Raw genomic sequence first — 111,925 nt, 5'->3', positions numbered from 1 at the left:
CGGCGAGGGCAAGGTCGCCAATTATATTCCCGCACTCGCCAAGATCGATCCGAAGAAATTCGGCATGGCCGTCGTGACGGTGGATGGTGACATCCATGTGACGGGCGACGCCGAGGAAGCCTTTTCGATCCAGAGCATCTCGAAAGTCTTCACGCTGACCCTGGCGCTCGGCCGGGTGGGCGAGGGTCTGTGGAAACGGGTGGGCCGCGAACCCTCGGGCACGCCGTTCAATTCCATCGTCCAGCTCGAGCAGGAGCACGGCATACCGCGCAATCCCTTCATCAATGCCGGCGCCATCGTGGTTGCCGATACGCTGCTTTCCGGCCACCAGCCGCGCGAGACGCTGGGCGAGATATTGAGCTTCATGCGCTATCTGACCGACGACGATTCGATCATCATCGATGCGGAAGTGGCGCGATCCGAGCAGCAGACCGGATTCCGCAATGCGGCGCTCGCCAATTACATGCACGCGTTCTCCAATATCCATAATCCGGTCGAGAAGACGCTTGGCGTCTATTTTCACCAATGTGCGCTGTCGATGAACTGCGTGCAACTCGCGAGAGCCGGGCTGTTTCTCGCCAATCGCGGGCTGCTGACGCAGGGTGGGCGCAGCGTCGTCTCATGGGAGCGGGCGCGCCGCATCAATGCGCTGATGCTGACCTGCGGGCACTATGATGCCTCGGGTGATTTCGCCTTCCGGGTGGGCCTGCCGGGCAAGAGCGGCGTGGGCGGCGGCATCCTGGCGATCGCGCCGGGCAAGGCTGCGATCGCCGTCTGGTCGCCGGGGTTGAATGCTAACGGCAATTCCGCGACGGGGACCAAGGCGCTGGAGAGCCTCGCCAGACGCACCGGGTGGTCCATCTTCGGCTGAGTCTCACGCCGCCTTTTCGATCAGCGATTTCAGCGTCTTGAGATCTTTGTCGATGTGATCCGCGTCACTTTCGAAATCGGCATCCGACATGCCGGGCGCCCGTAGCAGGGTGAACATCACTTCGGCGCCGTCGCCGTTCGGTACGACGCGGAGCGCGTTGTGGAACTTCTTGCCGTCGGGCAGCGTGACTTCGTGATCGGCGACCCCCAAGTCATTGTCCGGCGCGAAGCGAACCTGGACTTCACCCAGCGGCCCGCCATCGGCGACCCAATGATCGCCGCGCTTGTCCAGACCCGCGCCAAGGCCTGCCGCCCAATGCGGCATATTCTCCGGATTGAGCACGTATTTCGCGACGTCGTGCCAGTCGCGGTCAATGGTGATGTGGATGATGCGGGCTTGCATGGTGGACATATCGATCTCCCTGGCTGCGATCCCAATCTATCGATGAATGCTGCCAGTCAACGTCAGCGGCGGAGATAGGTTCAGGTCTCGTTGCACGCCACCTCTATCGCGAACGATCCCAGCGTGTGTCGCCAGAAGCGGAGAAAGCGATCCAGTCATTCGTTGATTTTCTCCTTCGACATCCCCGATGACGCCTTGCCTCGGCACGCGTGCCGCGCCTATAGTCCGGCCAAAATCAGCAACTTGAATGATTAGGGAGATGACGCGTGGAACAGGCGGAAATCGGTTTGATCGGGCTTGCCGTGATGGGCTCGAACCTCGCGCTCAACATCGCAGAGAAGGGCAATCGCATCGCGGTATTCAACCGCAGCCCCGACAAGACCGACACATTCTACGCCGAGGCCGGCGACCTGCGCGACCGCATCATTCCCTGCAAGACGATGGAGGAATTCGTAGCCTCGATTCGTCCGCCGCGTCCCGTCATCATCATGGTACAGGCCGGCGCGCCGGTCGATCAGGTGATGGAGGGCCTCAAAAAGGATTTGTCCGCCGGTGACATCATCATCGACGCAGGCAACGCGAATTTCCGCGATACGATCCGCCGCTTCGACAGCCTCAAGGATTCCGGCCTGACCTTCATCGGCATGGGCGTTTCCGGCGGCGAGGAGGGCGCGCGCCACGGTCCTTCGATCATGGTCGGCGGCACCGAGGAAAGCTACAAGCGCGTCGAAAAGGTGCTGACCTCGATCTCGGCCAAGTTCAAGGGCGAGGATTGCTGCGCCTGGCTCGGCGAGAACGGCGCGGGCCATTTCGTCAAGACCATCCACAATGGCATCGAATATGCCGACATGCAGATGATCGCCGAGATTTACGGCATCCTGCGAGACGGCCTCGGCCTCTCCGCCAAGGAATGCTCCGATATTTTCGGCAAGTGGAACAAGGGCCGGCTCGAATCCTATCTCATCGAGATCTCGGAACTTGTGCTCAGCAAGAACGATCCGATCACTGGCAAGCCGATGGTCGACATGATCGTCGACAAGGCGGGCCAGAAGGGCACCGGCAAGTGGTCGGCGATCGAGGCGCAGAACATGGGCGTGCCGGCCACCGGCATCGAAGCCGCTGTCGCCGCCCGCAGCCTGTCGTCGTTCAAGAAGCAGCGCGAGCATGCCGAGACGGTTCTTGGCCTGCCGAGTGCCGAGCAGATCAAATCCATCGACCGCAACCAGCTGATCGCCGATCTCGAACTGGCACTGCTGGCCGGCAAGATCGGCGCGTATGCGCAGGGCTTCGCCGTGATGAGCGAGGCTTCCAAGGAATTCGGCTGGTCGCTGCCGATGCCCACGATTGCGCAGATCTGGCGCGCCGGCTGCATTATCCGCTCGCAGTTCCTCGACGACATCACCTCGGCCTTCCGCGCCATGCCGGATGCCGACAACCTCGTCATCACGCCGGCGTTCGCGGCGCTGGTGAAGGAGACAGACGGTGCGCTCCGCCGTGTCGTCTCGACGGCGGCACTCAACGGGCTCGCGGTGCCGGCACTTGCCTCGGCACTCGGCTATTTCGACAGCTATCGCCGGGGACGCGGCACGGCGAACCTGATCCAGGCCCAGCGCGACTTCTTTGGCGCGCATGGTTTCGACCGCGTCGATGGCGTGGAGAAGCATCACGGCCCGTGGGGCAGCGGGCTGGCGGATTTCGCGTAAGCTCAATCATGGCCGAGAGCTCACAGAGCGGGCATATCGCCCGCTCTTTTCATTCTGGGGCTCGTCACGCCCACGGTCCGGGCGAAGCCTATTCCAGCCCGTCAATGCGCCGCAGGATCGCGCGATAGCGGCTGCACACATCGGGATCCTCATAGTAATCGACTTCAGACACGACGATCTCGTCCACGCTTCGTTCGGGCCAGAGTGCCTTGAGTTTGGCCAGCGCGTCCCGCGCGGGTTCGATTTCGCCCAGTTCCGCATGGCAGACGACAAGACGAGCGAGCGACCACGATGGTACAGTCGCCATTTTCCCATAGGAGGCTATTGCCTCGCGATATCGTCCAGCCGTCGTCAATATGATGCCGCAAAAATCCTCATACCAACCCACGGCGTATGGATCGCGGCGCTGAGCCTCGGTTATTTCTTCGAGCGCTTCATCCGGTCTGTTCGTGAAATTGAGCAGAAGAGCGTGGACGGTGAGTATGAACGGGTCGTTTGGATTGAGCGAGAGGGCCCGGTCGAGACTGAGCTCGGATTGCCTGAATTGGCGTAAGTACAAAAGTGCAAGGCCCGTCGCGAGATGCCCGTACGCCTCGTCGGGATCGAGCTGCAATGCTGTTCTTGCGATCTCCAGCGCTGGCTGGAAAAGTCCGGGATTGTAGAAGACCCAGAAGAACTTGATTGACTGCACAACGCTGAGCATGGCGTGGGCCGCAGCGAACTCCGGATCGAGCTTTATGGCTTGGCGCAAGAAGGGCTCTGCTTCGTGCGATGTGTCATAAACAGGTGCAAGCTGCAGGGCCCGTAGGTAAAGCTCGTAGGCTGTCATGTTGCTCGTCGGCCGGCCTCGAGCGCGTGAGACGAATGCGGTTCTGGCCTGCCGGGCGAGGCGGGTCGCAGTCATGTGGGTGATTTCGTCCTGGATCGCGAAAATGTCGTCGAGTTCCCGGTCGTAGTGCTCGCCCCAGATATGCGCCATCGAGGAGGCATCGGTGAGTTGCACGCTGATCCGCACCCGGTTGCCGATCTTCCGCACGCTGCCTTCGACGACGTACTGGACGCCAAGGTTCCTTGCTACCTCGGCCAGGTCATTGGCCTTGCGAAACTTGAAGGAAGAGTTCCGCGCGATGACCAGGAATTCCTTGAATTTGCCAAGCTCGGTGATGATGCCTTCGGTAATACCGTCGCTGAAATAGTCCTGCTCGGGGTCGCCGCTCATATTGTCGAAAGGGAGTATGGCGATGGACGGTCTGGAGGGCGCCGCAGCCTCTGCTGCAGCCGTCAATGGTCTGGGACCGGCATATTTGTAGCCGCGACCATGCACGGTTACGATCATCTCGGCAGGCAGCAGCTTGCGCAGCGCAGAAACGTGAACCTGCAGCGTATTCTCCTCCACCACCAGGCCGGGCCAGACCACATCGAAAAGTTCGCTCTTGCCGATCACCTCGTCAGGCTTCTCGAGCAACATGGCGAGGATGTCGAAGGAACGCGCCGAAAGCTCCACCGGGCCTTGCGGTCCCAGCAGCAGCCGTTCGGCGCGTTTCAAACGATAGTTGCCAAATTCCAGGTCCATTGGCCGAGACCCCGTTCCTCGCGGGCAAGATAACTCAAGATGATCCTCAAGGCGAACTTCAGTTCTGTTCAGGACTCTTCAGGTCCGAGCCAAGGACCTGCGTCGCAAGCGGTGTCATTCTCACGGTCACAGGAGGATATCATGACCGACATCTCCACCACCGCCCCGAGGACCATCCGACACCTCAAACTGCCACGGCTGAGCCTTCCATGGCTTGCGATCGGCGCATCGATCAACGCGATGCCCCTTTTGATGGGCGATGCACTAAGGATGGCCTACGTGGACCCCTATACCAGTCTTCGCCGGCAACCGCGGATCGTCCCGGACGATGACCTCGAAGGCCGGGATCCCGACTGGTGAGGTGACCGCAGCCTAGTGCGGAAACATCAGCCGTCCGTCAGGCATGCAGATGCTCTGCAACTGTTCCGGCGCGACGCCTTCGATGCGGCCGAGGACGGCCTTGGCGAGTTCGCGGCCGGCGAGGCGGATGTCCTCGTTGACGGTGATCACTTCCGGCCGGACGAAGCGCAGCAGGTCGGCGGGCTGCTTGGAGACCATGTCGATATCGCGTCCGACCTGCCGGCCGGCCGCGGCAAGCGCCGAGGAAATCGCCACCGCGCCCGCGCTCGATCCTGAAATGATGCCGTCCGTCTCCGGATTATCCCTGAGCAGGTTCATGGTTGCCCGATAGACGACCTGAAGCGGATCGTGGATGTTCGCATCGCGGAGCGGCACGCGCTCGCAGCCAAAATCCCTCAGGCCCGCAAGATAGCCGGCGCGCATGTGGTGAAAGAAAGTGAAGCGAGGCGAGGGTTCGAGGATGGCAAGCCGGCGTCGCCCGCGTTCGGCCAGTTTGCGCACCGCGTCATAGGCATAGGCCTCATTGTCGAAGTCGTGATAGGGATGAGGCACGCCAAGCTCGGTCCTGCCATGGGTGGCGAAGGGCAGGTTGCGCTCGAGCAGCAGTTTTACGCGCGGGTCCTCTGGCTCTATCGAGGACAGGATGACGCCGTCCGCCGAACCGGTCTCGACGATGTAGCGCACCGGCGCCATCGGGTCGCGGTCGCTCCTGTACGGGGTGACGACAAGGTGGTAGTTTGTCGAGGCGAGAACTTCCGAAATGCCGTAGACGATATGGGAGGTCAGGCCCATCAATTCTTCGTCGATGTTCAGGATCAGGCTGATGACATTGGTCTTGCCGGTGCGCAGCCGCACGCCAGCGCGGTTCGGATGATAGCCGATCTGGGTGGCGACTAGCCGCACGCGTTCCTTGGTTTCCTGGCTGATATCGGGGGCGTCCTTCAACGCACGCGACACAGTGGTGACCCCGAGGCCCGTCATGAAGGCGATCGTCTTGAGAGTCGGCCGCTCTCCCGGCGCCGGCCCCTGGCCGGACTGAACCATGCTTCTCATTCCGTCCATTCCCGTATGCGTGCTGTCTATGGCTCAAATCCGCCAAAAACACCATCTCCTCCTCAGGGATCGTAAAAATCTGTAACGTTACAGGTGAAATGTCGAGCGATATTTTCGCTCTGTTTCAGATTTCTATCTTGCGGTGCAAAAAATCGCGACCTGAAAAAATTTTGCGCCTGCGAACATTAATTCGACCTTTGAATTAAATGAAAATGGCAAATTATGATTATATTTCATCAAGATAGGGGCTATTGTGCGCTGTGCATAAAATACGTCATTTAAAACGATTTAGAGAATTTTCGACCGTTTTATTACAATTATAAATTGCATTTCATTAAATCGACGGAAAACTTCATCGTGCCTGTTGCGGACATCCGGCAATTCGCATAAGTTTTTCCGGCAACGTTTCAGTGAGGGAGGAGAACTCATGAAGGCTCGTTATTTTGCAGCAGCGCTCGCGGCTTCCGTGGCGCTGGGGGGCGGCATCGCGAACGCGACCGATCTCGAAGTCACGCATTGGTGGACATCTGGTGGCGAAGCCGCGGCCGTGGCCGAACTCGCCAAGGCATTCGATGCCACCGGCAACAAATGGATCGACGGCGCTATCGCCGGTTCGGGCGGCACTGCCCGTCCGATCATGATCAGCCGCATCACCGGCGGCGATCCGATGGGGGCAACCCAGTTCAACCATGGCCGCCAGGCCGAGGAACTGGCGCAGGCCGGCCTGATGAAGGACCTGACCGCAATTGCCGAGAAGGAAAAGTGGAAGGAACTCATCCGCCCCGCAAGCCTGCTCGACAGCTGCACGATCGACGGCAAGATCTATTGCGCGCCGGTCAACATCCACTCCTGGCAGTGGCTGTGGCTGTCCAACAAGGCATTCGCCGATGCTGGTGTCGCCGTGCCGAAGAACTGGGATGAATTCGTGGCCGCGGCGCCTGCGCTCGAAGCCAAAGGCATCATTCCGCTCGCGGTTGGTGGCCAGCCTTGGCAGGCCGCAGGCGCGTTCGACGTGCTGATGGTCGCCATCGCCGGCAAGGATACCTTCTACAAGGTGTTCAAGGACAAGGACGAGACGGTCGCTGCCGGACCTGATATTGCCAAGGTCTTCAAGGCTGCCGACGACGCACGCCGCATGTCCAAGGGCACCAATGTGCAGGATTGGAACCAGGCCACCAACCTCGTGATCACCGGCAAGGCTGCCGGCCAGATCATGGGCGACTGGGCGCAGGGTGAATTCCAGGTCGCAAACCAGGTCGCCGGCAAGGACTATACCTGCCTACCCGGGCTGGGTGTGAACGAAATCATCTCCACCGGTGGTGATGCCTTCTACTTCCCGCTGCTCAAGGACGAAGAAAAGTCCAAGGCGCAGGACGTGCTGGCTTCGACGCTGCTGAACCCGGTCACCCAGGTTGCGTTCAACCTCAAGAAGGGCTCGCTGCCGGTTCGCGGCGACGTCGATCTGGCCGCCGCCAACGATTGCATGAAGAAGGGTCTCGAAATCCTTGCCAAGGGCAATGTGATCGAAGGCACCGACCAGCTGCTTTCGCCGGACAGCCAGAAGCAGAAGGAAGACCTGTTCTCCGAATTCTTCGCCAACCCGTCGATGACTCCCGAAGACGCGCAGAAGCGCTTCGCCGAGATCATCGGCTCGGCTGACTAAGATCATCCCCGATCCCGGCCGGCGGCAGATGCCGCCGGCCGGTTTTTCCGCGCCCCTATGACGGGGCTGAAGGCGAAGGTTATGCCGGACGCGTGTCTGTCCCATGGGGCAGGGCGATGGCTTTCGATCGTGAATGAGGAGACTGACCCATGACGGGCCAAAAGACCCATGCCGGCAGGCCGAACAAGCTTTTCCGCAATCTCAATGCGAAGATTGCCTCGATCCCGATGATCCTCACCGCGGTGGTGATTTTCCTCGGTGGCACGGTCTGGACGATCACCTATTCCTTCACCAATTCGAAGCTCTTGCCGCGCCTGAAATTCGTTGGTCTCGATCAGTACGACCGGCTCTGGGATGCCCCGCGCTGGGTCATATCGATCCAGAATCTGGCGATCTACGGTATCCTGATGCTGATCTTCAGCCTGGTGATCGGCTTCGTTCTCGCGGCGCTGATGGATCAGAAGATCCGCTTCGAGAACACGTTTCGCACCATCTACCTCTATCCTTTCGCACTGTCCTTCATCGTCACCGGCCTTGTCTGGCAATGGGTGCTGAACCCGGAATACGGCATCCAGTCCGTAATCCGTGCGGCTGGCTGGACCAGTTTCGACTTCGATCCGCTCTACACCGCCGACATCGTCATCTACGGTATCCTCATCGCAGCACTCTGGCAGGGCACAGGGCTCGTAATGTGCCTGTTGCTCGCCGGCTTGCGCGGTATCGACGAGGATATCTGGAAGGCGTCGCGGATCGATGGCATCCCGATGTGGAAGACCTATCTCTTCATCGTCATCCCGATGATGCGGCCTGTCTTCATCACCACGCTCGTCATCATCGCCAGCGGCATCGTGCGCGTCTACGACCTCGTCGTCGCCCAGACATCGGGTGGTCCAGGCATCGCGTCGGAAGTGCCGGCGAAATATGTCTACGACTACATGTTCCAGGCGCAGAATCTTGGCCAAGGCTTCGCGGCCTCGACCATGATGCTCCTCACCGTCGCCATCATCATCGTGCCATGGGCTTACCTGGAATTCGGAGGACGCAAGCGTGCCTGATACCATCGCTCTCGTATCCGACAACAACCTGCCGTCGGCGATTTCCGAATTCAGCGGTCCGCGTGGCCCCAAGCCCCGCCGTACCTTTTCCGGCCGTAACATCATGCTCTACGGCACGCTGATCTTCGCGGCGCTCTACTATCTGCTGCCGCTCTACGTCATGGTCATGACGTCGCTGAAGGGCATGCCGGAAATCCGCCTTGGCAATATCTTCGCTCCGCCGATGGAAATCACCTTCGAACCCTGGGTCAAGGCCTGGTCGCAGGCCTGCACCGGGCTGAACTGCGATGGCCTGTCGCGCGGCTTCTGGAACTCCGTCCGCATCACCGTGCCATCGACGCTGATCTCGATCCTGATCGCCTCGGTCAATGGCTATGCGCTGGCGAACTGGAAGTTCAAGGGCGCGGACATCTTCTTCACGATCCTGATCGTCGGCGCCTTCATTCCCTACCAGGTGATGATCTATCCGATCGTCATCGTGCTCAGGGAAATGGGCATCTACGGCACGCTGACCGGCCTGATCCTGGTCCATTCGATCTTCGGCATGCCGATCCTGACGCTCCTGTTCCGCAATTACTTCACCTCGTTGCCCGAGGAGTTGTTCAAGGCGGCGCGCATCGATGGCGCCGGATTCTGGCAGATCTATTTCCGCATCATGCTGCCGATGTCGCTGCCGATCTTCGTGGTCGCGATGATCCTGCAGATCACCGGCATCTGGAACGACTTCCTGTTCGGTGTCGTCTTCACCCGTCCGGAATATTACCCGATGACGGTGCAGCTCAACAACATCGTCAATTCGGTGCAGGGCGTGAAGGAATACAATGTCAACATGGCCGCAACGCTGCTCACAGGCGCGGTGCCGCTCATCGTCTATTTCGTGTCGGGGCGTCTCTTCGTCCGCGGCATCGCCGCCGGCGCAGTGAAGGGTTAAACTATGGGAACTTCAGTATCGATCAAGGACCTGTCCCTGAGCTTCGGCGCCGTCAAAGTGCTGGAAACCCTCAATCTCGACATTCAGGATGGCGAGTTCCTGGTGTTGCTCGGCTCGTCCGGCTGCGGGAAATCGACGCTGCTCAATTGCATCGCCGGCCTGCTTGAGCCGACCGAGGGCCAGATCTTCATCAAGGGCAAGAACGTTACCTGGGAAGAGCCCAAGGACCGCGGCATCGGCATGGTGTTCCAGTCCTACGCGCTTTATCCGCAGATGACGGTGGAGAAGAATCTCTCCTTCGGCCTGCAGGTCGCCAAGATGCCGAAGCCGGAGATCGAAAAGCGCGTCAAGCGTGCCTCCGACATCCTACAGATCGGGCCGCTGCTCAAGCGCAAGCCGTCGGAACTCTCGGGCGGCCAGCGCCAGCGCGTCGCGATCGGCCGTGCACTGGTGCGCGACGTCGATGTCTTCCTGTTCGACGAGCCGCTCTCGAACCTCGACGCCAAGCTGCGCGCGGAACTGCGCGTTGAAATCAAGCGCCTGCACCAGTCACTCGAAAACACCATGATCTATGTCACCCACGATCAGATCGAGGCGCTGACGCTCGCCGACCGTATCGCGATCATGAAGAGCGGCGTCATCCAGCAGCTTGCCGATCCCTCGACGATCTACAACAAGCCGAAGAGCCTGTTCGTCGCCGGTTTCATCGGCTCGCCGTCGATGAATTTCCTCAAGGGCGAACTGGAAGCGGGTGAGGGCGGTCTCGTGGTCAATGCCAATGGCGTGAAGATCCCGCTCAACGGTTACAAGGCGGATGGCCCCGTCGAGCCGGGCCGCAAGGTCGTGCTCGGTGTCCGGCCTGAGCATGTCGCCGTCGACGAACCCTCGGCCACCAAGACCTTCGATGCCGTCGTCGATATCGAGGAGCCGATGGGCGCCGACAACCTGCTCTGGCTGAAATTCGCCGGCCAGACGATTTCCGTCCGTATCGCCGGCGCGCGGCGCTACGCCGTCGGTGCACAGATCAAGCTTTCCCTCGACCTAAGCCTCGCATCGCTCTTCGATGCGGAAACAGAATTGCGGATCTGACGTTTCCCGTCGTCTTGTCCCGGAGAATTTGAAATGCCTGAAACCACCCAAATCGACCTCGGTGGCGTTTGGTCACTTACTTCCGAAGGTCAATCCCCGGACCTTTCGATCACCATACCCGGCGATGTGCACTCGGCGCTGCAGGCGCTGGGCGTGATCCCCGACCCGTATTTCGGCAAGAACGAGGCCCAGGTCCAATGGGTCGCACATCAGGACTGGAAGCTGACGCGCACCTTCCAGCTCGACATCGCCGATCTCGCCGGCAGCTGGTATCTCGATCTCGATTTCATCGATACGGTCGCCACGATCCGCGTCAATGGCGAAATGGTTCTGGAATGCGACAATTGCTTCCGCCGCTACCGGCCCGATGTGTCGAAATACCTACTGGCCGGCGACAATACGATCGACGTCATCCTTCACTCGCCTGTTCGAGCGGGCAAGGAAGTCTATGACCGTCAGCCGTTCGAGATTCCCTGGAGCAAGAACTGCCCGATTCCCTATGGCAACATGCTCCGCAAGCCGGCCTGCGACTTCGGCTGGGACTGGAATATCGCGCTCGCACCGATGGGGCTCTACGGCACGGTGAAACTCCGCAAGCTCGACCTCGCGCGCATTGAGCATGTCATGGTCAAGCAGATGCATCGCCCGAACGGTTCGGTCGAACTCGATGTCGCCGTGACCTTCTTCGCAGTCAATCCGTGCGTCCTGCCTGTCGATTTCGATCTCGACGGCGAGAAGGTGCGGATCGATGTCAACGTCAATGCCGGCGAGACCCTCGTACACCAAAGGTTCGAGATCGAGCAGCCGCGGCTCTGGTGGCCCGCCGGCAGCGGCGAACAGGCTCTCTATAACGTCGATGTCACCATCCCCGGCGACCATGCGCGGCGGCAAGTTGGCATCCGCACCGTCGAACTGCTGACCGACAAGGACGAGGCGGGCAGCCGCTTCGCCTTCCGCGTCAACGGCCGCGAAATCTTCTGCAAGGGTGCGAACTGGATTCCGGCCGATGCGCTGTTTTCCCGGACGAGCCCCGAAAAGACCGAGGCGCTGCTCAAATCCGCCGTCGATGCCAACATGAACATGATCCGCATCTGGGGCGGCGGCACCTATGAGCAGGACTGGTTCTACGATGCCTGCGACCGGCTCGGCCTGATGGTCTGGCAGGATTTCATGTTCGCCTGCAATCTCTATCCCTCGCTGCCTGATTATCTCGACAATGTCGCGATCGAGGTGGACTATCAGGTCCGGCGCCTGTCGCATCACGCCTCGATCGTCGTCTGGTGCGGCGACAATGAACTGGTCGGGGCGCTCAGCTGGTATGAGTGCTCGAAGAAGGATCGCGACCGCTATCTGGTCTCCTACGACCGGCTCAACCGCACCATCGAGGTGGCGGCGATGAAGGCCAATTCCGACGTCCTCTGGTGGCCGTCGAGCCCGTCCTGCGGCTATCTCAATTTCGGCGATGCCTGGCATGCCGATGGATCCGGCGACATGCATTTCTGGTCGGTCTGGCACGAGAACGAGTCCTTCGATCACTACCGCACAGTGAAGCCCCGCTTCTGCTCGGAATTCGGCTTCCAGTCCTATACGTCGAACCTGCTTGTCGATGGGTTCTCGGACAGGAAGGACCAGAATATCGCCTCTCCCGTCATGGAGGTGCATCAGAAGAATGTCGGCGGCAACGAGCGGATTGCGGGCACGATGTTCCGCTACTTCCGCTTCCCGAAGGATTTTCCGAACTTCGTCTATCTCAGCCAGATCCAGCAGGGACTGGCGATCAAGACCGCAGTCGAATACTGGCGTTCGCTGAAGCCCCATTGCATGGGCACCATCATCTGGCAGCTCAACGACACCTGGCCGGTGGCCTCCTGGGCGAGCCTCGATTACGGCGGCAACTGGAAGGCCATGCATTACCAGGCGCGGCGCTTCTTCGAGCCGGTCAACATCTTCGCCATCCCGTCGGGAGATGGTTCGGCGATCGACATCGCCATTGTCAATGACCGGGTGACGCTGACCGAAGTCACGGCCGAATTCTTCACGGTGTCGATGGACGGCCGCCGTACGCCGCTGACATCGGCACGCGGCACCTGCCGGCCGGATGCGTCCTCCACACTGATCTCTATCCCCGCCGACAGCATTCCCGAGGGCAGCCTGCTCGCCTGGTTCTTCACGGCATCCGACGGATCGTCGGGCAGGGGGCATCATGTCACCGGCACCTACAAGCAGCTCGAACTCGAGCCGTCGGGCCTTTCGGCTCGCACGACGCGCCGGGCGGATGGCAGTCACGAAATCGCGCTGTCGTCCAAGGCGCTGGCGCTCTTCGTGATGATCGAGGCCAGTATCGAAGGCCGGTTCTCGGACAATGTGCTCGACCTGACAGCCGGCGAGAGCCAGACCATAACCTTCGTCCCCGCCGATAGCGCTGCGGAGGCCGAATTCACCATCCGCGATCTCTATTCCTGCCAGACGGCGGAATGATCGCCCATTCCGGGCGTACCCAGCGCCCATTTGCAAAGAGGATATGACCGATGACAGATATTTCGCTCCAGCTTTACAGCGGCAGAAACTTTCCCCCGATGAGCGACGTGATCAAGCTTGCCGGCTCGGTCGGCTACAAGGAAGTCGAGGGCTTCGGCGGCATGTATGGCGATCTCGATGATGCGGGCGTCAAGGCGCTCAAGGCCGAACTCGATGCGGCCGGCGTCAAGATGGCGACCGGCCATTTCGGCATCGACCAGCTCGAAAACGAAACCGCCAAGATGCTCAATATCGCCAAGACGCTCGGCATGGATGCCGTCTATTGCCCCTATATCATGCCCGACGATCGCCCCAAGGACGCGGCAGGCTGGACCGCGTTCGGCGCCCGGCTTGAAAAGGCCGGCAAGCCATTCAAGGACGCCGGCTTCGACTTCGGCTGGCACAACCACGATTTCGAATTCGTGGCACTGTCCGACGGTTCGCTGCCGCATGATCGCATCTTCGAAGCCGGCCCGGGCCTCAGCTGGGAAATCGATGTGGCCTGGGTCATCCGTGGCGGCGCCGATCCGCTGAAATTCATCGACTGCTACAAGGACAGGATCACTTCGGTCCATGTGAAGGACATTGCGCCGGCCGGCCAGGCCGAAGACGAAGGCGGCTGGGCCGATGTCGGCCACGGCACCGTCGACTGGAAGACGCTCTGGCAGGCGTTCAAGGCTACCAAGGCGCGCCACTTCGTCGTCGAGCACGACAATCCCAACGACATCAAACGCTGCGCATCGCGTTCGATCGCATCCATCAAGGCATTCTGAGGATCATCCCATGACGAAAGAATACGGCGTCGGCATCATTGGATGCGGCAATATTTCGGGGGCCTACTTCAAGCTCATTCCGATGTTCAACAATCTGAAAGTGGTGGCCTGCACCGATATCAACATGGAGGCGGCCAAGGGACGCGCCGAGGAATTCGGCGTCGAGGCGCAGGAAATGGAGACGCTGCTCGCCAATCCGGCGGTCGACGTGGTGGTGAACCTGACGATCCCCGAGGCGCATTATGGCGTCTCGAAGAAGGCGCTGGAAGCGGGCAAGCATGTCTATTCGGAAAAGCCCTTCGTGCTGTCGATCGAGGAAGGCGAGGATCTCCGCAAGATTGCCGATGCCAAGGGCCTCAAGGTAGGCTCGGCGCCAGATACCTATCTCGGCGGCTCGCATCAGTATGCCCGTCACCTGATCGACGAAGGCAAGATCGGCAAGGTCACGTCGGGTTCCGCCCACGTGCTCGGCCCCGGCATGGAAATGTGGCATCCGAACCCGGATTTCTTCTTCCGTCCCGGCGGTGGCCCGATCCTCGACATGGGACCATATTACATCAACAATCTCGTCAACCTGATCGGCCCGATCAAGCGCGTCGTCGCGCTTGCCAACAAGGGTAAGGAAGAACGCACCATCAGCAATGGTCCGCGCACGGGCGAGAAAGTCCCCGTCATCGTTGCCACCAACGTCCACGCCATCCTGGAATTTGTAAGCGGCGCCCACGTCGCGCTCACCTCGAGCTGGGACGTCTGGGCGCATCGCCACCAGAACATGGAGCTCTATGGTACCGAGGGCGCGATCTTCGTACCGGATCCGAACTTCTTCGGCGGCAAGGTGGAGGTTGCCGGTACCGATCGCGAACCCAGGGAAGTCGAAGTCTGGGACCACCCGATGACGTCGCATAATTATGAATTCGCCTGGGGTACGCAGGCCAACTACCGCGGCGTCGGCCTGTCGGATATGATGCGGTCGGTGGAGGAAGGCGGCGACTATCGCTGCTCGCTCGACCGGTCGCTGCACACGATCGACGTGCTGACCTCGATCCTGCGCTCGGCGGAAGAGGGCAAGGCGGTCGAGATTCGGACCACCTGCACCCAACCGGCGGCGTTCGGGATCGAGGATGCCAAGGCGTTGTTGCGCTAGGACTTTAAGACCCCGCCCCAAACCCCTCCCCACAAGGGGGAGGGGCTTAACGTGCCGCATCGGTGTGCCTGCAGGTGACCTCTCCACAAGCAGGGCTGTTTAGGAGAGTAACGACGGTGCAACGGGGTAGCCCCTCCCCCTTGTGGGGAGGGGTCGGGGCGGGGTATTAGCCACATATTCAAAGTCATATTTTTGGGAGACTCACCATGGCCTGGCAGCCAGCCGACAATCGTTACGAAAAGATGAAATACAATCGCCTCGGCAAGAGCGGGCTGAAGCTCCCGGCGATCTCGCTCGGCCTTTGGCACAATTTCGGCGGCGATACCCGCCACGAACTCAAGCGCGAGATCTGCCGCACGGCCTTCGACCTCGGCATCACCCATTTCGACCTCGCCAACAATTACGGCCCGCCTCCGGGCAGCGCCGAGACAGCGTTCGGCGAGATCATGCGCACGGATTTCCAGGGCTATCGCGACGAATTGATCGTCTCGTCCAAGGCCGGCTACGATATGTGGAAGGGCCCCTATGGCGAATGGGGCAGCCGCAAATACCTGATCGCCTCCTGCGACCAGAGCCTGAAGCGCACGGGCCTCGATTATTTCGATATATTCTATTCGCACCGCTTCGATCCCGAGACGCCGCTTGAAGAGACGATGATGGCGCTCGACCAGATCGTGCGTTCGGGCAGGGCGCTTTATGTCGGCATCTCGTCCTACAATTCCAAGCGGACCAAGGAAGCCTACAAGATCCTCAAGGAACTCGGTACGCCCTTCGTCATCCACCAGCCGAGCTATTCGATGATCAACCGCTGGATCGAGGAAGACGGCCTGATCGACACGCTGGAAGATCTCGGCCTCGGTTCGATCGTCTTCTCGCCGCTCGCCCAGGGCATGCTGACCGCCAAATATCTCGGGGGCATTCCCGAGGGTAGCCGCGCGGTGCAGGAAAAGTCGCTCAACCCGGATTTCCTCAACGAAAAGAACGTCGAGAATATCCGCGCGCTGAACCGCATCGCCGAGAAGCGCGGCCAGACGCTGGCCCAGATGGCGCTCGCCTGGGTGCTGCGCGGCGGCCGCATCACCTCGGCGCTGATCGGCGCATCCAAGCCGAGCCAGGTTGTGGATTGCGTGGCGGCGATCGAGACGCCCGATTTCAGCAAGTCGGAGCTCGAAGAGATCGACAAATATGCGAAGGAGGCCGACATCAACCTTTGGGCGGCTTCGGCGGAGCGCAAGGGGCCAGCGCGGAAGAAGAAGTAGTTGCATCTAGGGCTTACCGCTCACCAAGCGCGTCCATGCACTCGACCTTCGGTCTTGTGCGGACTTCCTATCCTCTCCCACAGGGGGAGAGGTAGGGTGCCCCGCATTCGACATTCGCTTGAGGCACCGTGGTGCCGCGAGTCTACCTCTCCCCTTGTGGGAGAGGATACGCAGGCCGGGTGAGCGAAGTGAACCCTTGGCCGAAGTTGGTGAGGGGTGAAGCCCTTGATGTCGGAGGAACCATGATCGTCAACCCCATCCTACCGGGCTTCAACCCGGACCCTTCGATCTGCCGTGTCGGCGACGACTATTACATTGCCACTTCGACCTTCGAATGGTTCCCGGGTGTTCAGATCCATCATTCCCGCGATCTCGCCAACTGGACGCTCGCAATCCGCCCGCTCAATCGCAAGAGCCAGCTCGACATGCGCGGCAATCCTGACTCCTGCGGCGTCTGGGCGCCATGCCTGTCCTATGCTGACGGCTTTTTCTGGCTGGTCTATACCGACGTCAAGCGTTTCGACGGCTCGTTCAAGGACGCGCATAACTACATCGTCACCGCGCCCGCGATCGAAGGGCCGTGGTCGGACCCGGTCTATGTGAATTCCTCGGGTTTCGATCCGTCGCTCTTCCACGACGAGGATGGCCGCAAATGGTTCATGCAGCAACAGTGGAACCATCGCAGGGAAGCTTTCAACACGCCCGGCCGGCATCCCGCTTTTGACGGTATCCTGTGCCAGGAATGGGACGCGAAGACGAAGAAGCTCGTCGGGCCGATCCACAATATCTTCGGCGGCACCGAGCTCGGCCTGGTCGAGGGCACGCATATCTTCCGCAAGAACGGCTGGTACTACATCACGGCCGCCGAGGGCGGAACGGGTTACGACCATGCGATCAGCATGGGCCGGTCGAAGAATGTCCTCGGACCTTACGAACTCCATCCGGACAAATACCTGGTGACCTCGAAAGACGCACCGGATGCCGTGCTGCAGCGCGCCGGGCACGGGCAATATGTCGAGACGCCGGCGGGTGAGGCGTACGTGACGCATCTCTTAGGCCGGCCGCTGCCACCGCATCGGCGCTGCACGCTCGGCCGCGAGACCGGCATCCAGAAGATCACCTGGCACGATGATGGCTGGCCGCGGCTGGCGCATGGAAGCATGGTGCCTGCGGTCGAAGTGCCGGCGCCGAACGATGCCGTGACCTCGGAGCGGCCGAGGACGGTAAGCTACGGCTTCAACGAAAGCACGCTGCATGCCGATTTCCAATGGCTGCGGACTCCGGAACCCGAGCGGCTGTTCTCGACGACGGCGAGACCGGGACATCTGCGGCTCACTGCCCGCGAAAGCATCGGCTCGTGGTTCGAATTCTCGCTTGTCGCGCGGCGGCAGGAGGATCACCGGTTTCGTGCCGAAACGGTGGTGGAATTCTCGCCCGAGACCTACCAGCAGACGGCGGGCCTGACCTATTACTACAATCGCTACAAGTTCCATGCGATCGGCATCACCCTGCACGAAAAGCTCGGCCGGGTGCTGGTCATCCAGTCCTGCCCGGGCGACTACCCCTCAGGCAAGCTGACATTCCCGATCGAGAGTGGCATCGTGATCCCGGATGGCCGCATTCATCTTGGCGTCGAAGTCATCGATAACGACCTGCAATTTTACTGGCATGCCGAGGGTGAGAGCGGCTGGCAGAAGGTCGGCCCGGTGCTCGATGGCGGTGTGGTGTCGGATGAGGGAGGGGTGGGCGAGCATGGCTCGTTCACAGGCGCCTTCGTGGGCATGTTCGCCTATGATATTACGGGGGGCGGTAAGGTCGCGGATTTCGACAGTTTCAGCTACCAGCGACTCTGACACGGAAAAAAGAGACCCGCCGAGCTTTACCGGTGGGTCTCCCTGATATGCTTAGTTGGCGAACCGGATGCCGGCGCGCACTTCCCGGATCGCGAGGCTGATCAGCGAGCGGGCCTTGGCCTTGTGGCCGCCCTTGTTGTCGTTGGCCTTGGCGAGGAATGCGTCGGCGGCGACGAGATGGTCGAGGGCGTTTTTCATGTTTGGCTGGGCTGCGATGGCGGTGACGCCTGCGCCGGCAACGATGCCGATAGCCATGGAAATAGCAACGATGGCCGGAGTCTTGATCTTGGTCATGTGAGTTCCCTTCCCGTTTTTCAATCGATGATAGCAGCAGAATCGGCGTTTAATATCAGGACCCTATATATCAATATGGTCCGGCTCCAGCCCGCTTCGCGCCCGCGCGATCACAATTTCGTAGGCGCGCTCCAGATCGTGGCAGAATTTTCGTGAGTCGAAAAGCGCAAGCCTGTTGCGCTGGTTGCAAAGATGTTGACGATGACGGAGCAGTTGTCCCGGATTCGATGCAAGTTCCGCGGCCGTCTCCACGAAGGCCCGGTCGTCCGCGGCGACCAGTTCCGGCAATCCGGCGGCGTTGAGCAGGCTTTCCGACACGCGCGAGGCGAAGTTCGTGCCGCGCTTGGTCAGCACCGGCAACCCGGCCCAAAGCATATCCGATGTCGTCGTGTGGCCGTTATAGGGGAACGTGTCGAGCCCCAGATCGGCGGCGGTGATGCGGGTGACATGGGCGTCGTAACCGACCGCGTCGGCGAAGATCACCCGCTCGGCCGCTATGCCTTTCCGCGCCAGATAGTTCCCGAAATTCGCCTGGCTGGTCTGGTGGTAGATCATCGCCCAGAGGACGGAGCCCGGCACGCGTGATAGAATTTCCGCCCAGAGATCAAGCGTTTGCGGCGTGATCTTGCGGTTGGAATTGAAGCTTCCGAAGACAAAAGCATCTTCTGGAAGCCCGAGCTCGGCCCGTGAGGCCTTTCCGGGGAGAGCCCGGTGCGTGTCGTCATTGGGTTGGTAGCTCCCGGGCATCCTGAGGAACTTCTCGTGGTAATGCGGCATGGCGCTGTCGGGCAGCACGAAGCGGTCGCCGATCACGTAGTCGAGGTCGACGCCGGTGGTCGATCCGGGAAAGCCGAGCCAGCCGATGTGGATCGGTGCGGCGGGATGGTTGAGCGCATGGCGGCGGGAATTGCCGGTATGGCCCTTGAGATCGACGAGGATGTCGATGCCGTCATCGCGGATTCTCTCGGCGGTCTCCACGGCGCCGAGGTCGGCGACCCGCACGATCCGGCCCCAATGCGCGCGCCCGCCATCGTCGCGGGCGATCAGGTTGTCGTCGCTATGGCAGTAAAGCGTCACGTCGAAACGCGATGTATCGTGCAGTTCCAGCACCCGCCGCGCCAGCCGCATCGTGGCGTGCGTGCTGCCGAAATCGTTCGAGAGGTAACCGATGCGGATTTTCCCGCCCCATGTGTGGCGCATGGCGCGCCTGATCTGCCGCGCGGCCGGTACCGGGTCGCCCTTGATGCAGACATTGTTGGTCGCGAGACGATTGAGCCGCTCGTCGCCGCAATGGAGCAGGTTCGCGAATTGCGTCTGGCCTTCAAAAACCCATTCGCGGCCGGCTGCAAGTTCACCCTCCAGCCAAGCCTCCTGACCGAGAACCGTCTCGTAGTCGCAGAACTCGCGCGCCACGGCCATCAGCTTGAACTGTGTGTAGTGGTCGTCGGGGTGCTGGGCCAGCAGCTTCTTGAACAGGGGGAGGTTGGCGGGGTTGCGTGTCTCGGCGCTGATCAGGTTCGCTGCGAGAAGCAGGTGTTCGGGGTTGCTGCTCGAAGTGAGGCGGTTCTTGAAATGGTCGAGCAGTTCGCTCTCGCCGCGCAGCTGGAAGCCCTTGACCAGCGTGAAGACGATATCGGGGTCATCCGCCACCAGCTTCTGTGCCTGGAGTGCGGTGAGGAATGCCTGTTGCTCATTGCCTGCCATCGCCCAGGCAGCGCTTGCGCGCTTGAGATAGGGAAAGCCGCCGCCATCCATTTGCGCTGCCGTCGCATAGGCTTCGGCCGCCTCGGCGGGCAGGTCCGATTTCAGGAAAGCATGGCCGAGAAGTTCGAGCAAAGCAGGGGGCGCACCGCCGGGCAGGGCCATCGCTTCGTTGACGGAGGCAAATACCGTCTCGCTATCGCCCGCCTGCCAAGCCGCCATGGCCCGCTCTTGGAAAGCCGATGGTTCGGCAGGCAGGGGCTGTTTCAGGGCGTGCATCGTCGAATCCTGCTATGGTCTATCATCCATGACCAGAAGACACGATGAGGCTTGCCCTGGGGTGGAGGGCAAGCGCAAAGTCGTTGCGCCGCAGCGGCGAATGGACTGCGGCGGCGGATCGCGCGCTCATTCAACCGGCGGAAAGGCAATCCTTCAGCGATCCGGCGAGGCCGCGCATCAGGTTGAAGTAAAGCTCCGGACCTTCGGCCAGCGTGGCCGCTTCCGGGTCAAGCGTGCCGGTCTTCGATTGCGTCCCTTCGAGCACGACGTCGATCAGCTTCGGCTCGAACTGCGGTTCGGCGAAGACGCAACTGGCGCCGAGCGTCTTCAGCTTCTCGTGGATTTCCGCGATGCGTGCGGCGCCCGGCATATTCTCCGGTGTGACCGTGATCGAGCCCGCGACATTGACGCCGAATTCCTTCTCGAAATACTGGTAGGCGTCGTGGAAGACGATGAAGGGCTTGTCCTTCACCGGCGCCACGGTCGTCTTGATCTCTGCGGCCAGCGCATCAAGTTTCGTATCGAGTTTTGCGAGGTTCTGGTGATAGGCAGCGGCATTGGCCGGATCGGCAGCGGCGAGCGAGCTGGCGATTTCGGCCGCCATCGCCTTGGCATTGGCCGTGCTCAGCCAGATGTGGAGATCGTGCTCCTCGTGATCTTCTCCGCCGGCATGTTCCTCTTCATCGGCATGGGGTTCGAACGTACCGCTTTCGCGCGTCGGCAGCAGGGTGAGGCCGGCCGCCTTTTCGAGTTCGATCACCTTGGCCTTGTCGCCGAGCGATTCCATGGGTTTTTCCATGAAACGCTCGAATTCCGGCCCGACCCAGAAGATCAGTGTTGCGTTCTGTAGCGCATCGGCGTCCGACGGCTTCATCTGGTAGGTGTGTGGTGAACCGGCGCCCTTGAGGATGAGGCCCGGCTCGGCGACGCCTTCCATGATTGAAGCAACCAGCGAATGGATCGGTTTGATCGAGACGACCACATCGGGTGCCGCCTGGGCCACATTGGGCGCGAAGAGCACCGTGCCGGCGATCAGGGCCAGAGTCGCGGAAAGCTTGGTCATGCTGCATACCTCATTTTGTAATGTTATGTTATTACATGAATTGCGTAATGCTATAACGTACGCTATAAGGCCTGCCAAGCCCCTATTTGGAAATTCCCATGCTGCAGAGAAACACAGACGATCGGTACCTTGTGTCACTGGATGGCGCAGGCGTCAGCCGGCGCGGACGCTGGCTGGTGCGCGGCGTGAGCTTCGATGTCCGGCAGGGCGAGATCGTCACGATGATCGGCCCCAACGGGTCGGGCAAGTCGACGAGCGCGCGCATGGCGATCGGGCTTCTGCGCCCCGATGAAGGGGAGGTCATGACCCGGCCCGGCCTGCGCATCGGCTACGTGCCGCAGAAGATGGCGATCGACCGGACCATGCCGCTGACAGTCGAGCGCCTGATGACGCTGACTGGCCCGCTGCCGCGCAAGGAGATCGATGCGGCACTGACAGAGACCGGCGTCCGCCATCTCGCCAGGGCCGAGGTCCAGCATCTCTCGGGCGGCGAGTTCCAGCGCGCGTTGCTCGCCCGCGCCATCGCCCGCCAGCCGGACCTTTTGGTTCTCGATGAACCCGTGCAGGGCGTGGATTTCGCCGGCGAGATCGCGCTTTATGAACTGATTTCCGCGATCCGCGCCCGCTCGGGCTGCGGCGTGCTGCTGATCTCGCACGACCTGCATGTCGTCATGGCCGCCACCGACACGGTGATCTGCATGAACGGCCATGTCTGCTGCCGCGGGACGCCCGAAATGGTCAGTCAGAGCGAGGAATACCAGCGCCTGTTCGGCGCGCGCGGGGCTGGCGCCTTGGCGCTCTACACCCACCATCACGACCACACGCATCTGCCCGATGGCCGCGTCGTGCATCAGGACGGTTCGGTGACGGACAATTGCCATCCCGAAGACGGTCACCATCATGACCATGTCCATGGACCGGATTGCGGCTGTGGGCACGATCATTCGCGGCTGGTGCGGCCGAAATCCTTGAGCGAGGAGCAAACCGATGCTCGATGATTTCTTTACGAGGGCGCTGGTCGCCGGTGTCGGGCTCGCGCTCACCGCAGGGCCGCTCGGCTGCTTCATCATCTGGCGGCGCATGTCCTATTTCGGCGATACGATGGCCCATTCGGCGCTGCTCGGCGTTGCGCTCTCCCTGTTGCTTAATCTCAATCTCATCGTCGCGGTCTTCGTCGTGGCCTCGCTCGTCTCGCTGCTGCTGCTCTTTCTGCAGCGCGCGGGCTCGCTGTCGGCCGATACGCTGCTCGGTATCCTCTCGCATGCGTCGCTCTCGGTGGGTCTGGTACTGCTCGCGTTCATGACCTGGGTGCGGGTCGATCTGGTGAGCTTCCTGTTCGGCGATATCCTGGCCGTCGGCCGCGCCGATATCGACATCATCTGGGGCGGTGGCATCCTGGTGCTGATGGCACTCGTCTATCTCTGGCGTCCGCTGATCGCCTCGACCGTTTCGGAAGACCTCGCCGAAGCCGAGGGGTTGAACCCCAAGCGGGCACGGCTCTATTTCATGCTGCTGCTGGCGCTGGTGATCGCCATTGCCATGAAGATCGTCGGCATACTGCTGATCACGTCGCTGCTCATCATCCCGGCGGCAACGGCGCGGCGCTTCGCCTCGACCCCGGAGGTCATGGCGGTTGTTTCATCCGTGGTCGGCGCGGTCGCGGTGGTCGGCGGCCTGTTCGGGTCGCTGAAATTCGATACGCCTTCCGGCCCTTCGATCGTCGTCGCGGCGCTCGCGCTGTTCGTGCTGAGCCTGCTGCCTTTCGGATCGGGCTGGAGAAACACTGAGCAGGAAGGAGCAGGCCGATGAGCGAAGCAAGCGCACTTACAAAAAACCAGGCGCTCGTTCTCGGCGCCCTCAAGGCGGCATCGTCGCCCAAAAGTGCCTATGACATTCTCGACGACCTGCGCGGCGACGGTTTTCGCGCGCCGCTTCAGGTCTACCGGGCGCTGGAAAAGCTGACGGAGTTCGGGCTGGTTCACCGGCTCGAAAGCCTCAACGCCTTCGTCGCCTGTACCGACCCGCATGATCATGCGGCGCATGAGCATGGCATCACCGCCTTTGCGATCTGCGAGGACTGCGGAACCGTGACCGAATTCCACGATCAGGGCATCGAAGGCCGGCTGCATGCCTGGCAGAGCGCCAAGGATTTCAAGCCGGAAAAGACCACGATCGAGATTCGCGGTCACTGCAAGGACTGCTCGTAAGCCGCGGTTTACATAATGGCACGCCTAAGGCAGCCGTATTAATCCATTTTCAAGCAGTAAAGGCTAAGGTTCTCCGGATTACGGCCGCGTTTCATGACGGCCGACAAACCCGGGTGAGGGATGGGCAACCCGTCTAGGCGTACGAGCGGCAAGACGTTCAAGGAATCCAATCTCCGCTTTCGCTACAAGGTGATGCTGGGTGTGGGTGTGTCGCTTGCTATCGCTCTGTTTTCCGGTGCGAATGCCATCCTCAATGTTCGCCAGGTCGAAACCTCGGTCAACTTTTCCTCGGACGCCGCGTCTCCTTTGCTGATCGGCGTCATATCGCTGTCGGAAAGCTATCAGAAACTGCAGAGCGTCTTCGATCCAGTGATGCGCAATTGCGCCAGCCTGGAGGGGGCGACGCGTTATCTCGCGAGTTCCGAAGCCAATCAAACGACGAAGCTGGACAGTCTCAAGAAACTCGCCGGCGAGGCCAATGCGCTGAAGGAACTCAAGCGCTACGAATTCTCCGGCCAGAAGATCTTCCGCACGCGGCAGGCATTGCTCGACATCTGTCATAAATACACAACTTCCAAGAGCCATTTCTCCTCGGCCGAGAACTCGATCCGGATCGCCACCAATGTCGTGGGGCTGAAGGCGTCAACCAACGTAATCGCGCTCGAGGCGAGATTGGCCGAACTGCGGCGGATCAAGCAGACGCACCTGCCGCGCGGCACATTTTCCGTCTACGAGATCTCGGAGCGGCGGATGGAGGCCGAGATCAGCGAGATCAGCCGCCAGATCAGGGATTTCTACAAGGTCAGGATTCTCGTCGCCGAGATCGGCAGCGCCAGTGTGCTGGTGACCAATTCCAACAAATCGATCGACTTCCAGCGCAAGCGCAAGAGCTTCCTGATCAAGATGCGGTCGCTCGAAGGCGTCTTCGAGGCGTCGAGGCAATATTACGAAAGCATCGGCCGGGCAGGCGAATATGCCGGCACCTATGCCATGGTCAAGCAGACCAGGCTGATGCTGGACGACGGCCCGCGCTCGCTTTTCAAATCGGCGCAAGCGCTGATCGAGATCGACCGGGCAAAGCAAGGTCTGGTCCTGCGCCTGCAACGCGAGCAGGGGCAGTATTCGGTCGCACTTCTCAACATCATGGATGTAGCCCAGCGGATCAACCGCAATGCGCAGGCGCGGACCGAGGAAGATGCCAATTGGGCGAGCTGGGAAATTGCGGCAACCATGGCGGTCGCCGCGCTCTTCACGCTGCTGGTGGGCTGGTATTTCAAGAATGCCGTCACAAGGCCGCTCGAACTTCTTACCAACAATGTCGGCAGGCTTGGCCGCGCCCTTCGCGAGGATGACGATCCCGTCGATATCTCGCTGCTCGAACGCGGCGACGAGATCGGCGACCTTGCCATCCAGTTCTCCCGGACCTTCCAGTTGCTGACGCAGGCTCGCCGCGAACTGCAGGAAAGTTCGCGCGCCGAAATCAGCCTGCAGCGCGATCGGTTGAATGGCGCCATCGAGAACATGCCGCAAGGCCTCTACATGCTGGACAGCGACGGCAGGATCATCGTCGCCAACCGGCGCCTCGCCCATATCTATAATCTCGGCGATACCGGCGATCTCGGGGGCGTGACGGTCAAGGAATTCATCGAACTCTGCCGGGCCAAGGGTGCCGGCGTGAAGCGGGTGATTTCCGACGATACGGAACACGACATCCGAGGCAGATACCAGACATCGCAGCGGCTCGTGGAACTCGACGACGGCCGCATCATGACCATGAAGGTGATGCAGCTGCCAGATGGCGGGCATGTCGTCACCCACGAGGACATTACCGAAAAGCAGGTCGCCAGCGAAAAGATCGAGCACATGGCGATGCATGACGGATTGACCGGCCTCGCCAACCGCGCGCTGTTCCGCAAGCATGTCGACCAGCAGATCGAAAAAGGCGCGGACGGGGAGGCGGCGCTGCTGTTCCTCGATCTCGACCGGTTCAAGATCGTCAATGACACGCTCGGCCATCCGATCGGGGATGCGCTCCTCGTCGAGGTTGCGAACCGCATCCGCGCCATTCTCGGTGCCGACTGTTTCGCGGCCCGCCTGGGCGGCGATGAGTTCGCGCTCCATCTGACGAATACGGCCCAGCCGATCGGCGCCAAGAAGCTCGCCGTCGATGTGACGCGCTGCATTTCCGAGCCCTTCGATATCGACGGCCATCACATCATCATCGGCACGTCGATCGGCATCGCGCTCGCACCGCGCGACGGGACCGATGCAGACGAACTGCTCAAGAATGCCGACATGGCGCTTTACCGTGCCAAGCAGGAGGGCAAGGGCAGCTACCGCTTCTTCGAGCCCGATATGGATCGCAAGATGCGCGATTGGCACGAGATGGAACGCGATCTGCGCGAGGCGATTGTGGGCCAGCAGTTCGAACTCTATTATCAGCCGCTGGTGTCGCTTGACGACCGCCGGATCCTCGCTTTCGAGGCGCTGATCCGCTGGCATCATCCGCGCCGCGGCTTCGTCTCGCCGGCCGACTTCATTCCCGTGGCCGAGGAAACCGGGCTGATCAACGAGATCGGCCGCTGGGTGCTCGACACCGCCACGCGCCAGGCACTGCAATGGCCGGATGACATCGCCGTCGCGGTCAATGTCTCGCCGGTGCAGTTCCGGACCGGCCAGCTGCAGTTGAAGGTCGTGAGCGCGCTCAGCCATTCCGGGCTCGAGCCGGAGCGGCTGATGATCGAGATCACCGAAGGCGTGTTCCTCAACGACACCGACCAGACGATGGCGATCCTCGGCGACTTGAAATTACTCGGCGTGAAGATCGCGATGGACGATTTCGGCACCGGCTATTCATCGCTGAGCTATATCCGCAAGTTCCGCTTCGACAAGATCAAGATCGACCAGAGTTTCGTCCGCGACCTCAACGACAATCCGGAATCGATGGCGATCATCCGGGCCGTGACCAATCTTTGCAAGGATCTCGGCATGGTGACGGTGGCCGAGGGCGTCGAGACAGCCGAACATGCCGCGATCCTGGCTGCGAGACGGCGCAGGGCTATCATTTCGGCCGGCCGATGCGGGCGGCCGATACGCTTGCTTTGTTCGACCTGCCGGTCAAGATTTCAGCGTGATCCTCACAGCTTGCGCATGTCGCGCTTGAAGCGCTTCCAGTTTGCGACGTAGGATACGGCCGACCTCCTGATGTTCTCGACAGCCTTGTCATCCAGCATGCGGATCACGCGGGCAGGTGAGCCGACGATCAGCGAATTGTCCGGGAATTCCTTGCCCTCGGTGACCAGCGCATTGGCGCCGACGAGGCAATTGTTGCCGATCCTGGCGCCGTTGAGGATCGTCGCGCCCATGCCGACAAGCGAGTTGTTGCCGATCGTGCAGCCATGGATGACCGCATGGTGGCCGATCGTGCAATTCACGCCAATCGTGGCGGGATAGCCCATGTCGGTATGGATCATCGTGCCTTCCTGGATATTGGTGCCCGAACCGATGTCGATCAGTTCGTTGTCGCCGCGCAGCACCGCGCCGAACCAGATGCCGACGCCGGGCGCCAGCCGGACCTTGCCGATGATATGGGTGTCCGGCGCCAGCCAGTAATCGTCTTCAGCGGGTAGCCGCGGCTCATCCTTGCCGAGTGCGTAAAGCGGCATTTTATACTCCTCTCATTCATTCATGCGTGTCTTGGGAACGCGAACCGAGAAAGGGGCGTTCCTGACGTGTTTGTGTTTCCGGCGAAGGTTGACTTGCCCGGCGATTCCGTCCAATTGGCACGGGATAACCCTTCGACAGCAGCCCAGTTTTAACGGGAGATCTCTGAAAATCATGTTCGGTCTCGATTATGCGGCGCTCGCCGCCTTCCTGCAAGTCATCATGATCGACCTCGTGCTTGCTGGCGACAATGCCATCGTCATCGGCATGGCTGCTGCCGGCTTGCCTTCGGACCTGCGAAAGAAGGCGATCCTGATCGGCATTCTGGCCGCGACCGTCCTGCGCATCATCTTCGCGTTGATGACGACCTGGCTGCTTGCCATTGTCGGCCTCATCCTGCTCGGCGGCATCCTGCTGCTCTGGGTGTGCTGGAAGATGTACCGCGAGCTCGTCACCACGGAGCACGAGTTGCACGAGGCGGAAGAGGCGCTTGCCGGCCATGATATCAATGGCAACGGTACCGTCAGCGCCAAGCCGGGCAGCAAGACGCTGCGCCAGGCCGTGACGCAGATCATCATCGCCGACGTCTCGATGTCGCTGGACAATGTGCTGGCGGTGGCCGGCGCCGCCAAGGATCATTTCTGGGCGCTGATCTTCGGCCTCGGCCTGTCGGTCGTGCTGATGGGCGCGGCATCCGCCATCATCGCCAAGTTGCTCCACAAGCACAGGTGGATCGCCTGGGTCGGTTTCGTCATCATCCTCTATGTCGCGATCCGCATGATCTATGAAGGTGCGGACCAGGTGCTTGGCCATACGCTGCCGGCGATCCCGCTGCTCAAGAGCGCGGTGCCCGCGGTTCACTGAGGAGGCCGGATGTACGCGGACGCTGTGAAAAGCGGTGCGAAGATCCTCGCGATCGCGCCGATGATGGACTGGACGGACCGGCATTGCCGGTTCCTCCATCGCCTGCTTACGCGTAAGAGCCTGCTCTACACGGAAATGGTCGTCGCGGATGCGGCGATCCACGGCAAGCGCGACCGGCTGCTCGGCTACGATGCTAGCGAGCATCCCGTGGCGCTGCAGCTCGGGGGTTCCGAGCCAGCAAAGCTTGAAGAAGCGGCGCGGATCGGCGTGGATTTCGGCTATGACGAGATCAATCTCAATGTCGGCTGTCCGTCGGACCGGGTGCAATCCGGCACGTTCGGCGCCTGCCTGATGCGGGAGCCCGATCTGGTGGCCGCGTGCATCGCCGCGATGAAGGCTGTCTCCCCGGTGCCGGTGACGGTGAAATGCCGGATCGGCGTCGACGACCAGGATCCGGAAATCGCGCTTGATGATCTCGCGGCGAAGGTGCTCGATGCCGGGGCGGATGCGATCTGGGTCCATGCCCGCAAGGCCTGGCTGCAAGGCCTGAGCCCCAAGGAAAACCGCGATATCCCGCCGCTCGATTATAGCAGGGTCTATCGGCTGAAGCAGAAATATCCGAATGTTTTCATCGGCATCAACGGGGGCGTTGCGGATTTGAATCAAGCCGTCGAGCATTTGAATCATGTCGATGGGGTGATGTTGGGGCGGGCGGCCTATCACAACAGTTCCATCCTCGCCGATGCCGATCATCTGGTCTATGGCGCCCCGGAAACCGTGCTGGACTGGAGCGTCATCCGCGATGCGATGATGGAGCATGCGGGCCACCACATCGCCTCGGGTGGCAGGCTGGGCCATGTCACGCGCCACATGATCGGCCTGTTCCAGGGCCTGGAAGGCGCCCGCCGCTACCGGCAGATCCTGTCGTCGGATGCGACCCGTCCGGGCGCTGGGCCGGAGGTGATCGCGCAGGCCTTCGAGGCGGTACAGCCGGCGCTTCTGGCTGCCTAGATTTCGCCATTTTTCCATTTTTTCCCGGGACTTAACGATTATCCTTAGGGAAAGAGTCCTTTTATCGGAACCATTCGCTCCGCGTGGCATTAGCCGGATATCGGAGTATCCCCCGATAAAGGAGAGACATGATGAAAGCCAAGCTTATTGCCGCGACGATGGTCGCTTTTTCCGCCTTCGCCGTCGCGCAAGCCAGGGCCGAAACCGTCTATGTCGTGCCGGAAGATGCCGATCGCTATGTGACCGAGCAGCCGTATGACGATACCGTGGTCTATGACGAGGACTTCAACGAGGGCGACGCGCTGCCGGACACGGTGGTGATCCGCAAGGTGCCCGATCATGACGACCTCGGCTATGTCGTCACCAACAAGCGCCGCATCATCGTCGAGCCGCGCACCCGCAAGGTGATCAAGGTTTACAACTAAGCCGGATCGCGCCGGTTTCCCCAGTCCTACCGGTTTCATTGGCGCCGCTCGTCCTCCAGGACGGGCGGCGCTTGCGTTTGCGCCGACATGTCGCTTGTGCCGATGAGATACCAGGTCTGCATCGGGCCCTTGCCCTTGACCTCGATCAGACCGCGGGGCTCGAGGGCAAATGTGCCGGCCAGCAACGCGGCTGTCGCGGCGGAAACCTGGATGCGGCCATTCTCCGATGTCGATTCCATGCGCGACGCGATATTCACCGTGTCGCCCCACACATCGTAGAAGAATTTTGCGGACCCGACGACGCCGGCGACGACGGGGCCGGATGCGATGCCGACGCGGATACGCACATCGCCCTCGAAGCCGCGCGCGGCCTCGAGCATGTCGAGCGCCAGACCCGCCAGGGCCTCGGCATGGTCGGCGCGCGGCAGGGGAAGCCCGGCGGCCACCATGTAGCCGTCGCCATTGGTCTTGATCTTCTCGGCGCCATGGCGGGCCGTGAGTTCGTCGAAGACGCCGAAGATGCGGTCGAGGAACCGCACGAGTTCCTCGGGCGGCATCGTGCCGGAGCGGGCGGTGAAGCCCGCCATGTCGGCGAAAAGCACGGAGGCATTCTCGAAGCGGTCGGCGATGATCCTGCCCGGCGAGGTCCTGAGCTGCTCGGCCACCGCCGGCGGCAGGATGTTGGCGAGCAGCGCATCGGAGCGGGCACGCTCGGTCTCGGCCTCGGTCTCGGCCCGGGCGATCTGGCGGGAGGCATACATCACGACCGCGTATGATCAGCACGGACTGAAAGACGACATTGGTCAGCAAGGCATTGTGCAGCAGCTCCGGCGAGAGTTCGCCGGCGTTGTAGGGCACATGGGTATGGAGGAACAGCATCAGGGCCAGCGCGATGATCGACAGCGCCGTCGAGAGCACGGCATTTTCGGCGCCGAGCAGCAGGACGATCAGCGCGATCGCGGTGACATAGCCGAACCAGTAGCCACCGCCGATGCCGCCGTCCCATGAGACGCGGAACACGTCGATGTAGACGAGTGTGGCGACTGTGAACATTGCGGCACGCGGGCCGATGCGATGGAGCAGCGGAATGAGCGTGAAGGTGAGCGAAATCACGATGCCGAGCAGCCCGATCCTGATCATGCCGGGTGACGGGTCTGATAGGCGTCGGATGGTGAACTGCCCGATCAACAGCGCCACGCTCCAACAGATGATGTTGACGGCTCGCAGCCGCCGCGCCACCTTTTCCGGATAGCCCGTGGTGCCGAAGGCGATGGCGCGTCCGAGCGCATGTTGCAGTGTATTCAGAACCGCCATCCGCAACCCCCGAGCGCCGGCCGCCGCTTGCTCGATGATGGGCGATAGTGATGCGCCGAGTCAACTGCATCAGGACGAGGGGGCAGGGTTCCCCTCCTTCAGCTGCGCGCGGCCGGTGGATGTGCGGGACAGGGCTTCGCTTATGGCGAGACTGTGCTCCATGCGGACGAGTTCCAGCCTGGCGAGCCGGGGATCGAGCGGCTTGGGCGGCGGCGTGGTATAGGCGCGGTGCCATTGTTCGAACGCCTCGGTGAATTCCGGCATCATCGACAGCGCGTCGCGGAAGATGGCGATGGCCTGCTCGTGGGCCCATATCAGGTCGGCATCGTCGCTGGCCGGCGGCCGGAGCGTGCCCTCGTGGATGCCGTCGATCGCTTCGAGGACAGCCCAGATATGCGAACGGTCGGGCTGCTCCACTCGGCCAAAGCAGGGTGGGGCGTGGAGCAGGCCGAGCGGATTTGCGCAATAGCGGTGCCGGCGGCAGGCGCGGACAGGGCATACGTGTTCGTAAAAGCCGAAGCGGGTGGCGGTGTGGAAGAACAGGAAACTTTGCTGCTTGAGTTTCACGATGGGCGGAGGGAGATCTTGCATGTGGTTTCCTTTGGGCATGGGTTGGCGTTCACGCGGGCGGTTTCGCTCCGTGGTTTGGCTCATTTCACTCCCGATCCCCCGTCTTGGACATAAGGGATCGGCCGGGGCACGTCGCCGTGCCGAGGTTTAGTGGCTGCTTTCGCAGCCGTATGACACGTTGCCGTGCCCCGTTCGGTGTATTTTCATCCGCGAACTCGGCCGTCTGCGCCCGACCCCGATCCCGGATGTGTCAGATCCGGGGGGACGGGCCTGTGTGCGGTACAACGCACGCCCGGGTACTTTGCCTTTCGGCGTCACCCGGGGGAGGCCCCTTCTCGCGGACGCCCGAAGCGGGACTTTACGTCGTCTTCCCGCAACAGGCACCGGTCCCACCTCCGCCGCAGCGCCCTGCGGTGTAGCCGAGGGTGAGACGGGGTGATTCTCTCACAGGTTTTGAGGGCGGGGATGGGTCTGGAAGGAAAAAATTCCTGTAGCTTTTACAGTCGGTTAAGTTGATCGACGAAAGTCTTTCGCTGATTGGTGAAGGGTCGCGGCGCGGCCAATGTCGGCAAAGCGGCCTGGAGCAGTCATCCTTCAATGCGGATAATCGGTTTCATTTTCTGTCAGCACTTCGTGGATGTCCGCCAACTTATCAGGCAATGCCGCATGATCCTTCAACGCTTCAGCATAAGTTGCCAGGCCACCATTTTGCGGCTCCCACCTCCCGGAACGGATCATCCCTTTCCGCAATGGATGTACGCCTCCGCTCGGCGCTTGGACACGTGCCACTGACGGTGCCTCGACTTTGATTTTCGGCTGCAATCGACCGTCGGTGGCACGAACAAGAGAATGCGCGTAAGGTTGCGGCCGCCCAATCGAGCGGTGTCACAGCTCTAACGAACCCGTTCTTGAACTCCTGGGGAGGGGCGGCCATGGGTATGGATCACGCCGACCGGCGGCTCGTCGCAATTCTCGCCATCGACATCGTCGGCTACTCCCGACTGATGGAATCCGACGAGGCTGGTACCCTCGCTGCCTTGAAGGTCTTGCGCGCCGAAGTTCTCGATCCTCTGTTCACGGAGTATCATGGACGCATCGTCAAGGTCATGGGTGATGGCCTGCTCGTGGAGTTCGGCTCCGTTGTTGATGCGGTCGCATGTGCAGTCTCTTCACAAAAGGAATTCGCCGCGCGCCAGATGGACGTCTTGCCCGAAAAGCGCCTTCGTTCGCGTATGGGCATCAATCTCGGCGATGTCGTGGTGGACGGCGATGACTTGCTCGGTGACGGCGTCAACGTGGCCGCGCGCCTGGAACAGATCTGTGATGCGGGAGGACTGTTCATATCGGGAACCGCCTTCGATCATTTGCAGGGCAAGGTCGAGCTACCGCTGGAATTTATCGGCGAACAGCGTGTGAAGAACATCTCGCGACCCGTGCGCGTTTATCGCGTTAATTTCGATGGAAGCCGTCGTCCGAAGCCCGAAGCGCGAAATCATCGCAGTTGGATTATACCCGTCTCAGTCGCATTGGCACTCCTCGCAGGCGCTTCGGTGGTATGGCTTACGACATGGCAGCGAGGCGCCGACAGTGCTGCCGTCGCCCAGACCGCGCTCCCCCTGCCGGACAAGCCTTCGATCGTCGTTCTGCCCTTCGACAATCTCAGCTCTGATCCTGAGCAATCGTATTTTGCCGACGGCATGACGGAGGACTTGATTACTGACCTCTCCCAACTTTCCGGCATTTTCGTAATTTCTAGGAATTCCTCTTTCACTTACAAAGGCAAGCCCACCAAGGCACAACAGGTCGCACAAGATCTGGGCGTTCGCTACATACTCGAAGGCAGCGTGCGTCGTGACGGCAATCGAGTGAGGATCAATGCCCAATTGATTGATGCAATAGGCGGCCATCATCTTTGGGCCGAGCGCTACGATGGGGAGCTCGGTGGGGTATTCGGACTGCAGGACAAGGTTATCGAGCACATAGTATCGACGCTTGCCGTAAAACTCTCGACGACGGAGCAGGCTGCGAGCAGTGCCGTGGAGACAACCAATCTTCAGGCCTATGATGCCCTGCTGCAGGGTTGGGATTATCTGCGCCGCGACAACGAGAAGGACACTTTGAAGGCAATCGCGCTCTTCGAGAAAGCTGTACAGCTTGATCCCGACTATGGCCGAGCCTACGCTTCGCTGGCAGCAGCTAACTGGCGGGTAACGCTATCGTTCTGGTTTTCGACGGCAGGCGTTGGTTGGGAGCATGCGTACCAGAGCCTGGAAGATAATCTTGCGAAGGCGATGAAAAGGCCGACGCCGCTGGCCTACGCTATCTCTTCGCAATTGCTCGCGCAGCAAGGCAACTACGACGCCGCGTTCGTCGCCATCGAGCAAGCGATGGTGCTTGCCCCGAACGATCCTGACAACCACGTCGGCAAGGCGCGTATCCTCAACGCCACTGGCCGCGCTGCCGAGGCGGAGAAGGAAGCCCGTCTAGCCATGCGGTTCGACCCGCGGTTTGCGCCGGGGACATTGCGCATTCTCGCGCTATCGCTTTTCTGCCAGGGAAAGTATCAGGAAGCGGTTGATACCTTAAAGCGCGTGGTGGAGCAGCAGTCCGACGTGCATACGGACTATGCCATGCTGGTGTCCAGCCTTGGGCATCTCGGCCTTACCGATGGTGTCCAGGCCGCCATCGATCGGTACAACGAACTTGCCTTGGCCGCTGCCTATGATCCTTTGACGGTTCAGGAAATCGCATGGGACTGGTATGGCGTCGCCTTCCATTACCACAGACAATACATCTATCTCATGCAGGAAGGTCTGCGGAAGGCAGGCGTGCCCGAGGGGGCGGGTACCGATCTTGCGCTCGATGACTACGTGAAGTTCATGACCATGACGGATGGCGAAGCCACCGTTGAGGGAACGATGAAAGTCGACGCCAAGGAAGCCAGGATGCTGCGCGAGCGTGGCGTACCCTTCATTGATGTCCGCGCACCGTTTGATTATGGCAATGGACATATTCCCGGAGCTATCAACTTATCGCTGGTCACGCACCTGTCCGGAGAATCGCTCGCGAAGGTGGTTGCAAAAGACGCCGAGGTGACATTCTATTGCCACGGAAAACACTGCCCTTATTCCGCTTATGCGTCCGCCAAGGCGGTTGCCTGGGGATACAAGCGGATATTCTACTTCGCCGGTGGATTTCCGGAATGGCAAGATGCCGGGTATCCGATCGAGAAAGCGCTGGGATCAGGCCCACAGTCTGAGATTCCCTAACGCTGTTGGTGCCCCCATGCGAAAACTGAGCCTCACCGCAGATCACATCGCAAAAATCCACCGCATCGTGGAGGACGGTGGCGCGCCGCCCGGCATGCAATTGCATACGGATGGCGATTACGATGCGTGGGTGGCGCGGATGATCGGGACGCATCCCGCGCCCGGTGCCTGGACGCGGCTGTTCGCCTATGGCTCGCTGATCTGGAAGCCCGAGATCGAGCATGTCGGCGAGGAGGTTGGCGCGGCGCGTGGCTGGCATCGCGCTTTCTGTTTTCACATGCCGAGATTTCGCGGGACCCCTGACAATCCCGGGCTGATGATGGCGCTCGATCGTGGCGGGCAGTGTCGTGGCGTGCTCTACGACCTGCCCGACGGCAATCTGGAACAGCAATTCGCAAAACTGTTCCGGCGGGAATTTACCGCCAAGCCCGCCAACAGCATGCCGCGCTGGATCGTGGTCGAAACCGCGTCGGGGCCGGTCCACGCGCTTACCTTCGTGATGAACCGGCAGTCTCCGCTCTATGCGGGGCGTCTGCCCGCCGAGGCGATCGCCGATGTGCTGGCGCGGGCGTGCGGCCACTGGGGAACCGGGGCGGAGTATCTGCTCAACACCGTGGCCAACCTCGAGGCGAAGGGTATCCACGACAGGAACCTGTGGAAGCTGCAGCGGCTGGTGGCGGAGCGGATCGAGCGGATTGGGTGAGGAGAGGGGTGGGTGAGCTCTCGCAATTGGAGCGGCAATACCGCTGCTGGCTCCCTCTTCTCCCCAGCGGGGAGAAGTGCCTGATGAATGCGAGGCGATGAGGGGGCTTTTGAGTGCGGCTTTGGCGCTTCGCGCACCCCCCTCATCCGGCGCTGAGCGCCACCAGCCTTCGCGCGACGTCGCGCTCAGGCCTCCTTCGCCTCAAATCGATTCACTGGATCGATTTGCGTCGCCTCCGGCGGCGACGGCTGCGGAGCCCCGCTGGGGAGAAGAGGGCGTGAGCGGCCCGCGCTCAGGCCTTCGTTCGCTGAAATCGATACTTAATCGATTTCCAGCCTTCGGCTACCGCTCTCGAAGCGGTCATTCGCAGACGCGGACACGGCGGATATAGGCGCGACCGTTGCGATCGTAGCGCCGGACCTTCCTCACGAAGCAGACGTCTTGATAGGCGCCGTAATCGTCGTCGTAGCCATCGTATCTGTCATATCCGTCATAGGCACCGTAATAGCCCGGCGCGATGACGACGCCGCGTCCCCAATAGCCACCATACCATCCGCCGTAATAGCGCCCGTGATGGCGGTGACCACGGTGGTGGCGGTTCCAGCGACCATGGCGATTGTTGTATCTATGACCATTGTGATAACCGCGATTGTGGCCCCGCCAGCCGCGATTGTTCCAGCCGTGATAGTTGCCGCCATTGCGCCATTTCATTCCGCCGCGCGCCTCCGCCACGGTGACGAAGGAGGTGGTGGCCATGAATATGGCGGCGATGATGAGGATCAAGAATTTTTTCATAGAACGCTCCTGAAATCGGGTGAATGCGTTCAGTCAGGAAACATATTAGGCTATACTAAATGAAAATCCGAGGGATAGCTAGGCCCGCGCATTGATAGTGTTAACAGCGAGATGATGGTGATTTTCAACGATCGTTTCGGAGACCCTCAAGCATCGCCCTGAAACCGGCCACGGCCACCTTTGACACCGCCTCCGGGTTTTCCGCGTGGGCAATCCACAGGGCCATGTGGCTGCTGGCGCCGTTGATGAGGCGGGCGGCGGTTTCGGTGTCGATGTCGGTGATTTCGCCATCGGCCTTGAGGCGGTCGATGCTGCGCGACAGCGAGGCGATGCAGCCGGGGGTGCTTTGCCATTGCGAGATGTCGCCGAGCACTGCGGGGCCGTCGCGGAACATGATGCGCTGGATCTCGGGCTCGAGCGCCATTTCGATATAGGCGGCGCATTCATCGACGAAACCCTGCCAGCGGCTGGCGGCGGCGGCCGAGACCTGGTTGAGGCGGTCGGTCATCTCTGCGTCGATTTCCACGATCACGGCCTGGAGCAGGCCCTTCTTGTCGCCGAAATGGTGGTAGAGGGCGCCGCGCGTCAGCCCTGCCTCGCCGGTGAAATCATCCATCGAGGCGTCCGCATAGCCTGTTGTGCCGAACGCGCGACGGCCGGCTGCCAGAAGCCTGGCGCGGGTCTCTGCGATCATCTCGGTTCGCGGCTTGGCCATCGTGTCTCCTTTTTACATACGCAGCGTATATGAGGCGTTGACATACGCTGCGTATGTCACTATCTCGTTCACATACGCAGCGTATGTAGTCATTGAAATCGATATATGACAGGAGCGTGCCATGTCAAATCCCTATAGAGAGATATTCGCGGCGCCGGGGGCCAAGGGCTTTTCCGCTGCCGGCTTCTTCGCCCGCCTTCCCATCGCCATGGCGCCGATCGGCATTGTCGCCATGCTCAGCCAGACCCACGGCGAATATTGGCTCGCCGGCGCGGTGTCGGCGACCTACGCGCTGACCAATGCCTTGATTTCGCCGCAGATTTCGCGCGCCGTCGACCGGCTCGGCCAGACGGCGGTGGTGGTGCCGACGACCATCGTATCCGTGCTTGCTTTCGTCGCGCTGATACTGGCTACCAACCAGAGCTGGCCGGTCTGGACGCTGTTCGTCTCGGCGTTCCTGGCGGCCGCGATGCCTAGCATTCCGGCGCTTCTGAGGGCGCGGTGGAGCGAGATGTTTCGCAACCGGCCGGAGCTCAACACGGCGTTCGCCTTCGAAAGCGCGGCGGACGAGCTGGTCTATATATCAGGCGCATCGCTATCGGTGGGGCTGGCGGTGGCGCTGTTTCCGGAAGCGGGCATGCTTGTGAGTACGGGATTCCTGGCGCTCGGCACGGCGGCCTTCATCCTGCAGCGCGGCACGGAACCGAAGGTGCATCATGTCGCGGGCTCGCCCCGGGCCGGTTCGGCGATCCGGCAGCGGCCGGTGCAGATCATCACGCTGGCGCTGATCTTCGTCGGCTCGATCTTTGCCACCGCCGAGGTGAGTGCCGTGGCGATCACCAAGGAACTCGGTCAGCCCGAGATGGCGAGCCTGGTGATCGGCGTCTATGCCGTCGGCTCCTTCGTGGTCGGGCTTATCCTCGGCGCGCTGAACCCCAAGATGGCGCTGCAGCGGCAGTTGCTGATCTCGGTCGCGGCAATCGCGATCTCGTCGGTGCCGCTGCTGTTCGCCTCGAGTTCGGTGATGCTGCTCGCTGTGGCGGTCTTCGTCAGCGGCATCGCGATCTCGCCGACCTTCATCACCGCCTTCGGCCTGATCGAACGGCGGGTGCCGGAGGCGATGCTGACCGAGGGCGTGACCTGGGTGATGACCGGGATCGGCATCGGTATGGCGCTGGGTGCGTTCGTGTCGGGCTGGGTGGTCGATACCTATGGGCCAGCGAGCGGCTTCTGGGCCTCGGTCGCGGCGGGTGCGATCACCGTGGCGATCGTGGCGCTCGGCCAGAAGAGCCTTGCCGGTGAAGCCGAGGACTGCGTGGATTGCGCCGTGGTGCAGCCGGCCGAGTAGGGTAGGCGAGTTGATGGAGATGATATGCCGCGCCCTGGGGTGCGGCATATCTTTTTGTATCGACAGGTGGGATTGCTTTTCGGCTGGAAACCATCGGAAATGGCGGTGACTGGAGGACTTGATGACCGCACAGACCGCAGATGCCGTGGAAGCCGCGCTCCGTGCCATCGCCTCGCCGGATATGAAGACGGAGGTGGCGCGGTTCTTCTTCGACGGGCTCGGCGAGACCGAGGTGATGGGTGTAGGCATCGGCAAGGTATTTCCGGTCGCCAAGGCGCATGCCGGCCTGCCGCTCGGCGAGATCGGTCTGCTGCTCGACAGCCGGTTCTACGAGGTCAGGATGGCGGCGGCGGCGATCATGGATTTCCAGGCGCGGGCGAAGAAAAGCCCGAACGGGCTCGAAGCGCTCTACCAGCTCTATCTCGACCGCCACGACCGTTTGAACAACTGGGACCTCGTCGATCGCGCCGCTCCGCATGTGGTCGGGCAATATCTGTTCGAGCGGCCGCGCGCGCCGCTCTATGATCTCGCCGGTTCGACCGACCCATGGCGGCGGCGGACTGCCGTGGTCGCCACGTGGTATTTCATCCGCGCAGGACAGGTGGAGGACACGTTCGCGATCTGTGCCATACTGGCGGGTGACGGGCATGTCATGGTGCGGAAGGCGATCGGCTCCTGGGTGCGGACGGCGGGCGAGAAGGATCCGGAACGGCTCAGGGCCTTTCTCCGTGCGCATGGAGACAGGCTTTCGGCGGAGGCGTTGCGCATGGCGACAGAGAAGATGTCACCGGAGGAGCGGCAGCTTTTCCGCAAGCAGTAGGACGGCTTCGGGATTTCGTTCCATGACGGCAAATCGCCATCCGGGGTCGCGCATGGTGATCGGAATTGCCGGGTTTCTGTTTCGTCGGTTGGCGTCGTCAGCTGCAGGCTACAGCGAGTTGATGATCGTTCATCGCAGCAGCATTCTTGTCCTGCTCGCCCTTGGTGCCCCGGTAGGTGACGACCAGCACCTTGTCGGCATTGACCACGAGCGCCGCGCGGCTGATCGAGACCGGGCCGTCCTTGTCGGTGCCTTGCCAATCGCAAGACCGCGCCCGGCGGGCATGGCTCAGTCAGAGGGCGAAGTCGCCGCCGGTGAGAGCGACGATCCCGTTGAGCCTGATGACGAAATCGGCCTTGCCGTCGCCGTCGGTGTCGCCTCGGACGAAGGTATCGACGCCGTTGTCGACGGCGCGCAACTCGCCCGCGACCTTGTGGAACGCCTGGTCGTCGATGAAGGTGAACGCCTGATCGCCGTTCTGCTTGGAATTGGCATCCCAGGCCGTGAGGTTGATCACGTCACTGTCGCCCAGGCTGAAATCGGCGATCGTGTCGGCCTTGGCGGCGGTCTTGCCGGTGTCGCCCTTGGCGAAGATGAAGATATCCGCGCCCGTGTCGCCATGCAACTCGTCCTTGCCCCGGCCGCCCACCAGCGTGTCGTCGCCGCCATTGCCTTCGAGGCGGTTGGCGGCCTTGTTGCCGTACATCTCCTGACCGTGGCTCGCGCCGTCGAAGTTGATCTTGCCGACGCCGAGGGCATGCAGTTCCGTGACATTCGTCGAGGTGGAGGTGATGCTGGAGTCTGACCAGACCTCGTCGCCGTTGACGACATCGAGCTTGATGTTCCGCCCGCCGACGTCCACGCCGACGACCACATCCGTTGCGAGATCGAACGTGACCATTGTGGCGCCAGCGCCGGCGGCGAAGCGCAGTTCGTAACCGCCGCCGCTGCCGGTCGTGTCGTTGGGTGTGCCGGGCGCGCTTACGGCAATGCCGACTGTCTGGTCACCGACGCTGAAGAAGTTGTCATTGTCGTTGTCATCGTAGACGACGCCGGTCACAAAAGCGCTGCTGCCGCTTCTGGCGAAATCCTGCGTCACCATCGAGGTGCCGCCGCCCATCTCCTGGCCGATGCCGATTTCCTGAAACGCCGCATTCAGGATGTTGAGGCGATGGCCACGGTGCTCGACCCCCTTATCGACGAACAGGTCCTTGTGGTGCCGGATGATCGCATCGGTGGCGCTCATTCCGCCACGGGCAGCAATGTTCTCGCCCCAGGTCCAGTTGCCCGTGAAATTATAGCCGGCATCTTGCATCCGGTCACCGGGATCCTTCTTGCCTTCGTAGTGGCTGAACTTGTGGTCCAGCATCCAGTCGCTGTGATCGTCGGCGGCGTCTTGCAGATCGTCATTGCCTGCCAGCACCTGCTTGGGGCCGTCGGAAATCTTGTCCTGCTTAGAAACGCCCTCGTTCAGCTTGATGCCGAACCGTTTCGCCTCGCCGGCCGGGTCCATCCGGGCCCGGTTGATCAATTCCAGCATCAACTGTTCCTGCGATGTCATCTCTGCCATGCGAGCCTCCTCTTCAGGCCCCAAGGACCCGATACAGTCGAATGAATGTCGTCGTGGAATTTGCCCCGGTTGACTGAAGAAGTGAAGCCGTCAAATGCCGGCAAATTTTCGGCGTTGCGCGCGGGCGATGTTGTGGCGCCTGAACCACGAGACCGACACATACGTTTGAAACGTCGCCCCTATTCGCCGCTGTCGCAAAAATAAACCCTTTGAAAATGCGTGGAAATTTTGCCATGTGAGCAGGCTCCTGATCACAGATGGAGCAAGAAATGACAGTCCATATCATCTCCACCAGCCAGGTGGGCGCGGGCGTTCAGGTGACGCTCGGCAACGACGACCGGCTATTCGTGGCGCAAGGCGCGACGCTCGGCCGGACCGAGGGAACGACCTGGGCCTCGTTCACCGTCAGCGGAAATGGCAGCGGCCAGACTGTCGATATCTTCGGCAGCGCGGTGGGCGAGGGCGTCGCCATCAACCTCGGCGACAACAGCAATATAAGCAGTAATGTGGTCACCATCCATGAAACCGGCCTGGTGCGCAGCTACCGGCCCGATGCCGGCGGCGTTCGAATGCTGGGCTCGGAACTCACGCTCGAGAATGCGGGCAGGATTATCGGCACCGGACATAGCGTGGTGATGGATGCCGCGGTGGCCGGCCAGGTCTCTACCATCGTCAATGAAGGAACGATCCGCAGTACCGGCGAGACCGGCATCTATATCTTTACATCGGCGGCCGGTATCGTCGAGCTGCACAATAGCGGCAAGATCATCGGTGCAGAGGCATCTTATCAGAATTCGAGCGGCACGGCGGTCACGGATCGCCTCTACAATGAAGGCTTGATGAAGGGCGACGTTCTGCTCGGCGCCGGCGACGACCTCTATGACGGGCGCAACGGCGAGGTACAGGGCGTGATCGACGGCGGGGTCGGCGAAGACCTGCTGCGCGGCGGCAAGGGGACGGACATACTGGCGGGCGGTTTCGATGCCGATACGCTCTATGGCGGCGCGGGCAGGGATGTCTTCCGGTTCTTCTGGGAAAACGACAGCGTGCCGAAGGAACGCGACGTTATCAAGGATTTCTCCCACGCCCAGAAAGACCGGATCGACCTTGTCCTGGTCGACGGCAATATCGGAGCCAAACTCGACTTCATCGGCAACGGCAAGTTCTCGAAGACCGAGGGCGAGGCGCGGTTCCAGCAGATGAAGGGATTTGCCCAGGTGCAGGTCGATATCGACGGCGACGGCAAGGCGGATTTCGCGCTGGATGTGCGCGGCAACCATGACTTCGCAGCGTCGGATTTCCTGTTGTGAAGCTTGGCCGGTCCGGCATGCGATCGAACTGATCACACGCCGGCCTCGCTCACTCGCATTGCCGGCGCGGTCCGCCGTCGAAGGGCTGATAACTGTTGTCCTCCGGCCGGTATGAGCGATAGCGGCTCATGCAGGACTGGACATGATCGCCCGAGAACTCGGTACTCGGCACGTCCTCGTAGATCACCTGCTCGACCTTGCCTTCGTCTTCGCGCGGTTCGGCGTTGTTGCGCTTTGTTTGCGCGTCCGGGTCGGCGGCAAACGCGTCTTCAGCGTCGAGATCCGCAGTGACGCCATCGGAATAGGGCGACTCGCAGGATCGCCGGCCGCCGCCATAGGGACGATAGGAATTGTCCTCGATGCGGTACGAGCGGTAGCGGCGCGAGCACCATTCGACATGGGCGGCGGTCTGTTCCGCGCGCGGGGTCGGCTCCGCATCGTTCTGCGCGGGATCGATGGCGCCCGTGGTGACGGGATCGACCACGGCCATCGGATCGTCCGCCACCGGTTCCGCATCCGACGCTGTCGTCTCCTTCAACTTGGGCTCGCTGGCCTCCTTGTTCAGGCTGGCGACTTCACGCTCGTCTTGTCGGGGACGGGCAGGCACGCGCTGGAAGGATAGGGTTTGTTTTTCAACCGACATCGGCTCGGTCGTCCAGAGCGCCGATGTATCGAGGTTTTGCGTGCGCGGCGGCTCCTCGGCGACATTCACGTAGACCATCGCGATGATAAGGCCTGCAACGAATGTCGTCATTGAGAGGAGCAGACCGGCTATCAGTGCTGCAATCGTCTTCATGGCGATCTCCGGTATGAGAGTCTGGCAGCAGAATGCCTCGACTCCCATCCGGTTCCGTCATCTGTCCCGTTTCGGGGCGCATTTATCGCCAACCCCAGGTCGCCCGGTTGCTCTATCCCTGAGTGGTGGTCTTTCGCTTTCGGGCGTTGCGCGAAACCATGTTGAGTATCTCGACCAGCGCCGAGAAGGTCATTGCCGCATAGACGTAACCCTTGGGCACATGGAAGCCCATGCCTTCGGCGATCAGCGTCGTGCCGATCATCAGCAGGAAGGCGAGCGCCAGCATGACGATCGACGGGTTGCGCTCGATGAAGTTCGCGAGCGGGCTTGCGGCCAGCAGCATGACCAGGACGGCGACAACGACCGCCACCACCATGATCGGCAGATGCGGCGTCATGCCGACGGCAGTGATGATGCTGTCGACCGAGAAGACCAGGTCGAGAAGCAGGATTTGGCCGATCGCGGCGGCAAAGGTGGTCGTCGCGGAACTGGCGATGAAATCCTCCTGCTTGTCGATGGGATCGACATTGTGGTGGATCTCCTTCGTCGCCTTCCAGACGAGGAAGAGACCGCCGGCGATGAGGATCATGTCCTTCCACGAATAGCCATGGCCGAACAACTCGAACACGGGCGTGGTGAGCTTGACGATCCAGGCGATGGTGCCGAGCAACCCGAGGCGCATGACCAGCGCCAGCCCGATGCCGATCTTGCGCGCCCGCTCGCGATGCTCCGATGGAAGCTTGTTGGTGAGAATGGAGATGAAGATCAGGTTGTCGATGCCGAGCACGACCTCCATGACCACGAGCGTCACCAGCGCCACCCAGGCGGCGGGATCCTGCATGAGCGCAATGATATCCTGCATAAGTTCTTGTCCCCTCTCAACTTATCGCGTTGGCCGAGATTTAGGGCGGCGGCGGGAAGTTGCAAGGGGCGGATAGGCCAGCGGCGATAACAAAGAGTTTATCAGGACCGCTCGCAGACTGTTAATTGGCAATCACCAATTCGACCAATTCGGCATAGGCGGCATCATCTGCAAGTTCGGCGTTGTATCCACGGGCAATGAAAAGTCCAATAAGCGAGAAATATAGAAGCCTTGCGCGCCGTAGCGCCTTTTCGCGCGGCTGGCCGAGTTCGATCAATTCGCCCTCGATGTACCCGATGCGGACGCGATCGACCTCGAGCATGCAGCGGGCTGCGGCAGCATCGTGGGCCGCCCAGGCACGGAGGGCCTCCTCGACCCTGTGCACATCGAGGCCGAAACTTCTCCATTCCAGCGCGTCCGCGGCGACCGAGCGCAGCCGCGCGGAAGCGTCAGGCAAGGTGGAGGCCTGCTTGATGAGGTCTCCCGTCATTTCGTTTTCCCAGAATGCCTGCATGGCCGAGAGCAGGTCTGCCCTCGACTTGAAATGCCAGTAGAACGAGCCCCGCGTGACATGCAAACGGTCCGCTATGCGATCAACCTTGACGTCGCTCACGCCGCCCTGCTGGAGCGCGGCAAATGCCGCAACAATCCAGTCCCGCCGTGAAAGGGGATCGGTGGAAGCAGAGGTCATGAGGTCACCATACAGTTCTGTATTGACGATTCCGAATTGTCACCATACAGTAATGTATGGAGAAGTCGGCAGCAAGGAGTAACCAGAGATGTTCAAGGCCGGGGCGATCGCGCTCGTGATTATATCAATCCTTCATCTCGTCATGCTCGGTCTCGATGCAACGGAATACGTGGGTCACTGGCTCGATGGCGGTCTTTGGACGTGGGAACATTGGCGACCGGTCGCGCGGCAATCGGAAGAGCTCGTGAAGAGTGGCTTCGCCTTCTGGTCGACGATCGGCAGCGCCGCCGTGCCGATGTTGCTGCTCGGGCTCTTCGCGCTCTGGTGCGACCGGCGGGCCATGCCGCAGCCGCGTCTGGTGTTCGCCGGCTTCTTCGCCTGGTCGCTGCTGCTTCTTTTGCTGATGCCAACCAGTGGCTTCTTCGCGGTGGCGCTGGCTGGCGCGGCGCTGGTCTGGGGCGAGCCGCGGGGCGGATGGGCGTGAAAATGCGATAAGCCCATGCGCGCAAGGCGATGGCACACATTGCCATTTTGATGGGCTGCGCGCGTCCATTGACACGTCTGCCGGGGATCACGCCCCTGGTTTGCCGGATTTTCCTTTGCCGCGTTTGCGGTCGTTGGGATCCTCGTAGCTGCCGACGCCCGGCTTGGCGCGGAGGATGGGGCGGTAGCCGTCGTCCTTCGGCAATGATCCCTCGCCAGACGTGACCGGCTTTTCCGGTAGCGGGCCGCTGGCGAGTGGCTTTTCGGTGCGGCGGACGGTCATTTCGTCGAGGTCGTTCTTCTTGAACAGCGACTGGCCGCGCGGAGCGGGCTCGGCGATGTCCCGACCCATGTCGTCAAGCGTCGGCTTGCGGAACAGGGGCGTCGCCATATCGGTGCCGGGACCCATGTCGTCGAGCGAGGGCTTGGCGAAGAGGGACTTGCTGCTCTCCTTCGCCCTGGTGCCCCTGCCTTCAAGTGAGCGGGCTTCGTCACGTGCCAGCGGATCGTCCATGGTGGCGAGTTCGACGGCCTTGAGGCGCTTGATTTCGTCGCGGATGCGGGCGGCGGCCTCGAAATCGAGGTTGGCGGCGGTGTCGCGCATCTGTTTTTCCAGCGCGTTGAGATGGGCCTGCATATTGCCGCCGACAAGCTCGTTGGCACCGCCCTTGACGCCCTTGACTGATATGTCGGCGCGGACATGGTCGCGTTCGTAGACACTGTCGAGGATATCGGAAATGCGGGCCTTGACGCTTTCCGGCGTGATGCCGTTGGCGGTGTTGTAGGCAACCTGCTTTTCGCGGCGGCGCGAGGTCTCGTCCATCGCGCGCTCCATTGAGCCGGTGATGTTGTCGGCATAGAGGATGACCTTGCCATCGACATTGCGCGCGGCGCGGCCGATGGTCTGGACGAGCGAGGTCTCGGAGCGGAGAAAACCTTCCTTGTCGGCGTCGAGAATGGCGACGAAGCCGCATTCCGGGATGTCGAGACCTTCGCGCAGAAGGTTGATGCCGACGAGGACGTCGAAGGCGCCGAGGCGCAGATCGCGGATGATCTCGATGCGCTCCAGCGTGTCGATGTCGGAATGCATATAGCGGACGCGGACGCCCTGCTCGTGCAGGTATTCGGTGAGATCCTCCGCCATGCGCTTGGTGAGCACGGTGACCAGCGTTCGGTAACCCTTGAGCGCGGTCTCGCGGATCTCGCCGAGCACGTCGTCGACCTGGCTGCGGGCGGGGCGGACCTCGACCGGCGGATCGATGAGGCCGGTGGGGCGGATGACCTGTTCGGCGAAGACGCCGCCGGACTGTTCCATCTCCCATTTGCTGGGGGTCGCCGAGACCGCGACGGTATCGGGGCGCATCGCGTCCCATTCCTCGAAGCGCAGCGGGCGGTTGTCCATGCAGGAGGGCAGGCGGAAGCCGAATTCGGCCAGCGTTGCCTTGCGCCTGAAGTCGCCGCGATACATGCCGCCGATCTGCGGCACGCTGACATGGCTCTCGTCGATGAAGAGGATGGCGTTGTCGGGGATATATTCGAACAGTGTCGGTGGCGGTTCGCCGGGCTTGCGGCCGGTGAGGTAGCGAGAATAGTTCTCGATCGACTGGCAAGAGCCCGTGGCTTCGAGCATTTCGAGATCGTAGCGCGTGCGCTGTTCGAGGCGTTGGGCTTCGAGCAGTCGTCCAGCCTTTTCAAGTTCTTCGAGGCGGAACTTCAACTCTTCCTTGATCGATTTGATCGCGGAATTGAGCGCAGGGCGCGGCGTCACATAGTGCGAATTCGCATAGATCTTGACCGACTTCATGTCGCCGGTCTTCTTGCCGGTCAGCGGATCGAATTCGGTAATCGCCTCGACCTCGTCGCCGAACATGGTGATGCGCCAGGCGGCATCTTCCAAGTGGGCGGGGAAGAGTTCGATCGTGTCGCCCCGAACACGGAACGAGCCGCGCTGGAAGTCCATCTCACGGCGCTTGTATTGCTGTGCCACGAGGTCGGCCAGCAACTGGCGCTGGTCGAGCCGGTCGCCGACCGAGATCTGGAAGGTCATGGCGGTATAGGTCTCGACCGAGCCGATACCATAGATGCAGGAAACCGAGGCGACGATGATGCAATCGTCGCGTTCGAGGATCGCGCGGGTGGCGGCGTGGCGCATCCGGTCGATCTGCTCGTTGATCGTCGATTCCTTCTCGATATAGGTGTCCGTGCGCGGCACATAGGCCTCGGGTTGGTAATAATCGTAGTAGGAGACGAAATACTCGACCGCGTTGTTGGGGAAGAAGTTCTTGAATTCGGAATAGAGCTGGGCGGCCAGCGTCTTGTTGGGCGCGAGGATGACTGCGGGGCGCCCGGTGCGGGCGATGACCTGCGCCATTGTGAAGGTCTTGCCGGAGCCGGTGACGCCAAGCAGGACCTGGCTGCGCTCGCCGGCTTCCAGGCCGTCGGTGAGATCCTTGATCGCGGTCGGCTGGTCGCCGGCGGGCTGGTAGTCGGTGACGAGGTCGAAGGCGATGCCGCCTTCCGACTTGTCCGGCCGGGCAGGGCGGTGCGGCGTCCAGATCTTGCCGTCCTTGAACAGCGGATTGCCGGATTCGATGAGCTTGGCAAGAGCATCGACCGTCGCGGTGACAGCGCCGGAGGCGAGGTTGTCGATGCTTGATGCCTCGTCATTGGCGGCGACGCGCTGCTTGTTGCGGGTCGCACTTTCCTTGTTGAGGCGCTCGGCGTCTTCAAGCGAAATATCGAGGCCGGCGACCGGGTTGAGGCCGGCGGCGGCGCGGGTGCGCGGATCGTTGGAGCCGCCGAGCGAGCCGCCACGGGCGGAGCGCTTGTCGCCGACCTGGCTTTCGCTATGCTGGCGCGCGGAATTTTCCACCGCCTTGCGATGCTTGCCGGCCTTGGAGCGGATTTCGCGCATCGACTCCGTGCGCGACTGCTGTTCGGCGTCGCGTTCGAGCTGCTTGACCCAATCGGAAACGCTGCCCGAAACGGGCGCACCTTCGAATGGGGCTTGGGGAGCTTCTTCGAAGCCGGCTGGTGCGTTCTTCGGTGCTTTTGCCATGCCCCGATATATGGCAAGGGAATCGAATAAAATAAAGGCCGCGAGCGTCGGAAATGGGCGGTGACGCTGACAATTCCTGTCAGCATTGATGACAGAATCTGGCAGTGGCTGTCGCGAACCGAACTGATGGGGACCCTCGCATGGAGAGTATGAAAGATCCCAACGCCTATATGCCGGGTGAGGCTGCCGTCGCGGAGATCAAGCGGCATATCGACGAATACAATCGTGACCGGCCCGGTGTCTACCAGAGCTGTGTCAATATGGCCTGGCTGGCGATGATCGGCTATGCCGCCGCTGGTCTTTTCGTGGTCTATGTCGCCTACCAGATGGACGAGCGCGGCAAGGTCGTCGGTTTCGTGCTGGCCCTTGTCGGTGCGGCAGGGTTCTGGCTATGGCGCCTGGTGTGGCAGCCGCTTAGGGATCACCAGCTTTCCCTTCGCTACCGGCTTTTTCCCGAGGTGTTCAGGTTCATCGATGGCTGCCAATACAGCGCAGGCATGGAACCCGGTTTTCTCGATGATCTCAAGCGGTTGAAGCTTGTTACGTTCACATCGACCGAGAATGACGACCTTATATCCGGCACGCATGACGGCATGGGTTTCGAGCTTGTCGAGACCAAGCTGGTGACCGGCAGCGGCAAGAGCCGTGAGGTCCAGTTCGAGGGGCTGATTTTCCATTTCAAGCTGGAGAAGGAATTTCCGGGCTTGCTGGTCGCCGCCAAGCGTAGCAGCTGGTGGCAGCGGTCGATAAAGGAAATGTGGCGCACCGGCCCGATCGACGAATTGCTTTCGGGCAATCGCCAGCTTGACGAGACGCATGATTTCCGCAGCAACAACCATCGTGACGCACGCGCACTGATCGCCGGCCCGATCACCTCGGTGCTGACCTGGCTGGGCAATGAATGGCATGGCGGCGAGGTGAGCATCGCGCTGTCCCATGGCGACGGCTACCTGATGCTGCCGTCGAAGCAGAATTTCTTCGCATTGCCTGATATGCAGCACAATGTGCATTACGAGAGCGACGTGAAGCCACTGGTCCGCGAAATGGTGATGCTGCTCGCAGTGGCGCATGTGGTGCGGCGGGTAGGCTGAAATCCGACATCCTGGATAAGCTACCTGCTGTTGATACATACGACCATATTAACAAATTCGAATAGATCGCCGAATAAACCGTCCTTTCAAGTCGTCTACGTCTTTGAATAGATGCCGTAACATGCCGATGGGACATTTTTCGTTGCGTTGCAGCAAGTAAAAACCGCTTGCATGCTGTAGATCATTCGAAAATCGGTAATAGTGTCGGAGATAATGCTTCGTAGCACTGGTTTTCTAGGTGTCTGTAGACGACGCTACACCAATCCAGCGGTTGCTAAATTCTTTGACACTCCTATTGTTAGGAATGTCTAATGGAGGATTGTAGGCATGCGGGAAACCCTGGTATTCGAATTGCCCGTCAAACGATCCGGTTGGCACAACCTTCCCCTGAAAACCTGCCTCCACGGCATGGCGGCAGGCGCGCTTCTGGCATTGATGCCCATGGATATGACGTCGGCGGATTGGCTTTCCTCCGCTTCGGCACAATCAGAGCAGGAGCTGACGCAACCCGACAGCAAGCCGCCCGGCGTGCGCAACGATGCGCGGGCGGTCAAGAAGGATGTCAAGAAAGATACCAAGAAGGACGTCGATGATAACGGGCAGCCTGAGGACGTCAGTGCCGTCGTCGACCCATTGCCCGCGATCGACGTTCCGCCGGAACCTGCCGGCATGGACGAGAAGCCGGTGAAGAATGCCGCGAAGGACAAACAACCGGTCGAAGGCGATGACGCCGGACCGGCGGACGACGATGCGGCAGCCAAGGATCCGCCAGCCGAGGACGATGCCGCGGCCAAGGACCCGCCGCCGGATGACGAGGCGACAGGGCAGGTGGACGACCAGGCCGCACAGGCACCGCAGCAGACCGAAGTGGTCGATCCGCTGCAGCCCGGTGAAGCCGTCGTCACGCGTTTTTCGCATACGACCGATGGAACGGACGCCGACGGCAAGCCGATCAAGGTCATCGACCTGACCGGCATTTCGGCCAGCATCATCGATATCCGCAATCCCTCCGAGCCGCCGATCGGCCAGCATTGGCTGGACGAACCGCAGCGCATGTTCGTGACCGCAAGCGATGTCGGACAGGTGTTCGGAGTCGCAATCGCGCAGCGCGAGGGCGAGACCGGGCCGACGATCTTCCTCTCCGCCACGGCGGCCTATGGCCTGCATCGCATGGGCAAGGACTGGATGGAAGGCATGTGGGGCGCCGGCGGCGGTCCGGGCACCATTTACCGGCTGAGTGCCGCCAATGGCTACAAGCCCGAGAAATTCGCCGATATCACTCTGGACGGCCGCGAGAATTCCGGCGCGGCGCTGGGCAATATTGCCTATGACAAGGTGCATGACCGGCTGTTCGTCTCGGACCTCGAGACCGGCATGATCCATGTTCTCGACGCTGCCACCGGCAAGGACCTGGGCACGTACGACCATGGCGCCGACGGACGTGTAGGCTTCCTCGATGTGTGGAGCCAGCAGCAGTTGACGCTCGATCCCGTCAGCTTCGATCCCGCCAGTTCGGCCGATATCGAGGGTTGCGGTGACGGCTTCACCAGCAATCCGGCATGCTGGAACCTCGCTGATTTCCGCCGCCGTGTCTGGGGCCTGAAGGTCCGGACCGACGAGGCGGGCAATACGCGGCTGTTCTATTCGGTCTGGGGCAGCGATGCCTTCGGCAATCCGGATTGGGCAAAGGCCGGCGACGACCGCCGCAATTCCGTCTGGTCGGTGGCTATAACTGCTGATGGCGCCGTCGACACGACGACGATCCGGCGTGAATTCTTCATGCAGGCGTTCTGGCCGAGCGAACCCGGCTTCGGCAACAAGGCCGGCAATAGCAATCCGGTCTCGGACATTTCCTTCCCGGAATGCACGCCGCAGAACACCATGCTGGTCGCCGAGCGCGGCGGCATGCGCAATCTCGGCCTCGAAACGCCCGAAGCGTTTGCGCGGCCCTATGAATCGCGCGTCCTGCGCTACGAGGTCGGGCAAGACGAGATCTGGCGTCCGAAGGGCCGCTATGACGTCGGTTTCCACGACCGCGCCAGCAACGAAGGCGATCCCGCAATCTTCGCCAATGCGGCGGGCGGCGTGGATTTCTCCTACAAGATGGATGAGAACGGCCTGCCCGACACGACCAAGCCATCGCAATCGGTGTGGATGACCGGCGACGGCCTGTGCTCGCCGCTCGGCCCCTGCAACGACAAGGTCAAGGGCGAAGGCAGCGACAAGAGCGAAGTCCATGGTCTGCAAGGTTCGCCGTTCGACGGTATCGTGCCGCTGGACACCATGGTCCAGGCTTCCGCCGATCTCGGGGCTCTGTTCCGCTCCTATATGATCGACACCGACATCAATACCGATGAGGATGGCAAGCCGGTTGCCGAGGAACTGGAGCGCAACGACGCCACCAAGATCGGCGACGTCGCGATCTACCAGGTCTGCCAGGCGGCCGAGCCGCTTCCGGCAATGGATGTTCCGCCGGAGGGTGACGGCTATGTCGAGATCGCGGATCCTCCGGCCGAGGACTATCCTGTCCATACGCTGCGGATGAGCCACAACAAGTGGGCATCCACCAGCCATCGCGTCCGCTCGTCCTGGCACTATCGCAATGGTTCGTGGCACGATTCCCGCCGGTCATGGCACTGGCGCGACGGTTCGTGGCATCAGCAGAAGCGCTCGTGGCATCGCCGCCACGGTTCGTGGCACGATCGCGAGCGCTCGTGGCACTACAAGTCGCGGTCCTTCCACAGCAAGCGCCAGACCTGGAGCGACGATCACTGGAAGGGCAGATCCTATCACAACAAGCGTCGCAGCTGGGATAACGATCATCGTAAGGGAAGATCTTATCACGTGAAGCGCCGGAGCTGGGACGACGATCACCGCAAGGGCCGCTCGTACCACTTCAAGGGCCGGACATGGGGCGACGACGATCACCGCAAGGGACGCTCGTATCACTTCAAGGGCCGGACCTGGGGTGATGGTGATCATCGCAAGGGCAGGTCGTATCACAACAAGCGTTTGAGCTGGGATGACAACAAGCCCGATCACCGCAAGGGCAGATCCTATCACGTCAAGAAGAGGACGTGGGGCGGTGACGACGGACCGGTGCATCTCAAGCGCAAGTCGATGCATGTGAAGGGACGAAGCTACGGCAAGCCCGAACATTCGCGCCGGCGTTCGATGATGAACGACGACAAGCCGAAGCATCTGAGAAGCCGCAGCCGCCACGACCAGGACGTCAATGTCCATACAAAGCGCGAGAGCCGGGCGGCGCACGACGACAAGCCGCGGCACACCCGTAGCCGTAGCCGTGCCGACCAGGACGTGGATGTGCATTCAAGGCGTGAGAGCCGCGCCAAGCAGCAGCACGACGACCAGCCGCGACATTCGAAGCGGGAGAGCCGTGGCACGCAGGAACACATAAACCAGCATTCGAGGCGCGAGAGCCGTGGCACGCAGGAACACATAAACCAGCACTCGAAGCGCGAGAGCCGTGGTGTCCAGCACCAGGACAACCAGAACAACGAGCAACAGCACGGCAGACGGCGCAGCATGATGCAGGGCGGCGAATAACAACCGCCCTCATCCCGAACAATTGAAACCCAGTGCAGAATGACAAGGACATCGGCATGAGAATCTCGTCCTACGCAACGTGGCTCGTGCCGCTGTCCGCCCTTCTCCTCACCACGCCCCCGGCGCTCGCCGGGACCACGGTGCAATACAACAAGGATTATGTAGAAGACGCGATAAAGGCGCCGGAATTTGCCATCGACGACAAGATGGCGGTTCTCGACACCGTGCTGGCGGGCCTGCCCGACAAGGTGACGGTCTACCCGACCGAGGGCTACTTCTACTTCTCCTTCCACCACAAGGGCATCAAGTACGGCGGCAACCTGCGCTTCGACATCGCCGACCGCGACAAGGGTGTCCTGCATTTCAACTATTTCAAGGACTTCACGCTCTGGCAGCGCGACGAAAGCGGCTTCAGCGCCGAACTCGGCAAGAAGGAAGGCGTGATCCTGACGAAGGCCGGCAACCTGCTCTATGATCTCGAATACAAGGGCAAGAAGGTTCAGTTCCAGATGGCCGATCTCTCTGGTGTCAAGCCGCCCGCGGACGCCGTCCAGCCGGGCGAGACCTTTATCGGGCCGATCTTCGACGAATCCGCGATCCGATTCTTCCTTATTTTCAACGAGAGCCAGAAGACCTTTCATTACATCCTGGACGAGACAGTACCGGTGGCCGAACAGTTCGACATGTCGGAGGTCTCAGACCGGATAACGATCGGCATCCGCACGGGCTATGCTTTCTATGACGACCGTTTCGCCAACCGGAAAATCCTCGTCGGCATCAACCAGTACAACACGTCGATCAACAATTACCTCGATGGGCCCTTCGACCAGTTGCCGGACAATTTCATTGTCGGCGATACGCTGAAGAATGCGATCCTGGCCGCAAGCCCGGACCGGGCAGGGCAGATCGACCGCTTCGGCAATTCGCCCGACGGAGAGACGCGCTACCTGATCGCGCCCTACATGCAATACGAGGAGCAGAGCGAGTTAGGCACGATCGCCGACTGCGCGGCTACCGAGAAACTGCCGGTGTATTACAGTTGCTTCTCATTCGCCGAGGCGCCCGGCGACGACCAGGCTGAAGATCCCAACGCCGATCCGAATGCGGCTGCGGACCCGAATGCCGAGGACAGCGACAAGCCCGCGGATGACAAGGCCGAATCGGTCAAGGACGACCCGGCGGCGAAGCCCGCGAAATAACTCACCAAGTGTAATTTTGGATTGCTTTTGTTGGAGCCCTTCGGGGCTTCAATTGACTGAACAGTGGACTTCGCCGAGCGACTGCACGGGCTTGTTTTCAGCCGTGACCGACGGATCGCCCATCACGGCGCAGCGTGTCTTGCCGAAATGAATGGGCTTGAAATGCACCATCGGCTGGCCGTCTATCTTGACGGAGGATATGATCTCGTAGGTGTCGGGCGGGCAATTGACGACATCGGAAAGGCGTAACGCCGGCTTGCCACCGATCATCACGGTGCTGCTGCCGGTCAGCGCGCAGCCCGGAAGATCCTGCGCCTGGGTCAGTGCAGGCGCGAGAGCTGCGAGGAGGAAAATGGTCATTCTCGTGATCAAGTCAGTTTTCCCCGGCGCTTCGAATCGTCAATGGTTCAATCATCGAAGGCTCCACCTCCACATGACAATGTCATCCCTTTCAATGGAAGACGTTTCAGAAGCCGGATCGATTGAAGCGGTTGCGTCTATTTCTATGCTTGCGGCAAAAGTTGGCGATCTGTATAGACGATCCGCCAGGGGGACTCCATGGAGAAAAGCCAAGATATCGCAGGTTCGCACATCGCATTCGACATTCCGCTCAAGGGCACGCGCACCTATATTCACAGCACCAACATGCTTTCGCAGTTCATAAAACGGTTCTCCCTGGAAGGGCCGGTGAAGATTGAATTCAGGCGCATGATCCACCATCCGATCTATCTGAGCGAGGATTCGCCCGATCACACCGATCGGGCCGGCAAGTTCTCGTTTCTCGATGGAGACACATGGAAGACCTACGGCATATTCATCGACGAGAGCCGGGCCATCACGGGGCATCTGCCCGACAACGAGCCGGAAATTCAGGCGGCGAGCACGATCGGGGACGATACGGCGACGTGTGGGATTGACCGGCCGGCGAACTTCATCGATACGATCGTCGCGCTCAACAAGGTGCTAGTCGGCCGCCATTCTCCCGGCAGGAAGGCGATTTTCAGTCAGTTGACGCTGGATGCTATTCCCAAGGGTGGAACAGTCGGCGTCAATCTCGTCAAAAAACTCGGCACCAAGATCTTCATGTCCGACGTTGTCTGGAACGGCGACAAGATCGGTAGTCTCACATTCATGGCGGTGTAGCATGCTCGGAATTCAGGCCATAGGCACGTATCTGCCGGCGCAGCGAAACGGCAATGCGGAACTCGCCGAGAAATTCGGCTTCGCCGCCGATTTCCTGGAATCGAAGATCGGTGTCTTCTCGACGAGCGTCAAGGAAGAGGGCGACGAAACCTCCGACATGGCGCTGAAGGCCGTGCGCAGTCTGCAAGCCAAGCTCGGTGAGAGCTTCGATCTCGCCTCCGTCGAATGCCTGGCGCTCGTAACCCAGAACCCTGATGGCTACGGGTTGCCCCATACGTCGGCGATCCTGCATGGCAAGCTCGGCCTTTCGGCGCGCTGCTTCGCCTTCGATATTTCGCTTGGATGCTCCGGCTATGTCGCGGGCCTGGCGATCATCAAGGGCTTCATGCAGACCGCCGGGTTCAAGACCGGCTTGCTGGTCACCGCCGATCCCTATTCGAAGGTGATCGACAGGGAAGACCGCAACACGGTGCTGCTTTTCGGTGATGGCGCGACTGCGACATTGATCAGCGAAAGCCCGGTCTGGGAAATCGGCGCCTTCGACATGGGCACCGTCGGCGAGACCTGCGAGGCTCTCATCGTCCGGGATAACGGAAAGCTGGAAATGAACGGCCGCGCCGTATTCGACTTCTGCGCGACCCAGGTTCCGGGCAGCGTGACGCGCACGCTGGAGGCCAACGGCCTCGGCATCGACGACATCGACCTCGGCGTGCTGCATCCCGGCTCGAAATATATCGTCGATACGCTTGCCAAGCGCACCAAGCTGAAAAACATCGCGCGCGGCGTCGAGACCTATGGCAATACCGTGTCTTCGTCGGTTCCGCTGCTGCTCGAGAATGTGGCGCCGGACACGACGAAGTGCATTCTGATCAGCGGCTTTGGCGTAGGCCTTGGCTGGGCTACAACCATCTTGAGGAGTACATTATGAAAGCTGAGATCGAAACGACCATTCGCGAAATGCTGGCCGAGGTCAAGGAAGGCCTCGACTACAACAATATGTCGCTCGACCGCGAGTTTGGCGAAGCCGGTCTCGATTCTCTCGATGTTGCCTCGCTTCTGCTGGCCGTCCAGGAACACTATGATGTCAATATCGACGACGACAAGGTCGACGAACTGGACACGCTAGCGAAGCTTATCGACCACATTGCTGCGAACAAGGCTGCCTAAGACCCCCAATTTCAGGTTCAAGCCATTGCTATCGGAGGAGGGGATCTCCTCGGGGCGAAAGAGATTACGGATTACTGATGGACGACGCCTCCAAGAAAAAGAAACGCTCGCCTTTTCAAAACCTTAAGAAGGGGGATATGAGGGCGATTTTCGCGTTCTTCGAGAACCCTCAGGTCGATTACCCGGCGCTGCAGGCGATGATTGAGGATCGTTTCGACGACGCGCCGATCCTCTTGAAGATGTGCGAGCGCTTCGCAACGACCATGCAGAGCATCGATGCCGGCGAGGTGCCGGAGGTGGACATGCAGTCCATGATCGCCAAATCGGTCATGAACATGATCATCAACCTGGGCCGGATCTCGGCTGCCAGGATTTTTCTAGCCGCGTGTCGGAAGAAGTTCTCGGAAAGCTTCATGCCGGAAGCCGTTTCGATGCTGATGCTCACCGGGCTCGACATCGACAGGCTCAAGATCGTCGACAGACCCTGGCTCGATTATCAAATATACGACCGTGGGGCAGAGACGACCATCATCATGATGTGCGGCAATTCGCACCGGTTCGGCGTCGAACTCAACGCAGTGGCGGTCTGGCTCGAGTCACTGCAGGCCAATCTCATTTATATGAGGGACTACAATTTCAGCCTTTATCTCGCCGGGGTGCGTTCGATAGGCGACATGGAACAGTCCGTCGCGCGCATCAAGCACGATCTTGGCGAACTGGGCACCAAGCGGCTCATCCTCATGGGCAGTTCCGGCGGCGTGTTCGGCGCATTGAATTACGGCCAGCAGCTGAACGCTGACCTTGTCCTGTGCTTTGCCGGCCCGACTTCGCTATACGCCGGCCAGATGGAGGCGGCCGAGCGGCCGTCCTATCTGAAGATCCAGAAGATGATCGAAGACGGCGTTATCGACGAGCCCGATATGCGCGCCGCCTATGAGAAGAGCGACACCCGCGTGCGCTACTTCTATGGCGCCGAATACGAATTCGACAAGGCGCAGATACCGACCCTCGGAGGCCTGCCCAATGTCAGCATCGAACCGCTTGCGGACTGGCCGAAGCACATCGTCATTGCCGAAATGGCCCAGCGCAACATGCTGATGGGCATATTCGAAGACGCCGTGAACGGCCCCCGCTAAGACTCTAACCGCGCAGAAAGCCCTGCGATTTCAAATCGAGAGATAGGCCGGGGAAGACTTTCGAGGTCAGGTCACCGGCCGAGACGTCGAACTGGCTGTGAAGCAGCGATGCTGCGATCTCGCGCACATCGGCTGTCGGCATCAGGTCGCGGCCTTCGAACAACTGATCCTCGCGCAGCCCCGGCCACTTGCCGTATATCTTGCCGCCGCGCACCGCGCCGCCGGCTATGATCGCCAGCCCGCCGGTGCCGTGATCGGTGCCCTTGGAGCCGTTCTGGCGCACGGTGCGGCCGAATTCGGTCATGGCGAGCACGGCGGTCTTGCTCCAGATATCCGGGCCAAGCTCCGTCTTCAACGTCGTCAGTGCGGCGACCAGCCCCTTGAGCGGCTTGCGGAAGATGTTCTTCTGGCCGATATGGGTGTCCCAGCCGCCAATCGAGAAACTCGCGAGGCGATAATCGCCTTTCAGCATGCCGGCGGTGAGTTTCGCGATCCCGGCCGGATTGGCGGCGCGGGCATTGGTGCCGAATATGCCGTCGGAATCCTCGTCGGTGTTCATGGCCTCGGCGAAGACCTTCGAGAAGGCCGGATCATTGCCATAGAGGCGCCTGAAGAAATCCAGTTCGTCGGGTTCGATCGCGAGATCGGACTGGGTGGACCAGGTATCGACCGGGTTCGGGCCGCTGAGAATGAGTTCGGCCGAGGTGTTGACATCGATCGCCTTGCGGCTTTCGGAACGCGGGATGGTTGCCAGTGCGCGATTGAGCCAGCCGGTATTGACGTCGGAGACATCCTGGCCGCCGGTCTCCAAAACATCCTGGCCATCGAAATGGCTGCGCTGGTCGCGATAGGGGGTCGAGACGGCATTGACGAAGCCGAGTTCGCCGCTCTTCCACAGCGGCAACAATTCCGCCGCCTCGCCATGCAGGCCGAACTGGCCATCGAGATCGATCAGGCCTGACGACGGATCGAGCGCCAGTTCGGGGCGATACGATTTCAGCATCGGATCGGCGTAGGGCTGCAGCAGGTAGAGGCTGTCGAGCGCGCCGCGCAGCACGATGGTGACGAAGCGCTTGTCGCCGGGCACTGCCGCAAAGGTGACCGGTGTGACCAGCGGCGAGGCGGCAACGCAGCATGCGGAAGCGAGGAATGTGCGCCGGCTGAGGAGAAATTCGTTCATGGACAAGTTCCTTCAGCGACGGTTGAATTCGGGCGAGGCGAGCAGCAGCGACAGGCCGGCCTGGCGGCTGGGCGCCTGCGCCACGACATCAAGCGTGTCGTCGCGGGCGGCATCGAGCAGGACCGTGCGGGCAAGGACGAGTGGTTCGGAACGGGATCCCACCTTGGCCGCGACGTTCTGCGCCCACGCGATCCGGCCGGTAAGCTGGCTGGTGGATATCCAGGCGTCGAAATCCTCCTCGGTGCCTTCCGGGCTCGGCGGCTCCCAGACGGCCTGGCCGAGCTTCTTGGCGGCACCGACAGTGAGGGGATTGGCCAGCGGCCTGATCTTCTGCCGTTCGCGTTGCTCCTGGCGGTTCTCGGCCATGTCTTCGCGGTCCATGCGCTTCTCGACGCGTTTCTTGCGGCGTTCAGCCATTTCGGGCGTGATCGCCATCATCGCATTGTCATCGTCGTTGTTTTCGGCGTCCGGCCGTACCGGCTGGGCGAAGGCGCTTTCCGCAAGACCCGCCGCGCGCAGGCCGGTGACGATATAGTCGTAGGGCTGGCGTGCCTTCTCGCCGGGATTTTCCCAGGCGGCGGGATGGTGCAGCATGGCGGAGTAGACGGCGGTCAGGTTGCCGTCGGACGTGGTCCAGGCATCGATCATTGCTTTGACCAGAGGCTCCGGCGGCGTGTCGGCAATGAAGTGTATCGCAAGCTTGCGACAGATATGGGGGGCGGTCTGGGGCGCCGCGGCGAGATCGGCCAGCATGGCGTGGGCATCCTCGATGGAACGCTTGCCGCCGCCATAGGCCTTGCCGAGGACCTTGACCTCGATCGGGCCCGGTTCGGCGAGGTTCTTGCGAAATTCGGTGCGGCCGTTGTTGCGATCGATGGTCAGCCCGGTGAGTACCAGGGACGTTGCGCGCACATCGGCCTGCGTATAGCCCGAGCCTGCGCCGAGCGTATGCAATTCGAGCAATTCGCGGCCGAGATTTTCGTTGAGGCCACGCTCGGAATTCTGGCCGCGCCGGGAATTCGGGCCGACGGATTTGACCTGGTCGAGATAGGTCAGCATGGCGGGGTGGGTGATGGTATGGCGCAACAGATCGGTGAAGGTGCCGGCCAGATGCGGCCGTATCGCCTCCGCCTCGTAGAGCGACGTGTAGAGATACATCGGCCGGCGCTTGCGCACACTGACCGAGAAATGATCGAACCAGAAGGTGGCGAGCCGCTCGTAGAAGCCATTGGGCGAAAACACGGATTGGGCGACCCTGGCATGCTGGTCGCGGCCGCAGAGATTGAAGACCTGCTTGCGGAGCGGGCGGACGGCGAGGCGCCTGGCTTCACGATCCCGCGGAATATCGGCCATCTGATCCTGGTAGTCGCCGATCGTTTCCCAGCGGCCCTTGATGCCTTCCTCTGGAAACCGCAGCGTTTCCTTTTGGCCTCTAGCGATCTGCGCGAGCAGGGCATCGGCACCGTCGGGCACGGGCTCGCCCGGCCGGATGCCGTAGCCGAACCGTATGGCGCTCATCGCTGGTTTCGACAACGTCATGACGTGCTCCCTGGTATCGCGCCGGCATCATCGCTCACGAATCCGGCGCATTTCCGATTAGCAAGCCGCTTATGAACGGAATATGAAGGATGCACCCAGCGCGATCAAGGCAAAGCCGATCACGTGATTGATCGTGATCGCTTCCTTCAGCCAGAAGACCGAGAAGATCGCGAAGACGCCGAGCGTGACGACCTCCTGGATGGTCTTGAGCTGGGCTGTGGAATAATAGGCACTGCCCATGCGATTGGCGGGGACGGCGAGGCAATATTCGAAGAATGCAATGCCCCAACTCGCCAGGATGGCGAGGAAAATGGCCGTGCCCTTGTGCTTGAGATGGCCGTACCAGGCAAACGTCATGAAGACGTTCGAGGCGACGAGCATGACGATGGGGGTGATCGGAAGAAGCTTGGCGGCGGTGAACATGGAAATCCCGAATCTGACGTGAGTGACCGGCACGATTGGGGCGCAATCATACGCCGGTCAAGCTGGCGTGTAGCCGATCCGTCCGGCCACGCATCAGGGTTAATCCCCTATTGCAATCAGTGTGCGAGAAATCGCACCGTTGATATTTACGGGTGCAAAGTGAGGGTAGGCTCTTCAGCTTTGCTTATTCAAGCCGCGCTATTGCCTCACGTGAAGCTATTCTCCTGGGGCGGGGACGGGGCCAATGGACGCGCAAAGCGCAAGACCTGAAGACCATGACCACTACGCCCGCCTGCGCGCCGCGCAGGCCGAGAGCGTTCTGGGCAATATCGCGCTGACATTGGCGTCGAATATCTTCGTTGCCGTGACCACCACGGGGATAATCTGGTCGAGCACCGAGGATGCTTCGATCCTGTCCTGGCTCGCCCTCGTGATTTCGCTGAGTGCCGCGCGCTTCATGGTGCTCGAGCGCATCATGCGCCTCGGGCTGCATCAGACCCGGCCCGATGCCGTGCTGAAATTCCTGACGGTCGCTGCCCTAGTCAGCGGCATTTCCTGGATGCCATTGCCGCTTCTCTTTGCGGCATCGGACGGCGACTATATCGTTTTCGTCATGGCCGGGACCGCCACGGGCGCGATCATACAAAGCCTCTCCTATTGGCGCAGCGCCATCGCTTTCGGAGCGCCTGTCATGGGCGCCACGCTCGTTTCGATGCTGATGGAGAGCAGCACCGTCAGCAATTATCTGCTCGCCCTGAACGTGGCCTTGCTGACATTGATGCTGTTCCGGGCAAGCGTGCTCAGCGAGCGCGCTTTCGTGCGGAGCCAGAATGTCGCGATGCGGACCACGCAACTGGCCCAGTCGCTGGCGGTGGCCAACACCGAGATCAACAAGTCGAGCCATCGGCTGGAGCATCTGGCCAATACCGACGTGCTGACGGGGCTCGCCAACCGGGCGGTGTTCAACCGTCGCATGGAAGCGTTGTTCTACGAGGGCGGGCGGGAGCGCCGTGAGATTGCCCTGCTGCTGATTGATCTCGACAAGTTCAAGACAATCAACGACACGAGGGGACACCATGCGGGCGACACGGTGCTGAAAGCCGCCGCCACCCGGCTTGCGGCGCTTTGTGCGTCTGGGGACCTACCGATCCGGCTCGGCGGCGACGAATTCGCTGTGATCCTGTCAGGCCGGAACGCGGCAGCACGCGCAGACGATCTCGCGCGCCGGTTTATCGATGCCGCGGCGGAGCCCGTCTCGTTCGGCGGGACGGAGATCCCGATCGGTGCCTCGATCGGCATCGCCTGCGCACCGGATCACGCCGCCGATGAGGATGAGCTTTACGCCTGTGCCGATCTTGCGCTCTACTGCGCCAAGATCGAGGGGCGGCGTCGCTTGAAACTGTTCGATGGTGGCCTGAAGGGGCAGCTGGATTACCAGAGAGCGATCGACCGCGACCTTGGCGCGGCTTTGGCACAAGGCGGTCTCGATGTCCATTTCCAGCCGCAGGTCGATATGGCATGCGGCCGCGTCACCGGTTTCGAGGCACTCGTGCGCTGGTGGCATCCGGATATCGGCGCGATATCGCCACCAGACATCGTGTCAGCCGCGACCAAGTTGCAACTTTCCGAGAGGCTGACCGCCTATGTAGCGGAATGCGCCTGCCGGTTTATCCGGACGCTGGACAGGGCCGGCCACGCCGACGCTGTCGTCTCGATCAATATGTCACCGAGCGAATTCGATCTCTATTCGCCGGCGCTGATGCTGGGCGAGCTGGCAAGGCGCCACGGGATCAATCCCAACCGGATCGAGGTGGAGATCACCGAAGAGGCGATCCTCGATCCGCAAAAGGTCGAGACGGCGTTCTTCGAACTCCGGCGCGCGGGCTTCCGGCTCGCCGTCGATGATTTCGGCATGGGACATTCCTCGCTCGCCCACCTGATCAGCCTGAAGATCGACCGACTGAAGGTCGATCGCCACTTCGTGACCGGCATTTCGGCGAGCGCGCACAATCAGGCGCTGGTGGCAGCACTTGTCAGTGTCAGCCGCTCGCTCGATATGGAACTCGTGGTGGAAGGCGTGGAAACCGCAGCCGACGCCGAGACGCTAAGGATGCTGGGCTGCCGGATCGGTCAGGGCTGGCTCTATGGCAAGGCCATGCCCGAAGCGGAGGTGCTGACCTGGCTCAACCGGCATCATTCCAGGGTGAAAGCGGTGGCTTAGGAGACTTTATCCGGTCTTCACCGCCGTTGGATTCCCTTCCTTGTCCAGAGCCACCATCACGAACGTCGCAGCCGTGACCTTGTCCATGTGTGGCGTCAGGTAGCGTTGCGCCCAGACCTCGATGATCAGCCTGATCGACGACCGGCCGATCCGTTCGAGATTGGTGTAGATGCAGAGCGTGTCGCCAATCTTGACCGGCATCTCGAAGACCATCTCCTTGACCGCTACGGTGACCACGCGGCCATGGGCGATCTCGGCGGCACGGATACCAGCGGCGAGGTCCATCTGCGCCATGACCCAGCCGCCGAAAATATCGCCAGCGGCATTGGCGTCGCCAGGCATGGCGAGTGTCCTGAGCGTCAGTTCTCCGCCCGGGCCGGTCTTTTTCTGCATGCTGTTCTCAGTCTCCGATTCCGCCTACTTCTCGCATGTCGCGATCAGCTTTTCGAGAGCCTTCTTCGCGCCCTTGAGCGTGAATGTCGCGCTCGGCACCTTGCCCTTGACGTCAGCCACATCGACCTTTTTCTGGATCATGAGCGTGGAGATAAATGGATTGATTTCCGTCTCGGTCGCCATGGCGCCATCCATGTCTTCGTAGCGTGCGTGACGGGTGAACATTTCCTGGTCGAGCGAGAATTCGAGATCGGTCTCGAAATTGCCGTTGCCGGCCGGTGGGTAGTTGTCGGGCGCGACGGGGATGTAGCGGATCATCAACTCGCCCTTTGCGCCGCATTGGAGGGACAGTTGACTGACAATGTCGCCGCTGCCCGCACAGACGCGCGCCGTCATAACGGGACCGCCTTCATCTTCTTCCACGGCAGCGGTCCAGGCTTTGCAGTTCTCTGCCGCATAGGCTGGGGCCGACAGAAGCAGGATGGCGACGGCAACTGGCAATCTCATGGCGGTTCCTCCGTTGGCTGGATCAGGCTAAGGAGAAACGCGCCGGAGGCAAGCGATATTCAGAGATCAAGCGTCCCGAGGATGAAATCGGCGATGGCGATCGTGTCATCGAGATCGAAGACCGGGAGGTTGGCATCGTCCACCGGGTGATCGGCGGCGATGGCGCATATGTATGGATCGGTGGGCGCGAGCGGCGTCCGATTGGCGGCTTCGAGCCTTCGCGCCTCGATCTTCGGCACGGGCTCGCGCTTGTAGCCTTCGATCAGCACGATGTCGCACGGGGCGAGCCGTGCCAGCACTTCTTCCAGCGTCGGTTCCGGCGCGCCGCGCAATTCGTGCATGATGGCGTATCGGGTGCCGGAGACAAGGGCGACTTCATGCGCGCCGGCCTGACGGTGGCGGTAGGAGTCCGCGCCAACCTTGTCGATATCGAAATCGTGGTGCGCGTGCTTGATGGTCGAGACCTTATAGCCGCGTGCGGTGAGTTCAGTGACCAGCCGGACGGCGAGACCGGTCTTGCCGGAATTCTTCCAGCCGGCGATGCCGAAGATCTTGGGTGTGGTCATATGTCGTCCTGGAGTCAAACTTGAAAAAGAGATGATGATGGGTTATTTTTCAGGAGTGAGGATCGGGCTTTCGCCCGACCCTCTTTGCTAGATGCTGAATTGAACCCGGAGCGTGAATTGCCATCCAGTCCGGGTTCTTTTCATTTCCAGCGTAATGGAAATCGGTCGAAACCTCATTCGCATTACCTCCTGAAGTGAGACGAGGCTGTCGCCACAGCCGAAGGAGCCAATCCCCGTCGGTCGCACCTGATGGCAAGGCGCTGCTGCTTCCGTCCCAATCCCTCAATTGATTGCAACTTCCAGCATTTTTCTCGCGCGATCAAGATCATCGCGCGTATTGATATTGAAGAAGGGATCGAGCGGGCCGAACGGGGTTTCCATCAGGGCGAATTCCGTGACGTGGACAGGTAGGCCGGCGAGGAAGGCGCGTACCTTCAGCGTCGGCGGGGCTTTGAGCCAATCCGCCAAACGATCAGTCAGCGATACCGGCCAGAGGCCGAGCACCGGATGCATCCGGCCACCGGAGGCGGTCAGTGCGATATCGGCCGGACCTGAGAGTGTGGTGGTGAGCGTGTCTACCAGGTTGGTGGGGAAGAACGGGCCATCGACCGGGACCATCAGCACATGCGTCGCGTCGGGGGCATTCTCCCTGATGTGGGCAAGTCCAGCGTGAATGCCGGCGAGCGGACCGGGATGGTCGGCAAAGCGGTCCGGGAATGACAGGATGCCCGGAAGGGTGATCGAAGGATCGTTCGCGTTCAACGCGATCACGGTCACCTGGGGCGTTAAACGTGCCGCAACATGGTCGATCAGCCGGCCTTGGCCGAACGGCAGCAGCGCCTTGGGCTCGCCCATGCGAGACGATTTTCCGCCCGCGAGAATGACGGCGGGAAAGCGGGGTGGGGCGAGGGCAGCTTCCATTTCAGGCTCAGGATACGGTGAGATTGTTTTCGATCTCCGCCAGTCTGCGGCGTTGTAGCACCGTTTCGCGGTAGAAGGCATAGAGGCCGGCCGAAACCACGATGGCCGAACCTGTCAGCATCCATATGTCGGGGATATCGCCGAGCAGGAACAGGCCCAGCATGATCGCCCAGATCAGGCTGGTGTAGCGGAAGGGCGCGATGAAGGAGATTTCACCGGTGCGCATCGCCATGATCAGCGTCTGGTAGCCGGCGAAGAGCATGACCGAGCCGAAGGCAAGTTCTCCAAGGTCATCCAATGGCACCGGGTTCCAGCCGCCGAACGGTTCGATCAGGAACGCACCGACGATGGTGATTGTGACCGAGGTTGTGGCTGAGATGAAGAGCGACGGAACCTCGGGACCGATCTTCTTTGTCGCGATATCGCGCGTGGCCGCGGTGATCACCGAGCCAACGACCAGCAGGGAGGCTGCGGTAAATCCTTCCGCGCCGGGGCGGATAATGATCATCACACCGACAAAGCCGACTGTTATGGCCGACCAGCGCCGCCAGCCGACCTGTTCGCCCAGCAGCAGCGCCGCACCCATAGTGACGGCGAGCGGCAACGCCTGCAGGATGGCCGAGGCATTGGGCAGCGGGATCTTCGACAGGGCATGGATATAGGTGATCGACGCGCCGATCTCGCCGGCCGTGCGAAGCATGAACCAGGGCTGGAGCACCGTCTTCAACGGCCTCAGTGCCTTCATCCGCCAGGCGACGAGCAGGATCAGCACGGAGGTTATGGCGCCGCGAATGAACATGATCTGCCCGGTCGTCAGATCGTCCGTCACCAGCTTGACCATCGCGTCGTTGATGGTGAAGCTCGCCATGGCCAGCGACATCAGTATCGCGCCCTTGATATTGTCGTTGATGGCCATGCGGCGGGAATCCAGTTCGGAGGCAGGCTGGTCTATAGACTGCCGCAGGCTGTTTGCACAACTGTCTAATCAACGCGAACCGCGGATGGAATCGATCCAGCGCGCACTATTTTGCGGGCGTGGTTGCGTCGAAGACCACATAGCTTTCCGGCACGTTCGGGTCCGGCTCTTCCTCGCCCGGCGCCTGGAAGGTGGGATCGACTTCGTATTTCTTCAGCACGAAGACGCCCTCGACGAATTGGTATACGCCCGCCGACCAGGCGTCGCCGATACCGCGCCATTTGGCTGACGAGTTCAGCACTTTGGTTTCAGGATCGTATTCGCTGTTGGTGAGCTGGGTCACGGCGATGAAGCCAGCCACTTTCGGCGCTGCCTTGAGCTTCGAGAAATTCTCGTCCGTGTAGTCGAAATCGAGTGTCGGCTCGGCGAAGGTCAGGAGTTCCCAGACGCCGTCGGCATTGCGGGTCAGATAGATTGAATTGAAGTTATAGGCGCCCGAGGAGCAGGCAAGCTGGACGAGGGTCAGCTTGTAGTCCGGTGAATCCTGGTCCTGCCCCTTGGTGCGGTAGCTGAGCGGAAAGACATTGTTGTCGCCGTCCGGCGCGCCGTCCTTATTGGTCTGGAAATCGCAGGTCTTGCCCATGACCGGCTCGATGAACTTGCGGGCGGCAGCGATGTCGGCGGCATCCGACGCATCATCGGCAAGGGCGGGCAGGGCGCCGGCGAACAGAACTCCGAATGCGGCGAGGAGTGCGCGCCGCATCAGCCGCCCGTCATGCTCATGTGGCGGGCAACGGCGGGACGATTGTGCTCGCGGTCGATGATGAAATCATGGCCCTTGGGCTTGCGGCTGATCGCCTCGTCGATGGCACTCTTGATGACGGCGTCGTCGTCGGTCGAGCGCAGCAGGTCGCGGAAATCGGCGGCGTCGTTCTGGCCGAGGCACATATAGAGCGTGCCGGTGCAGGTGAGCCGCACGCGATTGCAGGTCTCGCAGAAATTATGCGTCATCGGCGTGATGAAGCCGAGCCGGCCGCCGGTTTCCTCGACGGTCACATAGCGGGCGGGGCCGCCGGTGCGATAGGCGTTGTCGGTCAGCGTGAAATGTTCTTCCATGCTCGCACGTAGTTCGGACAGCGGCAGGTAGCGGTCGGTGCGGTCTTCCTCGACCTCGCCCATCGGCATGGTCTCGATGACGGTCATGTCCATGCCACGGCCATGCGCCCAGCGCATGATCTCGGGGATCTCGTGTTCGTTGAAATGCTTGAGCGCCACGGCATTGAGCTTGACGTGGATGCCGGCCTTCTGCGCGGCATCGATGCCGGCCAGTACTTTGCTGAGGTCGCCGGTGCGGGTGATCTCGCGGAATTTCTGCGGGTCGAGCGTATCGACCGAAACGTTGATGCGCTTGACGCCGTTATCGGCGAGTTCATCGGCGAAGCGCGCGAGCTGCGAGCCGTTGGTGGTCAGCGTCAGTTCGTCGAGCACGCCGTGACGCACCTTCTGGCCGAGAGCGCGGACGAGGTACATGATGTTGTGGCGCACAAGCGGCTCGCCGCCGGTCAGCCTGATCTTTCGCACACCCTTGTCGATGAAGGCGGAACAGAGGCGCTCGAGCTCCTCGAGCGTCAGCAGGTCCTTCTTCGGCAGGAAGGTCATGTGCTCGGCCATGCAATAAGTGCAGCGGAAATCGCAGCGGTCGGTCACCGACACACGCAGATAGCTCACCATGCGCCCGAAGGGGTCGATCATGGGGGCCGGTGTGCCCGATGGCCGGAAATGACCTGAGAAAATATTCATCTATTACTCCCGCGCCCCATATCGTGTTGGGCGCGCGCTTCCGTCAAGCCTATATAGGGATTTGATAGCGCGGATTGAAGTGAATTTGTCTTGCGGATGCGACAGTGGATCGCTAATGCGCGAGAAAAGGGATGAAATTATGAGCGAAATCTGGCCGACCGAGATCAGGGTTTCCAAGGACCGGCAACGGTTGACCGTCGCGTTCAACGATAGTGCCGCATTCGAGCTTTCGGCGGAGATGCTGCGCGTGCTGTCGCCATCGGCCGAGGTCAAGGGCCACGGACCGGGTCAGGAAGTGACCGTGCCGGGCAAGCGCAATGTCGCGATCCTCTCCGTACAGCCGACCGGCAATTACGCCATCCGCATCGGCTTCGACGACGGCCACGATACCGGGATTTTCACCTGGAGTTATCTGCGCGAGCTCGGCGAGCGCGGTGGAGAATTGTTCGGCGAATACGAGGCGAAGCTTGCGGAAAAAGGCATGAGCCGGGATGTGAGCGAACGGCCGCGGTGAGCGTGATCACGACTCTTTTTGAGTGTCCTCGCTGGAACCTTCGCGCAGCAACACGTCGACGATCTTTTCCATCTGCTCGGCGACCATCATGCAGCGCTCTTCGGTCGATGTCGCCATCACCGTGTCGATGAGTGCCGTCTGGATTTGCATCGCCTTCTCCGTGACCTCCTTGCCCTGATCGGTGAGAAACAGCCTGAGCACGCGCTTGTCCTTGCCGTCGCCGCGGCGTTCGATCAGGCCGCGCTTTTCCAGATGCGGCAGCAGCATCGACATGTTGGAGCGGCCGACCAGCAACTTGCGCGCCAGTTCCTGCTGGGAAATGCCCTCGCGCTTATAGAGGTTGAGCAGGATATCGAGATGCGGCGGCTTGATCTCGAGATGGGCCATGTTGCGCTGCAGGGTCAGTTGCATCAGCTGGCAGGCACGCGCCACGCCGATCCATGTACGAAAGCGTGGATGATCCCAAGGCAGGGCTTGATTTTTGTTCATAGTTGTACTTTATTGTTCATTGTTGAACTTGTGGATCATAGCAATGCAATCTTACCTGCACAAGGTCGCGGGGCAAGCGATCAATCTCACCGGCGTGGTGTCGCCGCGTCTCGCGGGACGCATCGCGTTCAGCCTGTTTTCGAGCACCAGTTCGCCGGAGCCGAAGAACGAGAAGGAGCGCAAGCTGCTCGGGCTGTCACGCGCGGCGATGCGCGAGGCCGAATTGCTGATGCTGCCGGTGCCCGCGGGCATGGTGGCGACGCATCGCTTTCCGCCGATCGGCGAACCCAATGGCAAGACTTATCTGGTCGTGCATGGATGGGGCTCACGCATCGACTACATGCAGGGGCTGATCCGTGGGCTGCGCCAGACCGGCGCTGTCGTCGTGGGGCTCGATCTGCCGGGCCATGGCGGTTCGACCGGGCGACGGCTGACGGTGCCGATCGGGATTGATGCGATCGACGCGGCCTGGCGGCAGTATGGCCATTTCGATGCGGTGATCGGTCATTCCTTCGGCGGCTTCGTTGCGGCCATGTCCGCGTCCGGTCCTGCCGACTGGCTGACACGCCATACGCCGGACAGGCTCGTACTGATCGCCGCACCTGTGGCGGCCGAGCATGTGTTCTCGAATTTCTCGGGCGCGATGGGCTTTACCCGGCGGGTGCATAGCGCGCTCGATAGCGAGGTCAAGCGTATTGCCGGCCAGCCGATCGCCTTCTTCTCGGCCGGGCGGATGCTGGAATCGGTGCCGCAATTGCCGGTTCTGGTGCTGCATGCGGATGAGGACAAGGAAGTCTCGTCGCGCGCGGCGCAGGCTTATGGCGGCGCTGGCCCGCATGTGAAGCTCGAATGGCTGAACGGGTTGGGCCACCGCCGCATCGTCAATTCACCCGCAACGATCGATGCCATCAGAAAATTTCTCGTTTAATCGTCACGAAATCTGGCTATAGCCGAAGCGCTCTAAGATGGAGACGGCTATGCAGAAGATCGAGACGGTTGCGGAATTGAATGAACTCTACGGCCAGCCCGTGGAGGCATCGATAATCAAGGTCACGCCGTTCCTGACGCCGGAATACCGGCGCATGATCGAGGCCTCGCCCTTCGTGGCACTCGCGACCGTCGGGCCTGAAGGGCTGGATTGCTCGCCGCGCGGCGACGCCGGTCATGTGCTCTACGTTGAGGACGAACGGACAATTCTGATGCCGGACTGGCGCGGCAACAACCGCGTCGACTCGCTCTCCAACATCGTGCGCGACCCACGCGTGGCATTGATGATCCTCATCCCCGGTTCAACATCGACGATGCGCCTCAACGGGCGGGCGGTGGTGGCGATCGATCCCGCGATGACCGAGCGCTTCGATATGGATGGCAAGCATCCGCGCTCGGTTATCGTGATCACCATCGACGAAGTCTATGTGCAATGTGCCCGCGCCGTCATAAGGGCGGATCTCTGGAACCCGGAGAAATTCGTGACGGCTGGATCGCTGCCGACCGTCGGCCAGATGATGAAGACCATCAAGGACGGCTTCGACGGCGAGACTTATGACCGGGATTGGCCGGGCCGGGCCGCCAAAACCATGTGGTGAATCGAAATCCTTGAGGCCGGGCTGCAAATGGCGTGCTTCTGCGCTTCCGGTGCTCATGTACTTAAGTACACTCCGCGCCGGTTCTCGAAGCACACCATTTTCGCTCCGGCCTGAAGGATTTCATTGAGCGTCGTGCCCGTGAATAGGGATGGCTTTGTTACCGTCTTAGTCTAATGAACGGGTGGCGGGGAAAGTTATGAAGCAAGTTCTTTTGGCTGTGGGCGTGGTTCTGTCGCTGGCTTCGTCCACGGCCGTCCATGCCAAAGATCTAACCCTCTCCGAAAAAATCGACATCCTTGTCAAAGCCTATCCCGACACGCTGAACATGGGTTCGGAGAAGGGCGTAGGCTTTATCCGGCACGCCCAGCTTCTGCCGGTCGATGACGGCGTGAAGCGCGATCATTTCCAGATGCTGGAAGAGGGCGATATCGAGGACAGCCTGCAACAGATCTATCCGGCCGGCGCCTGCGAGACCCGTCCTGACGTCAACTTCGACCCCGGCCGTATCCGCTCCGAAAAGCTGATGACGCTGATGTATGGGGACTCGAAAAAGGAAGTCGCGCGCAACCTCGTTCCCGTGAAATGGTTCGGCGAGACGCTGCAGGTAACATCGGTCAACAGTGTCAACATGGCGCTGGAAGCGGTGCATGACGAACTTGCCTCACGCCCGGATTTGAAGAAATATCTCACCCCTTCGGCAGGAGGCTTCAACTTCCGCAAGGTGGCGGGCCAGAAGAACCTCTCTGTGCACAGTTTCGGCGCGGCGATCGATCTCAACACCAAATTCGCCGATTACTGGGTCTGGTCGAAGGGCAAGCCGGGCAATGTGCCGGTCTACAAGAACAAGTTTCCCATGGAAATCGTGGCGATCTTCGAAAAACACGGTTTCATCTGGGGTGGGCGCTGGTATCACTACGATACGATGCATTTCGAATACCGGCCGGAACTCCTCGAAATCGCGAAGCGCGCGGGGGTCTCGGCCTGCAAGTGACAGGTTGATCCCATGAAGAAGCTCTATATCGCCGGCCCGGAAGTTTTCCTCGTCAACGCCCGCGAACAGATGGACCGCAAGGCTGCGCTCGTGCGGCAATACGGTTTCGAACCGCTATGCCCCGGCGATCTCGACATCCCCGCGCAGAAGACCAAGAAGGCGTTCGGCCTGGCGATATCAAAGGTCAACGAGGGCATGATGAACGCCGCCGACGGCGTGATCGCCAATCTCACGCCGTTCCGGGGGCAGTGGGCCGATGTCGGCACCGTGTTCGAGCTCGGTTACATGTGCGCTTTGGGGAAGATGGTCGCGGCCTATACCAACGTTGCGCGCGACCATTACCAGCGCACGCTCGATTTCTACGACAACCAGATCACCGAGGATGCCAAGGGCTATAAACGCGGCCCGGACGGGCTGTCGCTCGAGGATTTCGAGATGGCCGACAACCTGATGCTGGACGGAGGCGTCGAGCGCCGGGGCGGGATCGTGGCGGTACATGCCGCTGCGGCGGATGAACTCTACACCGATCTCACCGCGTTCGAGGAATGCCTGAAGTTCCTCGCGGCAAGACAGGACGAGCGAGACGAGGGCATGCGGCCGGAAGAACTGGATGCCAGCAACGACGATTGACGAAGCATGCCGGCGGCTCGCGTAAGGGCTGGCATGGATGAGAATGTAACGGGATATTTGCATGAGCTACGGCCTTTATGTCGGACGGAACCTGACGGCGACCGGCCACGCCTATCTGGCGGGCTATGGTGACGAGCCTTCGAGCCACTGGCTTGAAATTATCGAGGATCGGCAGCATCCGGCGGGAGCGACGATCACGGTCGGCGTTACGCCACAGGCGGAACTGCCGGGCGTCCTGAGCGAGATTCCGCAGGCGGCGTTGACTGCGCGGCATGTTCGTGTCTGCTATTCCCATTACAAAGGCGTTCCCGCGCCCCTCAGCAATGGTGGGCTGAACGAACATGGCGTGGCGGTGCGTGACATCTGGTCTACCTCGCGGGCCGAACTGATCGCCATGACGCCTAGCGATCAACGTGGGCCCAACTACAGCGATCTTGCCAAGCTGGTGCTGGAGCGTGCCCGCACCGCGAGGGAGGGGGTCGAACTGATAGGCGAGTTGATAGCCGCATACGGCTACTCCACCTATGGCGGCAATTCTCATATCGTCGCGGATGCGAACGAGGCCTGGGTCGTCATCGAGTTTGCCGGCGGCGCCAAGCTTTGGGTGGCGGAAAGATTGGGGGATGACACGATACGGGCGTCGCGGCCGGGTCATATAGGTGAAATTCCGCCCGCGCCCGACGACAACTTCCTCTTCCCTCGCCACTTCATCGACTTCGCCACCGACCAAGGCTGGCACACCAAGGGCGAACGCTTCAATGTCAACGCGATCTACGGCGATGGTCGTGGCGCGTGGGAAGGCGCGCGCTGGATCGAGGCCGAAATGGGCCGCCGCGCGCAAAGGCCCGAGAAAATAACGCTTGAAGACATGTTCTGGGCGGTCCGCACCCCCACACTGACGGGCGATACGGCGGGATATGGCCAGGTCGTGCCGCTTGTCGAGCCAAGCCATCCAGCCCTGCGCGTGATCTGGCACGCCCCTGTCGGAGCCGTCGCAGCACCCTTCATGCCGGTTTTTCTCGGGATGACCGAGATTGCGGAAGAATACCGTCAGCATCGCTACCTGACGGCGGGAGAGCACGCGCGTTTCATGGATATGCGGCATGCACTGGGAGGACGTCTCGACACGGTTTCCATCGTGCCGCAGGGAATCGAGGCATCGCGTTCCGCCGCCGCGATCTGCAAACGGCTATTTTATCTGGCGCTGCGCGATGCCGAGGCCAGCATACCTGAACTTGAGCGGATTTTTGTCGCCCACGAGCGCAGGCTGACAGGCCTTGCCGCCGATATGCAGGAGGCATCGGGCGCGTTGATCGATGCCGGTCGTCACGGTCTCGCTGTCGCGTTGATCACGTATTTTGCAAATTGCGAATTGCGCGCGGGGCTGAGACTGGTCGAACAACTGGCAGAAGGACTGGATGCGAGAACCCGTGCATTCGGCGGTTTCGACACGTCGCCGGAGCCGAGGTCCTGTCCGCAGGTCTGGTGAATGTCGTCTGGAGCCGTCCCCGATCTGGCGCACAAAACTGAAAAGCCGGCGCAAGGCCGGCTTTTTGATATCTGAAGACCTATCCAATCACTCCTGGATGATCACCCGGGTGCCGATCTTGACGTGAGCATAGAGGTGCTCGACATCTTCGTTGGCCATCCGGAAGCAGCCCGACGAGGCAGCCTTGCCGATCGAATTCGGTTGGTTGGTGCCGTGGATGCGGTATTGCGAGGAGCCGAGATACATGGCGCGGGCGCCGAGCGGGTTTTCGATGCCGCCTTCCATCTTGGCCGGCAGGATATGGCCCTTCTTGGCTTCGCGGACGCGCATCTCTTCCGGCGGGGTCCAGGTCGGCCATTCGGTCTTGGCAGTCACGACTTCCTCGCCGGTCCAGCCAAAACCTTCCTTGCCGATGGCGATGCCGTACTTCATGGCGACGCCCTTGGAAATGACGTGGTAGAGGCGCCGCTCGGAATTGTCGATGATGATGGTGCCGACCGGAACCGACTTGTCGAACTTGACGAGCTTGCGGGCGATCGGAGAGGTGTTGACCGTCTTCTTCTTCTTCTTGGCAACCGGCTTGTCGTCGGAGAGAACCGACATCCAGCCGATCTGGTCGGAAAGGGCGGCGACTTCGATCTGCTTTTCCGGGTTGTTCTTGAAGAGGAAGCCGGCATTGGCCGGGGCTGCGAGCGTCATCGTGGCGAAAGCTGCGGCTGCGAGTGCGATCATCTTTTTCATGTCAGTCTCTCCGTTCGCTGTGGGAGAGGGGCCGTGTTTGCCCTGGCCGCGCCTCATCCCGTTGTCCATGACGTGGTTTTAGAACTCGCAAGGGGGGCGCGCTGTTTCTTCGGTAACATGGTAAATATTTAAGGAACCTATTTGCTTTCTACGACATAGGGAGGCCGTGAGAGGCCTCCCATGTTATTGATATTACTATGTTTCGAGATCGGAGCTGGTTAACACCGGACCGTGTTCAGGGCTGCGGATCGAAGGCTTCCTTGCCGGCTTCCCGCTCGATCTCCTGTTCTGCTAGGGATTCGCTCAGCTTGCGGATGCATTCGCCCCAGCCCTCGGCATTGGCGTCGCGGCGGGCGGCGTCGTCGAAACCCGATTGCCTGAAGGTCATGAGCGTACTCTTTCCTTCTTGCGCGAATGAGACGGTGATGAGTGTTTCCGGGCCTTTGTTCTCGCCATGCTGGTGGGTGAGTGTGAAGACAAGGCGGGAGGGCGGCACGATCTCCTGGAAGGTACCAAACTCGAAATAGGTCCAGCCGGAATCGCGGCGGAAATCGACCCGCCAGGCGCCGCCCGGCCGGACATCGAGCGTGGCGGCCGTGACCTTGAACGTATCGGCCGCGAACCAGCGGCTGACGAGATCAGGATCGATCCAGTTCTTGAAGACGAGGGAAGGCGGGGCATCGAAATATTGTTCGATGACGATGTCGCGGATGGCGGTTACCGTTTCACGATGGTTCATTGTCTTGCTCCTGCTGCTTTTCAAGCTCTGTCGAGAGCCGCGCGAAGCGACCGGTCCACAGGCGGCGATAGGACTGGAGCCACAGGTCGATATCGACCAGCGGCTCGATGCGGATGTGGCTCGGGCGCTTCTGGGCGTCGCGGCTCCTGGTGACGAGGCCGGCACTTTCCAGCACGGCGACATGCTTGGAGATTGCCCGGGTGGTCAGGTCAAACGGTTCGGCCAGTTCCCCGATCGACGCGTCGCCCCGGGAGAGGCGATCGAGAAGCGCCCGGCGCGTGGGGTCGGCGAGGGCGGCGAAAGTGGCACTCAACTGATCAATCATTTCGGAACCTAATAGTTCTGGAACTAAATGGTTCTATAATGGATGAAACGCCAGGAGTCAACGCAACAAAAAAGCCGGCGCGATGGCCGGCTTTCATATCAATGAATGCGGAAGGTTATTTCCGGTAGAGGAGCCAGGTCTTGGATGGCTCCTTTTTCATGCCGTCCTCGAAGATCAGCGTGCGGTTGCGGCCGTTGGTCTTGGCGCAATAGAGCGCGATGTCGGTCTTGTGATAGAGGTCCTGCGGGTCTTCCGTCTGGCCGGCCATGCACAGGCCCATCGAGATGGTGACCGGGCCGTAATCGACGCCGGTCTTGGAGTTCTTGAAGGGCGTATGTTCGAGCGCCCGGCGCACGCGCTCGGCAATGAGATGCGCTTCCTCGGGCGTGGTTAAGTCGAGTACGATGGCGAACTCCTCGCCGCCGGTGCGCGCGACGAAGACATCCTTGCGGACATTGGCCTTGATGACATTGGCGACGGTGGCGAGGATCTTGTCTCCGACCGGGTGGCCATAGGTGTCGTTGATCTTCTTGAAATGGTCGATGTCGCAGATGACCAGCGCCGTGGTGGTGCGCCCGCGCTGGCTGTCATAGATGGAAGCGAGACGGTCATCGAAGGCGCGGCGGTTAAAGAGCCGGGTCAGCGAGTCGGTATTGGCGATGCGCTTGTACTCGTCGAGCTCCTTCTTGATGTCTTCCATCTCGCGGGACTTGGCTTCGACGCCCTCGACGGTGACGCGGCCCTGCGCCATCGTCGTGCCGGTGGCTTCGGAAAGAACGCTGATCGCGTTGCGCAGGAGATCGGTGCTTGCCGCGCTCTTCGACGTGATGCGGGAATGGGTCTCTTCGAGAATGCGGTTATAGCTTTCGAGCGAGGTCTGCTCCTCCTTGAGCAGCGTGAGCAGTCCTTCAAGCTCGTTCGCGATCTTGCCGTGCGCGCCATGGACGCCGTCCGCCTGATGGACGCCGAAATACTGCGCCCCGACGGCGTCGAGTTCCTCCTGGGTCGCGCGTGCGCCCAGCGCCGCCAGTTCCTTGGTGAGCTTGGGGTTGGAGCCGATATAGGCCTCGTAGAAGAGCTCGTAGTTCCGCGGAATCGGTGCGACACCCATCTGGCGCATTGCGAACGATACCTGCGCGGCGATATCCGGCACCTGCACCCTCGGCTGCGCCACGCTCATCTGCCAACTCCTGAAACCCGTGATTACTGGATTTGTTCTAGGCCTCAAGTGTTGGGAATCGGTTAACCTGGCGTATGGAAGGTCCCGAAAATATTAGATAAACACTGATCTTGCGGGAAAACTATAATTCGCCCGGCTATTGAGTGTGTTTCCTCAAGCAAGGCATTCTCTTGGCTTCGACGACCATCAGACTGGAAAAACTCGTTCGCGCAGCGCCAAGCAATGTGGGAGTTCACGTGGCGAATTGCAGCAATTCCGAACGGGGAGGAAACCCGACTATTTTGGGGTGAACGTTCTCGCAACGCCACGTTATGTGATCGCGAAGTCCAGAGCTGCGCGCAGATAACGGCAAGTCCTGATCGATTGCCGGCGATCGCTGAATTGAGGAGAGAAAAATGCGGAAAGTGATCTTGGCGTGTTTTGCCATCGGCGCGGTCGGTGCCGCGACGCCTGGACAGGCGCTTGCCTGGGGCTGCGTTGCCGTCGATAGCCAGGGCGCCTATGGCTACAGCAATGACTGGCCAAGCGAACAGGATGCCGAACTGGCGGCCCTGAAGCAGTGCGACAAGTATACCAAGACCAATGATTGCCAGACCGAGTCCTGCGACCATGATGCAGGGGTTGAGTGCTTAGACCGGCGGGCCTATTTCGGCCCGATCATATCCTCCGGCCGGACCACTGCGTCATATTGTTCCGAAGTCACCAGTCCGCTCGCCAGCGCTTCTTCCTTCAGCGTCGTGCCGTTCTTGTGCGCGGTCTTGGCGATCTTGGCGGCGTTGTCGTAGCCGATGGTCGGGGCGAGCGCGGTGACCAGCATCAGCGAGCGATCGAGGCCGGCCTTGATATTGTCCTCGCGCGGCTCGATGCCGGTGACACAGTTGTCGGTGAAGGAGCGGGCGGCGTCGCCGAGAAGCTGGACCGACTGCAGGAAATTATACGCCATGACGGGATTATAGACGTTGAGCTCGAAATGGCCCTGGCTGCCGGCGAAGGTGATGGCGGCATTGTTGCCGAAGATATGGACACAGACCTGGGTCAGCGCCTCGCACTGGGTGGGGTTGACCTTGCCGGGCATGATCGACGAACCCGGCTCGTTTTCCGGCAGGGAAAGTTCGCCAAATCCCGCGCGCGGACCGGAGCCGAGAAACCGGATGTCGTTGGCGATCTTGAAGAGAGCGGCGGCGGCGGTGTTGATGGCGCCATGTGCAAAGACCATCGCGTCATGCGCTGCCAGCGCCTCGAATTTATTGGGCGCCGTGACGAAAGGCATGCCGGTGATATGCGAAATTTCCGCAGCGACCTTCTCGGCAAAGCCGATCGGCGCGTTGAGGCCGGTGCCCACGGCCGTGCCGCCCTGGGCAAGTTCCAGCAGGCCCGGCATCGTGTCTCCGAGGCGCTTAATCGCCGAATGGACCTGGGCGGCGTAACCGCCGAATTCCTGGCCGAGCGTGAGCGGCGTGGCATCCTGCGTGTGGGTGCGGCCGATCTTGATGATGTGCGCGAAGGCCTTGGCCTTGGCGTCGAGTGCTTTGTGGAGGTGATTAAGCGCGGGAATCAAGTGGTGTGAGATCTGTTCCGCGCAGGCGATATGCATGGCGGTCGGATAAGTGTCGTTCGACGACTGGCTCATATTGACATGATCGTTGGGATGAACCGGCTTCTTCGAGCCCATCGTGCCGCCAAGCATCTCGATCGCCCGGTTGGAGATCACTTCGTTAGCATTCATGTTGGACTGCGTGCCCGAGCCGGTCTGCCACACGACGAGCGGGAAATGAGCGTTAAGCTTGCCGTCGATCACTTCCTGCGCTGCGGCGACGATGGTTCCGCCGAGGCTCGCATCGAGCTGGCCGAGCGCCATATTGGTCCGGGCCGCTGCCTGCTTGACGATTCCCAATGCGCGGACGATCGAGGCTGGCTGCTTCTCCCAGCCGATCTTGAAATTGCCGAGCGAACGTTCGGCCTGCGCCCCCCAATATTTGTCGTTCTCCACCTCGATCGGGCCGAACGTATCGGTTTCGGTGCGCTTGCTCACTGCCGGTCTCCATTCCTCAATGCCTTGATGGCAGCTATTTAGGCCGAGCGCACGAATTTGGAAATAGCGAAAACGGCTGTTCGCCGTCTTGCCGCGAAATCGAATCCGGGCAATCCTCCATTTAGGGGATGGCGATCGTATTTATCCGGCCGCGGCGCATCCCGCGACGTGCCATTTTCGTCACATGGAGCGGGTTTTGCTCCGGCACGCCATGCCGCCCGGGCCGCAGACACATTCAGGCGCGATAAATATTTTAATAAACATTTAAGGATATCATAGTGTTGTGGTTGTCATGCTGGAGGTCTCGCCAGATTCCCGTCACAAAGATGTGACCCCTTGAATGAACTGGCCGAGTCATCCGTTTTCTTTTCAACCGGTGTGCAATCAGATAAGGATGAGCGCACTTGAACATGGGTGAGGGCGGCGAAGCGCCGGGATCGATTTACAGATGAAAATATTGAAGAATGCGGCCATCGCCGCTCTGACGATTTCCTGCGCAATCACATTCGGCGCACCGGCGGCCCATTCCGCAACGCTGCTCGATTTCCTGCAGGGAAAGAAGTCAAGCAACGAGCGTAAGAGGCCCACGCACAGCATCTTCGGCGCATCGCTCGACGATGACGACGATATGGGCGCCTTCCCCGATCGCGCCAGGCCTGCCAAGGCATTGCCCAAGGTCTCTGCGCCCAAATACTTCACCTACAAGGCTGATCCGCTGCGGCTGATCGCGGTGGCGAAATTCGCGCCAACGTTGGAAACCGCCGCGGCTGATCCCGTTGCCGATCCCAATCAGACCGGATCTATCCAGACCCCGAATATTATCCAGCAGGTCGATTTCGCCCAGAACCCGCGCGCCTACATGACCGACGTGCGCGTCAAGGCACCGGCCGACGTGGCTGCCGCGATCGAAAAATTCTATTCGTCCAATGATGGATTGCTGTGGGTCGATGCCAATGGCTTGACCGACAAGGCGCGCTCGGCATTGAAGGTTCTCGAAGGCGTTGACGGCGTTGGCCTCGATCCCGCCGAGTACAAGGTCATGGACCCGACCGATACGGTTTCGGCTGTCGATGAGGCGACACGCCAGCGCCTGCTGATGCAATTCGAGATCGAAATGTCCGCCGCTGTCCTCACCTATACGCAGGACACGGTTCGCGGCCGCATCGATCCCAACCGGATCGCGGAATATTACGATTTCAAGCGCAAGACGGTCAATCTCGATGGCGCACTCAACGTCATCCGCGCCAGTGGAGATATCGCGGCCTATCTCCAAAGCCGCACGCCGATGAGCCCAGAATTCGCGGCGCTGCAGGCTGAACTGATCAAGCTCAAGGCAGCCGACGGCACCGAGGAAGCCCGCGTCGAGATCGCGCCGGGCACGCTGCTCAAGCCGGGCCAGACCAATGAAGAACTCGCAAACGTGATCGCCGCGATCCGCATGCGCGGCTCCGATGCGCTGAAGGTCGATCATTCGCTGGTGCTGGCGTCCTATCAGAACACGCCGGAATACACGCCGGAACTGGTCGATGTCGTCAAGGCGTTCCAGGTCGAGAGCGGCTTGAAGGGGGACGGCGTCGTTGGCGCGGGCACGATCCGCAAGCTGATGGGCGGCGATACCGGTGGCTCCAAGATCGAGAAGATCAAGGTCGCGATGGAACAGCTGCGCTGGCTGCCTGGGGATCTCGGCTCGCGCTATGTCTTCATCAACCAGCCGGCCTTCACCGCCTATTATCACAACAATAACAAGGAAGAATTCAACATGCGTGTGGTTGTCGGCTCGCCGCGCAACCAGACCTTCTTCTTCCAGGATGAGATCGAACTCGTCGAGTACAATCCCTATTGGGGCGTGCCGCGGTCGATCATCGTCAACGAGATGCTGCCGGAACTGCGTGCCGACCCGTCCTATCTCGACCGGCAGGGCTATGAGACATCGATCAATGGCCAGCAGGTCTCCTCGTCCGACATCGACTGGAATTCGACCGACTCGGTCGACGTCCGCCAGCCGCCGGGCCGTGGCAATGCGCTTGGCCAGCTGAAGATCATGTTCCCGAATTCGCATGCCATCTACATGCACGACACGCCGCAGAAGAAGTTCTTCGAGCGTGATATGCGCGCGCTCAGCCATGGCTGTGTACGTCTCTCCGATCCGAAGAAGATGGCTGCGGCAGTGATGGGTATTTCCGTCGAGGAAATCGACGCCGAGATCGCCACCGGTCAGAACCATCAGGTCAAGGTGCCGGAGAGGTTCCCGGTCTATGTCGCCTATTTCACCGCTTTCCCCAACAAGGATGGCGTGGTGGAATATTTCGATGACGTCTACAGCCGCGATGCGGCCATGGACAAGGCATTCAAGGCGACCTCCAAGGCGCGCGCCGCCGAAAGCTGAGCTTCTCTGCACGATATTCGCGAGGGCCCTTCAAGTTCATCTTGTGGGGCCTTTTGCTTTTCAAATCTCGCGCCGCTGTCGCGACAGAAAAAGATAGCCGTTTGGCTTTCTTTTGTTGACTTCCCAGCTCGATTGCATTAGGTAGCTTTATGGCTACCTTTCAAACTCAACTTCCCGCGATCTTTGGCGCGCTTGCCGATCCAACACGATTGGCGGTGGTCGAGCAGCTTGTCGCGGGTCCGGCTTCGGTATCGGAACTCGCCCAGCCATTCCACATGGCGGGGCCGTCTTTCCTTAAGCATCTCAAGGTCTTGGAGGATGCCGGTGTGATCGCGAGCGAAAAGCGCGGCAGGGTTCGGACGGTGCGATTGGCGCCCGATGCGCTCGCCTGGGTCGAAATATGGGTGAAGCGGCATCGCCGGCTTTGGGAGCGCCGCCTGGACGATCTTGGAACCTTCCTGAACGAGGAGAATGAGAAATGACCGATATTTACAGCCACGACAGCTACACGATCGAGCGCGTCTACCCGAACTGCGTGGCGCATGTCTGGTCCGCCTGGAGCATTCCCGAAAAGAAGGCGAAATGGTTTGGTGGCGGCACCGACGACATGGATTTCCGGATCGGGGGCAGCGAGCGCAAGAGCTTCCGCAACGAGATGGGCGAGCACACTAACGAGACCCGCTATTTCGAGATCCGTGACGAGGCGCTCATCGTGCTCGGTTATTCCATGGCGATGAACGGGCGGGTGCACACTGTCTCGCTCACCACGATCGCCTTCATGGACGAGAACGGCGGAACACGGCTGCGCTACACCGAGCAGATGTGCGTCTTGCCACCCAGCGACGGCGCCAAGGGCCGCAGCCATGGATGGGGTGTGCTGCTCGATAACCTGGGGAGCTATCTCGACGAAGATACCATCGCAAATGCCGGCGCCATGCGCGCCTGACGATCTCAGGCGCTTCGGGACGCGTGTTGCCGATCGGCCAGAAGTGACCCCACCAGTTCCGGCGTCAATTCGTCGAAATGCTCGATCATCAGCGTCGGATCGAGCGTCTGGATCGGAACATCGGAGTAGCCGAAGGGTACGCCGATCGACGGCACGCCGGCATTGACCGCGACTTTCAGGTCGTTGAGGCTGTCGCCGACCATGACCGTGCTCCGGATATCGCCGCCGGCAAGGCGGACGGTTCCGACGAGGTGCTGAGCATCCGGCTTGCGGACGGCAAATGTGTCGCCGCCGGTGATCGCGGCGAAATAAGCCGACATGCCGAGGCCTTCGATCAGCGGCCGGGCGAGGCTCTCCATCTTGTTGGTGCAGACGGCGAGGATCATGCCCGCCGTCTTGAGCCTGTCGAGAGCATCGAGCAGCCCCGGATAAGGACGGCTCTTGCCGGGCATTTCCGAGAGATAATGCTCGACGAAACGGTCGATCATCGCGGGCATCTCTGCCTCGTCGAGCGGATGGCCCCTGAGACGGAACGACCGCTCGATCATGGCACGCGCACCATGTCCGACGAGATGGGTGAGATCCTCGTAGGTCACCGGCGCCAGGTCTTTTGCTGATATCGTATGATTGAGGCTCGAGACGAGATCGGGGGCGGTATCGACGAGGGTGCCGTCGAGGTCGAAAACGACTGTGGGGGCGGACAAGGCGATCTCCAGATTCTGATTGCATTCCGCGTAAATGACGTGGTCTGGCTTGGCAATCGCCACATCTTCGAAATTCCGCCATTTCCTGCAAATAGCACTTTTGTTTGCTCCGAAGCGCGTGTAGATACGTCAACCATTCGAAACAGCGGGGGAAGCTGGCGCATGGACGCCCGGCAAATGAAAATCGAGGCGGCGGCCGAGGCGCTGAAAAATGTCGAGAACGGCATGCGCCTGGGCATAGGCACCGGTTCGACGGCCGAGGAATTCGTCCGGCTGCTGGCGGAGAAGGTCGCCGAAGGCATGTCCGTTCGCGGCGTGCCGACCTCGGAACGTACCGCGCGGCTCTGCCTCGAACTCGGCGTGCCGCTGAACTCGCTGGATGAATTGCCGGAACTGGACCTGACGATCGACGGTGCCGACGAGGTCGATCCGCAGCTTCGGCTGATCAAGGGCGCCGGCGGCGCGCTGCTGCGCGAGAAGATCGTCGCGGCGGCCTCAAATCGCATGATCGTGATCGCCGATGAGAGCAAGGTGGTCGAAAGGCTGGGCAAGTTCCCGCTGCCGATCGAGGTCAATCCCTTCGGCATGACGGCGACGCGTATCGCGGTCGAAAAACTGGCGGAACGGTCGGGCCTGGCAGGCGATATCTCCCAACGCGCGACCAATGGCTCGCCGTTCAGGACCGATGGCGGGCATTTCATACTTGATGCTTCTTTTGGCCTTATTCCTGATGCAGAGGCATTGGCAAACGGCCTCAATACCATCCCCGGCGTGGTTGAACACGGGCTCTTCATTAACCTGGCTTCCCTTGCGATCATTGCCGGACCGGCAGGCTTGCGGACGCTGGAAGCGTAAGACGATTTAGGAGACGGATATCCATGATGAAACTATCTCAGCTCGGCAAGCTCACGGCAGCGGCGATCATTGTTGCAGCTTTTGGCGCGACGGCAGTGCGCGCGGCCGACAACGTGACCCCCGAGCAGCTCAAGGCGGCACGTGCGACGATCGCAGCAGTCGGCGCCACAACCAAGTTCGACGTCATCCTTCCCACCATTGCCGAACAGCTCAAGCAGCAGCTGATCCAGGCGACGCCGAATTTCGAGCCTGTCATTAACGAGGTGGTCGATGCCAAGGCGATCGAATTCGCCAAGCGCCGCACCGATCTCGAAAACGAAGCGGCAAAGGTTTATGCGACGAGCTTCACCCTTGAGGAGTTGAACGCGATCACCGCCTTCTACACCTCGCCGGCCGGCAAGAAGCTGATCGCCAACGGGCCGATTGCGCTGCGTGAAATGAACAAGGCCGCCGACATCTGGGCGACCGGCGTCTCGCGCGACCTGACCAAGTCCGCCAGCGAAGCGATCGAAGCCAAGCTCGCCGAGGCGGACAAGACGGCTCCGCAACAGTAAGGACCGCCTTGCAAAGAGAACATGAAGCCCGCCGCCCGGCGGGCTTTTCTTTTGGGCCGCCGTTCCATATCTACAGATGAACAGATTCAGCAGGTGTTTCCATGTCATCATTCGATTTTGATCTCTTCGTCATCGGCGGCGGTTCCGGAGGCGTGAGGGCAGGGCGCGTTGCTGCCTCGCTTGGCAGACGAGTCGGCGTGGCCGAGGAATACCGCTTCGGCGGCACCTGCGTGATCCGCGGTTGCGTGCCGAAGAAGCTCTTCGTCTATGCCTCGCAGTATTCCGAGCATTTCGAGGATGCCGCGGGTTTCGGCTGGTCGGTCGGCGAAAGCACGTTCAGCTGGGAAAAGCTGATCGAAGCCAAGGACCGCGAGGTCGGGCGCCTGGAAGGTCTCTATCGCAAGGGCCTCGAGAATAACAAAGCCACGATCTTCGACAGTCGCGCCGAACTGGTCGATGCCCATACGGTGAAGATCATCAAGACCGGCCAGATTGTGACCGCCGAACGGATCATCATCGCCACCGGTGGTGCGCCTGGTATGCCGGAGACGCTGGAGGGCCATCAATATGGCATTTCCTCGAACGAAGCGTTCCATCTCAAGGAATTGCCAAAGGCGATCGCCATTGCCGGCGGTGGCTACATTGCCGTCGAGTTCGCCAACATCTTTCACGGCCTCGGTGTCGATACGACACTGATCTATCGCGGCATGGAGATCCTCTCGCGGTTCGATGGTGATCTGCGCCGAGGGCTTCACAGGGCTATGGAGGAGAAAGGCATCCGCATCATTCTCGAGGATGTCTTCGAGAAAATCGAGAAACGCGGCGATGGCCGGCTTGCCGGGACGACGCTGAAGGGCGAGACCCTCCTCGCGGACCAGATCATGTTCGCGATCGGCCGCCGCCCCAATACGGCCAATCTCGGCCTCGACAGGGCGGGCGTCGAACTTGACGAGAAGGGCGCGATCAAGGTCGATCTTTATTCGCGCACCAATGTGCCCAACATTTTTGCACTGGGCGACGTCACCGACCGCGTGCAACTCACGCCAGTGGCAATCCATGAGGCGATGTGCTTCATCGAGACGGAGTACAGGAACAATCCGACCTCGCCCGACCACGAGCTGATCCCGACAGCCGTGTTCTCTCAGCCGGAAATCGGCACGGTAGGGATGAGCGAGGAAGCGGCGGCGAAGAAATTCCCGGAGATCGAGGTTTATCGCGCCGAATTCCGCCCGATGAAGGCGACGCTTTCGGGCCGGACGGAGAAGATGATCATGAAGCTCTTGGTCAATTCCACCGACCGCAAGGTCGTCGGCGCGCATATCCTCGGCCATGATGCCGGCGAGATGGCCCAGCTTCTCGGCATCACGCTGAAAGCCGGCTGCACCAAGGATGACTTCGACCGGACCATGGCGGTGCATCCGACGGCGTCGGAGGAACTGGTGACGATGTATGCGCCGAGCTATCGCATCCGCAACGGCGAGCGGGTCTGAGGTGAGAATATGAAGGCGACATTCCGCGGCGTCTTCCTGACCTCCGAGCAGCCCGAAAAGACGGCGGGCTTTTACCGCGATGTTGCGGGTCTCACACTGGAAACGGTCGGCGAGGGCGGTGCCTATGTCTATTGGCGGATCGACGCCGATGGCATGCAGATCGCCATCCACGACGCCGATGCCTTTGCCGATTACAGCCATCCGGCGCTGGCGGGTTCCAACCTGACGCATCTCTATTTCAAGATCGCGGACCTGCAGGCTTTCCTCGCGCATCTCGACGTGCTCGGCCTTCAGCCTTATGCGATCGACGATGTCGTGGTGACGGTCATCGATCCCGATGGACGCAAGGTTCTGTTCGGGACCGCTTAGGACCGATCGACATTCAGCTGATGCCGGTCTGCAAATGGCGATTTTCTGCGCTTCCGGTGCTCACGTACCTTAAGTACGCTCCGCTCCGGTTCCCGAAAACCACCATTTTCGCCTCGGCCTAAGCTGAATGTCGATCGGTCCGAGCCGCGCCCGCGAAACGTCTCTCGTCTCGCCTGAGGATATCGGCGAGCCGGTCGATCACGGTGCGGACCTCGACCCGGTGGCGGTCGTCGGCATTGGCAACGATCCAGAGGTCGTGGTCGAGCTCTCCGATGATCTCATCTTCGCGCACGAGTTCGGGATCCGCATCGCCGACGAAGACGGGCATCACGCCACGGCCTGCGCCCTGACGCACCAGGCGGTGATAGAGATCGTGTCCAGAGGTCCAGGTGTAGATCTGCGATTCCCGGTTCTGGAACACCCACTTCTCCGCCGGCGTGAACGAGATGTCGGTGCTCATGGAAATCCAGCGGATGTCGTTGCCCTCATGGAGACTGGCGGCGCGATAGGCGGCGTAACGCACGGCGACCGAGCGCTGGACGGCGAGGTTGCCGGTCTGGGGACGCTCCCGGACCAGCGCCACATCGGCCTCACGGAAGGTCAGGTCGAGCCCCGGGCGCGCTGCCTTGCAGCAGATGCGATAGGCATCGTCGCGCGTGCGGACTTCGCCGACGTGATCGGCCACGAAACCCGCGATCCAGGGATCGCTGGCGATCGAGACGATCGGCTGGGTGAATGCACCCCGGTGCCAGTCGGCGATGTTTTCGGCCGCCTTCTGCATATTCTTCACATGCTCCAGCAAAATCTCGCCGTCATGCGCCAGCCGATAACCCTGCTGGCTGCCGACGAAGAGCGCCCGGCCCAACACGCGTTCGAGCGCGAACATGCGCCGGCCGATCGTCGGCGCGCTGAGCCCCGTGCGCAGCGACGCGCCGCTGAGGCCGCCTTCGCCGGCCACATGCAGGAAAAGCTTCAAGTCATCCCAGGCTGAATCGGTCATCCGGTTTCTCCATTCTCGACAAGAATATCTGTATTGTCGTGAGAAGAGTCGATGGTCGCGGGTCCTGCACGGATGAAACACGCCTTTCATTCATGCGTCTACAACGCGGCATGGCTTAACATTACCTCAGCATCATCTCAGAAACGGAGTTGATGTCATGGACACGCAATGGAGCACGATCTGGCAGTATTCGAATGCAGTGGGCAAGAAGACCAAGCGCGGCGCGTTTGCCGACCCGCTGGACGGTCCTGAATGGGAAGGCCTGATCTGGGCGCCTGTGCTTGCGGCGTCGGTTGCCCGCCGAATAGCCAATCTCAGATTCGCTTTCCCGATACGGGGCAGGGCCTACGGGTCCGTCAAGGCTGCGCCCGATCACGGTATTTGTATTTCGTAAATTTCCTGTTATATTAGAAATCGTGAATACCGATCTGCATTGATTTCAAGCTGGCATAGGAGGTGCGTGCTTGAGCGTTGGTATCGGTGCGTGCGTTTTGATCCCGGGAGGAGAGACCATGATCACGCAGACAAACACAGAGACGACCCCCGGCCCAGACGGCTGGGTAGGTATAGACGACAGGAATCTCAATACACAACGCGGCGGCGGCGGGTTCCTGACCCTGATGCTGTTTCCGCTGATCGCCTTTGCGGCACTGGCATTTGCCGCTGCGGAGCTTGCCAAATAGAAGCAAGCCTCTCGCCTAAGAGCGTGCCTCGAAACAACGAAATCCGGCGTTCCCTGGGACACGCCGGATTTCGTGCGAATGGCACATATTGACGCCGCTCGCGGCCTCAAGTGCTTTGCATTTTACCGATGAATGTATATATAGCCGCCAACCCCGCGAGACAGCCGGGCGCTGAGAACACGACCATTGACGAAACAGGTGAGTAAGATGGCACAGAATTGGAACCCGACAAGCTGGAGGCAAAAGCCCATTCAGCAGGTTCCGGACTATCCGGACATGGCTGCACTCGAAGCCACGGAAGCCACGCTTGCCAAGTATCCGCCGCTGGTTTTTGCAGGCGAGGCGCGGCGTCTGAAGGCCTCTCTCGCCAAGGTTTCCGAAGGTCAGGGTTTTCTGCTCCAGGGCGGCGATTGCGCTGAGAGCTTCGCCGAGCACGGCGCCGATACGATCCGCGACTTCTTCCGCGCCTTCCTGCAAATGGCCGTGGTGCTGACATTCGGCGCCCAGCAGCCGGTGGTGAAAGTCGGCCGTATTGCCGGCCAGTTCGCCAAGCCTCGCTCTTCGAATATGGAGCGGAAGGGTGACGTCGAGCTTCCGAGCTATCGCGGCGATATCATCAACGGCATCGAATTCACGCCGGAAGCGCGCATCCCGGATCCGGAGCGGCAGATCATGGCCTACCGCCAGTCGGCCGCGACGCTGAACCTGCTGCGCGCCTTCGCAGCGGGCGGTTACGCCAATCTGGATAACGTACACCGCTGGATGCTCGGCTTCGTCAAGGACAGCCCGCAGGGCGAGCAGTACAAGAAGCTCGCCGACCGGATTTCCGAGACCATGGATTTCATGGGCGCGATCGGCATCACGTCGGAGAACAATCCGTCGCTGCGCGAGACCGATTTCTTCACCAGCCACGAAGCGCTGCTGCTCGGCTACGAGCAGGCGTTCACCCGTGTTGATTCGACCTCGGGTGACTGGTATGCGACCTCCGGCCATATGATCTGGATCGGTGATCGCACCCGCCAACCGGACCACGCCCATGTCGAATATTGCCGCGGCATCAAGAACCCGCTCGGCTTGAAATGCGGCCCGTCGCTCACCGCCGATGGCCTGCTGGAACTGATCGACATCCTGAACCCCGCCAACGAGGCCGGTCGGCTGACGCTGATCTGCCGTTTCGGCCACGACAAGGTTGCCGAGCACTTGCCACGCCTGATCCGCGCCGTCGAGCGCGAAGGCCGCAAGGTCGTCTGGTCCTGCGATCCGATGCATGGCAACACGATCACGCTCAACAACTACAAGACCCGGCCGTTCGACCGGATCCTGACGGAAGTCGAGAACTTCTTCGCGATCCATCATTCCGAAGGTTCTCATCCCGGCGGCATCCATATCGAGATGACCGGCAACGACGTGACCGAATGCACAGGCGGCGCGCGTGCGCTTTCGGCCGAGGACCTGCAGGACCGCTACCACACCCATTGCGACCCCCGCCTCAACGCCGACCAGGCGCTGGAACTGGCCTTCCTGCTGGCCGAAAAGCTCAAGGCGGGCCGCGACGAGCAGAAGCTGGCCGTCAACGCGTAAAGAGCTTTAGCGACATAGTTGGAAAGGGCGCCCATGTGGCGCCCTTTTTCGTTAGAAGAATACGGGTGGATTGAAATAGAGATAGGCGCCCATCGCGTGGACCGCCACCAATACGCCATAGCCTACAAGCACCAGCACGGCGTCGTGTCCTCCGAGCCTCGGCAGGCGCACGCCATCGCGCATACCAGACATCGAGAGAAATGCGAAGATCGCGAAGATGATGAAGGCCTGGTAATAGCCCATGGCCGCGACTGCAAAGAGACCCGCCGCCGCAAGCGCGATCATCCCTGTCCGCACCCGGTTTGGTGCGAAGCTGCGCAGCAGCGATTCCGCCGCATGCGCTCCATCCAGCGGATAGATCGGCAAAAGGTTGAAAAGGTTGAGGATCGAGCTGAAATAAAACGCCCGCCAGGCCCAGGAGGATAGCGCAGCATCATCCGTCCAATACCAGGCTGCAAAGGCCAGCGCGGTGAGCGGGGCGCAAATTCCGGGTCCGGCAAGGGCGCAGAATGCCCGCTCGAACTCATTCTTGTGCGGCGCGCCCGCCACCGCGATGCCGCCGAAGAACGGCACAAGCATCATCCGGTTCCCCTTGCGGCCTGTCAGCTGGTAGGCGAGCAGGTGGCCGTATTCGTGCAGCAGGATCACGGCGGCAAGGATGATCGCCGATTGCCAGGAGAATTGCAGCAGCAAGAACGCGAATGCGAAGAGCGACATCCCGACTTCGCGGCCGTAGCTGCCGAAATCGAACCATGCCGCAGGCCCCGACTGCCTGCGGCGAGTCGGCAAGGATGAACCTGCGGGCGGCCGGTTGCGCTGGTATCTGAAGAGCATGAACACCGCGACGGCGGCAATCACACAGCCGATAAAGAAGAATGTATCGCGGGGCATGTGAACCTGGAATTTGAATGGGCGGGCAGGGAGCCGGACTATACCGATGGTTGCGGCTTTGTCGATACGGCTCCGACGGACCAATCAGAAATTCTCAATGATCCGATCGCGGATGGCTCGCCCCAACGGATCATGTCAAAAATATTGAACGGATATTGTTCGCAATTCATTTGACGTCGGCGACGGAGACAAGCAAATCGATCTCACAAATCCGGAGGGGAAAGCATGTCGAAAATCCAGACTGGTTCGTGCCTGTGCGGCGAAGTGAAATTCCGCGTCGATGGGCCGTTGCGCGAGGTTGTCTTCTGCCATTGCGGCCAGTGCCGCCGCCAGACGGGGCTCTATTACGCATCCACCAACGCAGCCGAGAGCGATCTCACGATCACGGGCGCCGAAAACATCACCTGGTACCAATCGAGCGACGAGGGCAGGCGGGGTTTCTGCAAGCATTGCGGTTCGGCGCTGTTCTGGAAATATCTCGGCCAGGACGATATTTCCATCCAGGCCGGATCGCTCGACAAGCCAACGGCGCTCACGCCCGGCTACCACATCTTCTGCGCCGACAAGGGCGATTTCTATGCGATCAACGACGACCTGCCGCAATACGCGAAGTCATCGCCGAAGCTGGTGACCAATTCGGATTGAACGTGCTGGACAAGATCAGGCCTTGCCCTTCACCTCCTCCGTCAGCCTCACCACATCCGCGCGCAAAGTCTGCAACTCCTGCAGCACGGCGATGTCGATCTTGTGGTGCAGCGCCATGACCTCGATTTCGGATTTCAGGTTCACCTCGTAGTCCTTGGCGGCGAAGAAGCGGTCGCGTTCGGATTGCCGGTTCTGGCTCATCATGATGATCGGTGCCTGGATCGCGGCCAGCATTGAAAGAATAAGATTGAGGAAGATGAAGGGGTAGGGGTCGAAGGCTTCCCGCGTCAGGATCAGGGTATTGGTCAACGCCCAGAAGACCAGAAACAACAAGAAGGCAATGATGAAGGCCCACGAGCCGCCGACGCGTGCAATGCTGTCGGCAAGCCGCTGGCCAAAGGAAGCTTTTGCCTGGAAATCGTCCTCGACGTTGGTCGAGACGATCGTCTTTTCCTTGGCATGCCGGAGGATGCGTTGCTCGGCCTCGCCGAGCTCGTCGCCGGATTTGCCAAAGATCTGTTTCACGAAATCGGCGTGCATCATGCATCTCCTGGGAATGGTGTTGCGATCATCGATCCAACAAAATCGTGCCGCATGCAATGTGACACATTCCGGCGGACGAATGGCGCCCATGAAAAAGTTTCATGTTTCCAACGTTGCAACCCATTCTTAGCCGCGCTAACTCTGGGGTATCATGAGCACGATCAAAGACACGCTTCGCATCGCCATCGCCCAGCTCAATCCGGCTGTCGGCGACATCCTGGGAAACATCGCCAAGGCGAGGGAGGCGCGTGCCGACGCTGCCCGCCAGGGTGCCGACCTGTTGCTGCTGACGGAGCTGTTTCTGTCCGGCTATCCGCCGGAGGACCTGGTGCTGAAGCCGGCCTTCCTCGCGGCTTGCCTTTCGGCGATCGAGTCCTTTGCCACGGAGACTGCCGACGGTGGCCCCGGCGTCATCATCGGCTTTCCCCGCCAGGGCGAGACGGGACGGCACAATTCGGTCGCCGTGCTCGACGATGGCAAGATCATCGCGATCCGCGACAAGGTCGACCTGCCGAATTATGGCGAGTTCGACGAAAAGCGCGTCTTCGTTCCCGGCGGCAAACCGCAGGCGGTGGACTTCCGTGGCATTCGCATCGGCACCCCGATCTGCGAGGACATCTGGAACGACGCCGGCGTCTGCGCGTCGCTGGCCGCCGACGGCGCCGAGATTTTCCTGCATCCCAATGGCTCGCCCTATTATCGCGGCAAGATCCATGTCCGTCACGATGTGGTGCTCAGGCAGATCGAGCTGACGGGACTGCCGCTGGTCTTCGCGAACCAGCTCGGCGGGCAGGACGAACTGGTCTTCGACGGTGCGAGCTTCGTCTACAACGCCGACAAGTCGCTGGCCATTCAGATGAGCCAGTTCGAGGAGGCCGTGGTTCTATCGACGTGGAAGCGCCGCGAAGGCAAATGGCATTGCGAGCGCGGCCCACATTCGCCGCTGCCTTCGATCGACGAGGCGGACTATCGCGCCTGCGTGCTCGGCTTCAAGGATTACGTGAACAAGAACGGCTTCAAGAATGTCGTACTTGGCCTCTCCGGCGGCATCGACTCGGCGATCTGTGCTGCCATCGCGGTCGATGCGTTGGGCGAGGAGCGGGTGCGCACGGTGATGATGCCCTATCGCTATACGTCGGGGGATTCGCTCATCGACGCTGAAGCTTGCGCCAAGGCGCTGGGCACCACCTATGACATCGTCGCGATCGAGGAGCCGGTTGCGGGCTTCCTGTCCGCTCTCTCCGACATGTTCGAGGGCACGGAAGAGGGCATCACCGAGGAGAACCTGCAGAGCCGCGCGCGCGGCACGATCCTGATGGCAATCTCCAACAAGTTCGGTTCGATGGTGGTGACCACTGGCAACAAGAGCGAAATGTCGGTGGGCTATTGCACGCTTTATGGCGACATGAACGGCGGCTTCAACCCGATCAAGGACCTCTACAAGATGCAGGTCTACGGGCTGGCGCGCTGGCGCAACGAACATGTGCCGCCCAATGTGCTGGGCCCCTCGGGCGAGGTGATACCCAAGAACATCATCGACAAGGCGCCTTCGGCCGAGCTTCGCCCAAACCAGACCGACCAGGATTCGCTGCCGCCCTATCCGGTGCTCGACGATATCCTGGAATGCCTGGTGGAGCATGAAATGAGCACGCAGGAGATCATCGGGCGCGGTCATGATGCGGCGACGGTCCATCGCATCGAGCATCTGCTCTACATCGCCGAATACAAGCGCCGTCAGTCTGCGCCCGGCGTGAAGATCACGCGCAAGAATTTCGGCCGCGACCGCCGCTATCCCATCACCAACCGGTTCCGGGATCGCAGCTGAGACGCATATCTGAGCTAGAAACAGACTGATGGACAAGGCGGGCCGTTTACGGCGGGGCTTGTGCTTCCTATCTTCGCTGAAATGGGAAATGGGCGCGCATGAAATTCGGCGAACTGGCAGTGGAGCAAGCGGCAGGCGCGGTGCTCGCGCATTCGGTGAGGGCAGGGGGCGTCAAGTTCCCCAAGGGGCGCCGACTGACTCACGGTGATGTCGAGGTGCTCAGGGCTGCTGATGTCGCGAGCGTGATTGCCGCAGCGCTCGATGTCGGCGACCTGATGGAGGATGAGGCGGCCAGCCGCATTGCCGCCGCCATCGCGCCGGACCACCTGAAATTTTCGCCGGCGACAACGGGCCGGGTGAATATCTTCTCCGCCGTCAACGGCCTATTCCGTGCATCGAAGGATGTTGTTGACCGGCTCAACCGGATCGATCCCGCCATCACGCTTGCCTGCCTCAACGATCGCGCCGACGTGAAGGCGGGCGACATGGTTGCCACGATCAAGATCATTCCGCTGGCTGTCGCGGGGGAGGCGGCCGAACAAGCGATAGCGCTGCTCGCGTCGGAGATGGCCTTTGAGGTCAAGCCCTACGCGGCGAGACGCGTGGCGCTGATCGCCACCGAATTGCCATCGCTGAAGCAATCGGTCATGGACAAGACGCGGCAGATTCTGGAAGCGCGGCTCGTTGCCTCCGGCAGCAGGCTGCTGGTCGAGAAACGCGTGCCGCACCGGGCCGAGGCAGTTGCCCATGCGATCGGTGAGGTCGTCGGCGGCCATGACATGATCGTCATTTTCGGCGCCTCGGCCGTGGCGGATGCCGACGATGTGATCCCGGCCGCGATCCGTCAGGCGGGCGGCGTGGTCGAACAGGTGGGGTTGCCCGTCGATCCGGGCAACCTGCTGGTGCTGGGTGCGGCAGAAGGTGTGCCGGTTATTGGCGCACCGGGCTGTGCACGGAGCCCGAAGGAGAATGGTTTCGATTGGGTGCTCGCGCGCATACTGGCGGGCGAGGCGCCGGGTCATGACGAGCTGACCGGCCTTGGCGTCGGAGGATTGCTGATGGAAATTCCGACCCGGCCGCTGCCGCGATTGGGGACAGGCAGCGAAAAGCGGGCGCTTCGGGTCGCTGCCGTCGTGCTGGCCGCCGGCAGTGCCAGCCGCATGGCGGCATCGGGCAAGCACAAGCTGCTCGCGGTGTTCGATGGCGTGCCGCTGGTGCGCCGCTCCGTCGAGACCGTCAAGCAGTCCCGCGCAGACGAAATGGTGCTGGTCACCGGCTACCGGTCGGCGGATATCGAGGAGGCGGTCGCGGGCCTCGATTGTCCCATCGTCCACAATTCCGATTTCGCGAGCGGCATGGCGTCGAGCCTCAGGGCCGGGCTGGCGGCGGTGCGTGATGATGCGGATGGCCTTCTGGTCGTTCTGGCCGACATGCCCGGCGTGCGGCCCGAACATATCGATGCGATGATCGATGCCTTCCGCGCTGAAGACGGAAGAGCGATCGTGCGCGCCGTCTCGGGCGGCAAGCGCGGCAATCCGGTGATCCTGCCGGCGGCGACCTTCGATGCGATTTCGAAGCTCACCGGCGATATCGGCGCGCGGCCCGTGATCGAGCGCAGCGGCCTTGCCGTGATCGATATCGACATCGGCGAGGCGGCCCATATCGATGCCGATACGCCCGAGGAGATCGCCGCGGCCGGCGGGATTTTGACCGACTGATCACGTCGCGGCGAACACGGGGATATTTCCTTTTTGATTCAGTTTATAACTTGACACTTTAAGTCCAGTTCTTCATTCGTAACCCGGTTCCGGACTTGAAGATCCGGACCTGATATCGCCATCGCCAGCGGACGGGCCTGAAAGACCAGGGGGACGCAAGCCAGGCACTGAGTTCCCTGTTTGGCGAGGGTATGCCGTGAGAATCCATTGGGCGTTTGCCGCCGCGCTGATGTCATCGACGACATTTGCGATGGTCCTGTCTGTTCCGGCCCATGCGCAGGAAGATGTCATCGTCCTTGATGACGATGGTGCGGCGCCCGAGACGGAAACCCAGGATACCGCCGCCAGCGCCGACGATTCAACGCCTGTGGAGCCCGGCGTCACCAAGCTCAAGCGCATCGTGATCGGCTCGGATTCCGCTGTTGCCGCCGACATCGTCAACAAGCCGGCGCCCGTTTCGATCATTGATGGCGAGACGATCCGCGAGCGGATGAATGGCAAGGTCGATACCGCGATCCGCATGACGCCCGGTGCATTTACCCGCCAGCTCGACGAACAGCCCGGCATCATCGTCAATATCCGTGGCATGCAGGGCAATGGCCGCGTCAACCAGATGATCGACGGGGTGCCGCAGACCTTCCGCAACCTGTCGGGCCATTCCGGTACCTCCGACAATATGGTCTATATCGACAAAAACCTGCTGGCGGGCGTCGATATCACGCGCGGTGCCGCGCCGGGCATTGACGGCATGGGCACATTGTCGGGCGCCGCGAATTTCAAGACGCTTGGCGTCGATGACATACTTCTGCCGGGCAAGGATGTCGGCGGGTTGGTGACGCTTCAGGCCGGCACCAACGGCATGAATTTTTCGCGGCTTACCGCCGGCGGCTGGCGCACCAATATCGGCATCGACGGCAAGGTCTCGGTGATCGGCGCCATCAGCGGTTCGGACGAGTCGAACTACCGCAATGGTGATGGCCAATGGTATATCAACGATGCCTCCAACCATCCGCGCGGCGGACTGTTCAAGGTCAATTACGAGCCGGATGGCGAGCAGTCGCTCGAACTGGGCGGGGTGTTCTACCAGAATGCATTCGCCGTCGAGAGCGGGGGCTATGACTGGCAGATCAACAACCAGACCTATACGGCGAAATATGCCTACCAGCCGGGCGACAACCTGATCGATCTGAAGATCAACGCATATTTGAACATCACCGATGTCAAGATGGCTGGTATCGCCGAAGATGCGGAGTTCGACGGCCGTGACGGTACCGATACCGGGCTTGGCCTCGACGTGTCCAACACCTCCGTCCTCGATCTCAACGATTCGATGTCGCTCAAGTTCTTCTATGGTGCGGGCATCAATTCCGACAAATATGTGGGCAATGACGCGCAGGGCGCGAACCCGAACGGACTGCTCATCAAGAGTGGCGCGTTCAACGATACGACGTTCACCTGGGGCATCCTCGGCATTACCGGCGGCATGCGCTACGACTACTGGAGCCTTGCGGGCAAGAGTTGCGATGTTCCACCTGGAGAAGACGATTGCCCGGCCATACCTGTGACACGTGACGGCGGCACCTGGAACCCGAAGATCGGTGTGACCGTCGATCCGACGCCGTGGATGCAGCTTTACGCGACCTATGCTCACACGATGCGCCCACCGAGCGTGTCCGAAGTGTTCTTCCCGGGCGGCCACAATTTCGGCGGCACGGCGGAGCCCGTCCTGAACAACATCAACCTGGTGCCGGAGAAGCAAAAGGGCCTGGATATCGGCGTCAACCTGCGCGGCGACGGGCTCTTCATGTCCGAGGACATGGGTTACCTGAAGATCGGCTATTTCAAGAACCGCATCGATAATTACATCACTTTCGTCACCGACGACTCGAGTTCTCCGACCGTCACCAAGTGGATGAACCTGCCGGGAACCACCACCATGGAAGGCGTGGAAATCGAGGGCGGTTACGATACCGGTTTCGCCTACACCAACCTCTCGCTGACCATCGCCGATACCCGCCAGCCACTGCCGGAATTCGCTGGCATCGGCAACGATGTGGGCCGCCTTCCGGACGATTATGCAACGCTCGATGCCGGTCTCCGGTTCTTCGAGCAGCGGCTGACACTCGGCGGACGCATCCGTTATACCGGCGATAGCGTTCAGGCCTATCTCGACGCGAAAAATTCGGTCGACCGGCCGTCCTACACGCTCGTCGATCTCTACGGTTCGTTCAAGGTCACGGAGAATGCCAAGCTGTTCTTCTCCGTCGATAATCTCCTCGACAAGAGCTATTTCTCCGCCGTCGCCGGCACGTCGAGCGTGCAGGATATCGCCAACGGCCGCGGCCGGACGATCATGATCGGCGCCACGACGCGCTTCTGATCTTGACAGGCGTCAGAAAATATTCCTAAGCTCTCCGGAAATTATTCCGGAGGTTGAAATGGATCACGACGATATCCAGGACCTGTTCCGCTCCGTCGGGCCGGTCACGATCAAGCGCATGTTCGGCGGCAAGGGCATCTATGTCGATGGCCGCATCATCGCCGTCGAGTTGCGTGGCGGTCTGATGCTCAAGGGCGATGTCGAGGCCGGGCCGCTCTATGAGGAAGCCGGCGGCAGGCATTGGCGCTACACCCACAACAAGTCGGGCAAGGAGGTCGCCATGCCCTATTGGACGATACCGGAGGGTGCCTTCGACGATCCGGATGAGGCGGAGAAATGGGCGCGGATTGCGGTAGAGGCGTCGATCAGGGCGGCGAAGTAATCAGCTTTTCTGGAATGCGAGATGCAGTCCGAGCCCGACCAGGATGGTTCCGCCGGCACGCTGCATCATGCGTCTGGCGCCGTTCGACTCTCTCAGGCGGTTGACAATGGCGCCTGCCATGAACACGCAAACCACATCCGCTGATGAAAAAATCAAATTGACTGTCGTGCCCAGCAGCAGGAGTTGCAGCCAGACAGGAAATGCAGCCGAGGCATCGACGAATTGCGGGAGGAAGGCGAGGAAGAACAATGCTGTCTTGGGGTTGAGGACCTCGACCGCGACACTTTCGAGGAAAGCGCGGCGCGCGGATTTCGCGATTGGGCCGCCGGATACGGGCTCACCATCCGCGCGTGCCCGAAACAATGAAATCCCAAGCCATATCAGATAGATCGCACCGACGATCTTGACCGCCAGATAGAGCGTCGGTACCGCGTGAAAAAGCATCGAGAGCCCGGCGGCTGCGGCAATCACATGCACATAGCCACCGACGTGAATCCCCAGCGTCGCCATCAGCCCGGACAACCTGCCGCGAGCAAGCGTCTGAGCGGCGGCATAAAGCATGGCCGGGCCAGGGATGTAGGCGAAGATCATTGTCGTGACAAAGAACGCGATCAGCAATTCGGTGGACGGCATGGCGGGCTCCTCGGGTCGGGCCCAGCGATACAGCAAATCGCGAAAGGCGCAACGCGGTCCTTACGGGAGCGTCCTATGCTGAGGCTAGCGCCTTCACCGCATCCGCCGCAAACTTCGACAGCGGCGCCGGCAAATCATCCAGCGCGAACCAGCCGAATTCGGGCAGCTTTTCCGGCTCCATCACGCGGGCTTCGCCCGAGATATCGGTCGTTTGGTAGATGATCGAGATCCAGTGATGGCGATCGGTGTCGAAGATCTGTTCGGAGATTGTGAGGAATTCGAGCTGGCCGATCTTGAGGCCGCTTTCCTCCTCGGCCTCGCGTCGCGCGGCGCCCATGGAATGCTCCATGTGGTCGACCTTACCGCCGACGATGTTCCAGTGGCCGGCTTCGGGCGGGCGCGTGCGCCTGTATAAAAGCAGTTTGCCATCCCGAAGGATGGCAAGACCAGTTCCCACACCGGGGAAATCGAGACCAGGCAGGCCAACACTCATTGAAAGGGCTTAGCCCTTGAGCGCGGCGCTGGTCAGCATGAAAGCGGGCACGTCGTCGCCGAAGCCGACCGGGGTCGGGCCGTCATCGTTCTGATGATAGCGGCGGTTCTGGCGTGCGCGGTGGTCGTCGTTGGCGGGGTGGGGACGTTCCTGGCGTTCCGGCCGGGGAGCGTGTTCCTTTTTCGCCGCCGCATTGCTCTTTGCCATGACAGTCTCCGTCTTTACTGATTCCGGTTCGCGTGCGGGTTGGTTTACGCCCGCATCGGTGTCAATTTTATGAACCGCAGGGGCCTCATGTCTGTTACCGCGGTCACTCGGCTTGCGGCGGTCGCGGTCGCGGCCACCCTTGGCCGGACGGCGGTCGGAACGGCCGGTATCGGCACCCGCCTCGGAGGGCGGAAGGGCCGAGAGGTCGCCATTGTGCCATTCGATCTTTTCCGTGATCAGCTTCTCGATCGCGTCGAGATGCTTTGAATCGCGCTTGGTGACGATCATGTAGGCGGCACCGGAACGGCCGGCGCGTCCCGTGCGGCCGATGCGGTGGACATAGTCTTCCGCATGGATCGGCACGTCGAAATTGAAGATGTGGCTGACGTCGGGGATGTCAAGGCCGCGTGCCGCCACGTCGGACGCCACCAGGATCTTCAGGTTACCGTCACGGAAACCCTGCAGCATATTTGTGCGCGAACGCTGGTCCATGTCGCCATGCAGCGCGCCAGCCTCGAAGCCGTGGCGTTCGAGCGAACGGAAAAGATCGGCGACATCCTTCTTGCGGTTGCAGAAGATGATGGCGTTCTTGATGTCGGTCTCGACTTCACGGATCAGGTCGCGAAGCGTCGCGCGCTTCTCGTAATCCTGACCGTGGCTGGCGACCAGCCGCTGGGTAATGGTCTTTGTCGTCGATGACGGTGCGGAGACTTCGACACGTTCCGGGTTCTGCAGGAAGGCATCGGCCAGCTTCTGGATTTCCGGCGGCATGGTGGCCGAGAAGAACAGGGTCTGGCGGGTGAACGGGATCATCTTGGCGATGCGTTCGATATCGGGGATGAAGCCCATGTCGAGCATGCGGTCGGCTTCGTCGATAACCAGGATCTCGACGCCGGTCATCAGCAGCTTGCCCCGCTCGCAATGATCGAGCAGCCGGCCCGGGGTGCAGATCAGCACGTCCGCGCCGCGCTCAAGCTTGCGGTTCTGCTCGTCGAAGGAGACGCCGCCGATCAGCAGCGCGACGTTGAGCTTGTGGTTCTTGCCGTATTTCTCGAAATTCTCAGCCACCTGAGCGGCGAGTTCGCGGGTCGGCTCAAGGATCAGCGTACGGGGCATGCGCGCCCGGGCGCGGCCCTTCTCGAGCAGCGTCAGCATCGGCAGAACGAAGGATGCCGTCTTGCCCGTGCCGGTCTGGGCAATGCCGAGAATGTCGCGGCGCTGGAGCGCGAAAGGAATGGCGCCAGCCTGGATAGGCGTCGGGATTGTGTAGCCAGAATCGGTGACGGCTGCGAGGACTTTCGGGCTCAGGCCAAGGTCTTGGAATGTTGTCAAAGGAGAGGTGTTTCCGGTTTGCTTTGTTCAGGAAAACAGAATCGCGCAGAAAGCATGCCGCGCGAGGTTGCGCTGCACTTAGTGCCTTATGGCCGGGAAGTCAAGAAAATCACCGGCTTGCGGCGATATAACGCCGCCTGTGGTAAATTCGGCGCAAGTATTTCCTGACGAAAGCGTGGCGTACGCTATTCGATGTAGGATGTGAGCTTCAGTCCGGCGTTCAGGAAGCGCATAGGATCGACCGCCGTGCCATTGCGGCGGACCTCGTAATGGAGGTGAGGGCCGGTCGAGCGCCCGGTCGAGCCGGACAGTGCGATCAAATCGCCTTCGTTGACGATGTCGCCTTCCTTGACCAGCACTTTGGAGAGATGGCCATAGCGTGTGGTGATGCCGTTGCCGTGGTCGATCTCGACCATGTTGCCGTAACCGCCCGACGTGCCGGCATGGACGACGGTGCCGGCCCCCGTCGCCCGCACCTTGCCGCCGGTCTTCTGGCGGAAATCGATGCCGGCATGCATGGCGAGCCTGCCGAAGAAGGGATCGACGCGGTTGCCGAACAGCGAAGTGATCTGGCGGTTCGGCGCGGGATTGGCGAAGGGCAGCTTGCGCGCCACGGCCTTGACGCGTTCGAGTCTGTCGAGCGCGATATCGAGACCAGAGATCGAGGCTTCGAATTCGCTTGCCGTTTCCGGCTCGACGAAGGGGCCGCCGATGGCGCTGTCGGGGTCAAGCTCGGCTGCGGCAAGCTTGGCGGGGAGCTTCAGGCCCGTGTTTTTCAGGATATCGTGGATCTTGTCGGCGCGGACATCGGCATTGGCGGTCAGCGACCTGATATGGTCGAGTTGTTCCTGCTCGATGCCCTTGAGCGACAGTGTCACGGTCGAAAAGAGCTTGTCGGCACGATCGGCGACATTGCCATCGATGGCAGCGAAAGACAGGGCACGCGTCTTTGCCGGTTTGGATTTGCCTATCAGGGTGTCGAAGCTTTCGATGCTCGCATGTTTGTCGGCATCGGTCGTGTCGAGGCTCTCGGTCGAGTCGAGCGGCTGATCTTCGGTTGGCGTGGCGATTTCGGTGTCGAGGCCGGAATTCTCGGCGCGTTCCAGCACGGAACCAAGCTTGCCCTGGCGGTTGGCGAGCGCCATCTGCTGTTCCATCAACTTCTCGACCTTGTCCTCGACGACCTGCTGGTCGAGAAGCTGGCGCGAGGTGATGCGGTCGACCTGGGCGCGGAGTGCCGCGATCCGGTCCTCGTATTCATGCTGCATGCGCGCTTGGCGGGCCATGGACGCACCCATCAGATCGTCACGCAGGACGAGATAGGCGGTGGCAGAGAGATATCCGATGGTGAAAAGCCCGAAAAAGGACACGGCGAGTGCCGCCATCCAGGGGCGGATCGTCATATGGCGGACGCGTTCGCCGCTCGCGAGAATAAGCACGTGGCTTTCCCCGCGCCGTCCGAAGATCCGGTTCGCTCCTGTGCCTGACACCTCAATATCCTCCACCGGGATAACGCGAAAAACAGAGGGGTCCAGCAAGACTCCTTCATGCCGGTGATTACAAACTATTAAGGTTAACAATCCGTCTATGCCGTGGAATGCAGCGGCTCAGGCATTCGATATCGAGGACAGCGAGCGGTAGAAACTCGGGGTCAGGCCGGCCTCGGCGCGAGCGATGTCGTTGAAGGGCGGCTTCAGCCCACCACGGAAATTCGTGCGCACCAGTTCCTTGAAGGCGGCGGCCGGATCGCGCTTTTCGCGGGCGCACAAGAAGCGGAACCATTTGGCGCCGACGGCGACATGGCCCTTTTCGTCCTCGTAGATCACCGAGAAAATCTCGGCACTTTCGATGTCGCCGAGTTCGATCAGCTTGTCGCGCATCGAGGGTGTGACGTCCAACCCGCGCGCTTCGAGAATGAGCGGCACGACGGCGAGGCGGGCGGTCAGGTCGTTGCGGGTGTGGTGGGCCGCTTCCCAGAGGCCGTCATGGGCCGGCAGATCGCCGTAGTCCGCATCGAGGTCGCGGAGGCGCTGGCGCACCATGCCGAAATGCTTGGCTTCCTCCGATGCCACCAGCATCCAGCCGTCGAAGAAGGAGCGCGGCACGGGCTGGTCAGCGAAACGGGCGACGATGTCGAGTGCGAGATCAACCGCATTGAGTTCGATATGGCAGATGGCGTGGAGCAGCGCGACGCGGCCGTGTTTGGTATGCAGCGAGCGCTTCTTCATCTGGTTGGGCGGAACGAGAAGCGGTTTGTCCGGCCGGCCCGGCCGCGTGGGCGAGGGCGGGTCGAGCGGCGAGCGCAGCGAGAGCGTCCGCGCGGACCAGGCCTTCGCGGTCGCCTGCGTCAGCCGCACCTTCTCATCGAGATCGGCAGCCGAGATCGCCGCGATGGCACCGGCGCGCAGCGTGTCGAAGGGGAGATCGCGAGTCATATGAATCACCTGGGCCTGTTTCTTGCGGCGCCGATTCTGGTCCCTAAAGCGCCTTGGCCGCTTCCAGCACCGTATCGACATGGTTCTTCAATCGCACATTGTCCCATACCCCAGCAATCCGGCCTTCCGCGTCGATCAGAAATGTCGATCGCACCACGCCCATATAGGTGATGCCGAAGGTCTTTTTCTGGTGCCAGACGTCGTAGGCGTCGATCACCTTGCGGTCCTCGTCGGCGCCGAGCGTGATGCCGAGCTTGTGCTTGGCGCAGAACTTGTCGTGCTTCTTCACGCTGTCGGGGGACACGCCGATGACAGTCGCTCCCGCTGTCCTGAACGCCTCGGCCTTGCCGGTAAAATCGATCGCTTGCAGTGTGCAGGTCTGGGTGTCATCCTGCGGATAAAAGTAGAGCACCACTTTTTTGCCCCGATGTTCGCTAAGAGAGACCACGCCGCCGCCGTTTTTCGGCAAGGTAAAGTCAGGGGCAAGGTCGCCGATCTTGAGGTGGGTCATGTTGCCAATCGATCCCGTGTTTGAATAACTCTGCACAAGGTCCGGGAATCATTATCCCGTTGCCGGTCTTGTACGGGGATTTTGTAGCGAAAGGTATGCTCTGAATGGTCCATCACGTGCGCGGGGAAAAGGTCGTCTTCGGGAAAGGAGATTTTTGCTCCCTCGATGCGCTGCCGTCCTGCGAACATCATGAGGCGATCGTTCTGGCGCCGCCGCGCAAGAAAAGCTGGATGCGGCGTATCCTCAAGCTGTGCGCTCTTGCCGTCTTCCTTGCGATTCTCGGGATCGGTGGCCTTTGGATCGCGCTGGAAAACGGCAGTCTCGACTCGACACTGACCGCCCAGGCGGAAAACGCCATGAGCCGGGCGTTGGGCAGCAATTTCGAACCGAAGGTCAAGGCCGTTCGCCTGAGATTTTCGAGCGACTGGATGCTGGCGCTCGAAGCCGTCGATGTCAATGTGACCCATGTCAAATCCGGCGTCACCGCGCTCAAGACCAATTCGATCAAGGCCGTGCTCGATCCGCTGTCGCTTCTTCAGGGCAAGGTGGCATTGGCGCGCGCGGAAATCGGCTCGGCAGATGGCGATATCAGCTTCCTGCCCGCCAGCCCCGGTATCGACTGGGAAGCGGTGCGTGTCGATGGCGTGCCCGGCTGGCTGGCGCTGCTTTACCCGCAGCTGGATCAGGCCGTGGCTCAGCTCGATCGTGCCGGAACGCGCGAGGTGGTCGCCGGCGCCGTTACGCTGAAGCTGCCGGGACCGCAGGGCGGTGTGGTCAGGCTCGACGCCTTTGATTTTTCACGCCAGAGCGATGGGAAATACACGCTTGCAACCGCGCTCAGCATTGACAAGTTCAAGCCTCGCATCGCGATGACGCTCGGCGTGACGGATGACGCTGTCCGCTCGATCGACGCGAAGATTAGCGGCATCCAGACCGAACCCTTCGCGATGAAACACAGCAAGGTCACCGGCGAACGGCGCATAGGACTTGATGTGCCGATTGATATCACGCTTGCTGCCATCCGGGACAAATCACTGACAGCGCAGGTGCAGGCGCGCACGGGCACGTTCCATGCCGACGGGATCGCGCAGGAGGTGAAATCCGGCCAGGCTCTGCTCACCTATGATTTCGCCAAGCTGAAGATCGAAGTCTCCGAGGGCGGTATCGATCTTGGCGATACGATGATCCCGTTCAACGGCGCGATCACCGATCTCGACAAGGTCTCGCCGGGTGGGCCGCATGGCTACGCTTTCGATCTTCTGGCGAATGATGCGATCGCCAATGCCGACCAAGCGGGTGAGGAACCCGAGCCCTTCAATGCCAAGGCGTCGGGCCGTTTCCTGACCGCAAGCCATGAGTTGCAGTTCGATGAAATGTCTATCGCCACATCATCCGGCATGATGGTGGGATCGCTCAAGATGGTGTTCGGCAAGGGCTCGCCGGCGATCAGCTTCTCGGCGCGCTCGGATTCGCTCTCCACCAAATCGGTGAAACAACTATGGCCCTACTGGTTCGCGGCGAAACCACGAAACTGGGTGCTGACCCATATCAGGGGCGGCGAAGTCAAGAACGCCGAGATCGACGTGTCGCTCGCGGCAGGACGATTGCCGGAATATCCCACGCCTTTCCGTTTCGATGGAGGCGAGTTCAAGATGAGCTTCGCCGCCAATGGGCTCGATATCCATTATCTGGGTGAGTTGCCCGCCGCATCGAACACGTCCGGTACGTTCCTAATGGTCGATCGCAATATGGTCGTCGAGATCGACAAGGGCGACATACCGCTACCCTCGGGAAAGATATTGAATGCCGAACAGGGGACGCTGACGATCGCCGATACGGCGGTCAAGCCGCTGATGGCGTCGATTTCGCTCAAGGCGGACGGTGACGCTTCGGCCGCAGCCGAATATGCCAGCTTCAAGCCGATCAATGCGATGGCCAAGGCGCCGTTTGCGGCAGTTGACCTCAGCGGCACGCTGAAGGGCGACATTTCGGCCGTGTTCGGCCTCAACCCCTCGCAAAATCCGCCCAAACCTGAATGGAATGTGGCACTTGCACTGAAGGACGTCAGCCTCGCCAAGCCGATCGAGAACCGCAAGCTGACCGATATCAACGGCATGCTGAAGATCGACAACAAGACGGCAGCGCTGGACGGCAAGGCCGAGATCGACGGCATGGGTTTCGACGTGAAGTTCTCCCAGCCCGTGAGTGCCGCCGCGACCACCACCCGCGAATGGGAGGCCAAGGGGGAACTCAGCGAAGCGGAAGTGCTGAAATTCGCGCCTGCGCTGGCACCCTATCTCCAGGGCGGCGTCAGCATCACGATGGACAGCGCCACCGGTGGCCAGCGCGCCAAGGTTTCGCTCACCGATACCAGCCTCTCGATACCCTTCGTCAACTGGCGAAAGGGGCCGGGAATCCGCGCCAGCGCCGAATTCACCGTGGCCGCACGCGACGGGCAGACGCGGATCAGCGATTTCAAGCTCGAAGGCGAGGGGTTTGGCGCACGCGGGGATATGGTGATCGATAAGCGCGGGCTTGTCTCGGGCAAGTTCACCCGGGTGAAGCTTTCTCCGGCCGACAACTTTTCGCTCACGCTTCAGCGCAAGAGCAGCGGGTTGTCGATCAACGTGAGCGGTGAATCAATCGATGCCAAGCCGTTCATCGAGGCCACCAAATCGCCAGCCGATGCCGATGCGAAAGGGGTGAAATCGTCCGACGTCATCAATGTCAAGCTTGAGAGGGCGGTGGGCTACAACAAGGAGTCGCTGTTTGGCCTCAATATAGCGCTGGCGACTTCCGAGGGCCGCATCTCGACGCTGAGCCTGACGGGCGTGACCCGCAGCCAGCAGGCGCTGGTCATCCACAAGGACTCCGACCAGGGCGCCATGGAGATCACCAGCGGTGACGCCGGCGCCATCGCGCGTTTCGCCGACATCTACCGCAACATGAATGGTGGCCTGCTCAATATCACGCTCAAGGCGCGCGATGCAGATTCCTGGCGCGGCTCGCTCGACATCCGGAATTTCTCGCTGATCAACGAGGCGCGGCTGAAATCGATCGTCTCGGCCCGCAACGGCGACGATGGCCGCAGCCTTTCGGATGCATTGAAGACCGACATCGATACCAGTTCGCAGAAATTCAGGCGTGCCTTTGCCCGCCTGATCATCGACGGCAGTACCATAAAAGTCGAGAACGGCATCGTGCGCGGCGACCAGCTCGGCGCGACGTTCCAGGGCACCGTGCGCTCGCGGCGCGGCAATATGGACCTGACGGGAACCTTCATGCCGGCCTATGGGCTCAACAGCCTGTTCGGCCAATTGCCGCTGATCGGCGCGATCCTCGGCAACGGCCGGGACCGCGGCCTGCTCGGCATCACCTTCAAGCTGGAAGGACCTTATCAGGGACCGAAGATGACGGTGAACCCGCTATCGCTGATCGCGCCGGGCGTATTCCGCAATATTTTCGAGTTTCAGTGAGTAGCGCCGCTCACGGCTTTGCGCGGGCGATGAAGATGATTTCGGCGGAGTGTTCGGGGTCGAATGCCGTCCGGTCCCAATTGCCGTAGACGTGCTCGATTTCGAAGCCGCGATCGATCAGCATTTCCGAGAGGCGATCGAGTGGCAGGAAACGCAATGTGCTTTCCGAAATGCGTTCGCCATCCGTGAACTGGTAATGCGTATTGAAGCGGATGAATTCGCCCTTGCGCCAGTGGACACGCCAATCCACGGGAACATCACCATCGGGGCTGGCAAGAATTTCGCTGTCCTCGAAGAGGCGCTCCCAGGGAAGCGCGGGATTGCGGGTCTCGAAAGCAAAGACGCCACCTGGCTTCAGATGCCTGTGGATGTTGTCGAGCGCGGCGTTGACGTCATCGTCGGTGAGCAGCACCTGAAACGCATGGCCGGTCATGAAGGCCAGATCGAAGCGGCGGTCGAGCCGGAAATGCTGCGCGAAACCCTGTTCCCATCGCACACGATCGCCATTCGGTGACTGCCGGCCGACATCGAGCATGGCTTGTGCCGGGTCGACGCCGGTCACGTCGTGGCCATCGCCTGCCATGGCGCGCGCGGTCAGGCCGGTTCCGCAACCCAGTTCGAGCACGGCTTTCGGCGGTGAGCCGGGCAGCAGCCGATAGAATTCGCGGTCATCGGACCAGCCGCATTCGATATCGTAAAGTGCTGCAAGTTCCGGCAGCTCGTAATGGGCGTCGGGCATGCGGGCGCTCCAGAATCCTCAGATTGGTTTGACCAGAACGTGCTTCTTCTTGCCGAGCGAAAGCTTGATGACGCCTTCGACATTGAGATCGCCGGTGCCGATGATCCGCTTCTCGTCATTCACCGACGTATCATTGACGCGCACCGCCCCGCCCTGGATGTGGCGGCGCGCTTCACCGTTCGACGCTGCCAGTCCGGCTGCAACGAAAAGCGAGAGCAGGCCGGTGCCGCCGGAGAGTTCGCTGGCCGCGATCTCGACCGTCGGCAGGTTGGCGTCGATCGCGCCTTCCTCGAACACTTTTCTGGCGGTCTCTGCCGATTGATCGGCGGCGGCGCGGCCGTGCAGGATCGCGGTGACTTCCGTGGCGAGCAGCTTCTTGACCTCGTTGATCTCCGAGCCGCCGAGCTTCTCGAGCCGGGCAATTTCATCCATCGGCAGCGTTGTGTAGAGCTTCAGGAACCGGCCGACATCGGCATCCTCGGTGTTGCGCCAGTATTGCCAGAAATCATAGGCCGAGAGCATATCGGCGTTCAGCCAGATGGCGCCGGTCGCCGACTTGCCCATCTTGGCGCCCGAGGAGGTGGTGAGCAGCGGCGAGGTGAGTGCGTAAAGCTGCTTGGTGCCCATGCGGTGGCCGAGATCGATGCCGTTGACGATGTTGCCCCATTGGTCGGAGCCGCCCATCTGCATGCGGCAATCGTAGCGCTTGGCGAGCTCGACAAAGTCGTAGGCCTGCAGGATCATGTAGTTGAATTCGAGAAAGCTCAGCGATTGCTCGCGGTCGAGCCGTGTCTTGACGCTGTCGAAGGACAGCATCCGGTTGACGGAGAAATGCCGGCCGACATCGCGCAGGAATTCGAGATAGTTGATCGAACGCAGCCAATCGGCATTGTTGATCATCAGCGCGTCCTTGGGGCCATCGCCGTAATTGAGGTAGCTGGCAAAGCTGCGTTTGATCGAAGCGATGTTGCTCTCGATCGTGTCGATGGTCATCAACTGGCGCGATTCTTCCTTGAAGGACGGATCACCGACCATGCCGGTACCGCCGCCCATCAACGAGATGGCACGATGGCCCGTCTTTTGCAGCCAGTGCAGCATCATGATCTGGATGAGCGAACCTGCATGCAGCGAGGACGCCGTCGGGTCAAACCCGATATAGGCGGTCACCACTTCCTTCGAGAGCAGGTCATCGAGGCCAGTCTCATCCGAAATCTGGTGGATGAAGCCGCGCTCGGACAGGGTGTGAAGGAATTCGGACTTGAAGCTTGCCATGAAGGTCACTCTCGGACATATCGATGTGGAATTTGGTCGATGCTAGATTTGGCGGGCCTTTAGCAAAGTTTTCCGGCTCGTGCATCCCTTTCAGTGATCAATGTTTCAAATGAGGCCCATCAATGCCCGAATTGAAGACCGCGATCGGCCTGATGAGCGGCACATCGATGGATGGCATCGATGTTGCGCTGGTCCGCACGGATGGTGAGAGCATCGTCGAGCGCGGTCCGGCAATGGGGGTGAGCTACGATCCGGCATTCCGCAAGCGGCTTGCCGAAACGCTGGAGATTGCCAAGGCAATCCGCACGCGGGAGGAACGCCCCGGCAATATGGCAGAGACCGAGCGTGACCTCACTCTGCGTCATGCATCGGCGGTCGCCGCATTCCTCGAGCGTAACAAGATCGCCGCGAAAGATATTGATTTTATTGGATTTCACGGCCAGACGGTGTTGCACCGCCCGCTGGAAGGCCTGACCGTGCAGATCGGCGACGGCCGCCTGCTGGCCCGGGAAACCGGCATTCCCGTTGGCTACGACATGCGCGCCAATGACATGGTGCATGGCGGGCAGGGCGCGCCGCTGGTGCCAGTCTATCACGCTGCGTTGGCTGCAGGTCTGGTTGACTATCACGGCAAGCCGATCATGTTCGTCAATATCGGCGGCATCTCGAACCTGACCTTCATCGGCTCCGGAGGCGACATCATCGCCTTTGATTCCGGCCCCGGCAACACACTGATCGACCAATGGGTCGAGAGCCAGGCTGGTATTCCCTTTGATGCGGGGGGCGCCATCGCGTCAGAGGGCAGCGTCATCGCCTCGCTCGTCGACCGCTATCTCGATCAGGCCTTTTTCACGTCCGAAAAGCGGATGTCACTCGATCGCAACGATTTTCGTCCGCCCAGCCCGGATGAAGCCGGCCTCCACGATGGCGCGCGCACGCTGGCCCATGTCTCGGCGGCGGCGATCATCAAATCCGCACGGCATCTCCCTGAAAAGCCCGAATTGATCGTGGTCTGCGGCGGTGGACGGCTCAATCGCATGATCATGAGTGATCTCACGGCTCTTGCAGACGGCGCAAAGGTTGCCGCAGCCGAGGAATTCGGCTTCAACGGCGATTCCATGGAGGCCGAGGCCTGGGCCTATCTGGCAGTGCGTTCGGCGAGGGGATTGCCGCTGACATTTCCCGGCACCACGGGTGTTCGCGTGCCAGTGACCGGCGGTGTACTCTCAAAACCGCCTATTCTGATCACCGAACGCCTGGTTCTGTCCGGATGGGAGCCGGGCGATGCCGAAAACCTTGTGGCTCTCCATGCGACGCATGAATCGTCGCGCTATGTCAGTACCGGTGAGCCCTGGACGCTTGATTATGCGCAGGGACGCATCGAAGGCTGGGAGGCTGATTTCAACAAGCATGGCATGACCAAGCTGAAGCTGACGGCGCGCGAGGACGGCCGCTTCATCGGCCGCGCCGGCTTTTCATACATGGAGGAGCGCGACGTCTTCGAACTCGGCTATTCGATCATGCCCGCGGAATGGGGCAAAGGCTACGCGACCGAAATCGCCAGGGGCCTCGCCGACTGGTTCTTCGCCAGCCGATCGGAGCCACGCTTCGTCGCCTTCGCCTATGCCGAGAACGAGGCGTCGATCCACGTCATGCAGAAGATCGGGATGACGGAAATCGAGCCAAAGGAAATCCCGCGCGGCTGGGCGCGGTTTTTCGAGCTTCGTCGGACGTGATCAGAGGCGGTCTTCGGAGACGATATCGATGATGTGCGCCGCATTTCGATACTCCCGTACCCGCATGATCTCTGCGAGCGACGACGGCGACGGAATTTGCTTGCCGTCTTCGATCATGCCCTCAATATGAAAGGCCAAGGCTTCCTCGGCCATCAAGCGCGCGTCTTCCATCGACCTTCCCGCAGTCACGCAGCCGGGAAAATCTGGAAAGGAAACTCCAAAATCGCTGGATGGAACCTTGTGAATAAGAGCCAGATATTCTGCCACAGCGTCACCTAGATTTCGGGCTTGCAACACGGGGTTATTCTCAGGCCTCTCGCGTCCATTCAACCACCGCGAGGACATGTCGTGCCTGGCCATCCTTGCCCGGCATGGCGAGCGGTGCGCTGGTCAGCACCAGCGTCTCGCCCTGCATCTCGCAATAGCGCCGCTGTTCGGTGCCGATCCATGGCGCATGCCATGCGATGTCCACGGTAGTGACGAGTTCGTTCGGTGGATCGATGCGGTATGGCCCGGTATAGGAGAGCATGTTGCGATAGGCATGCGCCTGTTCGGCGTCGGTCGATGGCGGCTCGCGTCCATCCGCGGTGATGATCGCAAACATCCGGCCGCTATCGCTCAAAACAAGCGTGCCGCCGGGGCGCTCGCCCCAGGGCTCGAACTGTTCACCGGTCTCGACGTCGTGCATGATGAAGGACCGGATCATCCAGACGCCAATCAGATCGCCTGCCTGCATCCGGTGTCCTCCGTGTTTACCTGATCCGCTTGGCCGCCGGTTCCGGCACCAGTTCGCCCGCCATGCGGCGATCGAGATAGTCGCCGCATTCCTCGATCAGCGTATCCATGTTGCCGGAGAAGAAATGGTTGGCATCGGGGATTGTCCTGTGGGTGATCAGGATGCCCTTCTGCTGCTTGAGCTTGTCGACCAAGCCCAGGACATCCTTTTCGGGCGCTACCTTGTCGGCGTCGCCATTGATGATCAGGCCGGAAGACGGGCAGGGGGCGAGGAATGAGAAGTCATAGGTGTTCGGCTGCGGTGCGACCGAGATGAAGCCTTCGATCTCCGGGCGGCGCATCAGGAGCTGCATGCCGATCCACGAACCGAAGGAATAGCCGGCGACCCAGCAGCTCTTCGAATCGGGATGCAGGCTCTGCACCCAATCGAGTGCCGAGGCCGCGTCGGACAGTTCACCCGCACCGTGATCGAATTCGCCCTGGCTGCGGCCGATCGAACGGAAATTGAACCGGAGCGTCGTGAAACCGCGCTTCTGGAACATGTAGAACATCTGGTAGACGATCTGGTTGTTCATCGTGCCGCCGAACTGAGGATGCGGATGCAGGATGATGGCGATCGGGGCGCTCTTCTGCTTGGAGGGCTGGTAGCGGCCTTCCAGCCGGCCGGCAGGACCGTTGAAGATGACTTCGGGCATTGGTACTCCAGGAGTTGAAAGTTACAAAAACCGGGCTTCAACAGCAAACCAGTCTTGACGAAACCAGTCAGCTTTTCTATGACCTAGTTTAGAACCATTCGAAAGTTTGGGCCAAGGCGATTTCCTCCGGCCCGCTTCGTGTGACGCTTCATAAGACAGGCCGGACC

Annotated in this window: 105 protein-coding genes and 3 pseudogenes (1 of these 108 cut by a window edge); 58 read left to right on the top strand and 50 right to left on the bottom strand. The window is 61.0% G+C overall.

Annotated features, from left to right (window positions below; all coding sequences use genetic code 11):
* Positions 1-871, top strand: the 3' portion of a protein-coding gene (locus IHQ71_RS13845; RefSeq protein WP_258162524.1) for a glutaminase. Its footprint begins 53 nt before the window's first position; the window shows 871 of its 924 coding nt (coding positions 54-924); its start codon lies beyond the left edge, outside the window; the stop codon is at positions 869-871.
* Between the two features lie 3 nt (positions 872-874).
* On the opposite strand, the gene IHQ71_RS13840 is transcribed toward IHQ71_RS13845, so the two are convergent.
* The gene (locus IHQ71_RS13840; protein ID WP_258162523.1) at positions 875-1,282 is read right to left on the bottom strand and encodes an SRPBCC family protein; all 408 of its coding nucleotides are present in this window, start codon (positions 1,280-1,282) and stop codon (positions 875-877) included.
* A 257-nt stretch (positions 1,283-1,539) separates the two neighbouring features.
* On the opposite strand from IHQ71_RS13840, the gene gndA reads away from it, so the two are divergent.
* The gene (gene gndA, locus IHQ71_RS13835; RefSeq protein ID WP_258162521.1) at positions 1,540-2,976 is read left to right on the top strand and encodes an NADP-dependent phosphogluconate dehydrogenase; all 1,437 of its coding nucleotides are present in this window, start codon (positions 1,540-1,542) and stop codon (positions 2,974-2,976) included.
* A gap of 88 nt (positions 2,977-3,064) precedes the next feature.
* On the opposite strand, the gene IHQ71_RS13830 is transcribed toward gndA, so the two are convergent.
* A complete protein-coding gene (locus IHQ71_RS13830) occupies positions 3,065-4,549 on the bottom strand; it encodes a winged helix-turn-helix domain-containing tetratricopeptide repeat protein (protein WP_258162520.1) in 1,485 nt (494 codons plus the stop codon).
* A 141-nt stretch (positions 4,550-4,690) separates the two neighbouring features.
* Between IHQ71_RS13830 and IHQ71_RS13825 the strand changes: the two genes are divergently transcribed.
* Positions 4,691-4,909: a hypothetical protein gene (locus IHQ71_RS13825; RefSeq protein ID WP_258162519.1), complete on the top strand. Its 219-nt coding sequence runs from the start codon at positions 4,691-4,693 to the stop codon at positions 4,907-4,909.
* A 12-nt stretch (positions 4,910-4,921) separates the two neighbouring features.
* On the opposite strand, the gene IHQ71_RS13820 is transcribed toward IHQ71_RS13825, so the two are convergent.
* The gene (locus IHQ71_RS13820) at positions 4,922-5,971 is read right to left on the bottom strand and encodes a LacI family transcriptional regulator (protein ID WP_374989992.1); all 1,050 of its coding nucleotides are present in this window, start codon (positions 5,969-5,971) and stop codon (positions 4,922-4,924) included.
* A 418-nt stretch (positions 5,972-6,389) separates the two neighbouring features.
* Here IHQ71_RS13820 and IHQ71_RS13815 point away from each other — a divergent pair, with 418 nt between their 5' ends.
* The 9 genes from IHQ71_RS13815 to IHQ71_RS13775 all read left to right on the top strand — a co-directional run bounded on the left by IHQ71_RS13815 (position 6,390) and on the right by IHQ71_RS13775 (position 18,246).
* Positions 6,390-7,625 (top strand): ABC transporter substrate-binding protein, encoded by a 1,236-nt coding sequence (locus tag IHQ71_RS13815; protein ID WP_258162516.1) that lies wholly within the window; start codon positions 6,390-6,392, stop codon positions 7,623-7,625.
* Positions 7,626-7,774: 149 nt separating this feature from the next.
* Entirely contained in the window at positions 7,775-8,680 is a 906-nt protein-coding gene (locus IHQ71_RS13810) for a carbohydrate ABC transporter permease (RefSeq protein ID WP_258162515.1), read from the top strand.
* Between the two features lie 103 nt (positions 8,681-8,783).
* Complete coding sequence (locus tag IHQ71_RS13805) at positions 8,784-9,611, top strand: carbohydrate ABC transporter permease (protein WP_258162837.1); 828 nt, start codon at positions 8,784-8,786, stop codon at positions 9,609-9,611.
* Between the two features lie 3 nt (positions 9,612-9,614).
* Entirely contained in the window at positions 9,615-10,700 is a 1,086-nt protein-coding gene (locus IHQ71_RS13800) for an ABC transporter ATP-binding protein (protein WP_258162513.1), read from the top strand.
* A 33-nt stretch (positions 10,701-10,733) separates the two neighbouring features.
* Entirely contained in the window at positions 10,734-13,178 is a 2,445-nt protein-coding gene (locus IHQ71_RS13795) for a glycoside hydrolase family 2 protein (RefSeq protein WP_258162511.1), read from the top strand.
* 50 nt (positions 13,179-13,228) lie between these two features.
* Positions 13,229-13,990 carry a sugar phosphate isomerase/epimerase gene (locus IHQ71_RS13790; RefSeq protein ID WP_258162510.1) on the top strand — a complete coding sequence of 254 codons (762 nt, stop codon included), beginning with the start codon at positions 13,229-13,231 and terminating at the stop codon, positions 13,988-13,990.
* Between the two features lie 10 nt (positions 13,991-14,000).
* Positions 14,001-15,134 (top strand): Gfo/Idh/MocA family protein, encoded by a 1,134-nt coding sequence (locus IHQ71_RS13785; protein ID WP_258162509.1) that lies wholly within the window; start codon positions 14,001-14,003, stop codon positions 15,132-15,134.
* 206 nt (positions 15,135-15,340) lie between these two features.
* Positions 15,341-16,393 (top strand): L-glyceraldehyde 3-phosphate reductase, encoded by a 1,053-nt coding sequence (mgrA, locus tag IHQ71_RS13780; protein ID WP_258162508.1) that lies wholly within the window; start codon positions 15,341-15,343, stop codon positions 16,391-16,393.
* Positions 16,394-16,635: 242 nt separating this feature from the next.
* Positions 16,636-18,246: a glycoside hydrolase family 43 protein gene (locus IHQ71_RS13775; protein ID WP_258162507.1), complete on the top strand. Its 1,611-nt coding sequence runs from the start codon at positions 16,636-16,638 to the stop codon at positions 18,244-18,246.
* A gap of 51 nt (positions 18,247-18,297) precedes the next feature.
* Here IHQ71_RS13775 and IHQ71_RS13770 read toward each other — a convergent pair whose 3' ends face one another.
* The 3 genes from IHQ71_RS13770 to IHQ71_RS13760 form a co-directional block, all read right to left on the bottom strand.
* Positions 18,298-18,540: a hypothetical protein gene (locus IHQ71_RS13770; protein ID WP_258162506.1), complete on the bottom strand. Its 243-nt coding sequence runs from the start codon at positions 18,538-18,540 to the stop codon at positions 18,298-18,300.
* Between the two features lie 63 nt (positions 18,541-18,603).
* Positions 18,604-20,520 carry a glycosyl transferase gene (locus IHQ71_RS13765; RefSeq protein ID WP_258162505.1) on the bottom strand — a complete coding sequence of 639 codons (1,917 nt, stop codon included), beginning with the start codon at positions 20,518-20,520 and terminating at the stop codon, positions 18,604-18,606.
* 130 nt (positions 20,521-20,650) lie between these two features.
* A complete protein-coding gene (locus IHQ71_RS13760; RefSeq protein WP_258162504.1) occupies positions 20,651-21,583 on the bottom strand; it encodes a zinc ABC transporter substrate-binding protein in 933 nt (310 codons plus the stop codon).
* A 98-nt stretch (positions 21,584-21,681) separates the two neighbouring features.
* Between IHQ71_RS13760 and IHQ71_RS13755 the strand changes: the two genes are divergently transcribed.
* The 4 genes from IHQ71_RS13755 (at position 21,682) to IHQ71_RS13740 (ending at position 26,976) form a co-directional block, all read left to right on the top strand.
* Complete coding sequence (locus IHQ71_RS13755; protein ID WP_258162503.1) at positions 21,682-22,581, top strand: metal ABC transporter ATP-binding protein; 900 nt, start codon at positions 21,682-21,684, stop codon at positions 22,579-22,581.
* A complete protein-coding gene (znuB, locus tag IHQ71_RS13750; protein WP_258162502.1) occupies positions 22,571-23,392 on the top strand; it encodes a zinc ABC transporter permease subunit ZnuB in 822 nt (273 codons plus the stop codon). Before IHQ71_RS13755 ends, znuB begins: the two co-directional genes overlap by 11 nt.
* Positions 23,389-23,790 carry a Fur family transcriptional regulator gene (locus IHQ71_RS13745; protein WP_258162501.1) on the top strand — a complete coding sequence of 134 codons (402 nt, stop codon included), beginning with the start codon at positions 23,389-23,391 and terminating at the stop codon, positions 23,788-23,790. The genes znuB and IHQ71_RS13745 overlap by 4 nt, the downstream gene beginning before the upstream one ends.
* 120 nt (positions 23,791-23,910) lie before the next feature.
* Positions 23,911-26,976, top strand: a complete 3,066-nt coding sequence (locus IHQ71_RS13740) for a bifunctional diguanylate cyclase/phosphodiesterase (protein ID WP_258162500.1) — start codon at positions 23,911-23,913, stop codon at positions 26,974-26,976.
* On the opposite strand, the gene IHQ71_RS13735 is transcribed toward IHQ71_RS13740, so the two are convergent.
* Positions 26,928-27,455, bottom strand: a complete 528-nt coding sequence (locus IHQ71_RS13735) for a gamma carbonic anhydrase family protein (protein WP_258162499.1) — start codon at positions 27,453-27,455, stop codon at positions 26,928-26,930. The genes IHQ71_RS13740 and IHQ71_RS13735 overlap by 49 nt on opposite strands.
* A gap of 172 nt (positions 27,456-27,627) precedes the next feature.
* Between IHQ71_RS13735 and IHQ71_RS13730 the strand changes: the two genes are divergently transcribed.
* The 3 genes from IHQ71_RS13730 to IHQ71_RS13720 all read left to right on the top strand — a co-directional run bounded on the left by IHQ71_RS13730 (position 27,628) and on the right by IHQ71_RS13720 (position 29,753).
* Positions 27,628-28,317 carry a TerC family protein gene (locus IHQ71_RS13730; protein ID WP_258162498.1) on the top strand — a complete coding sequence of 230 codons (690 nt, stop codon included), beginning with the start codon at positions 27,628-27,630 and terminating at the stop codon, positions 28,315-28,317.
* Between the two features lie 9 nt (positions 28,318-28,326).
* The gene (dusA, locus tag IHQ71_RS13725) at positions 28,327-29,328 is read left to right on the top strand and encodes a tRNA dihydrouridine(20/20a) synthase DusA (RefSeq protein WP_258162496.1); all 1,002 of its coding nucleotides are present in this window, start codon (positions 28,327-28,329) and stop codon (positions 29,326-29,328) included.
* A gap of 131 nt (positions 29,329-29,459) precedes the next feature.
* Complete coding sequence (locus tag IHQ71_RS13720; RefSeq protein WP_258162495.1) at positions 29,460-29,753, top strand: DUF1236 domain-containing protein; 294 nt, start codon at positions 29,460-29,462, stop codon at positions 29,751-29,753.
* Between the two features lie 35 nt (positions 29,754-29,788).
* Here IHQ71_RS13720 and IHQ71_RS13715 read toward each other — a convergent pair whose 3' ends face one another.
* The 4 genes and pseudogenes from IHQ71_RS13715 to IHQ71_RS13695 form a co-directional block, all read right to left on the bottom strand.
* Positions 29,789-30,514, bottom strand: coding sequence for an adenylate/guanylate cyclase domain-containing protein (locus IHQ71_RS13715; protein WP_258162493.1), 726 nt, complete (start codon positions 30,512-30,514; stop codon positions 29,789-29,791).
* A gap of 70 nt (positions 30,515-30,584) precedes the next feature.
* Positions 30,585-31,067 (bottom strand): annotated as a pseudogene (locus IHQ71_RS32050) (hypothetical protein); the annotation flags it as partial.
* Between the two features lie 69 nt (positions 31,068-31,136).
* Positions 31,137-31,658 (bottom strand): hypothetical protein, encoded by a 522-nt coding sequence (locus IHQ71_RS13700; protein ID WP_258162490.1) that lies wholly within the window; start codon positions 31,656-31,658, stop codon positions 31,137-31,139.
* A gap of 573 nt (positions 31,659-32,231) precedes the next feature.
* Positions 32,232-32,375 carry a hypothetical protein gene (locus tag IHQ71_RS13695; protein ID WP_258162489.1) on the bottom strand — a complete coding sequence of 48 codons (144 nt, stop codon included), beginning with the start codon at positions 32,373-32,375 and terminating at the stop codon, positions 32,232-32,234.
* Between the two features lie 194 nt (positions 32,376-32,569).
* Between IHQ71_RS13695 and IHQ71_RS13690 the strand changes: the two genes are divergently transcribed.
* Positions 32,570-34,906: a rhodanese-like domain-containing protein gene (locus tag IHQ71_RS13690; RefSeq protein ID WP_258162488.1), complete on the top strand. Its 2,337-nt coding sequence runs from the start codon at positions 32,570-32,572 to the stop codon at positions 34,904-34,906.
* Between the two features lie 16 nt (positions 34,907-34,922).
* Positions 34,923-35,609, top strand: a complete 687-nt coding sequence (locus IHQ71_RS13685) for a gamma-glutamylcyclotransferase (protein ID WP_258162487.1) — start codon at positions 34,923-34,925, stop codon at positions 35,607-35,609.
* Between the two features lie 360 nt (positions 35,610-35,969).
* On the opposite strand, the gene IHQ71_RS13680 is transcribed toward IHQ71_RS13685, so the two are convergent.
* Positions 35,970-36,404 carry a hypothetical protein gene (locus IHQ71_RS13680; protein WP_258162486.1) on the bottom strand — a complete coding sequence of 145 codons (435 nt, stop codon included), beginning with the start codon at positions 36,402-36,404 and terminating at the stop codon, positions 35,970-35,972.
* A gap of 124 nt (positions 36,405-36,528) precedes the next feature.
* Positions 36,529-37,119 (bottom strand): TetR/AcrR family transcriptional regulator, encoded by a 591-nt coding sequence (locus tag IHQ71_RS13675; protein WP_258162485.1) that lies wholly within the window; start codon positions 37,117-37,119, stop codon positions 36,529-36,531.
* A gap of 121 nt (positions 37,120-37,240) precedes the next feature.
* Here IHQ71_RS13675 and IHQ71_RS13670 point away from each other — a divergent pair, with 121 nt between their 5' ends.
* Together IHQ71_RS13670 and IHQ71_RS13665 are read left to right on the top strand one after the other, a co-directional pair.
* Complete coding sequence (locus IHQ71_RS13670) at positions 37,241-38,467, top strand: MFS transporter (protein WP_258162484.1); 1,227 nt, start codon at positions 37,241-37,243, stop codon at positions 38,465-38,467.
* Positions 38,468-38,588: 121 nt separating this feature from the next.
* Positions 38,589-39,287: a DNA alkylation repair protein gene (locus tag IHQ71_RS13665; RefSeq protein ID WP_258162483.1), complete on the top strand. Its 699-nt coding sequence runs from the start codon at positions 38,589-38,591 to the stop codon at positions 39,285-39,287.
* A gap of 292 nt (positions 39,288-39,579) precedes the next feature.
* Here IHQ71_RS13665 and IHQ71_RS13660 read toward each other — a convergent pair whose 3' ends face one another.
* Positions 39,580-40,857: a CAP domain-containing protein gene (locus tag IHQ71_RS13660; RefSeq protein ID WP_258162482.1), complete on the bottom strand. Its 1,278-nt coding sequence runs from the start codon at positions 40,855-40,857 to the stop codon at positions 39,580-39,582.
* Positions 40,858-41,126: 269 nt separating this feature from the next.
* Between IHQ71_RS13660 and IHQ71_RS13655 the strand changes: the two genes are divergently transcribed.
* Positions 41,127-42,167, top strand: a complete 1,041-nt coding sequence (locus IHQ71_RS13655) for a M10 family metallopeptidase C-terminal domain-containing protein (protein WP_258162481.1) — start codon at positions 41,127-41,129, stop codon at positions 42,165-42,167.
* 49 nt (positions 42,168-42,216) lie between these two features.
* On the opposite strand, the gene IHQ71_RS13650 is transcribed toward IHQ71_RS13655, so the two are convergent.
* From IHQ71_RS13650 to IHQ71_RS13640, 3 genes are all read right to left on the bottom strand, one after another.
* Positions 42,217-42,963, bottom strand: coding sequence for a BA14K family protein (locus IHQ71_RS13650; protein ID WP_258162480.1), 747 nt, complete (start codon positions 42,961-42,963; stop codon positions 42,217-42,219).
* A 112-nt stretch (positions 42,964-43,075) separates the two neighbouring features.
* Positions 43,076-43,825 (bottom strand): TerC family protein, encoded by a 750-nt coding sequence (locus IHQ71_RS13645; RefSeq protein ID WP_258162479.1) that lies wholly within the window; start codon positions 43,823-43,825, stop codon positions 43,076-43,078.
* A gap of 121 nt (positions 43,826-43,946) precedes the next feature.
* Complete coding sequence (locus IHQ71_RS13640) at positions 43,947-44,516, bottom strand: TetR/AcrR family transcriptional regulator (RefSeq protein WP_258162478.1); 570 nt, start codon at positions 44,514-44,516, stop codon at positions 43,947-43,949.
* An 88-nt stretch (positions 44,517-44,604) separates the two neighbouring features.
* On the opposite strand from IHQ71_RS13640, the gene IHQ71_RS13635 reads away from it, so the two are divergent.
* Positions 44,605-45,000, top strand: coding sequence for a DUF6463 family protein (locus IHQ71_RS13635; RefSeq protein WP_258162477.1), 396 nt, complete (start codon positions 44,605-44,607; stop codon positions 44,998-45,000).
* An 87-nt stretch (positions 45,001-45,087) separates the two neighbouring features.
* Here the strand turns inward: IHQ71_RS13635 and uvrB are convergent, their stop codons facing one another.
* Complete coding sequence (gene uvrB / locus IHQ71_RS13630) at positions 45,088-48,057, bottom strand: excinuclease ABC subunit UvrB (protein ID WP_258162476.1); 2,970 nt, start codon at positions 48,055-48,057, stop codon at positions 45,088-45,090.
* A 140-nt stretch (positions 48,058-48,197) separates the two neighbouring features.
* Here uvrB and IHQ71_RS13625 point away from each other — a divergent pair, with 140 nt between their 5' ends.
* The 3 genes from IHQ71_RS13625 to IHQ71_RS13615 all read left to right on the top strand — a co-directional run bounded on the left by IHQ71_RS13625 (position 48,198) and on the right by IHQ71_RS13615 (position 53,914).
* Positions 48,198-49,148, top strand: a complete 951-nt coding sequence (locus IHQ71_RS13625) for a DUF3137 domain-containing protein (protein ID WP_258162475.1) — start codon at positions 48,198-48,200, stop codon at positions 49,146-49,148.
* Positions 49,149-49,475: 327 nt separating this feature from the next.
* The gene (locus IHQ71_RS13620; RefSeq protein ID WP_258162474.1) at positions 49,476-52,715 is read left to right on the top strand and encodes a hypothetical protein; all 3,240 of its coding nucleotides are present in this window, start codon (positions 49,476-49,478) and stop codon (positions 52,713-52,715) included.
* Between the two features lie 56 nt (positions 52,716-52,771).
* On the top strand, positions 52,772-53,914 hold the full coding sequence (locus IHQ71_RS13615; protein WP_258162473.1) for a hypothetical protein: 1,143 nt from the start codon (positions 52,772-52,774) through the stop codon (positions 53,912-53,914).
* A gap of 48 nt (positions 53,915-53,962) precedes the next feature.
* Here the strand turns inward: IHQ71_RS13615 and IHQ71_RS13610 are convergent, their stop codons facing one another.
* Positions 53,963-54,274 (bottom strand): PAAR domain-containing protein, encoded by a 312-nt coding sequence (locus IHQ71_RS13610; RefSeq protein WP_258162472.1) that lies wholly within the window; start codon positions 54,272-54,274, stop codon positions 53,963-53,965.
* A gap of 198 nt (positions 54,275-54,472) precedes the next feature.
* Between IHQ71_RS13610 and IHQ71_RS13605 the strand changes: the two genes are divergently transcribed.
* The 4 genes from IHQ71_RS13605 to IHQ71_RS13590 all read left to right on the top strand — a co-directional run bounded on the left by IHQ71_RS13605 (position 54,473) and on the right by IHQ71_RS13590 (position 57,360).
* The gene (locus IHQ71_RS13605) at positions 54,473-55,057 is read left to right on the top strand and encodes a hypothetical protein (protein WP_258162471.1); all 585 of its coding nucleotides are present in this window, start codon (positions 54,473-54,475) and stop codon (positions 55,055-55,057) included.
* A 1-nt stretch (position 55,058) separates the two neighbouring features.
* The gene (locus IHQ71_RS13600; protein WP_258162470.1) at positions 55,059-55,985 is read left to right on the top strand and encodes a ketoacyl-ACP synthase III; all 927 of its coding nucleotides are present in this window, start codon (positions 55,059-55,061) and stop codon (positions 55,983-55,985) included.
* On the top strand, positions 55,982-56,224 hold the full coding sequence (locus tag IHQ71_RS13595; protein ID WP_258162469.1) for an acyl carrier protein: 243 nt from the start codon (positions 55,982-55,984) through the stop codon (positions 56,222-56,224). The genes IHQ71_RS13600 and IHQ71_RS13595 overlap by 4 nt, the downstream gene beginning before the upstream one ends.
* A gap of 137 nt (positions 56,225-56,361) precedes the next feature.
* Positions 56,362-57,360 (top strand): hypothetical protein, encoded by a 999-nt coding sequence (locus IHQ71_RS13590; protein ID WP_258162468.1) that lies wholly within the window; start codon positions 56,362-56,364, stop codon positions 57,358-57,360.
* A 4-nt stretch (positions 57,361-57,364) separates the two neighbouring features.
* Here IHQ71_RS13590 and IHQ71_RS13585 read toward each other — a convergent pair whose 3' ends face one another.
* From IHQ71_RS13585 to IHQ71_RS13575, 3 genes are all read right to left on the bottom strand, one after another.
* A complete protein-coding gene (locus IHQ71_RS13585; RefSeq protein WP_258162467.1) occupies positions 57,365-58,540 on the bottom strand; it encodes a DUF1501 domain-containing protein in 1,176 nt (391 codons plus the stop codon).
* Positions 58,541-58,552: 12 nt separating this feature from the next.
* A complete protein-coding gene (locus tag IHQ71_RS13580; RefSeq protein ID WP_258162466.1) occupies positions 58,553-60,079 on the bottom strand; it encodes a DUF1800 family protein in 1,527 nt (508 codons plus the stop codon).
* Positions 60,080-60,148: 69 nt separating this feature from the next.
* Positions 60,149-60,502: a DMT family protein gene (locus IHQ71_RS13575; RefSeq protein ID WP_258162465.1), complete on the bottom strand. Its 354-nt coding sequence runs from the start codon at positions 60,500-60,502 to the stop codon at positions 60,149-60,151.
* Positions 60,503-60,746: 244 nt separating this feature from the next.
* Between IHQ71_RS13575 and IHQ71_RS13570 the strand changes: the two genes are divergently transcribed.
* A complete protein-coding gene (locus tag IHQ71_RS13570; RefSeq protein WP_258162464.1) occupies positions 60,747-62,723 on the top strand; it encodes a bifunctional diguanylate cyclase/phosphodiesterase in 1,977 nt (658 codons plus the stop codon).
* A gap of 6 nt (positions 62,724-62,729) precedes the next feature.
* Here the strand turns inward: IHQ71_RS13570 and IHQ71_RS13565 are convergent, their stop codons facing one another.
* The 7 genes from IHQ71_RS13565 to moaA form a co-directional block, all read right to left on the bottom strand.
* The gene (locus IHQ71_RS13565) at positions 62,730-63,116 is read right to left on the bottom strand and encodes an acyl-CoA thioesterase (protein ID WP_258162463.1); all 387 of its coding nucleotides are present in this window, start codon (positions 63,114-63,116) and stop codon (positions 62,730-62,732) included.
* A gap of 24 nt (positions 63,117-63,140) precedes the next feature.
* Positions 63,141-63,623, bottom strand: coding sequence for a hypothetical protein (locus IHQ71_RS13560; protein ID WP_258162462.1), 483 nt, complete (start codon positions 63,621-63,623; stop codon positions 63,141-63,143).
* 59 nt (positions 63,624-63,682) lie between these two features.
* Positions 63,683-64,189, bottom strand: coding sequence for a molybdopterin-guanine dinucleotide biosynthesis protein B (mobB, locus tag IHQ71_RS13555; RefSeq protein WP_258162461.1), 507 nt, complete (start codon positions 64,187-64,189; stop codon positions 63,683-63,685).
* A gap of 282 nt (positions 64,190-64,471) precedes the next feature.
* The gene (gene mobA, locus IHQ71_RS13550) at positions 64,472-65,110 is read right to left on the bottom strand and encodes a molybdenum cofactor guanylyltransferase MobA (protein WP_258162460.1); all 639 of its coding nucleotides are present in this window, start codon (positions 65,108-65,110) and stop codon (positions 64,472-64,474) included.
* A 7-nt stretch (positions 65,111-65,117) separates the two neighbouring features.
* Complete coding sequence (locus tag IHQ71_RS13545; protein ID WP_258162459.1) at positions 65,118-66,026, bottom strand: DMT family transporter; 909 nt, start codon at positions 66,024-66,026, stop codon at positions 65,118-65,120.
* 106 nt (positions 66,027-66,132) lie between these two features.
* The gene (locus IHQ71_RS13540) at positions 66,133-66,789 is read right to left on the bottom strand and encodes a DUF1176 domain-containing protein (protein WP_258162458.1); all 657 of its coding nucleotides are present in this window, start codon (positions 66,787-66,789) and stop codon (positions 66,133-66,135) included.
* Positions 66,789-67,826, bottom strand: a complete 1,038-nt coding sequence (gene moaA, locus IHQ71_RS13535) for a GTP 3',8-cyclase MoaA (protein ID WP_258162457.1) — start codon at positions 67,824-67,826, stop codon at positions 66,789-66,791. The genes IHQ71_RS13540 and moaA overlap by 1 nt, the downstream gene beginning before the upstream one ends.
* A 139-nt stretch (positions 67,827-67,965) precedes the next feature.
* Here moaA and IHQ71_RS13530 point away from each other — a divergent pair, with 139 nt between their 5' ends.
* Entirely contained in the window at positions 67,966-68,340 is a 375-nt protein-coding gene (locus IHQ71_RS13530; protein WP_258162456.1) for a DUF971 domain-containing protein, read from the top strand.
* Positions 68,341-68,346: 6 nt separating this feature from the next.
* On the opposite strand, the gene IHQ71_RS13525 is transcribed toward IHQ71_RS13530, so the two are convergent.
* Positions 68,347-68,829 (bottom strand): MarR family winged helix-turn-helix transcriptional regulator, encoded by a 483-nt coding sequence (locus IHQ71_RS13525; protein ID WP_258162455.1) that lies wholly within the window; start codon positions 68,827-68,829, stop codon positions 68,347-68,349.
* 43 nt (positions 68,830-68,872) lie between these two features.
* On the opposite strand from IHQ71_RS13525, the gene IHQ71_RS13520 reads away from it, so the two are divergent.
* The 5 genes from IHQ71_RS13520 (at position 68,873) to IHQ71_RS13500 (ending at position 73,525) form a co-directional block, all read left to right on the top strand.
* Entirely contained in the window at positions 68,873-69,757 is an 885-nt protein-coding gene (locus IHQ71_RS13520) for an alpha/beta hydrolase (protein WP_258162454.1), read from the top strand.
* Positions 69,758-69,806: 49 nt separating this feature from the next.
* Positions 69,807-70,415 carry a pyridoxamine 5'-phosphate oxidase family protein gene (locus IHQ71_RS13515; protein WP_258162453.1) on the top strand — a complete coding sequence of 203 codons (609 nt, stop codon included), beginning with the start codon at positions 69,807-69,809 and terminating at the stop codon, positions 70,413-70,415.
* A gap of 196 nt (positions 70,416-70,611) precedes the next feature.
* Positions 70,612-71,406, top strand: coding sequence for a M15 family metallopeptidase (locus tag IHQ71_RS13510; RefSeq protein ID WP_258162452.1), 795 nt, complete (start codon positions 70,612-70,614; stop codon positions 71,404-71,406).
* A gap of 12 nt (positions 71,407-71,418) precedes the next feature.
* A complete protein-coding gene (locus IHQ71_RS13505; RefSeq protein ID WP_258162451.1) occupies positions 71,419-72,036 on the top strand; it encodes a nucleoside 2-deoxyribosyltransferase in 618 nt (205 codons plus the stop codon).
* Positions 72,037-72,097: 61 nt separating this feature from the next.
* A complete protein-coding gene (locus tag IHQ71_RS13500) occupies positions 72,098-73,525 on the top strand; it encodes a C69 family dipeptidase (protein WP_258162450.1) in 1,428 nt (475 codons plus the stop codon).
* 87 nt (positions 73,526-73,612) lie between these two features.
* On the opposite strand, the gene IHQ71_RS13495 is transcribed toward IHQ71_RS13500, so the two are convergent.
* The 4 genes from IHQ71_RS13495 to IHQ71_RS13480 all read right to left on the bottom strand — a co-directional run bounded on the left by IHQ71_RS13495 (position 73,613) and on the right by IHQ71_RS13480 (position 76,510).
* Positions 73,613-74,266: a L,D-transpeptidase gene (locus IHQ71_RS13495; RefSeq protein ID WP_258162449.1), complete on the bottom strand. Its 654-nt coding sequence runs from the start codon at positions 74,264-74,266 to the stop codon at positions 73,613-73,615.
* 235 nt (positions 74,267-74,501) lie between these two features.
* Positions 74,502-75,005, bottom strand: a complete 504-nt coding sequence (locus IHQ71_RS13490) for an SRPBCC domain-containing protein (protein ID WP_258162448.1) — start codon at positions 75,003-75,005, stop codon at positions 74,502-74,504.
* A complete protein-coding gene (locus IHQ71_RS13485) occupies positions 74,992-75,318 on the bottom strand; it encodes a metalloregulator ArsR/SmtB family transcription factor (protein WP_308737949.1) in 327 nt (108 codons plus the stop codon). Before IHQ71_RS13485 ends, IHQ71_RS13490 begins: the two co-directional genes overlap by 14 nt.
* A 127-nt stretch (positions 75,319-75,445) precedes the next feature.
* Positions 75,446-76,510: a GGDEF domain-containing protein gene (locus tag IHQ71_RS13480; RefSeq protein WP_258162446.1), complete on the bottom strand. Its 1,065-nt coding sequence runs from the start codon at positions 76,508-76,510 to the stop codon at positions 75,446-75,448.
* A 395-nt stretch (positions 76,511-76,905) separates the two neighbouring features.
* Here IHQ71_RS13480 and IHQ71_RS32045 point away from each other — a divergent pair.
* Positions 76,906-77,052, top strand: a pseudogene (locus IHQ71_RS32045) (hypothetical protein); the annotation flags it as partial.
* Positions 77,053-77,153: 101 nt separating this feature from the next.
* Here IHQ71_RS32045 and fumC read toward each other — a convergent pair.
* Positions 77,154-78,542 (bottom strand): class II fumarate hydratase, encoded by a 1,389-nt coding sequence (gene fumC / locus IHQ71_RS13470; protein WP_258162444.1) that lies wholly within the window; start codon positions 78,540-78,542, stop codon positions 77,154-77,156.
* A 448-nt stretch (positions 78,543-78,990) separates the two neighbouring features.
* Between fumC and IHQ71_RS13465 the strand changes: the two genes are divergently transcribed.
* The 3 genes from IHQ71_RS13465 to IHQ71_RS13455 all read left to right on the top strand — a co-directional run bounded on the left by IHQ71_RS13465 (position 78,991) and on the right by IHQ71_RS13455 (position 81,874).
* On the top strand, positions 78,991-80,928 hold the full coding sequence (locus IHQ71_RS13465) for a murein L,D-transpeptidase (RefSeq protein WP_258162443.1): 1,938 nt from the start codon (positions 78,991-78,993) through the stop codon (positions 80,926-80,928).
* A 149-nt stretch (positions 80,929-81,077) separates the two neighbouring features.
* A complete protein-coding gene (locus IHQ71_RS13460; protein WP_258162442.1) occupies positions 81,078-81,410 on the top strand; it encodes a helix-turn-helix transcriptional regulator in 333 nt (110 codons plus the stop codon).
* Complete coding sequence (locus tag IHQ71_RS13455; protein ID WP_258162441.1) at positions 81,407-81,874, top strand: SRPBCC domain-containing protein; 468 nt, start codon at positions 81,407-81,409, stop codon at positions 81,872-81,874. Before IHQ71_RS13460 ends, IHQ71_RS13455 begins: the two co-directional genes overlap by 4 nt.
* Positions 81,875-81,879: 5 nt before the next feature.
* Here the strand turns inward: IHQ71_RS13455 and IHQ71_RS13450 are convergent, their stop codons facing one another.
* On the bottom strand, positions 81,880-82,578 hold the full coding sequence (locus IHQ71_RS13450) for an HAD family hydrolase (protein WP_258162440.1): 699 nt from the start codon (positions 82,576-82,578) through the stop codon (positions 81,880-81,882).
* A gap of 162 nt (positions 82,579-82,740) precedes the next feature.
* On the opposite strand from IHQ71_RS13450, the gene rpiA reads away from it, so the two are divergent.
* From rpiA to IHQ71_RS13430, 4 genes are all read left to right on the top strand, one after another.
* Positions 82,741-83,433 (top strand): ribose-5-phosphate isomerase RpiA, encoded by a 693-nt coding sequence (gene rpiA / locus IHQ71_RS13445; RefSeq protein ID WP_258162439.1) that lies wholly within the window; start codon positions 82,741-82,743, stop codon positions 83,431-83,433.
* Between the two features lie 23 nt (positions 83,434-83,456).
* Positions 83,457-83,987, top strand: a complete 531-nt coding sequence (locus IHQ71_RS13440; protein WP_258162438.1) for a DUF2059 domain-containing protein — start codon at positions 83,457-83,459, stop codon at positions 83,985-83,987.
* Positions 83,988-84,088: 101 nt separating this feature from the next.
* Positions 84,089-85,477, top strand: a complete 1,389-nt coding sequence (gene gor, locus IHQ71_RS13435) for a glutathione-disulfide reductase (RefSeq protein WP_258162437.1) — start codon at positions 84,089-84,091, stop codon at positions 85,475-85,477.
* Between the two features lie 9 nt (positions 85,478-85,486).
* On the top strand, positions 85,487-85,846 hold the full coding sequence (locus tag IHQ71_RS13430; RefSeq protein ID WP_258162436.1) for a VOC family protein: 360 nt from the start codon (positions 85,487-85,489) through the stop codon (positions 85,844-85,846).
* A gap of 118 nt (positions 85,847-85,964) precedes the next feature.
* Here the strand turns inward: IHQ71_RS13430 and IHQ71_RS13425 are convergent, their stop codons facing one another.
* The gene (locus IHQ71_RS13425) at positions 85,965-86,846 is read right to left on the bottom strand and encodes a LysR family transcriptional regulator (RefSeq protein ID WP_258162435.1); all 882 of its coding nucleotides are present in this window, start codon (positions 86,844-86,846) and stop codon (positions 85,965-85,967) included.
* A gap of 157 nt (positions 86,847-87,003) precedes the next feature.
* Here IHQ71_RS13425 and IHQ71_RS13420 point away from each other — a divergent pair, with 157 nt between their 5' ends.
* The 3 genes from IHQ71_RS13420 (at position 87,004) to IHQ71_RS13410 (ending at position 89,110) form a co-directional block, all read left to right on the top strand.
* Complete coding sequence (locus IHQ71_RS13420; RefSeq protein ID WP_258162434.1) at positions 87,004-87,240, top strand: hypothetical protein; 237 nt, start codon at positions 87,004-87,006, stop codon at positions 87,238-87,240.
* Between the two features lie 118 nt (positions 87,241-87,358).
* Positions 87,359-87,529, top strand: a complete 171-nt coding sequence (locus IHQ71_RS13415) for a hypothetical protein (RefSeq protein WP_258162433.1) — start codon at positions 87,359-87,361, stop codon at positions 87,527-87,529.
* 207 nt (positions 87,530-87,736) lie between these two features.
* Positions 87,737-89,110: a class II 3-deoxy-7-phosphoheptulonate synthase gene (locus IHQ71_RS13410; protein WP_258162432.1), complete on the top strand. Its 1,374-nt coding sequence runs from the start codon at positions 87,737-87,739 to the stop codon at positions 89,108-89,110.
* A 51-nt stretch (positions 89,111-89,161) separates the two neighbouring features.
* On the opposite strand, the gene IHQ71_RS13405 is transcribed toward IHQ71_RS13410, so the two are convergent.
* Positions 89,162-90,001, bottom strand: coding sequence for a metalloprotease (locus tag IHQ71_RS13405; protein WP_258162431.1), 840 nt, complete (start codon positions 89,999-90,001; stop codon positions 89,162-89,164).
* 225 nt (positions 90,002-90,226) lie between these two features.
* Between IHQ71_RS13405 and IHQ71_RS13400 the strand changes: the two genes are divergently transcribed.
* Complete coding sequence (locus IHQ71_RS13400; protein WP_258162430.1) at positions 90,227-90,646, top strand: GFA family protein; 420 nt, start codon at positions 90,227-90,229, stop codon at positions 90,644-90,646.
* A gap of 15 nt (positions 90,647-90,661) precedes the next feature.
* Here IHQ71_RS13400 and IHQ71_RS13395 read toward each other — a convergent pair whose 3' ends face one another.
* Positions 90,662-91,189, bottom strand: coding sequence for a DUF1003 domain-containing protein (locus tag IHQ71_RS13395; protein ID WP_374989991.1), 528 nt, complete (start codon positions 91,187-91,189; stop codon positions 90,662-90,664).
* Positions 91,190-91,340: 151 nt separating this feature from the next.
* On the opposite strand from IHQ71_RS13395, the gene IHQ71_RS13390 reads away from it, so the two are divergent.
* From IHQ71_RS13390 to IHQ71_RS13375, 4 genes are all read left to right on the top strand, one after another.
* Positions 91,341-93,014, top strand: coding sequence for an NAD+ synthase (locus IHQ71_RS13390; RefSeq protein ID WP_258162429.1), 1,674 nt, complete (start codon positions 91,341-91,343; stop codon positions 93,012-93,014).
* Between the two features lie 98 nt (positions 93,015-93,112).
* Entirely contained in the window at positions 93,113-94,732 is a 1,620-nt protein-coding gene (locus IHQ71_RS13385; protein ID WP_258162428.1) for a molybdopterin-binding/glycosyltransferase family 2 protein, read from the top strand.
* A gap of 196 nt (positions 94,733-94,928) precedes the next feature.
* On the top strand, positions 94,929-97,112 hold the full coding sequence (locus IHQ71_RS13380) for a TonB-dependent receptor domain-containing protein (protein WP_258162427.1): 2,184 nt from the start codon (positions 94,929-94,931) through the stop codon (positions 97,110-97,112).
* Positions 97,113-97,170: 58 nt separating this feature from the next.
* Complete coding sequence (locus tag IHQ71_RS13375) at positions 97,171-97,494, top strand: TfoX/Sxy family protein (protein WP_258162426.1); 324 nt, start codon at positions 97,171-97,173, stop codon at positions 97,492-97,494.
* Here the strand turns inward: IHQ71_RS13375 and IHQ71_RS13370 are convergent, their stop codons facing one another.
* From IHQ71_RS13370 to bcp, 6 genes are all read right to left on the bottom strand, one after another.
* Entirely contained in the window at positions 97,495-98,127 is a 633-nt protein-coding gene (locus tag IHQ71_RS13370; RefSeq protein WP_258162425.1) for a LysE family translocator, read from the bottom strand.
* Positions 98,128-98,200: 73 nt separating this feature from the next.
* Positions 98,201-98,620, bottom strand: coding sequence for an NUDIX domain-containing protein (locus tag IHQ71_RS13365; protein WP_258162424.1), 420 nt, complete (start codon positions 98,618-98,620; stop codon positions 98,201-98,203).
* Positions 98,621-98,629: 9 nt separating this feature from the next.
* A complete protein-coding gene (locus IHQ71_RS13360; RefSeq protein WP_258162423.1) occupies positions 98,630-100,159 on the bottom strand; it encodes a DEAD/DEAH box helicase in 1,530 nt (509 codons plus the stop codon).
* A gap of 185 nt (positions 100,160-100,344) precedes the next feature.
* Positions 100,345-101,598, bottom strand: coding sequence for a M23 family metallopeptidase (locus tag IHQ71_RS13355; protein WP_258162422.1), 1,254 nt, complete (start codon positions 101,596-101,598; stop codon positions 100,345-100,347).
* Between the two features lie 168 nt (positions 101,599-101,766).
* Positions 101,767-102,594 carry a ferritin-like domain-containing protein gene (locus IHQ71_RS13350; protein WP_258162421.1) on the bottom strand — a complete coding sequence of 276 codons (828 nt, stop codon included), beginning with the start codon at positions 102,592-102,594 and terminating at the stop codon, positions 101,767-101,769.
* Positions 102,595-102,637: 43 nt separating this feature from the next.
* Positions 102,638-103,105, bottom strand: coding sequence for a thioredoxin-dependent thiol peroxidase (gene bcp / locus IHQ71_RS13345; RefSeq protein ID WP_258162420.1), 468 nt, complete (start codon positions 103,103-103,105; stop codon positions 102,638-102,640).
* Between the two features lie 104 nt (positions 103,106-103,209).
* Between bcp and IHQ71_RS13340 the strand changes: the two genes are divergently transcribed.
* On the top strand, positions 103,210-106,581 hold the full coding sequence (locus IHQ71_RS13340) for a DUF3971 domain-containing protein (RefSeq protein WP_258162419.1): 3,372 nt from the start codon (positions 103,210-103,212) through the stop codon (positions 106,579-106,581).
* Between the two features lie 10 nt (positions 106,582-106,591).
* On the opposite strand, the gene IHQ71_RS13335 is transcribed toward IHQ71_RS13340, so the two are convergent.
* Positions 106,592-107,320 (bottom strand): bifunctional 2-polyprenyl-6-hydroxyphenol methylase/3-demethylubiquinol 3-O-methyltransferase UbiG, encoded by a 729-nt coding sequence (locus tag IHQ71_RS13335; protein WP_258162418.1) that lies wholly within the window; start codon positions 107,318-107,320, stop codon positions 106,592-106,594.
* Positions 107,321-107,338: 18 nt separating this feature from the next.
* The gene (tyrS, locus tag IHQ71_RS13330) at positions 107,339-108,592 is read right to left on the bottom strand and encodes a tyrosine--tRNA ligase (protein WP_258162417.1); all 1,254 of its coding nucleotides are present in this window, start codon (positions 108,590-108,592) and stop codon (positions 107,339-107,341) included.
* A 122-nt stretch (positions 108,593-108,714) separates the two neighbouring features.
* Here tyrS and IHQ71_RS13325 point away from each other — a divergent pair.
* Positions 108,715-109,830, top strand: a pseudogene (locus tag IHQ71_RS13325) (anhydro-N-acetylmuramic acid kinase); the annotation flags it as partial.
* Positions 109,831-109,890: 60 nt separating this feature from the next.
* Complete coding sequence (locus IHQ71_RS13320) at positions 109,891-110,328, top strand: GNAT family N-acetyltransferase (RefSeq protein WP_374990023.1); 438 nt, start codon at positions 109,891-109,893, stop codon at positions 110,326-110,328.
* On the opposite strand, the gene IHQ71_RS13315 is transcribed toward IHQ71_RS13320, so the two are convergent.
* Genes IHQ71_RS13315 through IHQ71_RS13305 form a run of 3 tightly spaced genes read right to left on the bottom strand, consistent with a single transcriptional unit; the run spans position 110,329 to position 111,758 of the window.
* A complete protein-coding gene (locus IHQ71_RS13315) occupies positions 110,329-110,595 on the bottom strand; it encodes a type II toxin-antitoxin system HicB family antitoxin (RefSeq protein WP_374989990.1) in 267 nt (88 codons plus the stop codon).
* A gap of 40 nt (positions 110,596-110,635) precedes the next feature.
* Positions 110,636-111,064, bottom strand: a complete 429-nt coding sequence (locus tag IHQ71_RS13310) for a lipocalin-like domain-containing protein (protein ID WP_258162416.1) — start codon at positions 111,062-111,064, stop codon at positions 110,636-110,638.
* A gap of 16 nt (positions 111,065-111,080) precedes the next feature.
* A complete protein-coding gene (locus tag IHQ71_RS13305; RefSeq protein ID WP_258162415.1) occupies positions 111,081-111,758 on the bottom strand; it encodes an alpha/beta hydrolase in 678 nt (225 codons plus the stop codon).
* Positions 111,759-111,925: the final 167 nt, after the last annotated feature.

It is taken from the genome of Rhizobium sp. TH2, assembly GCF_024707525.1.
Lineage (GTDB): Bacteria > Pseudomonadota > Alphaproteobacteria > Rhizobiales > Rhizobiaceae > Rhizobium_E.
The sequence above is the reverse complement of the archived record's forward strand: the minus strand, read 5'-3'. Positions and strand labels throughout refer to the sequence as shown.

What these genes read in the sequence shown, in the direction of transcription:
- IHQ71_RS13695 (WP_258162489.1), bottom strand. Translation starts at nt 32,375, where the DNA reads ATGATCCGTTCCGGGAGGTGGGAGCCGCAAAATGGTGGCCTGGCAACT.
- IHQ71_RS13515 (WP_258162453.1), top strand. Translation starts at nt 69,807, where the DNA reads ATGCAGAAGATCGAGACGGTTGCGGAATTGAATGAACTCTACGGCCAG.
- IHQ71_RS13460 (WP_258162442.1), top strand. Translation starts at nt 81,078, where the DNA reads ATGGCTACCTTTCAAACTCAACTTCCCGCGATCTTTGGCGCGCTTGCC.
- IHQ71_RS13395 (WP_374989991.1), bottom strand. Translation starts at nt 91,189, where the DNA reads ATGATGCACGCCGATTTCGTGAAACAGATCTTTGGCAAATCCGGCGAC.
- IHQ71_RS13825 (WP_258162519.1), top strand. Translation starts at nt 4,691, where the DNA reads ATGACCGACATCTCCACCACCGCCCCGAGGACCATCCGACACCTCAAA.
- IHQ71_RS13720 (WP_258162495.1), top strand. Translation starts at nt 29,460, where the DNA reads ATGAAAGCCAAGCTTATTGCCGCGACGATGGTCGCTTTTTCCGCCTTC.
- IHQ71_RS13585 (WP_258162467.1), bottom strand. Translation starts at nt 58,540, where the DNA reads ATGAACGAATTTCTCCTCAGCCGGCGCACATTCCTCGCTTCCGCATGC.
- IHQ71_RS13570 (WP_258162464.1), top strand. Translation starts at nt 60,747, where the DNA reads ATGGACGCGCAAAGCGCAAGACCTGAAGACCATGACCACTACGCCCGC.
- IHQ71_RS13765 (WP_258162505.1), bottom strand. Translation starts at nt 20,520, where the DNA reads ATGCACGCCCTGAAACAGCCCCTGCCTGCCGAACCATCGGCTTTCCAA.
- moaA (WP_258162457.1), bottom strand. Translation starts at nt 67,826, where the DNA reads ATGAATATTTTCTCAGGTCATTTCCGGCCATCGGGCACACCGGCCCCC.
- IHQ71_RS13715 (WP_258162493.1), bottom strand. Translation starts at nt 30,514, where the DNA reads ATGTATGCCTCCCGCCAGATCGCCCGGGCCGAGACCGAGGCCGAGACC.
- IHQ71_RS13480 (WP_258162446.1), bottom strand. Translation starts at nt 76,510, where the DNA reads ATGAGCGTGGCGCAGCCGAGGGTGCAGGTGCCGGATATCGCCGCGCAG.
- IHQ71_RS13730 (WP_258162498.1), top strand. Translation starts at nt 27,628, where the DNA reads ATGTTCGGTCTCGATTATGCGGCGCTCGCCGCCTTCCTGCAAGTCATC.
- IHQ71_RS13640 (WP_258162478.1), bottom strand. Translation starts at nt 44,516, where the DNA reads ATGACCTCTGCTTCCACCGATCCCCTTTCACGGCGGGACTGGATTGTT.
- IHQ71_RS13540 (WP_258162458.1), bottom strand. Translation starts at nt 66,789, where the DNA reads ATGCGGCGCGCACTCCTCGCCGCATTCGGAGTTCTGTTCGCCGGCGCC.
- IHQ71_RS13305 (WP_258162415.1), bottom strand. Translation starts at nt 111,758, where the DNA reads ATGCCCGAAGTCATCTTCAACGGTCCTGCCGGCCGGCTGGAAGGCCGC.
- IHQ71_RS13400 (WP_258162430.1), top strand. Translation starts at nt 90,227, where the DNA reads ATGTCGAAAATCCAGACTGGTTCGTGCCTGTGCGGCGAAGTGAAATTC.
- IHQ71_RS13635 (WP_258162477.1), top strand. Translation starts at nt 44,605, where the DNA reads ATGTTCAAGGCCGGGGCGATCGCGCTCGTGATTATATCAATCCTTCAT.
- IHQ71_RS13645 (WP_258162479.1), bottom strand. Translation starts at nt 43,825, where the DNA reads ATGCAGGATATCATTGCGCTCATGCAGGATCCCGCCGCCTGGGTGGCG.
- IHQ71_RS13650 (WP_258162480.1), bottom strand. Translation starts at nt 42,963, where the DNA reads ATGAAGACGATTGCAGCACTGATAGCCGGTCTGCTCCTCTCAATGACG.
- IHQ71_RS13675 (WP_258162485.1), bottom strand. Translation starts at nt 37,119, where the DNA reads ATGGCCAAGCCGCGAACCGAGATGATCGCAGAGACCCGCGCCAGGCTT.
- IHQ71_RS13375 (WP_258162426.1), top strand. Translation starts at nt 97,171, where the DNA reads ATGGATCACGACGATATCCAGGACCTGTTCCGCTCCGTCGGGCCGGTC.
- IHQ71_RS13340 (WP_258162419.1), top strand. Translation starts at nt 103,210, where the DNA reads ATGGTCCATCACGTGCGCGGGGAAAAGGTCGTCTTCGGGAAAGGAGAT.
- IHQ71_RS13610 (WP_258162472.1), bottom strand. Translation starts at nt 54,274, where the DNA reads ATGACCATTTTCCTCCTCGCAGCTCTCGCGCCTGCACTGACCCAGGCG.
- IHQ71_RS13795 (WP_258162511.1), top strand. Translation starts at nt 10,734, where the DNA reads ATGCCTGAAACCACCCAAATCGACCTCGGTGGCGTTTGGTCACTTACT.
- IHQ71_RS13505 (WP_258162451.1), top strand. Translation starts at nt 71,419, where the DNA reads ATGAAGAAGCTCTATATCGCCGGCCCGGAAGTTTTCCTCGTCAACGCC.
- IHQ71_RS13685 (WP_258162487.1), top strand. Translation starts at nt 34,923, where the DNA reads ATGCGAAAACTGAGCCTCACCGCAGATCACATCGCAAAAATCCACCGC.
- IHQ71_RS13410 (WP_258162432.1), top strand. Translation starts at nt 87,737, where the DNA reads ATGGCACAGAATTGGAACCCGACAAGCTGGAGGCAAAAGCCCATTCAG.
- tyrS (WP_258162417.1), bottom strand. Translation starts at nt 108,592, where the DNA reads ATGGCAAGCTTCAAGTCCGAATTCCTTCACACCCTGTCCGAGCGCGGC.
- IHQ71_RS13820 (WP_374989992.1), bottom strand. Translation starts at nt 5,971, where the DNA reads ATGGACGGAATGAGAAGCATGGTTCAGTCCGGCCAGGGGCCGGCGCCG.
- IHQ71_RS13350 (WP_258162421.1), bottom strand. Translation starts at nt 102,594, where the DNA reads ATGACTCGCGATCTCCCCTTCGACACGCTGCGCGCCGGTGCCATCGCG.
- IHQ71_RS13430 (WP_258162436.1), top strand. Translation starts at nt 85,487, where the DNA reads ATGAAGGCGACATTCCGCGGCGTCTTCCTGACCTCCGAGCAGCCCGAA.
- gor (WP_258162437.1), top strand. Translation starts at nt 84,089, where the DNA reads ATGTCATCATTCGATTTTGATCTCTTCGTCATCGGCGGCGGTTCCGGA.
- IHQ71_RS13600 (WP_258162470.1), top strand. Translation starts at nt 55,059, where the DNA reads ATGCTCGGAATTCAGGCCATAGGCACGTATCTGCCGGCGCAGCGAAAC.
- IHQ71_RS13595 (WP_258162469.1), top strand. Translation starts at nt 55,982, where the DNA reads ATGAAAGCTGAGATCGAAACGACCATTCGCGAAATGCTGGCCGAGGTC.
- IHQ71_RS13790 (WP_258162510.1), top strand. Translation starts at nt 13,229, where the DNA reads ATGACAGATATTTCGCTCCAGCTTTACAGCGGCAGAAACTTTCCCCCG.
- IHQ71_RS13800 (WP_258162513.1), top strand. Translation starts at nt 9,615, where the DNA reads ATGGGAACTTCAGTATCGATCAAGGACCTGTCCCTGAGCTTCGGCGCC.
- bcp (WP_258162420.1), bottom strand. Translation starts at nt 103,105, where the DNA reads ATGACCCACCTCAAGATCGGCGACCTTGCCCCTGACTTTACCTTGCCG.
- IHQ71_RS13840 (WP_258162523.1), bottom strand. Translation starts at nt 1,282, where the DNA reads ATGTCCACCATGCAAGCCCGCATCATCCACATCACCATTGACCGCGAC.
- dusA (WP_258162496.1), top strand. Translation starts at nt 28,327, where the DNA reads ATGTACGCGGACGCTGTGAAAAGCGGTGCGAAGATCCTCGCGATCGCG.
- IHQ71_RS13690 (WP_258162488.1), top strand. Translation starts at nt 32,570, where the DNA reads ATGGGTATGGATCACGCCGACCGGCGGCTCGTCGCAATTCTCGCCATC.
- IHQ71_RS13680 (WP_258162486.1), bottom strand. Translation starts at nt 36,404, where the DNA reads ATGAAAAAATTCTTGATCCTCATCATCGCCGCCATATTCATGGCCACC.
- IHQ71_RS13455 (WP_258162441.1), top strand. Translation starts at nt 81,407, where the DNA reads ATGACCGATATTTACAGCCACGACAGCTACACGATCGAGCGCGTCTAC.
- IHQ71_RS13510 (WP_258162452.1), top strand. Translation starts at nt 70,612, where the DNA reads ATGAAGCAAGTTCTTTTGGCTGTGGGCGTGGTTCTGTCGCTGGCTTCG.
- IHQ71_RS13590 (WP_258162468.1), top strand. Translation starts at nt 56,362, where the DNA reads ATGAGGGCGATTTTCGCGTTCTTCGAGAACCCTCAGGTCGATTACCCG.
- IHQ71_RS13565 (WP_258162463.1), bottom strand. Translation starts at nt 63,116, where the DNA reads ATGCAGAAAAAGACCGGCCCGGGCGGAGAACTGACGCTCAGGACACTC.
- IHQ71_RS13755 (WP_258162503.1), top strand. Translation starts at nt 21,682, where the DNA reads ATGCTGCAGAGAAACACAGACGATCGGTACCTTGTGTCACTGGATGGC.
- IHQ71_RS13665 (WP_258162483.1), top strand. Translation starts at nt 38,589, where the DNA reads ATGACCGCACAGACCGCAGATGCCGTGGAAGCCGCGCTCCGTGCCATC.
- IHQ71_RS13700 (WP_258162490.1), bottom strand. Translation starts at nt 31,658, where the DNA reads ATGCAAGATCTCCCTCCGCCCATCGTGAAACTCAAGCAGCAAAGTTTC.
- IHQ71_RS13740 (WP_258162500.1), top strand. Translation starts at nt 23,911, where the DNA reads ATGGGCAACCCGTCTAGGCGTACGAGCGGCAAGACGTTCAAGGAATCC.
- IHQ71_RS13495 (WP_258162449.1), bottom strand. Translation starts at nt 74,266, where the DNA reads ATGAAAAAGATGATCGCACTCGCAGCCGCAGCTTTCGCCACGATGACG.
- IHQ71_RS13735 (WP_258162499.1), bottom strand. Translation starts at nt 27,455, where the DNA reads ATGCCGCTTTACGCACTCGGCAAGGATGAGCCGCGGCTACCCGCTGAA.
- IHQ71_RS13660 (WP_258162482.1), bottom strand. Translation starts at nt 40,857, where the DNA reads ATGGCAGAGATGACATCGCAGGAACAGTTGATGCTGGAATTGATCAAC.
- IHQ71_RS13745 (WP_258162501.1), top strand. Translation starts at nt 23,389, where the DNA reads ATGAGCGAAGCAAGCGCACTTACAAAAAACCAGGCGCTCGTTCTCGGC.
- mobA (WP_258162460.1), bottom strand. Translation starts at nt 65,110, where the DNA reads ATGGAAGCTGCCCTCGCCCCACCCCGCTTTCCCGCCGTCATTCTCGCG.
- IHQ71_RS13440 (WP_258162438.1), top strand. Translation starts at nt 83,457, where the DNA reads ATGATGAAACTATCTCAGCTCGGCAAGCTCACGGCAGCGGCGATCATT.
- IHQ71_RS13530 (WP_258162456.1), top strand. Translation starts at nt 67,966, where the DNA reads ATGAGCGAAATCTGGCCGACCGAGATCAGGGTTTCCAAGGACCGGCAA.
- rpiA (WP_258162439.1), top strand. Translation starts at nt 82,741, where the DNA reads ATGGACGCCCGGCAAATGAAAATCGAGGCGGCGGCCGAGGCGCTGAAA.
- IHQ71_RS13575 (WP_258162465.1), bottom strand. Translation starts at nt 60,502, where the DNA reads ATGTTCACCGCCGCCAAGCTTCTTCCGATCACCCCCATCGTCATGCTC.
- IHQ71_RS13365 (WP_258162424.1), bottom strand. Translation starts at nt 98,620, where the DNA reads ATGAGTGTTGGCCTGCCTGGTCTCGATTTCCCCGGTGTGGGAACTGGT.
- IHQ71_RS13670 (WP_258162484.1), top strand. Translation starts at nt 37,241, where the DNA reads ATGTCAAATCCCTATAGAGAGATATTCGCGGCGCCGGGGGCCAAGGGC.
- mobB (WP_258162461.1), bottom strand. Translation starts at nt 64,189, where the DNA reads ATGACCACACCCAAGATCTTCGGCATCGCCGGCTGGAAGAATTCCGGC.
- IHQ71_RS13390 (WP_258162429.1), top strand. Translation starts at nt 91,341, where the DNA reads ATGAGCACGATCAAAGACACGCTTCGCATCGCCATCGCCCAGCTCAAT.
- IHQ71_RS13620 (WP_258162474.1), top strand. Translation starts at nt 49,476, where the DNA reads ATGCGGGAAACCCTGGTATTCGAATTGCCCGTCAAACGATCCGGTTGG.
- IHQ71_RS13615 (WP_258162473.1), top strand. Translation starts at nt 52,772, where the DNA reads ATGAGAATCTCGTCCTACGCAACGTGGCTCGTGCCGCTGTCCGCCCTT.
- IHQ71_RS13560 (WP_258162462.1), bottom strand. Translation starts at nt 63,623, where the DNA reads ATGAGATTGCCAGTTGCCGTCGCCATCCTGCTTCTGTCGGCCCCAGCC.
- IHQ71_RS13655 (WP_258162481.1), top strand. Translation starts at nt 41,127, where the DNA reads ATGACAGTCCATATCATCTCCACCAGCCAGGTGGGCGCGGGCGTTCAG.
- IHQ71_RS13580 (WP_258162466.1), bottom strand. Translation starts at nt 60,079, where the DNA reads ATGACGTTGTCGAAACCAGCGATGAGCGCCATACGGTTCGGCTACGGC.
- IHQ71_RS13830 (WP_258162520.1), bottom strand. Translation starts at nt 4,549, where the DNA reads ATGGACCTGGAATTTGGCAACTATCGTTTGAAACGCGCCGAACGGCTG.
- IHQ71_RS13770 (WP_258162506.1), bottom strand. Translation starts at nt 18,540, where the DNA reads ATGACCAAGATCAAGACTCCGGCCATCGTTGCTATTTCCATGGCTATC.
- IHQ71_RS13525 (WP_258162455.1), bottom strand. Translation starts at nt 68,829, where the DNA reads ATGAACAAAAATCAAGCCCTGCCTTGGGATCATCCACGCTTTCGTACA.
- IHQ71_RS13420 (WP_258162434.1), top strand. Translation starts at nt 87,004, where the DNA reads ATGGACACGCAATGGAGCACGATCTGGCAGTATTCGAATGCAGTGGGC.
- IHQ71_RS13785 (WP_258162509.1), top strand. Translation starts at nt 14,001, where the DNA reads ATGACGAAAGAATACGGCGTCGGCATCATTGGATGCGGCAATATTTCG.
- uvrB (WP_258162476.1), bottom strand. Translation starts at nt 48,057, where the DNA reads ATGGCAAAAGCACCGAAGAACGCACCAGCCGGCTTCGAAGAAGCTCCC.
- mgrA (WP_258162508.1), top strand. Translation starts at nt 15,341, where the DNA reads ATGGCCTGGCAGCCAGCCGACAATCGTTACGAAAAGATGAAATACAAT.
- IHQ71_RS13815 (WP_258162516.1), top strand. Translation starts at nt 6,390, where the DNA reads ATGAAGGCTCGTTATTTTGCAGCAGCGCTCGCGGCTTCCGTGGCGCTG.
- IHQ71_RS13545 (WP_258162459.1), bottom strand. Translation starts at nt 66,026, where the DNA reads ATGGCCATCAACGACAATATCAAGGGCGCGATACTGATGTCGCTGGCC.
- IHQ71_RS13760 (WP_258162504.1), bottom strand. Translation starts at nt 21,583, where the DNA reads ATGACCAAGCTTTCCGCGACTCTGGCCCTGATCGCCGGCACGGTGCTC.
- IHQ71_RS13415 (WP_258162433.1), top strand. Translation starts at nt 87,359, where the DNA reads ATGATCACGCAGACAAACACAGAGACGACCCCCGGCCCAGACGGCTGG.
- IHQ71_RS13500 (WP_258162450.1), top strand. Translation starts at nt 72,098, where the DNA reads ATGAGCTACGGCCTTTATGTCGGACGGAACCTGACGGCGACCGGCCAC.
- IHQ71_RS13465 (WP_258162443.1), top strand. Translation starts at nt 78,991, where the DNA reads ATGAAAATATTGAAGAATGCGGCCATCGCCGCTCTGACGATTTCCTGC.
- IHQ71_RS13385 (WP_258162428.1), top strand. Translation starts at nt 93,113, where the DNA reads ATGAAATTCGGCGAACTGGCAGTGGAGCAAGCGGCAGGCGCGGTGCTC.
- IHQ71_RS13775 (WP_258162507.1), top strand. Translation starts at nt 16,636, where the DNA reads ATGATCGTCAACCCCATCCTACCGGGCTTCAACCCGGACCCTTCGATC.
- IHQ71_RS13605 (WP_258162471.1), top strand. Translation starts at nt 54,473, where the DNA reads ATGGAGAAAAGCCAAGATATCGCAGGTTCGCACATCGCATTCGACATT.
- IHQ71_RS13405 (WP_258162431.1), bottom strand. Translation starts at nt 90,001, where the DNA reads ATGCCCCGCGATACATTCTTCTTTATCGGCTGTGTGATTGCCGCCGTC.
- IHQ71_RS13370 (WP_258162425.1), bottom strand. Translation starts at nt 98,127, where the DNA reads ATGCCGTCCACCGAATTGCTGATCGCGTTCTTTGTCACGACAATGATC.
- IHQ71_RS13805 (WP_258162837.1), top strand. Translation starts at nt 8,784, where the DNA reads ATGCTCTACGGCACGCTGATCTTCGCGGCGCTCTACTATCTGCTGCCG.
- IHQ71_RS13490 (WP_258162448.1), bottom strand. Translation starts at nt 75,005, where the DNA reads ATGAACCATCGTGAAACGGTAACCGCCATCCGCGACATCGTCATCGAA.
- IHQ71_RS13425 (WP_258162435.1), bottom strand. Translation starts at nt 86,846, where the DNA reads ATGACCGATTCAGCCTGGGATGACTTGAAGCTTTTCCTGCATGTGGCC.
- IHQ71_RS13335 (WP_258162418.1), bottom strand. Translation starts at nt 107,320, where the DNA reads ATGCCCGACGCCCATTACGAGCTGCCGGAACTTGCAGCACTTTACGAT.
- IHQ71_RS13625 (WP_258162475.1), top strand. Translation starts at nt 48,198, where the DNA reads ATGGAGAGTATGAAAGATCCCAACGCCTATATGCCGGGTGAGGCTGCC.
- IHQ71_RS13810 (WP_258162515.1), top strand. Translation starts at nt 7,775, where the DNA reads ATGACGGGCCAAAAGACCCATGCCGGCAGGCCGAACAAGCTTTTCCGC.
- IHQ71_RS13520 (WP_258162454.1), top strand. Translation starts at nt 68,873, where the DNA reads ATGCAATCTTACCTGCACAAGGTCGCGGGGCAAGCGATCAATCTCACC.
- znuB (WP_258162502.1), top strand. Translation starts at nt 22,571, where the DNA reads ATGCTCGATGATTTCTTTACGAGGGCGCTGGTCGCCGGTGTCGGGCTC.
- IHQ71_RS13310 (WP_258162416.1), bottom strand. Translation starts at nt 111,064, where the DNA reads ATGCAGGCAGGCGATCTGATTGGCGTCTGGATGATCCGGTCCTTCATC.